The sequence below is a fragment of the Pseudomonas sp. S2_A02 genome (assembly GCF_054668495.1).
In genome coordinates this window covers 4,541,686-4,655,242 of record NZ_CP162776.1, presented here as the reverse complement: position 1 = coordinate 4,655,242, position 113,557 = coordinate 4,541,686, and the positions used below count along the sequence as shown (strand labels likewise).

Sequence of the window (113,557 nt, the reverse complement as noted above, 5' to 3'; positions counted from 1 at the left end):
GTTGAATGACCACCGCCAAGCCATGCAGGATTTCAGCATGCGCGAAGCCTTTAATGCCGATCCGCAGCGCTTTACCCAATTCACCCTTAGCAGCTGCGGCCTGTTTCTCGACTACTCGAAAAACCTGATCAACGCCGAGACCCGCAACCTGCTGGTGGGCCTGGCCAACGAAGTCGACCTCAAGGGCGCGATCAAAGCGCTGTTCGATGGCGAAATCGTCAACTCCTCCGAAGGGCGCCCGGCCCTGCACACCGCACTGCGCCGCCCGGTGGGCGACAAGTTGTCGGTCAACGGCGTCAACGTGATGCCCGATGTGCACAAGGTGCTGAACCAGATCACCGATCTCGTGGGCCGCATCCACGATGGTTTGTGGCGCGGTTACACCGAGAAGCCGATCACTGACGTGGTGAACATCGGCATCGGTGGCTCGTTCCTCGGCCCTGAGTTGGTATCCGAAGCGCTGCTGTCCTACGCCCAGAAAGGCGTGCGCTGCCATTACCTGGCGAACATCGACGGCAGTGAGTTCCACGAACTGACTATGAAGCTGCGCGCCGAGACCACACTGTTCATCGTCTCGTCGAAATCCTTCAACACCCTCGAAACCCTGAAAAATGCCCAGGCCGCACGCGCCTGGTACCTGGCTCAGGGCGGTTCGGAAGCCGAGCTGTATCGCCACTTCATCGCCGTTTCCAGCAACAATGCTGCGGCGGTGGCATTCGGTATTCGCGAAGAAAACATCTTCCCGATGTGGGACTGGGTCGGCGGGCGTTACTCGCTGTGGTCGGCTATCGGTTTGCCGATTGCATTGGCCATCGGCATGTCGAACTTCAAGGAACTGCTGTCCGGTGCCTACACCATGGACCAGCACTTCCAGAGCGCGCCATTCGAACAGAACATGCCAGTGCTGCTGGCGTTGCTCGGCGTCTGGTACGGCAACTTCTGGGGTGCGCAAAGCCACGCGATCCTGCCGTACGACCACTACCTGCGCAACATCACCAAACACTTGCAACAGCTGGACATGGAATCCAACGGCAAGAGCGTGCGTCAGGACGGCACGCCGGTGTCCACCGATACTGGCCCGGTGATCTGGGGCGGCGTCGGCTGCAACGGTCAGCACGCTTATCACCAGTTGCTGCACCAAGGCACCCAGCTGATTCCGGCCGACTTTATCGTGCCGATCGTCAGCTTCAACCCGGTGTCCGACCACCACCAGTGGCTGTACGCCAACTGCCTGTCGCAAAGCCAGGCACTGATGCTGGGCAAGACCCGCGCCGAGGCCGAAGCCGAGCTGCGTGACAAAGGCATGAGCGAGGACGAAGTGCAGAAGCTGGCGGCACACAAGGTGATCCCGGGCAACCGTCCGAGCAACACCTTGGTGGTCGAACGCATCAGCCCGCGTCGTCTTGGCGCACTGGTGGCGCTGTATGAACACAAAGTCTTCGTACAAAGCGTGGTCTGGGGCATCAATGCCTTCGACCAGTGGGGCGTGGAACTGGGTAAAGAGCTGGGCAAAGGCGTCTACAACCGCTTGGTCGGCAGCGAAGAAACCCCGGCCGACGATGCCTCCACCCAAGGCCTGATCAACTACTTCCGCGGTCGTCACCGCGGGTGATCTGACGCCACGCAGCTGCCCTTGTGGGAGCGAGCCTGCTCGCGATAGCGGTCTGACATTCAAATTGATGTTGAATGTTTTGCCGCCATCGCGAGCAGGCTCGCTCCCACATTGGTTTACGGCGGTCACACATTTTGCAGCCGGCCCCTTCCACACCGATCGGCAGCTGACTTGAACCCTTCCCCCACTCGGCGCATCTTTATTACTTGTCGTAACAAGAATAAGGAACCGTCATGTTCGATATCAGCACGTTCCCCAAAGCCGATGCCGTCCGCCGGGCTGCACAGTTAAGTCAAGACGACTACCAACGCCTGTACCGCCAATCCATCGAGCACCCCAGCACCTTCTGGGCCGAACAGGCCACACGCTTTCTCGACTGGAGCGCGCCGTGGCAAACCGTCCAGCGTTACGACCTGAAAACCGGTGAGGCGAGCTGGTTCGCTGGCGGGAAGTTAAACGTCAGTTACAACTGTATCGACCGTCACCTGGAAAAACGCGGCGATCAAATCGCGATCATCTGGGAAGGCGATGACCCCGCCGAATCCGCCCAGATCACCTATAAAAAACTCCATCACAACGTCTGCCGACTGGCCAACGTGCTCAAAAGCCGTGGCGTAAAGAAAGGCGACCGCGTGTGCATCTACATGCCGATGATCCCCGAAGCCGCTTACGCCATGCTCGCCTGCGCGCGGATCGGCGCGATTCATTCGGTGGTGTTCGGCGGCTTCTCCCCGGACTCGCTGCGTGACCGGATCCTCGACGCCGATTGCCGCACCGTGATCACTGCCGACGAAGGCGTGCGCGGCGGTAAATTCGTGCAGCTCAAACAGAACGTCGACACGGCGCTGCAAAGCTGCCCCGACGTGAACACCGTAATCGTGGTCGAACGCACCCAAGGCCAGGTTAACTGGGTCGACGATCGGGACATTTGGTACCACCAGGCTTTGCGCGACGTCAGCGACGACTGCCCGCCAGAGCCGATGGACGCCGAAGACCCGCTGTTCATTCTCTACACCTCCGGCAGCACCGGAAAACCCAAAGGCGTGCTGCACACCACCGGCGGCTATCTGTTGCAAGCGGCCATGACCTTCAAGTACGTGCTCGACTATCGTGACGGTGAAGTCTTCTGGTGCACCGCTGATGTCGGCTGGGTCACCGGCCACAGCTACATCGTCTATGGGCCTTTGGCCAACGGTGCGACTACGCTGATCTTCGAAGGCGTGCCGAGCTACCCCAGCACCTCGCGCTTCTGGCAGGTGATAGACAAGCACCATGTGAACATCTTCTATACCGCTCCGACCGCGCTGCGTGCGCTGATGCGTGAAGGCCCCGAGCCGTTGAAGGAAACGTCCCGCGAAAGCCTGCGGTTACTCGGCACCGTCGGTGAGCCGATCAACCCGGAAGCCTGGGAGTGGTATTTCAATACGGTCGGCGAGCAGCGCTGCCCGATTGTCGATACCTGGTGGCAGACCGAAACCGGCGGCATCATGCTCAGCCCGCTGGTCAGCACCCAACGGATCAAACCCGGCTGCGCCACCCAACCGATGTTCGGCGTGCAACCGGTATTGCTCGACGAACACGGTAATGAAATCAAAGGCGCCGGCAGCGGCATACTGGCCATCAAATCCAGCTGGCCGGCGCAGATCCGCAGCGTCTACGGTGACCCGAAACGGATGATCGAAACCTACTTCAAGCCCTACCCCGGCTATTACTTCACCGGCGACGGCGCACGTCGCGACGAGGACGGCGACTACTGGATCACCGGGCGCATCGACGACGTGATCAACGTCTCCGGGCACCGCATCGGCACGGCCGAAGTCGAAAGCGCGCTGGTGCTGCACGACAGCATCGCCGAGGCCGCCGTGGTCGGTTACCCCCACGACGTCAAAGGCCAGGGCATCTATGCCTTCGTCACGCCCATGAATGGCACCGAACCCAACGACGAACTGAAGAAACAATTGCTGGCGCATGTCAGCAAGGAAATCGGCAGCTTCGCCAAACCGGACTTGATTCAATGGGCCCCGGCCCTGCCGAAAACCCGTTCGGGCAAGATCATGCGACGAATTCTGCGCAAGATCGCCTGCAACGAACTGGACAGCCTGGGCGACACCTCGACCCTCGCCGACCCAAGCGTGGTGCAAGGGCTGATCGATCAGCGGCTGAACCAATGAGCCCGTGCTCCAAATCCCCCACGTGACCAACATCGACCGCGCGGAGCGGAGATCAGGGCGTGGCATTGGCCATCGAGCAACCGCGTTATTGATCGTTTGATCGTTCCCACGCTCTGCGTGGGAATGCAGCCAGGGACGCTCCGCGTCCCAAGAAGCAGACGCAGAGCGTCCGGTGAGGCATTCCCACGCGGAGCGTGGGAACGATCAGCCCATAGCTGTTAAACTCCCGCGCCCCCAATTCCCTCCTGCAAGGCGCTCAGCATGTCTTCCTTGAATCAGGCGCTGCGCGCCGCCCTCGATCATCGTCAGGACCTGCTCGCCGAGCTGCATCAGCAAGGCACCGATTGCTATCGCCTGTTCCACGGCAGCCAGGAAGGTGCCGGCGGACTGACCATCGACCGCTACGGCCCGCAACTGTTGGTGCAGAGTTTTCACCAGGCACTGGAGCGTGACGCCCTGCTGCAACTGCACGAGATCGTCAATCAGCAGTTGGGCCTCGACACCCTCCTGGTCTACAACGACCGTTCCCGTGGCAACTCGCGCATCGACCGCGAAGACACCGTCTACCGCGCCGACGAAGCCGCCCTGCAAGATTTGATCGGCCACGAATGGGGACTGAACTACCGGGTTCGCGGGCGCCATGCCGGCCAGGACCCGTTGCTGTTTCTCGACCTGCGCAACGCTCGCGGCTGGGTCAAGGCGCACAGCAAAAACAAAAGTGTGCTGAACCTGTTTGCCTACACCTGCGGTGTCGGCCTCAGTGCTGCGGCTGGTGGGGCGAGCGAAGTGTGTAACCTGGACTTTGCCGAAGGCAATCTGGCCGTCGGCCGCGAGAACGGTCTGCTCAACCCGCAATTGCCGACGATGGAATTCATCCAGTCCGATTACTTCCCGGCGATTCGTCAACTGGCCGGACTGCCGATCAGCCAGCGTCGCGGCCAGAAACTGCCGAGCTATCAACGTCTGGACCCGCGTCGGTACGATTTGGTGCTGCTTGATCCTCCGGCGTGGGCCAAGAGTGCTTTCGGCACGGTCGACCTGTTGCGCGACTATCAGAGCCTGCTCAAACCGGCACTGCTGACCACCGCCGACGATGGCGTGCTGATCTGCTGCAACAACCTGGCGAAGGTCAGCATGGACGATTGGCGTGAACAGGTTCTGCGCTGCGCAGAGAAGGCCGGGCGCCCGGTGCGAGAGTGGAGCGTGCTGACGCCGGGCAGCGATTTCCCGTCGATGGATCAGCAGCCGCCGCTGAAAACGCTGATCCTGCAGCTCTGAAAATCCGCACCGATAATCAGATAAATCCTATAAAGCCTGGTTGCTTCGGAACCGCAAACGCATGCCATACTCCAAGCCACTCCGATTCCGACAGATGAAGCCGCACATGCCCAAAGGATTGATTCGCGCTATCGGCGCCTTGTTGACCGCCCTGGCTCTTTATAGCCTGTTGGGGTTTCTGATTTTGCCGGGCATCGCGTTGCGAATCGCCAATCAACAGTTGGCCAACTACGCCACGACGCCCGCCACGATTTCGCGGATCGAACTCAACCCGTTCAGCCTTGAAGTCACCCTTTGGGGTCTGGTCATCGGCGAGCCGGGCAAGGAGCAAGTGGGCTTCGAACGTCTGTACGCCAACCTGCAGATCGACAGCCTCTGGACCAAGGCGCTGCATCTGTCTGATATCGAACTGGACAAACCCAAGACTGAAATCCTCTTCGGCAAGGACGGCAAACTCAACCTGCTCGGCCTGTTCAAAATCCCCGCCAGCGAACCGACCCCGGTCGATCCGGATGCCAAACCATTCCCGCTGCGCGTGGAGCGGATCAAACTGGCCGGCGGCTCCGTACATTTCGAGGATGCACGGCCTAGCGAACCCATCGAATTCCTCTACGACAAACTCGATTTCGAACTGAAAAACCTCAGCACCCTGCCCGAAGACAGTGCCGACATGACGCTGGTGGCCGTCGGCCCGGCAGGTGGACAGATCGACTGGACCGGTAACTTTAGCCTGATCCCGATCGCCTCGGAAGGTAAGCTGAAAATCACCGATGGCAAGATGAAATCCTTTTGGCCCTATGTGCGCGATGCTGTGCCACTCGCACTCGAAGATGGCGTGGTCAGCCTCAGCACCGATTACAAACTCAACCTGGCCAAGGAAACCGAACTGCTGCTGAGCAACGTTGCCGTCAGCGTCGCGCCTTTCGCCATCAAGACTCCGGATGGTCGACCGCTGGCGAAGCTCGAGCGGCTGGACATCAGCGAAACCACCGTAGACCTGGCCAAACAGCAAGTGGTGGTCGGCAAGATTCGCAGTCAGAAACTGGAAACCTGGGCCGCCCTCGAAGCCGACGGGCAACTCGATTGGCAAAAACTGTTCGCCAGTCAGCCGTCCAAAGCGGCTACCAAGGCCAATGCCGAGCCGACCAGCACACCGGCGGCTGCCGATTCGCCGAAGCCTGAACCGACCACGCCGAGCAAGCCTTGGCAGGTGCTGCTAAAAGACGTGCAACTGCGCGATTATCAAGTGCACCTGGCCGACCGCAAGGCACAACCGGCGGTGGCGCTGGAACTGGGCCCGCTGAATCTGGACCTGCAAAATTTCGACAGCCTCAATGGCTCACCTTTCAAGCTCAAGCTCGACACCGGAGTGGGCAAGCAAGGCAAGATCACCGCGGATGGCGTGGTCAATCTGGCCCCGATCAGCGCCAAACTGAACGTACAGACCAAGGACATCGACCTGCGCGTCGCCCAGTCCTACATCAACCCATTCATTCGTCTCGAACTGCGCAGCGGCATGCTGGGCAGTGATCTGGCGGTCGACCTGAAAAGCACCGAACCGCTGGCGTTCAACGTCACAGGTCGCGTCCAGGTCGATCAACTGCATACCCTCGACACCCTGAAAACCCGCGACTTTCTCAAGTGGCAACAGTTGGTACTCGAAGGCCTGAATTATCAACATGGTGACAGCCTGTCGATCGACAAGGTCAACTTGTTCCAGCCTTATGCACGCTTCATGATCAACGATGATCGCACCACCAACGTCGATGACCTGTTGATCCCGCAACCGGCCGACTCCGGCGCCACAACCACCGCTGCGGCCAAACCGGCAGCCGGAAAAGAAAAACCGCTGGGCATCCACATTGGCGGCATTGCCATCAATGACGGTTCGGCAAACTTCGCCGACTTCAGCCTGACCCCGAACTTCGCCACCGCCATTCAACAACTCAACGGTAAGATCGGCACCATCGACAGCCGCCAGGCAAAACCGGCCAGCGTTGACGTCAAAGGCAAGGTCGACCGCTATGCGCCGGTGACCATCAAGGGTTCGGTCAATCCGTTCGACCCGATGGCCAGCCTGGACATCGCCACCAGTTTCAAACGGGTGGAACTGACCACGCTGACGCCCTACTCCGGCAAGTTCGCCGGTTACCGTATCCGCAAGGGCCGGCTCAATCTCGACCTGCATTACAAGATCACCAACGGCCAGCTCCTGGCCGAAAACAAAGTGGTGGTCGAGCAGTTGCAACTGGGTGAAAAGGTCGACAGCCCAGACGCCGTGAGCCTGCCGCTGAAACTGGCGATTGCCTTGCTCAAGGATGTCGACGGCAAGATTTCCATCGAACTGCCAGTGAGCGGCGACCTGAACAACCCGCAGTTCAGTGTCATGCCTATCATCTGGCAGACCCTGCGCAACCTGATCGTGAAAGCGGCCGCAGCGCCATTCAAAATGATTGGCGGCCTGGTCAGCGGCGGCGGTTCGGAAGATTTGGGCACGGTGGCGTTCGCACCGGGTTCCAGCGACCTGAGCAAAGACGCCGAAACGGCGCTGGTCAAACTGTCCCAAGCGCTCAAGGAGCGTCCAGCCCTGCGCCTGGAAATCGAAGGCACCGCCGCCAAGAGCAGCGATGGCCCGCTGATTGCCGAGCAACGCCTGGAGCGGGAATACCAGTACAACTACTACAAAATGCTCCAGCGTCGCGGTGACAAAGTGCCGGCCCAGGCCTCGTTGCTGGACGTACCGGACAACGAGAAAGGCCCGCTGCTTGAAGGGATCTACCGCACACGCCTCAAGATCCAGCCGCCCGCCGAATGGAAGGACTTGGGCAAGGAAGAACGCAGTAAAAAAATGCGTGAAGGTGTGATCGCGTTCTGGAGTTCCAGCGAGGTGCTGTTGCGTCAACTGGGGCAAGAGCGGGCCAGCAGCATCAAGGATTATCTGGTGGATAAAGCTCAGTTGGCCGATGACCGTGTGTACTTCATCGACGCCAGCCTCGGTGAGGCAGAAAGCGATGGCCGGGTTATCACGTCTTTGCACCTGGATGCCGAGTGATGGGCGCACGTTGGCTTCTGAGCCTGAGCCTGGCGCTGGCTGCCGGCCAGGCAGCAGCGGCCGATACCCTGCGCTGCGGCAGTCAATTGATCAGCGTCGGGGACAGGTCCGGCGAAGTGCTGCACAAATGCGGAGAGCCCGTTGCCCGTGACGTGTTGGGCTACAAGCGCAGCGCCAATCGACGGGAAGAGTTTCAGGTCGAGGAATGGACCTACGGCCCCAACAGCGGGATGTACCAGTACCTGCGCTTTGAAGGCAACCGGTTGGTTCGAATCACCAGCAAGCGTGGGAATTGAATCCACCATAAACCAATGTGGGAGCGAGCCTGCTCGCGATAGCGGTCTTTCATTCAACGTACGTGTCGAATGTTAGTCAGCAATCGCGAGCAGGCTCGCTCCCACAGTTGTTTTTGCGTTGCTCCCAATAGAACAGGCCCCGACACGAATGCCGGGGCCTGTAATGGCCACGTCCTTGTGTCCTTTCGCATGAACTCTCAAGTTGCGGCAGACGTATGACTCGGCCCGCCTACCGCACCTTCTCCCGGTCCAGGCGAGAAGCCTTGCCTTACTCGGACTTCAGGCCGTCAGCGGACACCGCTTTGACGCCTTTGATTTTCTTGGCAATTGCCACGGCGGTTGTTTTCTGAGCATCTGTCAGAACGGTCATGGAAGACAGGGAAACAACGCCTTTGTTGGTTTCGACTTTAATGTCGGTGCCTGGGATGCCTTTTTCAGTTACCAGGTCTGCTTTGACTTTGGTTGTAATCCAGGTATCGGAAACATCCTCTTTCGCTTCAGTGACTTCACCGGCAGCCAGCACCATAGGGGACTGGGTTGTTTGGGTGGTCTGTGCCATTGCAGCGTTGGCCATGGTCAGAGTCAACGCGGTAGCAGTAGCGGCAGCGATAGCGAACTTCTTCATACGAGTAACTCCTGTATTTCTGGAAAGTCTGCTGCGTGTCTTGTCAGCAGGGTTACAGGAGATAGTGCGAACGCTATGCCAACGACACGATTAAAAATAAAAACTTATAAATCAACTACTTAACATGGAAGGTAATTTTCGAAATCATGCAAATTGCATGACTGCGAAATTATCTACATGCAACTTGCGGGTTTTTAGCGCAGGCCTAAAGCCATGAATTGTCGGAGTTTTCCTGATTATCCGACGCCCTCCAAAATGCCCCATAAAAAATGCCCCGCTTCGTGAGAGGCGGGGCACTGGGTATGCCTGGCAAAGTGAATCAGGTGCCGGTGGCGGTGCAGCCTTTTGGACTGTACTCCGGCGCAACCGTGGTGCCACATGTCCAGCCACCGGCGAGGGTACGCGAAAGCGTAACGGTTTTGCCGAGTACCGGCCCCGGTGCGTTGAGAATCGTGCAACCAATACTGCCCACACCGCTAGAGGAGGTACCCGATGCCGTAATCGTGCAGTTACCTGTAGTCGCCGTACCGCCGATCGATGTGAGGGTAGGATCTGTGCCCTGATTCATAATGTCTTCGAAAGGCACCTTCAGTGCCGAGATTTCTGCAAGAGCAGCGGTGACCTTCGCTCGCGCCTGATACTTCGAATACTGCGGTAGCGCAAACGTCGCGAGAATTCCGATGATCGCCACTACGATCAACAGTTCGATCAAGGTAAAACCTTTTTGATTTTTCATAGACAGGCTCCATGCATGAGTCGAAATCTCATGATCTGAATAAGGCACAGCACAGGTCATGCCAAACCGGGTTCGCCCCTGCCTGCTGGGCGCGAGATCGCGACAAAGACCTTTCCTGCTCCAAGGATCCGCACTATCTGACACTTTTTGTCACCTCATCCCGGCTGGTTTGGTTCCACTGCTTGACTAGGCTATAAGTCATTAACTGTCTGCGTCTGGTATCCCAATGAATGACATTGCCCTTAGCGGTCTGGCCAAGCAATTGGTACTGGCCGAGCTGATCACTGACCAAAGTGCGCAACAGGCGTATCAGCAAGCCCAACGCAATCGAATTTCGCTGGTCAGCTATCTGGTGCAAAACAAGCTGCTGAAAAGCTGGCAGGTCGCCGAGGTGGCCTCGGAGCATTTCGGCATGGCCCTGCTGGACCTCAATTGCCTGGACAAGGACACCCAACCCCGAGGGCTGGTCAGTGAGAAGCTGATCCGTCAGCACCATGCCCTGCCCCTCTGGCGGCGTGGTAACAAGCTGTTCGTGGGGATTTCCGACCCGACCAATCATCAAGCCATCAACGACATCCAGTTCAGCACCGGGCTGAGCACCGAAGCCATCCTGGTGGAGGAAGACAAGCTCAGCGACGCCATCGAAAAATTCTTCGACAACCACTCCACCGGCCTGGAAGACATGGCCGATGTCGACCTCGACGGGCTGGACATCGAGTCGGTCGATGAGCAGAAACAGGACCCCATTGGAGGGCAAGATACCGATGACGCGCCCGTGGTTCGCTTCGTCCACAAGATGCTACTCGATGCGATCAAGAGCGGCTCTTCCGACCTGCATTTCGAGCCCTATGAAAAAATCTACCGCGTGCGGATGCGCACCGACGGCATGCTGCGGGAGGTCGCCAGGCCGCCGACGCAACTGGCCAACCGTATTGCTTCCCGACTGAAGGTTATGGCCAGTCTCGACATCTCCGAGCGGCGCAAACCCCAGGACGGGCGAATCAAGATGCATCTGTCCAAAAGCAAATCCATCGACTTCCGGGTCAATACCCTGCCGACCCTGTGGGGCGAGAAGGTGGTGATCCGGATCCTCGACCCGTCCAGCGCCCAAATGGGCATCGATGCCCTCGGCTACGAACCCGAGCAAAAAGACCTGTACATGGCCGCCCTCAAGCAGCCACAGGGAATGATCCTGGTGACCGGCCCCACCGGCTCGGGCAAGACCGTGTCGCTTTATACCGGGCTGAACATCCTCAACACCGTCGACATCAACATCTCCACTGCCGAAGACCCGGTAGAAATCAACATGGAAGGCATCAACCAGGTCAACGTCAATCCGAGGCAAGGACTGGATTTCGCCCAGGCGCTGCGCTCGTTTCTGCGTCAGGACCCGGACGTGATCATGGTCGGTGAAATCCGCGATCTCGAAACCGCCGAAATCGCCATCAAGGCTGCCCAGACCGGGCACATGGTACTTTCCACCCTGCACACCAACAGCGCCGCGCAAACCCTGACCCGCTTGCGCAACATGGGGATTCAGGGGTTCAACATCGCGACCTCGGTCAGCCTGATCATCGCCCAGCGCCTGGCGCGCAAACTGTGCAGTCATTGCAAAAAGCCCATCGAGATTCCCCGCGAGGCGTTACTCAAAGAAGGTTTTCCCGAGGAACGCATCGGCTCGTTCACGATCTATGAACCGGTCGGTTGCGATCAATGCAACAGCGGTTACAAAGGGCGAGTAGGGATTTATGAAGTGGTAAAAAACACCCCGGACCTGCAACGGCTGATCATGGCCGAAGGCAATTCACTGGAAATCGACATCCAGATGCGTAAGGACGGCTTCAACGACCTGCGTACTTCGGGCCTGCTCAAGGCCATGCAAGGCATCACCAGCCTTGAAGAAATCAACCGGGTCACCAAGGACTGAACATGGCGGTCAAAGCAGCGAAAATCAGCGTATATGCCTGGGAAGGCACAGACAAAAAAGGCACAAAAATGACCGGCGAGTTGACCGGCCAAAATCCCGCGCTGATCAAGGCGCAGTTACGCAAGCAAGGCATCAACCCGGGCAAGGTGCGGAAAAAAACCGCATCCATTTTCAGTGCCGGCAAACGCATCAAGCCCTTGGACATTGCCCTGTTTACCCGGCAGATGGCGACCATGATGAAAGCCGGTGTACCGTTGCTGCAATCGTTCGACATTATCGGCGAGGGCTTCGATAACCCGAACATGCGCAAGCTGGTGGACGAGGTGAAACAGGAAGTCGCGGCCGGTAATAGCTTCGCCGCAGCCCTGCGCAAAAAACCCCAGTATTTCGATGAGCTGTACTGCAACCTGGTGGATGCCGGCGAGCAGGCCGGCGCTCTGGATACGCTGCTGGAACGGGTGGCGACCTACAAGGAAAAGAGTGAAAGCCTCAAGGCCAAGATCAAGAAAGCCATGACCTATCCGCTGGCCGTGGTGTTCGTCGCGATCATCGTGACCGGGATTCTGCTGGTCAAGGTTGTGCCACAGTTCGAGTCGGTGTTCTCCGGGTTTGGCGCCGAACTGCCGGCGTTCACCGTGATGGTCATCGGCTTGTCGGAGTTCCTGCAGGCCTGGTGGTGGATGGTGCTCGGCGTGCTGGTTGGAGCATTCTTCGGCGTACGTCACGCCTTGAAAAAGTCCCAGGGTCTGCGGGACCGAATGGACACCTGGCTGCTGAAACTGCCGTTGGTTGGCGCGCTCATGTACAAGTCCGCCGTGGCCCGTTACGCCCGCACCTTGTCGACCACATTTGCCGCCGGGGTGCCATTGGTCGAAGCTCTGGATTCAGTGGCGGGCGCGACGGGCAATATCGTGTTCAAGCGAGCGGTGTTACGTATCAAGCAGGACGTTGCCACCGGCATGCAGCTGAATTTCTCCATGCGCACCTCCGGCATCTTTCCGAACATGGCGATTCAGATGACGGCCATTGGCGAAGAGTCCGGCGCTCTGGACGACATGCTCGACAAGGTCGCGAGTTTCTACGAGGCTGAGGTGGACAACATGGTCGATAACCTGACCAGTCTGATGGAACCCTTCATCATGGTGGTGCTGGGAGTTATCGTTGGCGGTCTGGTCGTTGCGATGTACCTGCCCATCTTCCAACTTGGCTCAGCGATCTGATATGTCCTTGAACGAATTCCTGAATTTCAACCCGCTGGCCTTCACGATCACGGCATTGGTGATCGGTTTGCTGATCGGCAGTTTCCTCAACGTGGTGGTCTGGCGCCTGCCGAAAATGCTTGAGCGTGAATGGCGCCTGCAGGCCCATGACGTACTGGACTTGCCACCCGAAGCCCCCGGCCCGGCTTACAACCTGATACTGCCCCACTCCGAGTGCCCAGACTGTGGCCATCGGATTCGAGCGTGGGAAAACATTCCCGTGCTCAGTTACCTGTTTTTACGTGGGCGATGCTCGAACTGCGCGACGCCGATCAGCAAACGTTACCCGCTGACCGAATTGGCCTGCGGCGCGCTGTCGGCGTTCGTCGCCTGGCATTTCGGTTTCGGTTGGCAGGCCTGCATGGTGCTGGTCCTGAGCTGGGGCCTTTTGGCGATGAGCCTGATCGACGCCGAACACCAGCTGTTGCCGGACGTGCTGGTGCTGCCGTTGATATGGCTGGGGTTGATCGTCAATAGTTTCGGGCTCTTCGTATCACTGCATGACGCGCTCTGGGGCGCGGTGGCCGGCTACATGGCGCTGTGGACAGTGTTCTGGCTGTTCAAGCTGATCACCGGCAAGGACGGCATCGGCTACGGTGACTTCAAGCTATTGGCGATGCTCGGCGCCTGGGGCGGCTGGCAGATCCTGCCGCTGACCATCCTGCTGTCATCGCTGCTGGGCGCCATCATCGGGGTGATTTTGTTACGCCTGCGGGACGCAAAAACCTCGACTCCGCTGCCCTTTGGCCCCTATCTGGCCATTGCCGGCTGGATTGCCTTGCTCTGGGGTGGTCAAATAACCGGCTTCTATTGGCAGTTTGTCGGTTTGAAATGAATACCCCTGTGGAAAAACCCTGGATTCTCGGCCTGACCGGCGGCATCGGCAGCGGCAAAAGCGCGGCCGCCCAGCACTTCATCGATCTGGGCGTGCATGTGGTGGACGCCGATCATGCGGCTCGCTGGGTGGTCGAACCCGGTCGCCCGGCATTGGCGAAGATCGCCGAGCACTTTGGCCCCGGCGTGCTGCAAGCCGACGGCCAACTGGATCGCGCGGCCCTGCGCAAGCTGATCTTCGAGGTGGCGGATGAACGCCGCTGGCTCGAAGCGTTACTGCATCCGCTGATCGCCGAAGAGATCGCCCACCATCTGGCCAAGGCACAATCGTCTTACGCGATTCTGGTTTCGCCGCTGCTGATCGAGTCCGGGCAGTACGCCATGACCCAACGGGTCCTGGTGATCGATGCCCCGGAACAGTTACAGATCGAACGCACCCTGCAGCGTGACCAGACCAGCGAACAGCAGGTCCAGGCGATCCTCAAGGCCCAGTCCAGCCGACAGGACCGCGTGAGCCACGCCGACGATGTGGTGGCCAACGACCGCGACCTCGCCTGGCTGCACAGCGAGGTCGAACGACTGCATCACTTTTACCTTACTTTGCGTGGAGGCCAGTCATGAGCCAAACCCCAACCGTCGATTGCCCAACCTGTGGCGCCCCTGTCGAATGGAGCCCCGAGAACAAGTTCCGGCCGTTCTGTTCAGACCGTTGCAAACTGATCGACCTGGGCGCCTGGGCGTCGGAAGAACACAAGATCCCGGTGAGCCCGGATGCCGAAGACGAAATGTTCAGCGAAGACTTCGACCCGCGTCACTGATCCCGCCCCTCAAGGCCGCATAAAGCCATAATCCTGGGCCTCGTCGAGGTTCTCGGCGAGAAACCGCAACTCATCGGCCAGGTCTTCTATATTGCGTACCGCCTTGCTCCGCTGCACTACCGCACTGAGCAAGGCGCGCAGGCTCAATCCCGGATCGAAGCCCACCTCTTGCGCCACATCCAGACTCTGACGCAACTCCTGCCGGGCCCACTCATACACACTCATGTCATTGCTCCTGAAGGTTTTCCAGAGCATGGATTCGGCAACGTTTTTTGGATTTGATGTGGATCAAGATTTGGGATCGTCGTCTTTCCAGGGCGCCGAAAGGTAGCGCGTGCGATTGAATGTCTCCAGCCATTCGGGGCAGAACACCACCAATGCGCTGACCACCATGCCGTTGATAAATGCTTCGGGGAAAATGAGCAGCCACAGATAGCCGACAAAATCTTCCAGCCAATACGGCATGGCGAAACGTTCGTCGTACCACAGCAGCGTGAGCGCCAGAATCAAACACAACAGGGCCGACAACGCAGCGGCAAAAAAGCCGGAACAGAATATGTACACAAAGGGATTACGCGGCTGCGCGCGCTCGACCAGGATTGCGCAGCACTCGGTAATCAGCACCGGCAGCAGAATCAGCAGCGCGCCGTTGACCCCCATGGCCGCCATGTCCTGCCGCCCCAGCAGTACCAATCCCGTTTGCGCGACCAACCCGCCGACAATCGCCAACGGCCAATCCAGCAGTAACGTCACTGCCGTCATGCCGATGAAGTGATAGGACACGCCAGTGTCGAAGTCCCGTCGCACCAGCCAGAGCATGAACAGCGCGAACACCGTGCCGAACAACAGATGCTGACGCCGGCTATCGCTGAACAATTCAACCCAGGGCGCTCGACAGACAGCCCAGATCACCACCGGCACGTAAATCAGCCAGCCGACTGTGAGGCTTTGCGAGGACAGCAGTTCGGCGCCAATCATGGGCGTGCCTTTTCCGGCGCCTGGGTCCACATAAGCGCAAGACTGTGCAGCAATACTGTTCTATGTTTCACGCATCTCTCCCGTCGTGATAGCTCTCAGTCTATACCGGTGTTTCTGACTGGCCGTGTCGCGCGTTTACCCCGGCGAGTAGAGAATCCGAGGTCAAGGAAGAGGTTTATCCGAATTCTTCGCTGTTCGGTGACGGCAAGGAAATGGAGGTTAAACCATGAACTAGACTCACGCGGTTGGTATGGAGTTGAACGTCAAGAGCAGAGGGCCGTCCACGACTGACGCCAGTTTTGCTCGAAGCAATGAGACTGGCATTTGTGAGGCTTCGGTCATGGCAAAGGAAAAGAAGAAAATCCCGGTTAAAAGTAATGCCGCTGAACGCTTGAAGCTGACGAACAAGGACTATCTTGAGCAGTTGCGCCTACTGCATGTCGAATTGGTCAAGTTGCAGGAATGGGTGAAACAAAAGGGCATCAAGATCTGTATCGTCTTCGAGGGACGCGACGGTGCCGGCAAGGGTGGGACGATCAAGGCACTCACCGAGAGGGTGAGCCCGCGTGTCTTTCGAGTGGTGGCGCTACCTGCACCGACTGATCGCGAGAAGAGCCAGATGTATATGCAGCGCTACCTGGCGCACATGCCAGCGGCTGGCGAAGTGGTGATCTTCGATCGCAGTTGGTACAACCGCGCCGGGGTCGAGCGTGTGATGGGATTTTGTACCGGTGAGCAGGTGACCCGTTTCCTGAGCCTGGCCCCCCTCATGGAACGCATGGTGGTCGACTCGGGCGTTATTCTGCTCAAGTATTGGCTGGAGGTCAGCGAAGAGGAGCAGACCCGTCGGCTCGAGGCGCGGATCAAGGATGGCCGCAAAATCTGGAAACTGACGCCAATGGATCTCAAGTCATACAGCCGCTGGTATGACTACTCGCGCGCACGCGACGACATGTTCAAGGCGACCGACACCGATCATGCTCCGTGGCTTGTGGCCAACTCGAACGACAAAAAGCGGGCTCGCCTCAACATCATCTCTGATTTTCTCAGCCGCATTCCGTACAAGAATGTACCGCGCGAGAAGGTGATTTTGCCCAAACGGCAGAAATCAGGCGGCTATCGTGAACCGAATTATCCGCTGCGGCGAATTCCAGAAAAATTCTGACCGGCACGTTCAAGCGGATCTGCGCTGTACACCAAAGGGCCACAGTCCTATGAGCCATTCGGATGCTTCGCCTCCCGTCCCGGAACCGGGCCGGATTGCCCATCGGGATACCGGCGACAAGGCCGGTTGGGATCGCTGGCTGCCGGGACTGCGCACGCTACGCGGATACAAAATAGCCTGGTTGAGGCACGACCTTGTGGCCGGTCTGGTACTGACCACGATGCTGGTGCCTGTCGGCATCGCCTACGCAGTGGCATCGGGCGTACCCGGCATCTATGGCCTTTACGCGACCATCGTTCCGCTGCTCGCTTATGCGCTGTTCGGACCCAGCCGGATTCTGGTGCTGGGGCCGGATTCCTCGCTGGCTGCCGTCATTCTCGCCGTCGTGCTGCCACTGTCCGGCGGTGATCCGCATCGTGCCATCGCCCTTGCGAGCATGATGGCGATCGTATCGGGGGTGGTGTGCATCCTGGCCGGCATAGCGCGCCTGGGCTTTGTCACGGAGCTTCTTTCCAAACCGATCCGCTATGGGTACATGAACGGGATCGCGCTGACGGTTTTGATCAGCCAACTGCCCAAAATTTTCGGTTTTTCGATTGAATCCGACGGCCCGCTGAGAAACCTGTGGGCGATCGCTACAGCGATAATGGAGGGAAAAACCAACTGGACCGCCTTCATGGTCGGCGCAGCTACTCTGGCGGTGATTATGCTGCTCAAGGGCAACAAGCGCGTGCCGGGCATTCTGATCGCCGTGGCAGGGGCAACCGTCGCCGTGGGTGTGCTGGATCTTGCAGCGCGCGCTGGAATATCGGTCCTCGGCTCTCTTCCACAAGGCTTGCCGGCGTTCGCCATTCCCTGGATCACTCGCGCCGATATTGTCCCCGTCCTGATCGGCGGTTGCGCCGTTGCCCTGGTTTCGTTCGCCGATACCAGCGTGCTCTCGCGTGTTTATGCGGCGCGGACCCGCACCTATGTGGACCCGAACCAGGAAATGGTGGGTCTCGGTGTCGCCAACCTGGCCGCCGGTTTTTTCCAGGGTTTTGCGATCAGCAGCAGTTCTTCACGTACGCCCGTGGCCGAGGTTGCAGGCGCCAAAACCCAGTTGACCGGAGTCATCGGCGCGCTTGCTGTTGCCTTACTGCTGGTGGTAGCACCGGACCTATTGAAGGATTTACCTACCAGCGCACTGGCCGCGGTGGTGATCGCCTCCGCCATCGGCCTGATCGAGGTCACCGACCTGCGACGAATTTATCGAATCCAGCGTTGGGAGTTCTGGCTATCAATCGTCTGCACCATCGGCGTGGCCGTGCTGGGCGCGATTGAAGGTATCGGCCTGGCCATCGTGATTGCCGTCATCGAGTTTCTGTGGGATGGCTGGCGCCCTTACTCTGCCGTTCTGGGACGTGCGGAAGGCGTCAAGGGTTATCACGACATCAAACGCTATCCCGACGCGCGCCTTGTACCCGGCCTAGTGCTGTTTCGCTGGGATGCGCCGTTGTTTTTCGCCAACGCCGAGTTGTTCCATGACCGAGTGCTCGACGCCGTGGCTGCGTCGCCCACGCCAGTGCGCTGGTTGGTCGTTGCGGCGGAACCCGTCACCAGCGTGGACGTGACCTCTGCCGACATGCTGGTGGAACTGGACGAAACCTTGCACGCAGCGGGCATCAAGTTGTGCGTGGCCGAGATGAAGGACCCGGTCAAGGACAAGCTGAAGCGATTCGGGCTTTTCGCGCGGCTTGGCGAAACGGCGTTCTTTCCGACAATAGGCACTGCAGTCGACAGCTATCTGATGATTCATCCGGTGGATTGGGAGGACCAGGATCGCTGAGTGGCAGCGGAAACACTCAGCGACTGATCTTCATCAATGTTTACCGGCTCTCCCGCGACCAGCCCGTCTATGCTGGACTTACCGAACGCAGCCTTTGCCACTCTCTACTGGAGGTAATCAATGGTTCCCACGCCCATGCTCGAAAAGGTTTTTTCCCGCGACCTGCTCGATGTACTGATTCGTGCTGGAGTGATTGCCGTTCTGGTGATGTTCTGCTTTCAGATATTCAGCCCGTTCCTCGACCTGATGCTCTGGTCGGTGATCCTGGCAATCACCCTCTACCCCTTGCAAGTCAGGTTCAAAGGCAAGCTAGGGAACAAGGACGGGATCACCGCGACGCTGATCGTACTCATCGTCATCAGTATTCTTATGGTGCCTATTTATTTGTTGGGAGCCTCGCTCGCGGATTCCGTGGAGAGGGTCATGACCATGGTCAAAACCGACAGTTTCCATATTCCGCCACCGTCCGATACGGTAGCCAGCTGGCCACTCGTGGGAGAACCTCTCTATAACTTATGGACACAAGCCACCACTGACCTGCCCGATCTGGCACAGAAGTTCATACCGCAGATCAAAGGTATCAGCCTCTCCCTGCTGAGCAAGCTTGCGGGGGTCGGCATGGGGCTCCTTTTATTCATCGTCGCCCTGATTATTGCCGGTATTTTCTTAGCGTATGGAGAAAACGGCCACCGTAGCGCGGTGCACATCGTTTCGCGCTTCAGCGGGCCGATCAACGGGCCGAAAATCGCCGATCTGTGCACCGCCACCATCCGGGCAGTGGCGTTGGGGGTGGTTGGTATCGCCTTCATCCAGATGCTGTTGGTGGGCATCGGCTTTGTGTTCATGGGTGTCCCCGGCGCCGGCCTTCTCGCCTTGGCGGTGCTGCTTCTTGGCATCATGCAATTACCGGCGACCCTGATTACCCTTCCGGTCATCGTCTTTGTTTTCATGAGCGAAGGTGCCAGTACGGCGACTATTGTGTTTGCCGTTTATGTCTTCATCGCCGGATTGGTCGATAACGTCCTCAAACCGTTGCTGCTGGGTCGTGGTGTCGATGTACCGATGCCGGTGGTGCTGATCGGAGCCTTGGGCGGCATGGTCACGGGCGGTATCCTCGGCCTGTTTATCGGCCCAGTGATACTCGCGGTCGGCTATCAGTTGTTCTGGGAATGGGTGGATCAAGTGCAAGAACCCGGGCCAGACAACCAGGGACAGACCTGACGGCAGAGGATATTCCCATGCTGTTGAATCTACTGGCCGGCCTTCCCGTGATGTTGTTCTGCCTGGTACTGCAAGCCATTTTCGTGACCATATGCCTGCGTCAATACGTGCATTTCAGGCATGCCCAACCCGCTGAATCGCAATGGCTGAATATCCTGTTGTTGTCGATGGTGATGCTGTTGATGCTGCTCAGTAATTTCGCGCAGATCGCCATCTGGGCCATGCTGTTCACGCTGCTTGATGAGTTCGACGAATTCGCCATCGCGCTGTATCACTCGGCGGTCAACTTCGCCACGCTAGGCTACGGCGACATCGTCATGTCCTCTCGCTGGCGTCTGCTTGGCCCATTGGAGGCAGCCAACGGAATCCTGATGTTTGGTGTCTCCACCTCAGTGATGACCGCTGCGGTGATGGATGTCATAAAACACAACATGGAAAGGCTACAGCAGCGTGAACGCCCGTAGGCATGCACCGATCATGGCAGAGCCTTCTCCAGTGCCTCACGCAATTGTGCCGCCGAGGCGTATTCGTGCTGCCCCACCAATTGACCGTCCTTGAGCTGCAGCCACAGCACTTTATCCACGGACCCGGGGTAGCGCGGCGCCACGCGACTATCACGGTCAAGCATCACTCGATAGGAATAATCGCGCATAGCCGGTATTGCGAACATCTTCGCGATCAGTCGAGGCATGCGCTGGATGTCTGCGACAAATACCGTGTGCCGAGCCTCCAGATAGCCCTTGGGCTGGTCCTGCAGAGCGGCGCCGACCAGTTTGGCGGCGTCCATGCTGCGCGCCACCAGCAGCGTCTGAGTCTGGTTATCGAGCGTGAAGGCCTGATCGAACTGATCAAGTAAGGTCCACGGCGCCAGGCGCTCACCAACCTCCAGTGCCTGGGCCCAAAGAGGCAGAAGACTGAGCAATAACACCGGCCAATATTTCACGTTCTACTCCTTGTTTGAGCGCATATGCGTAATGGCCGTCAGTCTACACCGTCCGTTCCGAGTGCCCAGCGCCTCTGTTTACCGTTTCACGCTTTCTGCTTGTCGCAAATGAACGCTAAGCTTGGGCCTATGGATGACTCAGATTATTTACGCCTGCTGACCATTGCGGCCGAGCAAGCCAACACGTTCCTGTCCAATGCCCGCAAATGGGAGCGTGAGCGTTGGGTTTGCCAGCGCCTGCTGCAAGGCCTGAACATTCCCTATCGCGCCGACGAATTTGCCCCCGCCGGTGAGCCGCCGGACGTGCTGTTTCGCGACGCGAATTTCGAGGTGTTCTTCGTGCTCGACGAGGGCCGGCGCCTCAATGACGAATGGCGCGACGAGCTGCAACGTCGGCGCAACGCGTTTTCCCTGAGCCAGCTGGTGCGCCGCGAGGCCAAGCCCCGGCGCATCCCGGCCAATGAATTTCTGCTCAGGCTGGCGCCGACTTTGCGTAAAAAAGCTCACAACTACAAAGAGCGCGGCATGGACCTGGGGGAGCTGGACATCATTGCCTTCGCCAGCCTCAAGCGCGAAGTGCTGGACCTCAACAGCCACTTCCCACCGCCCACCGAATACTTGCGTCAGGGCTGGCGCTCGTTGTCACTGGTGGGTCCGACCTTCGCCCGAGTGCTATTCGCCCACCCGGAGGCCCCGGATTTTCTGCGTAGCAACCTGGGCCGCAGCATCGTCTTCGACGTCGGAATCAGCTTGTGAGTCCGTTGCAGGAGTTGATCGCCGAGTGTTACAAAGTGGAATTATTCGCCTGAACGATACGGTAAATGTCGAGCCATTCCAGCCAGCGACTATGCTCCGTTCAACGCAGGATCCCCCGCTGTAGCTTCTAAACATTCAGCAACGTCTACCTGACGAGGCCCAATATGACCAGCCGCCTGAACCCGGACGACCAAAAGCATGTCGAAGAGTACCTGCGCCTGTCCCAGCACCAAGTCGAGCGCCGGCCTTTCCGGCCGTGGATGCTCCTGGTGCTGGTGTTGGCAGTGACCATTGGTCTAGGCCTGTTGAGCCGACTTATCAGTTACCTGACGCTATGAGCTGCCTTGCGCTCGCTCGGTTGACTGCACCGATTTCTTTTAGCCTTGCGAGATATCCCCATGACTCATCGTATTGTCATCGTTGGCGGCGGCGCCGGCGGTCTGGAGTTGGCTACCCGTCTGGGTAAGACTCTGGGCAAGCGCGGCACGGCCAGTGTGATGCTGGTCGACGCGAACCTGACCCACATCTGGAAACCGTTGTTGCACGAAGTGGCGGCAGGTTCCCTGAACTCTTCCGAAGACGAACTCAACTATGTTGCCCAGGCAAAATGGAACCACTTCGAGTTCCAGCTAGGGCGCATGAGCGGGCTCGATCGCGCACAGAAGAAAATCCAGCTGGCCGCCACCTACGATGAGGCGGGCCTGGAACTGGTGCCGGCGCGTGAAGTGCCTTACGACTCGCTGGTGATTGCCGTCGGCAGCACCACCAACGATTTCGGCACGCAGGGCGCGGCGCAGCATTGCCTGTTCCTCGACACCCGCAAACAGGCCGAGCGCTTCCATCAGCAACTGCTCAATCACTATCTGCGCGCCCACGCAGGGCAAACTGATGCGGTGCAGCAGATCAGTGTGGCCATCGTCGGCGCCGGTGCCACCGGGGTCGAACTGGCAGCGGAACTGCACAACGCCGCCCATGAACTCGCAGCCTACGGCCTGGACCGGATCAAACCGGAAAACATGCACATCACCCTGATCGAAGCCGGACCACGGGTGCTCCCTGCTCTGCCGGAACGAATCGGTGGGCCTGTGCATAAAACCCTGGAGAAACTCGGGGTCAACGTGATGACCAACGCTGCAGTCAGCGAAGTGACGGCAGACAGCCTGATTACCGCCGATGGCAAAGTGATCAACGCCAGCCTCAAAGTCTGGGCCGCCGGGATTCGTGCTCCGGCCTTCCTCAAGGATATCGATGGCCTGGAAACCAACCGCATCCATCAGCTACAAGTATTACCGACCCTGCAAACCACCCGCGACGAAAACATCTTCGCCTTCGGTGACTGCGCGGCCTGCCCACAACCGGGCACTGATCGCAATGTGCCGCCGCGCGCCCAGGCTGCGCACCAGCAAGCTTCGTTGCTGGCCAAATCGCTGAAACTGCGGATCGAAGGCAAATCCCTGCCGGAGTACAAGTACACCGACTATGGTTCGCTGATTTCGCTGTCGCGTTTTTCGGCTGTGGGTAACTTGATGGGCAACCTCACCGGTAGCGTAATGCTCGAGGGCTGGCTGGCACGGATGTTTTACGTGTCGCTGTACCGCATGCACCAGATGGCGCTGTATGGCGCGTTCCGCACGGCGATGTTGATGTTGGGTAGCAAGATTGGACGCGGGACTGAGCCGCGGCTGAAGCTGCATTAAGATCTTCGGCGTCAACTAGGGCCTCATCGCGGGCAAGCCACGCTCCCACAGGTTATGTGTCGTACCCAGATTCCATGGTCGACACATAACCTGTGGGAGCGTGGCTTGCCCGCGATGCAGGCGCCTCGGTCCAACCTGCGGACACTTGTGTGTCTCTCTGTATCTCCCCACCGATTCCATCCCTTCGCTTACAAAGCCCCCCCTTGCACGACACAGTAGCGATACACCACGCCCGCTAAATGGCCACACCCGAGCAAGTCACTGCCTGCTTCGGTCATCGCCGCACTCACGTGGCGTCCTTTATCGAGCGGTTGCGTTGCGCAACCCAGGAGATTTGTAATGTCCCGTACTCTCAGCAAAAACACCGCTGGCCTGCTCGGCGCTGTCCTGGCCGGAGGCATGATGTTGTCCGGTTCTGTATTCGCTTCGCAGCCGCTGACTCAAGGCTACCTGCTGGCCTCGGCGGAACAGGTCGTGAAGACGCCTGAAGGTAAATGTGGCGAAGGCAAGTGCGGCGATGCCTCGATGGCCAAGACCGACACCGACGACGATGGCAAGGTATCCCGCGCGGAACTCCTGAAAGTGGCACCCAAGGCTGACTTCGACAAGATCGACACCAACCATGACGGCCAAATCGACGAACAAGAGGCTTTCGATAACGTGAAAGGCAACTACGAAGCCAATGGCAAAAAAATGCCGAAGGGTTTGTTCGAGCACCTGAAAGACAATAGCTAAGCCCCTGAAGGCCCAAGCCCTGCCTCTTTATCGAGACGCGGGGCTTTTTTTGCATTTTCAGCAGGCAAAAAAATCCCCGTATCTTTCGATACGAGGATTTTTAATATGGTCGGGGTAAGGGGATTCGAACTCCTGACATCCTGCTCCCAAAGCAGGCGCGCTACCGGACTGCGCTATACCCCGGTAAAAAAAAGGCACCTTTGAAAGGCGCCTTCTTCGATCAGCGCTTTTGGCCTCTGATCTTAAGATTCGATTCCAGCGCTAACTGGTTTCAAAAATGGTGGGTCGTGTGGGATTCGAACCTACGACCAATTGGTTAAAAGCCAACTGCTCTACCAACTGAGCTAACGACCCAAAAATGGTCGGGGTAAGGGGATTCGAACTCCTGACATCCTGCTCCCAAAGCAGGCGCGCTACCGGACTGCGCTATACCCCGGTTTGAAATTGGCTCCGTGACCAGGACTCGAACCTGGGACCCAATGATTAACAGTCATTTGCTCTACCGACTGAGCTATCACGGAACTACATATTTCAATTTACAACTGTGAAGCTTGCTTCACCTCTTCGACCCGTTCGCATCGCTGCGTTCGTGTGTCTGAGGCGCGCTATTCTACAATCTTAAGCAGCTCTGTCAACCCCCTAAATTGCTTTCAAGTTAATGATTTGCAACTTATTTTAGATTCCTGCTTGGGGAGCAGAAACCCTTCAAGGCGACTTACTGCGGGGCGCACTTTACAAGCCTTTTCCTTTGAGTTCAACAGCCTGGCGAAAAAAAGGCCTCGCAATGCGAGGCCTTCTTTAATTGCACTGTCGTCGAGCGTCAGACGAAAACGATTTCGTCGTTTTCCACAACACCCTTGGCGGTATCGCCGGGCATGAAACGACCTGACAGAATCAGCTGTGCCAACGGGTTCTCGATCCAGCGCTGGATCGCCCGTTTGAGCGGTCGTGCGCCGTACACCGGGTCGTAACCGACAGCGATCAGCTTATCCATCGCTTCCGGACTCAGCTCAAGCTTCAGCTCGCGCTCGGTCAGGCGACTACGCAGGCGACCCAACTGGATCTCGGTAATGCCGGCGATCTGATCCCGAGCCAGCGGCTCGAAAATCACCACTTCGTCGACCCGGTTGATGAACTCCGGCCGGAAGTGCGTGGAAATCGCATCCATCACCGCCGCGCGCTGCGCTTCGCGATCACCCACCAGTTCCTGAATCTGCACCGAGCCGAGGTTGGAGGTCATGACGATCACGGTATTTTTGAAATCCACCGTGCGGCCATGGCTGTCGGTCAAACGGCCATCTTCGAGCACTTGCAGCAAGATGTTGAACACGTCCGGGTGGGCCTTCTCGACCTCGTCCAGAAGGATCACCGAATAAGGCTTGCGACGCACCGCCTCGGTCAGGTAACCGCCCTCTTCATACCCCACATAGCCCGGTGGCGCGCCGATCAGTCGAGCCACGGAATGTTTCTCCATGAACTCGGACATGTCGATCCGCACCATCGCCTCTTCGGTATCGAACAGGAACTCGGCCAGCGCCTTGCACAGCTCGGTTTTGCCGACACCGGTCGGGCCGAGGAACATGAACGAGCCGCTCGGGCGATTCGGGTCGGACAACCCGGCGCGGGAACGCCGCACCGCGTTGGAGACCGCGATAACCGCTTCGTCCTGACCGATCACACGTTGGTGCAACAGGCTTTCCATCTTCATCAGTTTTTCGCGCTCGCCCTCGAGCATTTTCGACACAGGGATGCCGGTCCACTTCGACACGACTTCGGCGATCTCTTCTTCAGTCACTTTGCTGCGCAGCAACTGGTTTTCGCTTTTGCCGTGCTGGTCGACCATCTGCAGGCTGCGCTCCAGGTCCGGGATCACCCCGTATTGCAACTCAGCCATGCGATTCAAGTCGCCTTTACGGCGCGCAGCTTCCAGTTCCTGACGGGACTGTTCGATCTTCTGCTGGATCTGTGCCGAACCCTGGACTTCGGCTTTTTCCGAGTTCCAGATTTCTTCGAGGTCCGAGTATTCACGCTCGTGACGAACGATTTCTTCCTTGCAGTTTTTCCAGACGTTTCTTTGCCGCGTCGTCGCTTTCTTTCTTCAGCGCCTGGGATTCCACCTTCAGCTGAATCAAACGACGTTCAAGACGGTCCAGCACTTCCGGCTTGGAGTCGATCTCCATACGGATGCGGCTGGCGGCTTCGTCGATCAGGTCGATGGCTTTGTCCGGCAGCTGACGGTCGGTGATGTAGCGATGACTGAGCTTGGCCGCGGCGATGATCGCGCCGTCGGTGATCGCCACCTTGTGGTGAACCTCATAACGCTCTTTCAGGCCACGCAGGATGGCGATGGTGTCTTCTTCGCTCGGCTCGTCCACCAGGACTTTCTGGAAGCGCCGTTCGAGGGCCGCGTCCTTCTCTATATATTGGCGATACTCGTTAAGCGTGGTCGCGCCAACGCAGTGCAGTTCACCACGAGCCAACGCAGGCTTGAGCATGTTGCCCGCATCCATCGAGCCTTCGCCTTTACCGGCACCGACCATGGTGTGCAGTTCGTCGATGAACAGAATGATCTGCCCTTCCTGCTTCGACAGTTCGTTGAGCAGGGATTTGAGGCGTTCCTCGAACTCGCCGCGGTATTTGGCACCGGCAATCAGCGCCCCCATGTCCAGCGACAACAGACGTTTGCCTCTCAGGCCATCCGGTACTTCGCCGTTGATGATGCGCTGGGCCAGGCCTTCGGCGATGGCCGTTTTACCCACGCCTGGCTCACCGATCAGCACCGGGTTGTTCTTGGTGCGGCGTTGCAGGACCTGAATGGTGCGACGGATTTCGTCGTCACGACCGATCACCGGATCGAGTTTGCCTTCTTCGGCGCGCTTGGTCAGGTCGATGGTGTATTTATCGAGCGCCTGACGCGATTCTTCGTGGTTGGCATCATTGACTGCCTCACCGCCACGCAGGTTATTGATCGCGTTTTCCAGGGCTTTCTTGCTCACACCCTGGCCCAGCAACAATTTGCCCAGCTTGCTGCTCTCGTCCATGGCGGCGAGCAGCACCAGTTCGCTGGAGATGAACTGGTCGCCCTTCTGCTGGGCCAGGCGGTCAGCCTGGTTGAGCAGGCGCGCCAGATCCTGCGACATGTTCACATCGCCGGTCGGATTCTGGATTTTCGGCAGCTGATCGAGTGCTTTGGTCAGCTCTTTACGCAAGCTGTTGACATCGAAACCCACCTGCATCAGGAGGGGTTTGATCGAACCACCCTGCTGTTCAAGCATGGCCTGCATCAAATGCGCCGGTTCAATGGCCGGATGGTCGAGGCCGACGGCCAGGGATTGGGCGTCGGACAAGGCTAACTGCAACTTGCTGGTTAAACGGTCTATACGCATGGGTCACCTTCCTTTTGAGCAGGCCGGACCTATAAACATCCTAAATGAAGAAACCTGCCAGATACCTCACTAGATGTGGTCGATTCTGGAAGATTCAAGCGTCGTACAGTTGATGTAGATCAGAGAAGTCTAGTGTTCGATCCAGACTAAAGAGGCAAACCGGCCGGTGCGTGGACTGCGGCGGTAGGAAAAGAAGCGTGGATCAGTCACGGTGCAGAAACCGCCGCCATAAACAGCGGTAACCCCGCGAGCGGCCAGACGTAAACGCGCCAGCTCATAGATGTCGGCCATGAACTTGCCAGCATTCTGGCTCGGCACAAAGGCTTTGGCGGCTTCAGGCAATTGCTCGACGAAGGTTTCGCGCACTTCCGGGCCGACTTCAAAGGCTTGAGGGCCAATGGCCGGGCCGAGCCAGACCAGCACGTCTTCGGGCGGTACAGCCAGACTGTCGAGGGTCGCTTCCAGCACACCCGCCGCCAACCCGCGCCAACCGGCATGGGCGGCAGCGACGCGGGTGCCGGCGCGGTCGCAAAATAGCACTGGTAGGCAATCAGCGGTCATTGCCGTGCAGGCGATACCGGGTGTTGACGACCAACTGGCGTCGGCAGTGGCTACCAGGCTTGGATCCGCTTGGGCCACGACAATGCCGTGAACCTGCTTTAACCAGGCCGGTTGAATAGAGAAATGATCGGTGAGGCGACGGCGGTTTTCGGCGACAGCTTCGGGGCTGTCGTCGACATGATCGCCAAGATTGAGGCTGTCGAACGGCGCCAGACTGACGCCGCCCGCACGAGTGGTAACGCAGGCTTTCACCCCGGCAGGCGCAGGCCAGTCGGGAATCAGCCAGTCACTCATCCGATGAACGCCTCGCGGTCTTGCTTGAGCAGCGACAGCAACCAGACGAAGTCGTCCGGCAGTGGCGATTCCCAGCTCATGCGTTTACCAGTGGTCGGATGATCCAGCTCCAGGAAACGCGCATGCAGCGCCTGACGCGGAAAATTCTTCAGGGATTCGACCATGGTCACACTGGCGGCCGGCGGAATACGGAAGCGACCGCCATAGGCAGGGTCTCCGACCAACGGGTAGTTGATGTGCGCCATGTGCACGCGAATCTGGTGCGTACGACCGGTTTCCAGCTTCACCCGCACGTGAGTGTGGGAGCGGAAACGCTCAAGCACACGGTAATGGCTGACGGCTTGCTTGCCACCTTCCATCACAGCCATGCGCTGACGTTGCTGGCCATGGCGACCGATTGGCGCATTGATCTTGCCCCCAGCCGTCACCACACCGATCACGATGCACTCGTAGATCCGGCTTACGCTGCGGCTCTGCAATTGCGTGACAAGCTGTGTCTGCGCCTGAATGGTCTTGGCCACCACCATCAGACCGGTGGTGTCCTTGTCCAGGCGATGCACGATACCGGCGCGGGGCACATTGATGATGTCCGGCACGTGGTGCAGCAAGGCGTTGAGCAAGGTGCCATCAGCGTGACCGGCGGCAGGATGCACCACCAGGCCCGCAGGCTTGTTGATCACCAGGATGTCGTCGTCCTCATAGACGATGTCCAGCTCGATGTCTTGAGCGATCCATTCGCCCTGAGCTTCCTGCTCGGCAGTCAGCTCAAGAATGGCGCCACCGTGAACGATGTCTCGCGGGCGGATAACCGCCCCATCCACAGTCAGGCGGCCGTCTTTGATCCAGGCGGAAAGGCGCGAGCGCGAGTGCTCAGCGAATAATTGTGCGGCGACTTGATCGAGGCGTTGGCCGCCCAATTCGGACGGCACCTCTGCGCGAAGTTCAATTTTATCGGACATGCTCAGACTAGGCGTCGGCACAGCCTTTGGTTTCGGCTGCGCGCTTGTGGTTAAATACGGCGTCTTTTGCCCCGAGGCTTTTCATCGGGGCGCTCATCATAACAGGACGGCCCCGCCCAAGACAGCGGCCGTCATAGGGACGCAAGCCGCCATGCAAGTGAAACACCTGCTGCTGATCGCCATCCTCGCATTGACCGCTGCTTGCTCATCGAAGGAAGTCGTAGACGAAAACCTGAGCGAAGTCGAGCTGTACCAGCAGGCTCAGCACGATCTGGACAATAATAGCTACACCAGTGCCACAGCCAAGCTGAAGGCCCTGGAGTCGCGTTATCCGTTCGGTCGCTACGCCGATCAGGCTCAACTCGAGCTCATCTACGCCAACTACAAGAACACCGAGCCTGAGGCTGCCAAGTCCGCCGCCGAGCGTTTCATTCGCCTGCACCCGCAACACCCGAACGTGGATTACGCGTATTACCTCAAGGGTCTGACTTCTTCGACCAGGACGTCGGCCTGTTGTCGCGTTTCCTGCCGCTGGACATGACCAAGCGTGACCCGGGCGCCGCTCGCGATTCCTACAACGAGTTCGCCCAGCTGACCAGTCGCTTCCCGAACAGCCGCTACTCGCCGGACGCCAAGCAGCGCATGATCTATCTGCGCAATCTGCTGGCGGCCTACGAGATTCACGTTGCCGACTATTACCTGACCCGTCAGGCCTATGTCGCCGCCGCGAACCGTGGTCGTTATGTGGTAGAAAACTTCCAGGAAACCCCATCGGTCGGTGACGGCCTGGCGGTGATGACCGAAGCCTACCAGCGTCTGCACCTGGACGAACTGGCCGCGACCAGTCTCGAAACCCTGAAGCTCAACTACCCGAACCACCCAAGCCTGGTGGACGGTCAGTTCATGCCATCGGTGGCCGAAGCCGACAACCGTTCGTGGCTGAGCAAGGCCACCCTGGGCCTGATCGAATCCCGCCCGCCGCTGCCGCCGGGTGAAACCCGCGCCAACCAGGACGTGCAAAAGCAGTTCCAGGATGCCAAGGACGCGATTCCGAGCGAACTCAAGCCTAAAGATGAAAATGGCGATGTGATCGAAGAAGAGGAACACGATTCCGAAGCCAACAACGCCGACCGCTCGTGGTTCAGCCACATGACCTTTGGCGTGTTCGACTGACGCGGGGGATTGTGCCGAGAAGGCGCCTTTCGAGGCGCCTTTTTTATTACCGGATTTCAGGGGGTTAGCGTATTGCGCTGTGCGCCTGACCTGTCCTTGGCTAAACTGCCCATTCATTATTCAAAAAGCAGTTCACCATGCTTCGTCTATTGTTCTGGATCGCCCTGATTGCCGCTGCCGTATGGTTCTGGCGCAAGTTCAAGGGCCCGATTGCGGGTGCCAACACGCCACGAGAGCAAGATGCTCCGCCCATGGTTCGCTGTGCTCATTGTGGCGTACACCTGCCCCGCGACCGCGCGCTGAAACTCGAACAACAGTGGTATTGCAGCCAGGCTCACCTTGAGCAAGGCCCGGGCTCCAGTGATCGCTGAGACGCCCAGTCCCGGCCACAAACAGGCCCAGCGATTGCTGCGCCTCTATCACCTCTACCGTTTAAGCATCGGCATCACCTTGGTGCTGTTGATCTCCAGCAACATGGACAACCAGTTGCTGAAGTTCGCCAATGACGATTTGCTGCGCAATGGCAGCTGGTTGTACCTGGTGCTGAATATCCTGCTGGTGGTTTTTCTGGCGAACACCCGGCGCCCGGCGCAGTTGTTCAGCCTGGCGCTGGTCGATGTCCTGCTGCTATGCGGCCTGTTCTATGCCGCTGGCGGCATGCCCAGCGCCATCGGCAACCTGTTGATCGTGTCGGTAGTCATCAGCAACACCCTGCTGCGCGGGCGTATCGGCCTGCTTATTGCGGCAGTTGGCGCCCTCGGCATCGTGGGTCTGAGCTTCCTTCTGAGCTTCAGCCATCCCACCAGTCCCAACGATTACCTGCAAATCGGCACTCTCGGCGCCCTGTGTTTTGCCGCTGCATTGCTGGTGCAAGGCTTGATCCGAAGACTGGAAGTCAGCGAAACCCTGGCCGAGCAGCGGGCCAGCGAAGTGCTCGGCCTCGAAGCTCTCAACGCACTGATCCTGCAACGCATGCGCACGGGCATTCTGGTGCTCGACGACCAACGGCGCGTGCAACTGGCCAATCACAGTGCCTTGACCTTGCTGGGGCAGGAAAACCTGGACGGCCAGTTGATCGACGATCATTCGATGCCGTTGGTCGAGCGGCTCCAACTATGGTTCAACAATCCGACTTTGCGCCCGCAAAGCCTGAAAATCGCCGGCAATGGCCTTGAGCTGCAACCGAGTTTCATTGCCCTGGACCAAAGCCCGCACCACCAGACGCTGGTTTTTCTCGAAGACCTCGCCCAAATCGCCCAACAGGCACAGCAACTTAAACTCGCAGCCTTGGGCCGCCTGACTGCCGGTATTGCCCATGAAATCCGCAATCCACTGGGCGCCATTAGTCATGCCGCGCAGTTACTGCAGGAATCCGAGGAACTGAACGGCGCGGATCGGCGTCTGACGCAGATTATTCAAGATCACTCTCAGCGAATGAATCGGGTAATCGAGAACGTCCTGCAACTGTCCCGTCGCCAGCAAACCGTGCCGCAACGGCTGGATCTGCGGCCGTGGCTGGAGCACTTCGCCGCTGAAACCCGCGAAGGGGCGACCGAACGCCAGCAAATTCACCTGCAGATCAGTTCCGGAGACTTCAAAACCCTGATGGATCCGAATCAACTGACCCAGATTCTCGACAATCTGATACGCAATGCCTGGCGCCATAGCGCCCTGAACCATGATCGGGCGCAGGCCTGGCTTGAGTTGTTTATTGACCCGGACAGCCAGTTGCCGACCCTTGAAGTCCTGGACGATGGCCCCGGCGTAGCGCCGGACCAGCGCTCGCACTTGTTCGAACCGTTCTTTACCACCAGCAGCCAGGGTACTGGCCTGGGGCTTTATCTGTCCCGTGAGCTGTGCGAAAGCAATCAGGCCCGCCTAGACTTCAAACCACGCCAAGGCGGCGGCTGCTTTCGCATCACTTTTGCTCACGGACGGAAACAAAGTTGAACATGAGCCCACGGCAAAAATCCTGATCGTCGACGACGAGCCGGATATCCGCGAACTCCTGGAAATTACCCTGGGACGGATGAAACTCGACACCTTCAGCGCCCGCAACCTCGCAGAAGCGCAAGCACTGCTGGCACGGGAGACGTTCGACCTGTGCCTGACCGACATGCGCCTGCCCGACGGCACCGGTCTTGCCCTGGTTCAGCACATCCAGCAGTGCTATGCGCAAGTGCCGGTAGCGATGATCACTGCCTACGGCAGCCTGGAGACGGCAATCAACGCGCTCAAGGCTGGCGCCTTCGACTTTCTGACCAAACCGGTCGACCTGACCCGCTTGCGCGAATTGGTCACCAGCGCGCTGAGTTTGCCGGCGCCAGGCGGCGCCAACAGCGCCATCGACCGTCGGCTACTGGGCGACTCACTGCCGATGCGCAGCCTGCGCAAACAAATCGACAAACTGGCCCGCAGCCAGGCTCCGGTGTACATCAGCGGCGAGTCCGGCAGCGGCAAGGAGCTGGTCGCCCGACTGATCCACGACCAAGGTCCACGCGCCAGCCGACCGTTCGTGCCCGTGAACTGTGGGGCTATTCCGTCGGAATTGATGGAAAGCGAATTCTTCGGCCATCGCAAAGGCAGTTTCAGCGGCGCGATAGAAGACAAACCCGGGCTGTTCCAGGCAGCTCAAGGCGGCACTTTGTTCCTTGATGAAGTCGCAGACCTGCCGCTGGCGATGCAGGTCAAACTGCTACGGGCGATTCAGGAGAAAGCTGTTCGCAGCATCGGTGGGCAGCAGGAAACAGTGGTTGATGTACGCATCCTCTGCGCCACGCACAAGGACCTCAATGCCGAAGTCGCCGCCGAACGCTTTCGCCAGGATTTGTACTACCGCCTCAATGTGATCGAGTTGCGGGTGCCACCCTTGCGCGAACGCCGCGACGACATTGAGCTTCTGGCCAACAATATGCTCAAGCGACTGGCGACCGGCACTGGCCAACCCGTCGCAAAACTCCACCCACAAGCCCTCGACGCACTGAAAAGTTATCGTTTTCCAGGGAACGTGCGGGAATTGGAGAACATGCTCGAACGGGCGCACACCTTGTGCGAGAACAAACAAATCGAAACCAGCGATCTGCGGCTGGCCGAAGGCAACTGCAACCCGGACGGCGGTGTGCCGGACCTGACGCAAATCGACAATCTGGAAGCCTATCTGGAAAACGTCGAACGCAAACTCATCCTCCAGGCCCTGGAAGAAACCCGCTGGAACCGCACGGCGGCGGCTCAGCGGTTGAATCTGTCATTTCGGTCGATGCGTTACAGGCTCAAGAAATTGGGGCTGGATTGAACCGTTAAAAGATCGCAGCCTTCGGCAGCTCCTTGGAATTGTGAACCCCTATAGGAGCTGCCGAAGGCTGCGATCTCTTGATCTTAGATTCGCCCGGCCGGCGCATACGGCGCAGGATCGATAATCGGCGCCCGCCCCAGCATCACATCCGCAAACAACTGACACGACGCAGGCGCCAACACCAACCCATTGCGGTAGTGCCCGCAGTTGAGCCAGAGCCCGTCAAAACCCGGCACCCGGCCAATATAGGGAATCCCTTCCGGCGACCCCGGTCGCAATCCGGCCCAATGCCCCACCACCTCGGCATCCGCCAGCGCCGGAATCAACTCCACCGCCGAGGCCTTCAGGCTTTCCAGCGCAGTGTCGGTCGGCGTCTTGTCGAAGCCTTCATGCTCCAGCGTACTGCCGATCAGAATGTGTCCGTCACGCCGAGGAATGGCATAACGCCCCTTGGCCAGGACCATGCTTGGAAGGAAGTCCGCCGCGCACTTGTAGAGAATCATCTGACCTTTAACCGGCTCGACCGGCAACTCCAGGCCCAGGCTTTTCAGCAAGTCACCGCTCCAGGCCCCTGCCGTCAAAACCACTTGATCCCCCGCAATGGCCCCCATCGAAGTCTGAACCCCGACCACCGCAGCGCCTTCACGGATAAACCCGCTGACCTCGCACTGCTCATGAATCGTCACATTCGGCAGCGCCAGCAAGGCGGCCTTGAGGGATTTCACCAACCGTGGATTGCGCACATTGGCCACATCGGCCATGTAGATCGCCCGCGAAAAACCGGCGCCCAATATCGGCACCGCATCGTGTGCCGCAGAGATATCCACAGCCCGCAGCGGACGATTTTCCCGTTTGGCCCAGGCGAGCGCTTCGGCTTCGTCATCCAGGTCCAGCCAGTACAAGCCGGTGGTGTGCACTTCAGGATCGACACCAGTGGTGGCAAACAAACGTTCCGCCAGCTGTGGATAAAAATCCTGGGACCAATGAGCCAACGCAGTGACCGCCGGGCTGTAACGCCACGGGTAGAGGGGCGAAACGATCCCGCCACCGGCCCAGGACGACTCCTGACCGACATTCGAGCGGTCCAGCAGTACGACGCTCTGTACTTCGGACGCGAGATTGAACGCCGTCAGCAGGCCAATCACCCCACCACCGACAATCACCACTTGCTGTTGCTTGCTCATGTTCTGATCCAACCGCTCAATAGGCAGAAGGCGCAAAGGCGCCCGAATAAAGAAACTCAGCGACCCCAGCAATCCCTGGTGGTCAGGCCGGACGTTGCATTGACCATGCTTCTGACTCCGGTATTGGTGAGGGTGAAATCACCACACTTATCGCTCGCCATGGTCGAACCGGCCTTGCGTGTGGCCGTCAGCAGGAAGGTCTGATCGGTCAGGGTCGGGGTGATGGTATAGAAATCATTGCCGGCACTCAGGCCGGTGGCATTGGTGTAGACATTATTCTTCGAATAGAAGCGCTCAAGTATCTGCGCCTGCTCGGAAAGCAAACCGGCCACTTCAGTACGGCGGCCCTTTTTTACATACTCGGTGAGGCTCGGATAGCCAATGGTGATGACAATCCCGATGATCGCAATCACGATCATGATTTCGATCAGGGTAAAACCTCGGTTGGATCTGCGCATACCTCAAATCTCACTTACTGTATTTGTCGCCACATGATGCGACGGCCGCTGCCGCCACCGGACTTTTCTACCAGAGTGGTCACGCCACCACCGGAATCATTCACCACTTTGCGGGTTGCGTCATTGACGACCGCGTTCAAGGTCGGAATACCGCCCGTGAAGATCACCCCGCTGGAAATCGTGTCAGTGCTGTCGACCGTCCCGTCGCCATTGGTATCGAGCACCGCGTAATTGAGCATCTTACCGCTGAACGCATCGAGCTCGACCAGTTTGCCAGTGCCGAAGCTGGTACAGGGATCTATGGTATCCATACTGGCCGTGGTAAAGACGATTCGCCCCGACACCAGACTGGCCTGATTGAGTACCCGCTCCCCCGTCAGCACGTTGTTGTACACCAAGGGCAAGTACCAGCCTTTCTTTGCCGGGTAGGTCACTTCATTCTGGCTGGTGGTGATGAATTGCCCGGTGCTGCCGGAAAACACGCCGGTCACCACCTGCGCCTGCAAGCTGGAAGTGGTGATTTGCCCCGCTCCCCCCTCTGCATCCCATACCGCGTAGAACGCCTGCAGATCCTTGTTGGTCTTGTCAGCGGCCTCATTGAGTTTGCCGGTACCGAAAAATACTTCTTTGCCGCCCAATGCATGATCGGCGAGCAATGGTTGAACGGTGATCGGCTGGGTCGTGCCTCCCTCCGTAGTGAACAACGGCTTGCCGGAAAACGCTACACCCCAAGTGGAAGGGGTGGCGCCACTCAAATCGAACTTCCACAACCGCCCTTTCAGGTCGCCACCGTAGGCGGCCTGCACTACATTCTGCGAGTTGACCCTGAGCTTCACCGATGACAGGCCGTTGGTGGTTTCTGTACTGTCGACCACGATTTTCTTGATCAACGTGCCGTCGCTAATATCCACCACATACAGCGCTGCCACCCCGGAGTTGCTGCCATAACCATTGGAGATAAACGCCGCCCAGCGACCATCGGCCAAGCGTGCCACTTCGGGACGCGCATAGGCATAACCCAGATCATTGAAATCGTTCGCAGTACTGGCCGTGGCCGGCGCACTGATTTCCCACAGTGCTTTAGTCACGTTACCGGCCGAGGCGTCGAACAATTGCAGCGCATAGAAGGTTTTTCCGCCCGCCCCTGTTCCGCCAATCGCCAGGGTTTTCCAGGCGCCGTTGAGTTGGGTATCGAACACACCGACTTGGCCGTCGACCAGATATTTGTGGCTCACACCATTGATGTAAGTGGGGTCAGCAATGTAGCGCAATGATGGCAGCACACTGGCAGGCATATAGGCGTAGCGTCTGGCACCGTTGGTGGAATTGACGATGTTTACAAAACCGTCGTTTGCGTTCACCACCAGGCTGGAGTTCATATTGGCGGCTTTGGTGGTGAGATAAGTGCTGTAACTGGTGTCGCCCACCAGATCGGACGCGGTTTGGTCCGTGGGCGCGGCCAGCACGAGCGGCGAATTGATGATATCGCCGAGCAACACACTGCGCGTTTTCAGCCCGGTTTTGTTGGTGCCCTTGCTCCACTCCACCAGATCGCTGCCGGTAATGCCGGTGGGCAGCCCTTGGCTTAGGGATGTCTGCTGGACCGATGAAAAATTGCTGTAGGCCAAGGTGACAGCCGCGTTGGTCTGCGTGTTCCAGGACTGGTAGGTCGGCGCGGTGGCACCGGGCACGATGGTGGTATCGGTGGTCCACAGTACTGCGGCCGTATTGACTACTCCCGCCGATGTGAAACCAAAGGACTTTATGGTGCCTCGCCAGTCCTTGGGGTCATAGCTGGTCTGGAAGTAGCTCGAGGTGCTGGTCAGGGTCGTGCCACTGGTCACGCCGCTGCCACCGGAGCCTGCCTTGGAAGTGATATCGCTCAAGGCTGAAGACAATGCGCTGTTGAGCCCCGCGCTATCGGTCGCCTGATAGTACTTACCCTGCCCATAGCTGGCGGCATCCGACAACATCTGGTTTGCCACGGTGAAACCCACGGTATAGGTGTTGAGGTTCTGCTTGGGAAAATCCAGGGCGTTCCAGCTTTTGCCTGTGATGTCGATACCCGTGGAGCGCATGTCAATATCGAAGGCGAACTTGGCGATGTCATCCAGATAAAAGGTGTCGCCCTCTTTGTCGCCGACGGGGTTGGCACCATCATTACCGCTGATACCGTCCCAGTTCGGTAAGCGGTTGTCACCCAGCGGATCATCGGTCGGAAAGGTGTGGTCGTAGGTCGGCAGACCCGCGGTGATTACCACCCCGTAATTTCTCTGGCAGCGATACTGAATCGGACTGGTGTAGAGGTTGACCGTCGAGTTGTTGTAAGGCGTCATGCCACGAAAATAACGAGTGACTTCGTAATAGGCTTCAGCCAGCGGCGCATTGGCCTGTGCGCTCAGTTCGTCGATTCCGGCGATCAAATCGTTGTAGTTGGTATCAGCCTGAGCCTGGGTCACGGTACCGCTGACTGCCAACAAATCACTGACCGAGCGGACGATGTAACCGCCGTCATCCTTATGGTTGCCAACAGCCAGGTTGAACGTTGCCAAGCCGATGCGTAGCGAACGGTTGCTGCTCACCAACGTTTTGGAAACATTGCGCGCCACATTCATGCGGTAATCATTGGGAATCGAGCCGTCAGTGAAATCCCGGTCGGAATTGTTCGCCAGGCTTATCAGATAGGACAGGTAATTGGCCGTATACAGAGTGTCTTCGCCTCCCACCGGATCGGGAAGCTTCAGGCAAAGGGACTCCCAGCCGGAAATGCTGTTTTTATAAAAACCGTACCATCCGTCCTTTTCGCATGTTCCATGATTCAAGCTCGACAAGGCGATATTGCTATCGGTCATGTCCAGTTCCCGCCCTTTCAAGCACGTACCATTGGAAAGGCACATCGTCACCGGGGTGCGCGCGACCGTGGGGTCGAAGCCTGGTGCCCAGATAATGCTGTTCATGTTTGCCGAGTCATCGAGTAACAACATCACATTGGGCGTCACGGCAGCGGCGTTCAACAGCGGCGAATCCGAGGGCGTGAAGGCGTAAGCCGGCGCTGTCAGATAAAGACTCAACGCCGCGCCGCAGAACACCTGCAACAACCAACGGCGCCAGCCTGTGCGGGTCTCAATACTTCGCATAGATACTCTCCACCACACTGCGCGAATTGCCCGCGATGCCCACGGCGGTCACCCGGTACAGCGTTGTCGAGGTGTTGCTCGGCACGTTCACGGCTGTCAGGGTGGTGCCAATGTTCTGCACCCCGTAAAAACCGCTGCCGGAGGCGATCCAGGTCACCCCCGAGGTGGAATTGAACCCGGGGGCAATGATGACCGACGCCTCGGCCGGCGGCGCGCATTGGCTGGTACCGCTGCAAACCGGCAATGAATAGCTATTCAGTTGCACCGCGCTTTCGCCGACGCGCAACACCGCTTCCGCCCCCTGAAACGACTGGTTGCGCAGAATCACGCTGCCGGCCATTTTTTCCTGCAACGTAGCGCTCTGCATCGACGAAAGACCGATCAACGTCAATACCAGGAGAAATACCAGGCTGACCAACAGCGCCATGCCGCGCTGGGCGTGAGAGGTCATGGGGAAATTACTCACCGGCCTTCCCCTCATGGCAACCGGTTACGCAAGGCGGCAACCACGTTGAAGGTTTGTTCGCGCACCCGGTTGTTCGGGTCGGTCAGCGTCAGCGTCAGTCGCACACTTCGGATTCGTGCAGGATCGGATGGGTTGCTGCTATAGGTGGAGGCGGCCGTATCCGTGGCCGAACTGGCAAGGCCGAAGCTCACATTGAAGGCACTGACATTGTTCACCAGCACCTGCTGCGTCGGCGTGCCGGCACCGGAGCCCATCAGCAGCTGGTTGTTGCTGAAGCTGTAGATCAGCCGCCGGATCGGGAATGCCAACTGCCCAGACGTCGGCGTTCGTAGGCCGGTGTAGGCCGTCGCGGTGTTGCGGCAGTCGGAAATTACTGTCCAGGTTGGCACCCCGCCACTGCCGCCGACATCGGCGGTGACAAGCGCTAATTTGAGGTTAGCATTGTCCCAACTGATAGGCGTGATCTGACTGGCATTGAAATTCCCTGCCGAGCTGGCGTCGATAATCGTGCCCAAGCAACCGAACATGCCGACCATACGGATTTCCTGAATCATTTTACTCAGGACAAACCGTGCATCTTCCTGCATGCCGGCGGCGGTGTTCTGACTGACGTAGGTATTTTTAGCTGCGATGAAGATCTGCGCCACGCCAAGAACCACGACCAGACTCAACGCCAGGGCGATCAGTAACTCGATCAGGCCGAAACCTCTATTGGCTCTGATCATGGTGTCGTCGCCGGATCAACGGTGGCGCGGCTGACAACGACGAAACTGCGGCGCGAGTCGGCGGTATTGGCAGCCCGCGAGTCGTCCCAGGTAATGGTAATGGTGTACACCCGCTGGTTGCGGGTGATGCTGCCGGTCGCCGTGGTGCCGCCGAAACTGGCGATGTTGCGAGTGAAGTCGAAAAGGTCCTGATCCCGGGCCACGCTCAAATTGCCCGAGGTCGGTGGCGTGACGGTGTAATCGGCACCGGAGTTGGCGCGAATGCGGTCCATCATGTCGTAGGCGATAAAACTCGCCTGACTGGTCATCCGCGAGCTGTCGGTGTACTTCAGCGCATTGAGCTGAATCGCCGCCGCGCCCAATAACCCCACGGCCAGAACCAACAACGCGACCAGTACCTCGATCAGCGTCATGCCCTCCTGTGCACGCTTGCTCCAACCCCTCATCCGCAACTTCCACCCAATAGAATTCGTCCGTTCAAACACACATTCAGCGTCCTGCTCTGTGCCCCCAGTACATAACTGATCACGACGGCCGTGGACGGCGCCGACAAACCGCCCAGATTGTTGAAATCAATTGCGGTCACTCCTGAGGTTAGCGTCAGAGTGGCGCCACTGCTCATCGCTGGAACAACCCGCAATACATTGGCCGGGTTGCCGGTACCGTCATAAACGGTCAGATCGCCGGTCCAGACACTCCCGCCTGCTGTCGGGCGAACCCGGGTGGTAATGCCCCGGTCGATCGCCTCGAGCCGCGCGTAATTGAGCGCGCGTTGCAGATCACCAATCTCGGTATCGGCCTTGGTGCTTTGCACCGAGCGGGTAAACGCCGGAACAGCCAGGCTGATCAGGATCAGAAACACGGCGAGCGTGATCAGCAGCTCGATCAGCGTGAAACCTTTTGTACGATGATCCATCGGTGCCCTCCGTTGCCGTCGGCTATACCTGCTTCTACACGCTAGAACATTCGACCGGCGGATGTACGGTTGTTTTGCCATTACTCGCGCAAGGATCGTGCGGGCCGCAGCACTCCAGGGAAGGAAATGACATGCATCAGCAAGGTTTCAGCCTGATCGAACTGCTCATGGGACTGACAATTGTCGGGATTGTTCTGCAACTGGTCAGCCCGGCGTTCGCCGCATTCACCGAATCGAACCATCGACAACAGGCGGCCGAGTCGCTGATCAGCGGGATCCGGCAAGCCAGAACCCTGGCCATCACCCGCAACCAGAGCGTAGTCATTCATGGCATCAATGGCGATTGGAGCCAAGGCTGGCGAATCATTCTGGACATCAGTGGCAAAGGGCCGAAGGACAGCAGCAATCCGCTGCTGGTGGAGCGTGCGAGTGATACTCGGACGCCGATTGTCGGTAATTGGCCGGTAAGGCGTTTCGTACGCTTCAGCAGTCTGGGTCAACCGCTGATGCCCGGAAGGGCGTTTCAGGCAGGGACGCTACATATTTGTTCGGCTCGCGAGCCGGTCAGCCAGCGCCAGGTGGTACTGGCGGCGAGCGGCCGAGTGCGCCTGACCAGCGAAAAGGCTGAGCAGGCGCTGTGTCGAAAGGCGAAAGGTGTTACAGCAACGAACGCACGCGCAGCTCTTTAGGCATGGAGAACGTGATGTTCTCCTCGCGGCCGGCCAGTTCATCGGCCCCGGTGGCGCCCCAGGCCTGCAATTGCTGGATCACGCCACGCACCAATACTTCCGGAGCGGAGGCACCGGCAGTGATACCAATACGCTCGACACCGTCGAACCAGCTCTTTTGCAGGTCTTCGGCGCCGTCGATCAGATAGGCCGGGGTGGCCATGCGTTCAGCCAGTTCACGCAGGCGATTGGAGTTGGAGCTGTTCGGGCTGCCGACCACCAACACCACGTCGCATTCGTCTGCCAGCTGCTTGACGGCGTCCTGACGGTTTTGCGTTGCATAGCAGATGTCGTCCTTGCGCGGACCGCCGATCGCCGGGAACCGAGTACGCAGGGCGTCGATCACGCGACTGGTATCGTCCATGGACAGGGTGGTCTGGGTGACGAAGGCCAGTTTTTCAGGATTGTTCACCTGCAATGCGGCGACGTCTTTCTCGTCCTCGACCAGATAGATCGCGCCACCATTGCTGCCATCGTATTGGCCCATAGTGCCTTCGACTTCCGGGTGACCGGCGTGGCCGATGAGGATGCATTCACGGCCATCGCGGCTGTAACGCGCGACTTCGATGTGCACCTTGGTCACCAGCGGGCAGGTCGCGTCGAACACCTTCAGGCCCCGGCCTGCAGCTTCGGTACGCACGGCCTGGGAAACGCCATGGGCACTGAAGATCACGATCACGTCGTCCGGCACCTGATCCAGCTCTTCGACGAAGATCGCCCCACGGGCGCGCAGGTCTTCGACGACGAATTTGTTGTGGACCACTTCGTGGCGCACATAGATCGGCGGCCCGAAGACTTCCAGGGCACGGTTGACGATTTCGATCGCCCGGTCCACACCGGCGCAGAAGCCACGGGGGTTGGCGAGTTTGATTTGCATGCTGTGCCTCGTGTCTTGCGCGCAAGAAATAGCGAAAACGGTAGAAAACTTATTGTGGGAGCGAGCCTGCTCGCGAAAGCGGTGCGTCAGTCAACATTGATGTTGAATGTGATGACACCATCGCGAGCAGGCTCGCTCCCACAAGTTACAGCGCTTTGACGTTGAAGATCTCGACGTCAAAGGTCAAGGTTTTACCGGCCAGCGGGTGGTTGAAGTCGATGGTCACCTGGGCGTCATCGAATTCTTTCACCACACCGGGCAGCTCAGTATTGGCCGCATCGTTGAAGATCACCAGCAAGCCAGGCGACAGTTCCATATCCTTGAACTGCGAGCGCGGGATGATCTGCACATTTTGCGGGTTCGGCTGACCAAAGGCGTTTTCCGGCTCGATGGTCAGGGTGCGTTTGTCGCCGGCCTTGAAGCCGAACAGCGCTGCCTCGAAACCTGGCAACAGGTTGCCGTCGCCAACCTTGAAGGTCGCCGGGGCTTTGTCGAAGGTGCTGTCGACGGTGTCACCGTTCTCCAGGCGCAATGCAAAGTGCAAAGTGACTTCCGTATTCTGGCCGATGCGTTGTTCAGCCAATACCTGTTCAGTCATGAACGGTTTCTCCGGTCTTTTTACTTTTGAACATATCGAGTGCAAGCATCACGGCACCGACAGAAATTGCGCTGTCGGCAAAGTTGAACGCCGGGAAATACCAGCGGTTCTGCCAATGCACCAGAATGAAATCGATCACATGGCCCAACGCAATGCGGTCATACAGATTACCCAACGCGCCTCCCAGCACCAGCGCCAAGGCGACTGCCAGCCAGGTTTCGTTGCGCCCCAGGCGCTTGAGCCAGACCACCAGCACTGTACTGACCACCACCGCGATCAGGGCGAACAGCCAACGCTGCCAGCCCGAGCTGTCAGCCAGGAAACTGAACGCCGCGCCGGTGTTGTAGGCCAGGGTCCAACTGAAGTAATCGGGGATCACCACGATTTGCTGGTACATGCTCAGCGAGCCTTCGAAGTAGAACTTGCTGGCCTGGTCGATGACCAGGACCAGCAAACTCAACCAGAGCCAGCTCAGCCGTCCGAAACGGCCAACGGCGTTAGGCATAGTGACGAACCTCGCCAGCGCCGCTGATGTTGTCGACGCAACGACCGCAGATTTCCGGATGCTCCGGGTTCACGCCGACGTCTTCACGGCAGTGCCAGCAACGGGCGCACTTGGCATGGCTCGACTTGACCACTTGTAGTTTCAAACCGCCGACTTCGGTGACCACCGCGTCGCCCGGCGCCTGCACGAACGGCGCAACGGTGGCAGTCGAGGTAATCAACACGAAGCGCAGTTCGTTGCTTAGCTTAGCCAGATCGGCGCTCAGCGCGTCTTCGGCGAACAGCGTCACTTCGGCTTGCAAGTTGCCACCGACGGCCTTCGCCGCGCGCTGGATCTCCATTTCCTTGTTGACCGCTACCTTCACCGCCATGATCCGCTCCCAGTAGGCGCGGTCCAGCTCGAAGCCTTCCGGCAATTCGGTCAGGCCTTCGTACCAGGTGTTGAGCATCACAGACTCATTACGCTCGCCCGGCAGGTACTGCCACAGCTCGTCTGCGGTGAACGCCAGAATCGGCGCGATCCAGCGCACCAGCGCTTCGCTGATGTGGTACAGCGCGGTTTGCGCCGAACGACGGGCCTTGCTGTTGGCGCCAGTGGTGTACTGACGGTCCTTGATGATGTCGAGGTAGAAACCGCCCAGCTCCTGCACGCAGAAGTTGTGGATCTTGGAGTAGACATTCCAGAAGCGGTATTCGCCGTAGTGCTCTTGCAACTCGCGTTGCAGCAGCAGGGTGCGATCCACGGCCCAACGGTCCAGCGCCAGCATTTCTTCGGCCGGCAGGATGTCGGTGGCCGGGTTGAAACCGGTCAGGTTGGAAAGCAGGAAGCGCGCGGTGTTACGGATGCGCCGGTAGGCGTCCGCACTGCGTTGCAGGATCTGCTCGGAAACCGCCATTTCACCCGAATAGTCGGTAGAAGCGACCCACAGACGCATGATATCGGCGCCCAAGGTGTCGTTGACCTTCTGCGGCGCGATGACATTGCCCAAGGACTTGGACATTTTGCGGCCGGACTCGTCAACGGTGAAACCGTGAGTCAGCAGCTCGCGGTACGGAGCGTGGTTGTCGATGGCGCAACCGGTCAGCAACGACGAGTGGAACCAGCCGCGGTGTTGGTCCGAACCTTCCAGATACAGGTCGGCGCGTGGCCCGGTCTCGTGGCCCATCGAGTGCGAACCGCGCAGGACGTGCCAGTGCGTGGTGCCCGAGTCGAACCAGACGTCCAGGGTGTCACTGATCTTGTCGTACAGAGGCGCTTCTTCACCGAGCAACTCGGCGGCGTCCATCTTGAACCAGGCTTCGATGCCTTCGACTTCGACGCGCTGGGCGACGATTTCCATCAGCTCGACGGTGCGTGGGTGCAGCTCGCCGCTTTCCTTGTTCAGGAAGAACGGGATCGGCACGCCCCAATTGCGCTGACGGGAGATGCACCAGTCAGGACGGTTGGCGATCATCGAGTGCAGACGCGCCTGACCCCAGGCCGGAACGAACTTGGTCTCTTCGATGGCTTTGATCGCCCGCTTGCGCAGGGTTTCGCCGGTCGCAGGCTCTTTGTCCATGCCGATGAACCACTGCGCGGTGGCGCGGTAGATCAGCGGGGTCTTGTGACGCCAGCAGTGCATGTAGCTGTGTTCGATGGTGGTGGTGTGCAGCAGCGCGCCAACTTCCGACAGTTTGTCGACGATGGCCGGGTTGGCCTTCCAGATGAACTGGCCGCCAAAGAATTCCAGCGATGTCGCGTACACGCCATTGCTTTGCACCGGATTGAGGATGTCGTCGTTGACCATGCCATAGGCTTTGCAGGTCACGAAGTCGTCTACGCCGTAGGCTGGCGCGGAGTGAACCACGCCGGTGCCCGCGCCCAGTTCGACGTATTCAGCCAGGTAGACCGGCGACAGACGATCGTAGAACGGGTGACGGAAGTTGATCAGTTCCAGTTCTTTACCGGTGGTGGTCGCAATGACCGAACCTTCCAGGCTGTAGCGGGCCAGGCACGACTCGACCAGCTCTTCAGCCAGCACCAGCAGTTTGTCGCCGACGTCGACCAGGGCGTAGTTGAATTCCGGGTGAACGTTCAGCGCCTGGTTGGCCGGGATGGTCCACGGGGTGGTGGTCCAGATCACGATCGAGGCGGGTTTGCCCAGCGACGGCAGACCGAACGCGGCAGCCAGTTTGGCTTCATCAGCGATCGGGAACGCCACGTCGATGGTCGCGGATTTTTTGTTTTCGTACTCGACTTCCGCTTCAGCCAGGGCCGAACCGCAATCAAAGCACCAGTTCACAGGCTTCAGGCCCTTGAACACGAAGCCACCCTTGACGATTTCCGCCAGGGCGCGGATTTCACCAGCCTCGTTTTTGAAGTCCATGGTCTTGTACGGGTTGGCGAAGTCGCCCAACACGCCCAGACGAATGAATTCGGACTTCTGGCCTTCGATTTGTTCGGTGGCGTAGGCACGGCACAGTTCGCGAGTCTTGTCCGCGCCCAAGTTCTTGCCGTGGGTCACTTCGACTTTGTGCTCGATCGGCAGACCGTGGCAGTCCCAGCCCGGAACATAAGGCGCGTCGAAACCCGACAAGGTTTTCGAGCGGATGATCATGTCCTTGAGAATCTTGTTCAGCGCATGACCGATGTGAATCGTGCCGTTGGCGTACGGAGGACCGTCGTGAAGTACGAACTTCGGACGATCCTTGCCAATCTCGCGCAACTTACCGTACAGGCCAATGCTGTCCCAGCGCTGCAGAATCTGCGGTTCGCGCTGAGGCAGGCCGGCCTTCATTGGGAAGGCGGTGTCCGGAAGGTTTAGCGTGGCTTTATAGTCGGTCATTTAAGGCTCTTCATTAGCGATTGGCGCTAGGTGCGACAGGGCACGGGCGGCGGCGACATCCGCATTGATCGCCGTCTTAAGCGCCTCCAGAGAGGCGAAACGCTGCTCTTCACGCAGCTTGTGGTGGAAAACCACCGTCAAACGCCGGTCATACAGATCGCCGGCAAAATCTAAAAGGTGTACTTCGAGGTGGGCTTTGCCATCACCTTGGACCGTTGGCCGAACGCCGATATTGGCGACGCCTGGCCAGGTTTTACCGTCAATGTCGACGTTGACCAGATAAACCCCGGACAGCGGCACACGACGACGCTTGAGTTGTATGTTGGCGGTCGGCGTACCCAGTTGACGCGCCAGCTTCTGGCCGTGCAGGACCCGCCCGGCAATCCGGTACGGACGCCCGAGCAGCCGCTCGGCCAAGGCAAAATCTGCAGCGGCCAGGGCGTTACGCACCTGAGTGCTGCTGACACGAATGCCGTCCAGTTCGACGGTCTGCGCCGCTTCGACGGTAAACCCCTGAAGGACGCCTGCCTGTTGCAGGAAATCGAAATCCCCTAGCCGGTCGCAACCGAAACGGAAATCGTCGCCGACTTCCAGATGCTGTACGCCGAGGCCGTCCACCAGAATAGTATCGACGAATTCACTGGCGCTGAGTTTGCTCAGGCGCTGATTGAACGCCAGGCACAGCACCCGGTCGACACCTTCCACGGCCAGCAGCTGCAGTTTGTCCCGCAGGCGGGCCAGACGGGCCGGGGCGGTATCCGGGGCGAAGAATTCTCGCGGCTGCGGCTCAAAAATCACCACGCAGCTGGGCACGCCCAACTCGAGCGCACGCTCACGCAGCCGGGCCAGGATAGCCTGGTGACCACGGTGAACACCGTCAAAGTTGCCAATAGTGGCGACACAGCCCCGATGCTGGGGGCGCAGGTTGTGGAGGCCTCGAACCAGCTGCATAACGCGCTTCTTGCTCATAAAGTGGTCGATTATAACCACACCCGGCGGCCGACGACAGGCAACACCGTAACCCAAAGTGATCGAGCCGACAAAACCGCCGGCCCGCCCGTGTTTATCGAGACAAAAGCCTCAGCTCAAGGCCTTGCGATTGAAGTCGCGCAAACGGAAGCCCATCAACAGCAACATGCCGAAATAGACCACCACGCCGGCGATCACCAATGCACCCAGACGCAGCAATCGCTCAAGCATATGCCCCTCCCCCCAGGCCGGCATAAAATGCATGGCGCCCAGCAATACCGCGGACATCACCGCGACCGCCACCAATAATTTGAGGCCAAACTTCGCCCAGCCCGGCTGCGGCTGATACATCTGCTGCTTGCGCAGTTGATAGAACAGCAGCCCGGCATTGATGCAGGCGCCAGCGCTAATGGCCAAGGCCAGACCGGCGTGCGCCAGCGGACCGATCAATACCAGGTTGAACAACTGGGTAACGACCAGGGTGAAAATCGCGATTTTTACCGGGGTCCGGATGTTTTGTTGCGCATAAAACCCCGGTGCCAGCACTTTGATCACGATAATTCCCAGCAGGCCGACTGAATAAGCAATCAGCGCGCGCTGCGTCATAGCCGCATCGAAAGCGCTGAACTGGCCATACTGGAACAGCGAAACAGTCAGTGGCTCAGCCAGAATCCCCAGCGCCAGGGCGCACGGCAATACCAGCATGAAGCACAGGCGCAGTCCCCAGTCGAGAATCCGCGAGTATTCGTGGCGATCCTGGCTGGCATAAGTCTTGGCCAGCGTCGGCAGCAGAATCGTGCCCAGTGCCACTCCCAGTACACCAGATGGCAACTCCATCAGGCGGTCGGCGTAATACATCCAGGACACGGACCCGGCCACTAGAAACGAAGCAAATATTGTGTTGATGATCAGCGAAATCTGGCTGACCGAAACGCCGATAATCGCCGGCAACATCTGCTTCATGACCCGCCAGACACCGCTATCGCGCAGATTCAGGCGCGGCAGCACTAGCATGCCGATCTTCTTCAGGTGCGGCAGCTGAAACAGCAATTGCGCCAGACCGCCCACTAGAACAGCCCAACCCAGCGCCATCACCGGCGGATCGAAATACGGTGTCAGGAACACCGCAAAAATAATCATGCTGACATTGAGCAGGGTCGGCACGAAGGCCGGCACCGAGAAGCGGTTCCAGGTGTTGAGGATCGCTCCGGCCAATGAAGACAGGGAGATCAGCAATATATAAGGAAAAGTGACCCGTAGCAGATCGGAGGTCAGCTCGAATTTTTCCGGGGTAGTGGCAAAACCCGGCGCCGTGGCCCAGATGACCCAAGGCGCGGCGAGCATACCCAGCGCGGTGACCAGCGCCAGCACCAGCGTCAGCAGGCCCGAGACATAGGCAATGAACGTTCGCGTCGCCTCCTCGCCCTTCTGGCTTTTATATTCGGCGAGAATTGGCACGAAAGCCTGGGAAAAAGCCCCTTCCGCGAAGATCCGCCGCAGCAGATTGGGCAGTTTGAAGGCGATAAAGAAGGCGTCGGTCGCCATTCCAGCGCCAAATGCACGCGCGACAAGGGTGTCACGAACAAACCCCAACACCCGGGAAAGCATCGTGATAGAGCTGACAGCGGCCAACGATTTGAGCAGATTCATTGAAAGAGTTTTTGCCTGTCGATAAACAGCAGGCGAACAACGCGCCCACTTATGCGATACTCCGCGCCGCAACAGCACAGAGCCAAAGCTCGCGAGTTTACAGGTCGCACGCCGGAAAGAAATATCCAGCTCACCGCCCCCTTGAAAACGTAGCGAGCGAAGGCAAGACAAGGCGAAAGCAAGCGAGAAAGCGCAGGTGACGTTAGTCAGTGAGCATTTCGAGTCTGTTTTCAACGCTGTATTGCCGAGCGCAGTAGTTTTCATGGGGGGCCAGAACCGGCCACTTAGCGGAACGTTTCTCCCGCCCTTGACAAGACATCAACTCATCGGCATGATTCGCGGCCTATTTTGTTTGCTATTTCCTAAAAAGTCTTTCGAGGAGCTCGACGGTGGCCAACACACCTTCCGCCAAAAAACGTGCAAAACAGGCTGAGAAGCGTCGCAGCCACAACGCCAGCCTGCGTTCCATGGTTCGTACCTACATCAAGAATGTAGTTAAAGCCATCGACGCAAAAGACGCTGCTAAAGCTCAAGCTGCTTACGTTCTGGCTGTGCCAGTTATCGACCGTATGGCCGATAAAGGCATCATCCACAAGAACAAAGCTGCTCGTCATAAGAGCCGCCTGAATGGCCACGTAAAGGCCCTGAACGTTGCCGCTGCTGCCTAAGCGACACGCTCATTAAAAAACCGACCTCAGGGTCGGTTTTTTATTGCCTGCGATTTGGCAAATACACTGCAAAAAAAAATGTGGGAGCGGGCTTGCTCGCGAAGGCGGCGTAACAGTCAACACAGACGCTGAATGTCAGTCAGTCTTCGCGAGCAAGCCCGCCCCCACATTTGGATCTTCGCTAGCTTATTGAGCGTGCGTCCACGGCAAGATCGGAATCGCCGTCACGGCATTCTGCGGGCTGCCCTCGATCAAACGATCACTGTAGACCAGATACACCAGCGTATTGCGCTTCTTGTCGAGGAATCGCACCACCTGCATGGTCTTGAACACCAAGGACGTGCGTTCCTTGAACACCTCCTCGCCATCCTTGAGCTCACCCTTGAAGTTGATCGGACCGACCTGACGACACGCTATAGACGCTTCAGCGCGATCCTCGGCCAGACCCAACCCACCCTTTACGCCGCCGGTCTTGGCGCGCGACAAATAGCAGGTCACGCCATCCACTTTCGGATCATCAAACGCCTCGACAACGATACGGTCGTTCGGGCCAACAAATTTGAACACCGTCGACACCTGGCCAATTTCATCGGCCGAGGCCAGTAGCGGCATCGCCAACAACAAGCCCAATAATCCTTTTGCCACACGCATTCAGGTATTCCTTCAGACCAGAATCAGGTTATCGCGGTGAACCAGTTCCGGCTCCGCCATGTAACCCAGCAGACCGACAATCGCCTCAGACGACTGACCGATAATTTTTTGCGCTTCCAGAGCACTGTAGTTGGCCAGGCCACGGGCGATTTCACGACCGTCCGGCGCCACGCAGACCACCATTTCGCCACGACGAAAACTGCCTTGGACCAGTTTGACGCCCACCGGCAGCAAACTTTTGTTGCCTTGGGACAACGCCGTCACCGCTCCCGCATCCAGCACCAGTGTGCCGCGGGTTTGCAGATGCCCGGCCAGCCATTGCTTGCGCGCCGCCAGCATGCCGCGCTCTGGCGACAACAAGGTGCCTATGCGTTCGCCTGCCTTGAGACGATCCAGCACTCGCTCAATGCGCCCACCGACAATGATGGTGTGCGCACCGGAACGCGCCGCCAGACGTGCAGCGCGCAACTTGGTCTGCATACCGCCACGACCCAGCGCACCACCCGTGCTGCCAGCCACCGCATCCAGCGCCGGATCATCGGCACGCGCCTCGTAAATCAGCTTGGCGTCGGGATTGTTGCGCGGATCGGCATCGAACATACCGTCGCGATCGGTGAGGATCACCAGCAAATCGGCTTCGACCAGGTTCGCCACCAGCGCCGCCAACGTGTCGTTGTCGCCGAAACGGATTTCGTCAGTGACCACGGTGTCGTTCTCGTTGATCACCGGGATCACCTTGAGCTCGACCAGCGCGCGCAGCGTACTGCGAGCGTTCAGGTAACGCTTGCGATCGGACAAATCGTCGTGAGTCAGGAGAATCTGCGCGGTATGCCGGCCATGCTCGGCAAAGCTCGATTCCCAAGCTTGCACCAACCCCATCTGACCGATGGCGGCAGCAGCCTGCAACTCGTGCATTGCACTGGGTCGTACAGTCCAGCCCAGACGACTCATACCCGCCGCCACTGCCCCCGAGGACACCAGCACCAGCTCAACACCCGCCTCGTGCAGGGCAACCATCTGCTCGACCCAGACACCCATTGCCGCGCGATCCAGGCCTTTGCCGTCCGCCGTCAGCAAAGCGCTGCCGATCTTCACGACCCAACGCTGCGCACCTGTCACCTTGCTCCGCATCATCTTCAACCTTAGCTTGAGGACAGCGCGACCTGGCACTGCCCGTAACGTTATTCGTGGTTATTCGTGACCAACTATCGATTTCCAGATACTAAAACGCCGCTCTGGTGAGCGGCGCTTAAGTTTATCGCAACGAATCAGTCACGCACGTAAATGATTTCCGGACCGTCTTCGTCATCCACATCTTCCTCGTCCCAATCGTCGTCACCAATGTCATGGACCGACTTCACGCCACTGCGACGCAGGGCACGCTGATCGTCCAGCGCCTGCAACTGGGCGCGCGCTTCATCTTCGATGCGCTGATCGAGCTCGGCCAGCTCTTCCTTGTAGGCCGGGTCGTTAGCCAGACGATCGGCACGATCTTCCAGGTAACGCATGATGTCATGGCAAAGACGCTCAGTGCCTTGCTTGGCGATAGCGGAGATCACGTAGACCGGACCGGTCCACTCCAGACGATCAACGATTTCCTTGACGCGAGCATCATGCTCTTCTTCAAGGATCTGGTCGCATTTGTTCAGCACCAACCAGCGATCACGCTCAGCCAGGGACGGGCTGAACTTGGTCAGCTCGCTGACGATGACTTCAGCGGCATCCGGAGCACTGGTGTCATCCAGCGGCGCCATATCGACGAGGTGCAGCAGCAGACGGGTACGCGACAAGTGCTTGAGGAAACGAATCCCCAGACCCGCGCCGTCGGAAGCACCTTCGATCAGCCCCGGAATGTCCGCCACCACGAAGCTCTTCCAGCGATCGACGCTGACCACACCCAGGTTCGGCACCAAAGTGGTGAACGGGTAGTCGGCGACTTTCGGCTTGGCGGCCGATACCGAACGAATGAAAGTACTTTTGCCAGCGTTCGGCAAACCAAGCAGACCGACGTCCGCCAATACCTTCATTTCCAGCTTCAGGTCGCGCTGCTCACCCGGCTTGCCCGGCGTGGTCTGGCGCGGCGCCCGGTTGGTACTGGATTTGAAACGGGTGTTACCCAAACCGTGCCAGCCACCGTGAGCCACCAGCAGTTTCTGACCAGCCTTGGTCAGGTCGCCGATCACTTCCTGAGTCGCGGAATCGATGACGGTAGTGCCGACCGGAACACGCAGCACCAGCTCTTCACCTTTCTTGCCGGTGCAGTCGGTGCTGCCGCCGTTGGAACCACGCTCGGCATCGAAGTGCCGGGTGTAACGGTAGTCCACCAGGGTGTTGAGGTTTTCGTCGGCGATCATGTAGACCGAGCCGCCATCACCACCGTCACCGCCGTTCGGGCCACCGTTTTCAATGAATTTTTCGCGACGGAAGCTCATGCAACCGTTGCCGCCGTCCCCGGCCTTTACTCGAATCGATACTTCATCAACAAACTTCATAACAAAACGCCTCTCGCCATACGGACGAGCCGAAAAAACCTAGACATAAGACTCTTGCAAAAATGAGCGCAGCGACCTCAATCAACGACCGCCAATACAGCGCTGGAGCCCATCACAAACAGCTTTGCAAGAGACTCACCCCACAAACGAAAAAGCCCCGTCGCAAGACAGGGCTTTTCCAGCAACTACGTAATTATGCCGCGACGACGTCAGTCTTCGGGACAATGCTTACGTAACGACGACCGAAGGCGCCTTTTACTTCGAACTTGATCACGCCGTCGATTTTAGCGAACAGAGTGTGATCTTTGCCCATGCCAACGCCGTAGCCAGCGTGGAATTGGGTACCGCGCTGACGCACGATGATGTTGCCCGGAATGATAACCTGGCCGCCATACATCTTCACGCCAAGGCGTTTGGCTTCTGAGTCGCGACCGTTACGGGTACTACCACCAGCTTTTTTGTGTGCCATGAGTTCAATTCTCCTAGTGAGGAATTAGGCTGAAATTAAGCCTGAATACCGGTGATTTTGATCTCGGTGTACCACTGGCGGTGGCCCATACGCTTCATGTGGTGCTTACGGCGACGGAACTTGATGATGCGGACTTTATCGTGACGACCTTGGGAGATCACTTCAGCCACAACGGTAGCGCCAGGAACAACTGGAGCGCCGATATTCACGTCGTCGCCATTGGCAACCAACAGAACGCGATCAAAAGTAACGGATTCGCCGGTAGCGATTTCCAGTTTTTCGATCTTCAGGTATTCACCTGGAGCAACTTTGTACTGCTTGCCACCAGTAACGATTACTGCATAAGACATGGTATTTCTCCGATAATCCTGCTCACCCAGCTCTTTATAAGAAGAGGTATTGGCTGGCATGGCTGCATAAGGCTGGAAGGCCTGTTTGCAATTGCGTAAGGCAGGTGCTGCCCAGGAAGTTCAGGGTGCGCGATTGTACGCAAGCTGCCGGGGCGATGCAAGAGGCTGTCCATCGTGCCTTGACACCTGCCGACGTGGGTCCTAGCATGCCGCGCAACCCTTCTGGAGCAACTGTCGCTGATGCAACCCCAAGCTTTCTACCGCGCGGTGGCGGACGATTTTAGCGCCGTCGACGGCATCATCAAGAAACAGCTGACTTCCCGAGTGCCGCTGGTATCGAAAATCGGCGACTACATTACCTCGGCTGGCGGTAAACGCCTGCGCCCGTTGCTCGTGCTGCTGTGCGGCAAGGCACTCGGCCGCGAAGGCGACGACCTGCGCCTGCTGGCCGCGACCATCGAGTTCCTGCACACCGCCACCCTGCTCCACGACGACGTCGTCGACATGTCCGGCATGCGCCGTGGCCGCTCGACCGCCAACGCCATGTGGGGCAACGCGCCGAGCGTGCTGGTGGGCGACTTCCTGTATTCGCGTTCTTTCGAAATGATGGTCGAACTGGGCTCCATGCCGGTGATGAAAATCCTTTCGCAAGCCACGCGCATCATCGCTGAAGGCGAAGTGTTGCAGTTGTCGAAGGTCCGCGACGCCAGCACCACCGAAGAAACCTACATGGAAGTCATCCGCGGTAAAACCGCGATGCTCTTCGAAGCCTCGACCCACAGTGCCGCCGCTCTGGCCGGTGCCTCGCCAGAACAGAGCGAAGCACTGCGCACCTTCGGCGATCACCTGGGAGTGGCGTTCCAATTGGTCGACGACCTGCTGGATTACCGTGGCGACGCCGAGACCCTGGGCAAGAACGTCGGTGACGATCTGGCCGAAGGCAAACCGACTCTACCGCTGATCTACACCATGCGCGAAGGCACTCCGGAGCAGGCCGCACTGGTTCGTCAGGCGATCCAGAAAGGTGGCATCGAAGACCTGGAAAGCATTCGCGAAGCCGTTGAAGCCTCCGGCTCGCTGGACTACACCGCGCAACTGGCCCGCGACTACGTGGCCCGTGCGATCAAGTGCCTCGACGCCCTGCCCGCCAGCGAATACCGCGATGCATTGGTGGAATTGAGCGAGTTTGCGGTCGCCCGTACGCATTAAAAACGCTGCAACACCTTGTGGGAGCGAGCAGGCTCGCTCCCACAGGTTTATCAGCGTCTCGCCCTTCTCCATCTAAAACCCTATATAATGTGCGCTTTTTAGCCACCCTGAATCCAAGGAGCTTTAGTGAGCACGTTGCCAGCCTGCCCAAAATGCAATTCCGAATACACCTATGAAGACGGCGCACAGCTGATTTGCCCGGAGTGCGCCCACGAGTGGTCCGCCAGTGGCGAAGCCGAAGTGGCCTCCGATGACACCGTGAAAAAGGATTCGGTCGGCAATGTCCTGCAGGACGGCGATACCATTACCGTGATCAAAGACCTCAAGGTCAAAGGCACGTCGCTGGTGGTCAAGGTCGGCACCAAGGTCAAGAACATCCGCCTATGCGATGGCGACCATGACATCGACTGCAAGATCGATGGCATCGGCCCGATGAAACTCAAATCCGAGTTCGTCAGAAAAGTCTGAATCTGCTGTATTCCATCCCGCGCCTGGCGTGGGATGGTGCTTCGCCCCTCCCCGCATCACCCAGCATTCCCGCGCAGTAGCCAAACGCCAGTCGTTTTGATGCTCAGCAATTTCCCCACAGAAAAAAACACAAACCGCCAATAGGCCCTTGCTATTTGATGAATAAGAATTATTCTCATTGAAACCCATCAATGGAGATGAGACTCATGACTTATTTGATCGATGCCTGGCTGGACCGCCCACACCCTTACCTCAGAATCCTGCATCGAGAAACGGGGGAAGTCTGTGCAGTGCTTGAAGAAGAAGCCTTGAACGAGCTACAGGATCAGGGTGATCTGGACGTCAACGGCCTGAGTTCCAGCGAGCCGGTGGTGCTTAAGGAACTGGTACGCAATCTGTTTCTGTTCTGCTATGCCCGGGCGTTGCGCCCGACGAATGAGCTGCATCACAAGATCGAACTATGAAAATGCAATATGTCGGAGCGAGCCCTGTGGGAGCGGGCTTGCTCGCGAAGAAGCCATAACATTCAACATCATCGCTGAATGACACACCGTCTTCGCGAGCAAGCCCGCTCCCACATTTACCGGGCCAGCCCCAACACCGCGGGATTACAGAACGTCGAGCAGTTCGACGTCGAATACCAGAACGCTGTGCGGCGGAATGCTGCCAACGCCTTGAGCGCCGTAAGCCAGTTCGCTCGGCACGTACAGACGCCATTTGCTGCCGGCGTTCATCAGTTGCAGGGCTTCGGTCCAGCCAGCTATAACGCCGCCAACCGGGAATTCTGCAGGCTGACCACGATCGTAGGAGCTGTCGAACACAGTGCCGTCGATCAGGGTGCCGTGGTAGTGAGTGCGCACTTGATCTTCACGGGTTGGCTTGGCGCCTTCACCTTGAGTCAGCACTTCGAATTGCAGGCCGGAAGCCAGAGTGGTGATGCCTTCGCGCTTGGCGTTTTCAGCCAGGAAAGCCAGGCCTTCGCCAGCAGCGGCTTCAGCCTTGGCTGCGGCTTCGGCTTGCATGATTTCGCGGATCACCTTGAAGCTGGCGGACATTTCTTCCTGGCCCACACGGCTTGGCTTGCCGGCGAACGCGTCGGTCAGGCCAGCCAGGATTGCGTCCAGGCTAACGCCCGGTGGCGGGTTGTCACGCAGTTGGTCGCCCAACTGACGGCCAATGCCGTAGCTGACGCGGGTTTCGTCGGTGGACAGATTTACTTCGGACATGACACTGCTCCGCTGTGCGGACGGCCCTGGAACTTGCCGTGCGTACACAGCGCATCCCGGAGCGCCCGGAATCAAAAGGGCGAGCAGACTAGCACAGATGCCGTCACGTTTGAGCTGCGTCAGCGCTGTCACACAGAACGGAAGGTGATCGGTATTTTCAAGCCTTCCTCGGTGCTGGCACCGCACATTTCGTCATGAACCGAGGCATGCGTAATATTGAACGACAATTTTGGAAAGGCATGGAGCATGTCACGCGCATGTTCGACTGAGCGCAGATGCACTATCTCGCCATGAGTATCGCGTAATGGATACGCCGAGCCATGCATCCGCGCCTCCAGCACGTAGATCACGCCGTCTACCGAGATCAGGTTCATTTCATCGATCTTTCCGGCGATGGCATACGCATTCAATTCTTGCAGAGTCATGCGCGCACCTCATGCAGTGGCGAGCCAGGATCTCTACATGGAATGCCTCGACGGACCAAAGTACAAGCCGCAAACGACACCGCCCGTCTGTTTTGGCAACTCTGTGGGAGCGTGGCTTGCCCGCGATGGCATCACCTCGGTCTGACGATAAACCGCAGTGATGCCATCGCGGGCAAGCCACGCTCCCACAAGGATCAGTCGATCAGTGCTTGGTCAGCTTGTCCAGATAGCCCATGGCAAACGCCGACACCACGAACGTCATGTGAATGACCACGTACCACTTCAAATGCTCGGGATCGACGTTCTTGGCATCCATGAAAATCCGCAGCAGGTGGATGGACGAAATCGCCACGATGGACGCCGCGACCTTCATCTTCAATGAAGACGAATCCATGGTGCCCAGCCAGTTGAGCTTTTCCTTGCTGTCGTCGATATCCAGCTGAGAAACGAAGTTCTCGTAGCCGGAGATCATCACCATCACCAGCAAGCCGCCCACCAGCGCCATGTCGATCAGCGACAGCAGGACCAAAATCAGATCCGACTCCGCCATCGAGAACACGTTAGGGATGACGTGGAAGACTTCCTGGAAGAATTTCAGTGCCAATGCCAGCAAGCCCAGGGACAAACCGAAATAGATCGGCGCCAGTAACCAGCGGGAGGCGTACATTGCATTTTCGATAAAGCGTTCCATTGAATCTCACACAAGGGGCTGGAAATGGCGGCGAGTATAACAGCCACCTGTTACACCCAGAAACCGTCGGAAAATCCGCAACCTGCGTGTGTGTGACAAAGTTTTTCTGCTAGTGTCCAGATCATTGAACGGTCAGCGACGTCGGACAGGAAAACTGGAAATGGATGTGCGATTGCGTTTAACGAGTGCCGGACTTTGCCTCGCGTTGTTGCTCGGTGGTTGTTCACCCAGCGATGAGAAACGCCAGGCCAGCCTCGAAGAAAAGACCGCGCAATTCGAACAGTCCCTGGAGGCGATCAAGGATCCAAAACTCAAGGACGCCGTGGCCGAGCTCGGCGGCTCACTACTGTTGCTCGAGCGCGCGCAACTCAAGCTCGACAGCAAACCAGCGGTTACCGAATACGGTGAAGATGCTATCGCCGTGCTCAAGCACTACCCCACGCCCCAAGCGCTGGTCGACACCTACATCAACGGTCTGTTCGTGCTGCACAAGGAGTCCAGCTCGGATTACCTGACCGATTTGCAGCCGGTATTCCCCTTCAACTTCAACATTCCGGGCGCATTCCTTTTTCCTCATGGCCTGGAATGGCAATCGGTGACCCTGAGCAACAAGCGCGTCATCGCGTTCCAGCCGGAATGGTCGGAAACCGATCCCGGCATTCAGTTGAGCCCATCGAGCTCCAACCTGACCAACCCCGATGATTTGACGGTGACTTACCCCTTCATCGAAGGCCTGGATGTGGATAAGAAGAGCCAGCCACAACCGGTGAGCCTGCAAGGCAAGGTAGAAGTCATCGCCCCACGCCGGCTCTACAGTTTCGACCTGACGAAAAAGGATGTCGGCCAGACTCGCACTAACGACAATCTCAGTGTCACCTTATTGAAACTGGGCAATAACTACGCCGAAATCGAATTCAGTAACAGCGCGCCGTTGGCCCCCGAGATACGTGACATATCACTCAACCCATTGATCGTTCAGGCCAGGGATGCCACCGGGCAATTCCTCTCTCGCGCAGGCGCGATCAACGAATCCGCTGCGCAAATTGCGTTTTATCAAAAACAACTGACGCAGATGCAACAGCAGAAGGCCTGGAGCGAAGCGTTCGAAAAGCAGCTCGATGACGAGCAGCGTGCGTTTGAAAAGCAACAAACCCGGCATTACTCCAAGGTCTATTTCAACGGGCCCATCGATACCCTCGAAGTCAGCTTGCTGGACTTCTCGGCGGTCACGGTGACCCACAAGAACCTGAACCTGCCGATACGCCGCTTCGACCCGCACACCACGGAAAAAGCCATCCAGCCACTGACCTTGCCGGTGGTGGTGTATGACGACCAGGCCGCGACCTGGCTCAAAGGCGCAACGCTGGGCGAGGAACAACTGAAAAAAAGCATTAGCATCAGTCAGTCGGTGGATGACCCGAGTGCCGCGCGCATCGAATTCGACCACCCCAGAAGCTTCAATGACGAACTGCTCGGCACCTCTTTCAATCCTGGCGAAAGCCCGGTGACGTTCTTTACCCAAGACCGCAATGGCCAGCGTGATGGGCCGATCGAGCTGCCGCCGGAGGCGTATCAGGTCGATCCCATACGCGGCGCCATCACCTATGATCTGAACCTGTTTCCGGAAAATCCGGCCTACGCCGTGGGCTCCATGCCGCAGTACCTGGCGACTGTCGATCGGCAAACGTACGACGCCCGTCAATTGCCCAAAGGCCTTGAGCTCAAAGGGAATGCGTTGGTGGTGGATTTGAAGCTGTTTCCAGCCCAGGACTGGCGTTTTTTCGCCAAGGACGACAGCGGCAATTATCTGAAGGAGATTCTTTCGGTCAGTCACGACGCGAGCGCGCAAGGCCCGGCGTTATTTGCAGTGCATTACTTCTATGGCCAGCCCACACGTCTGGAAACTTATCAGCGAACCAACCTCACCACTGTGCAGTATGGGTTCGAGGTCAAACTCGACAAGGCTGAGCCAGGCAACCTTGATCAATAGTCTGTTCAGTGCTCGGGACGAAATTCGGGACCGCTAAGGTTGCGATAACGGCCGCCATTGATCTCTCGCAACTGGGCTTGCAGATGCAGACACCAGATTTGCGGGTCGTCGGCCAGCTCGTAGCCATGCAAGGTCAGACTTTCAACAATCGTGTCGAGTATCGATTCAGCCACGACAGGCCCACGGAACGGGCCTTGGGCCTTGATGGCAGAAGGCTGCTCGCCAGCCATTCCGGCGGCGAAGAGCAAGGTCCACATGCCCGTATCTCCCGCCAGCGGGCGGATGGCGCATTCGATACGGGTCACAAGACCCAGGCATTGACGGGTGAGGCAGAGGTTGCGCGACATGGCGGCGACCCTCGGTAGATCCGGTATTCAGCCTCCACGGGAAGGCTGTCTCGATCCAGTGATTACTGTCGATATCCTTGAGCAGATAATAGAAGAAAAGTCTGGTTCGCACGCGAACCAAGACCAGAAGGTGCCGAGTGGTCACCGTGTGAATATTGACGCCATTTTGACGGCGCTTTTGTGCATCGAACACAAAACCCTGTGGGAGCGAGCCTGCTCGCGATTGCGGACTTTCAGCCACCCAAGTGGTGAAATGTCGGTCCCTCATCGCGAGCAGGCTCGCTCCCACAGTGGAGAGGTGTGAGCTCAGCTCAGATGTGCGTCAGGCCGGTTTGATTTCCAGCATGGCTTCCTGCGCCAACTCTTTTTCGGCTTCCTTGAGGTCTTCCTCGCTGATCATTTCCGCGATCACACGCAAGCGTTCCACTACCCGCGCATTGATGCTGCCCTCAGGGAACTCGCCGTTCTCATTCGGCGCACCGGCCGGCTCGCCTACCAACAGGCTCAGGGCCTCGTCGGCCTGGCGCACTGCGTAGACATGGAACTGCCCCGCCCGCACCGCCGCCAGTACCTTCTCGTCGAGCATTAGCGTGGCGACGTTGGCCTGAGGAATGATCGCCCCTTGCTCCCCCGTCAGACCACGGGCCTCACAGAGTCGGAAGAAACCTTCGATCTTCTCGTTGACCCCACCCACCGCCTGCACTTCACCGAACTGGTTGATCGAACCGGTAATCGCAAAGCACTGCTTGAGCGGGGTTTTCGACAAGGCCGAAATCAGCGTGCACGCTTCGCCAAGAGACGCACTGTCGCCGTCGACATAACCGTAGGACTGCTCCAGGGCGATGCTCGCGGAAATCGCCAGCGGGAATTCCTGGGCATAACGGCTGCCTAGATACCCAGTGAGGATCATCACGCCTTTGGAGTGGATCGGCTGGCCGAGGTTGACCTCGCGCTCGATGTCGACGATGCCGCTGCCGCCCGGATAAACCGTGGCGGAAATTCGCGCCGGAACGCCGAAAGCCGAATCGCCGACTTCCAGTACCGTCAGTCCATTGCACTTGCCGACAGCCGCACCATCGGTGTCGATCAGAATGATCCCGGCCAGCATGTCATCGAGAATCCGCGCCGAAACACGCCCGGTACGGGTCGCCTTGGCCTTGAGCGCACGCTCGATATGCCCGGCGTCGGTCATATCGTCACCCGCCAGGTCGCGAATGAAATCCGCCTCGCTGACCAGTTGGAACAAATCGCCGATCCGCGCCGACAATCGCCCCTGGTGTTCTGCCAGACGCGCGCTGTAAGTCGCCAGACGCGCCACCGCATCGGCGGTCAGCGGCGCCATGCCTTCCTCGGACGTACGGGTTTTGAGCAACTGGGCGAACTGCTCCAGACTCTCGTCGACCATCGGGATGTCTTCGTCGAAATCCACCAGGACACGGAACATCTCCTGGAAGTCTGGATCGAGGTCTTGCAGCGTGTAATAGAGCTGCCGGGCGCCGATGATGACGACTTTGACCTGCAACGGGATGTGTTGCGGTGTCAGCGTCACGGTGGCCAGTCGACCCAACTCACCCAGAGGCGATTCCATTTTCAGCTTGCGCGATTGCAGGGCGCGTTTGAGCGCATCCCAGACAAAAGGCTCACTGAGCATTTTTTCCGCTTCGAGGATCAGGAAACCGCCATTGGCCCGGTGCAGCGCACCCGGTCGCAGCTGCCTATAGGTGGTGTAAAGCGCGCCCTGATCGGTGCTGTATTCGATGCGCCCGAACAGGTTGTCGTAGGTCGGATGCGGCTCGAACACCACTGGCGCGCCGCCGCTGAACGGATGACCGACCACCAGGCTCGGGGCGTATTGCTCTTCGAGCAATTTGCGGGCGATGGCGTCGGTCTTGCTGTCGTCCACCAGTTGCTCGACCACCGTCTTGAGCAGGTACACCTGCATCGCTTGCAGGTAGCCGCAAACGCCTGCGTTTTCCGCGTACTTTTCCGACAGCGGAGCGAGCAATGGCTGCAAGGCCAGGGTGATGGTCTCTTCGTTGAGCTGACGCAGTTGATTGCTCGACTCGCGCTTCCATTGCGGCAGGCTGGCGAGTTCTTCGTTCAGCCGCTCTTCCAGCCCGGAAATATCGTCATGAAAGCGTTCGCGCTCGGCTTCCGGCAACTGGGCGAATTCCGCCTCATCCAGTGCCTTGCCTTCGCTCATCGGGGTGAAGGCGATGTTGCTGCTGTCGCGGTAGAGCGCGACCTCTTTCTCCAGCGCCAGGCGCTCGATCACATCCAGTGCACGGTCATAACGCTGGTTGAAAGCGCGGTCGATGGCGCTTTTCTTCTGCTGATAGGACGGGTGCTCGAACACGGCCGGAAAGGTCGCCAGCAGGTTGTCGATCAAGCCGTTGATATCACCGATGAAGGCACCGGCGGTGCCCGACGGCAACTCCAACGCACGAGGCTCGCGCGGTTCATCGAAATTATTGACGTAGACCCAGTCCGCCGGGGTCTGCAGGCGTTTGCCTTCGGCCTTGAGGTAGCGTTTGACGAACGAAAACCGGCCGGTGCCGGGCTCACCCATGACAAATACGTTGTAACCGGGGCGTGGCATGGCCACACCGAACTGCAAGGCTTCGACCGCGCGTTCCTGGCCAAGCACACCGCGGAAGGGCTCCAGATCATTGGTGGTAGAGAAGCTGAACTGTTCAGCGGAAAACGGACGGGTCAGCGCTTCAGGCGCTAGACGCAAGCTGGCAGCAACAGGATCAGGCATCGGGCTTCCTTACATCAGGCGGGGCAGATAGCGGCATTCTGGCGCTGCCCGTACCTCACTGGCAAGGCGCGCGCTTAGACAAAGCGCCAACCCCGGGCCGAGCAGCTCAAAATCAATGTATTCAACGAATGTTTCGCAAAAAGTAACGGAACCCCCGGAACGTGCCTAAACTCCAAACTGCGCGGCTGGAACGAATAACCGGCCCACTGGCACCCTTAGGGTCGGTACGACAACGCAAGCAGTTTACGTACAGAGCCTGGGCCAGCACCCTGTCCATTGGAATGCACACAAAGAGAACATAGCTATGAAACGGATTCTTCTCGGTACTCTCTTCACCGCTGTATCCATCAACGCCATGGCACAGGCGCCAGGCGGTCCGGACTGCGGTTGGGGCAACATGCTGTTCGAAGGTCAGCGTGGCACCCCGGCACACTTCCTGGCATCCACCACCAACGGCACTTCCGGTAACGCAACGTTCGGTATGACCTCCGGTACCAACGGTTGCTCGACCAATGCGTCGCTGACCTATGGCGGCAAATCCTGGATCGCCATGAATGGCATGATGAATGAGCTATCCGAAGACATGGCTAAAGGTCAGGGCGAAGCGCTGACCACTTACGCCGTGGTACTGGGCGTGGCGCCGGAAGACCGTGCGCACTTCGCCGCTGTGACTCATCAGCACTTCCAGCAGATCTTCAGCAAAGCTGACGTGACCGCTGATGACGTGCATACCAACACCCTGGCCGTGCTGAAAAGCGACCCTCGTCTGGCCAAGTACGCTACTCAAGCTTAAGCTCGACCGGCCCGCTCTCTTTGGGGAGCGGGTTTTATTTTTTGAACCTGGCCCTTTTGGCCTGCCCCTTCGGGTCTTTGTTTCTTTCGGCTTAAGTTGCTCACTATGCTCAAACGCCTTGCCTGGCTGGCGCTCTGTGTCTGCGCCCCGCTGTCCGCCGCGCCACACATCGACAATCAACGTTTGCAGCAACTGGCCAACGACCCCTTCTGGATTTCCCTGGGGCATTACGAAACTGCCAAGCTCGGTGGCTGGCGCAGCTATGTCAGCGACAAGAAATTCTTTCTCGCCCCCGATGGTAACGAACACCCCGACCGCGAACTGGCGGCGACCGTGCAGGCACTGTATGCCCCGGCCAGTGTCGGCGAGCAGCATGCCCAATGCGTCTATCCGGCCCGCACCCGCTGGCTCAAGGCACAACTTGAACTGAGTGATCTGCCGACGCCGGACTGTGCCGAGTTCAAGCAATGGTTCAAGGATGTTTCGCCCCACAGCGCGGTGATGATTTTCCCGGCGGCTTACCTGAACAGCCCATCGTCGATGTTTGGCCACACCTTGCTGCGCATCGATCAGGCCAATGTGCAGAGCGACAAGACGTCGCTGCTCAGTTACGCGATCAACTTCGGCGCCTACATCGAAGGTTCGGACAACAGCATTCTGTACGCCTGGAAAGGCTTGATGGGCGGCTATCCAGGGTTGTTTGCGCTGGTGCCGTATCAGGAAAAACTCTCGGAATACCGCAGCCTCGAGAACCGCGACCTGTGGGAGTACCGCCTGAACCTGACCCAGCAGGAAACCGAGCGCATGGTCGAGCACGTCTGGGAACTCAAGCAGATCCAGTTCGACTACTTCTTCTTCGACGAAAACTGCTCCTACCGCCTGCTTGAACTGCTTCAAGTAGCGCGGCCGAGCCTGCATTTGACCGAGCAATTCCCGTTGACCGCTATCCCCACCGACACGGTCAAAGCGGTGAAAGAAGCCGGGCTGGTGGAATCGATCGAGTATCGCCCGTCCCGTGAGCGCGAACTGCTAAGCCGTGCCGAGCCATTAACCTTTGAAGAGCAGGAGTGGGTGCTGAAAGTCAGCGCGGATCAGAAGCAATTGCAGACCCCGGCGTTCAAGGCTCAGCCTCGCGACCGTCAGGCGTTGATCATCGATGCGGCTTATCGTCTGGAGCGTTATCGCGCCAATGGTCAGGAGCGTGACCCGCAACGAGCTCAACGCAGTTTCGAATTGCTGCGCGCAATCAATCAAAACCCGCCCCCGGAGCTGGAAATCCCACAACCTGGCTTACCCGAGGACGGTCACGAGTCCCGCACTTGGCAGGCCGGCATCGGCACCCGGGGCGACAAGGTCTTCGGCGAATATGGCCTGCGCATGGCCTATCACGACCTCAATGACAACATGGAAAGCTTCCCCCTCGGCGCGCAAATCGAAATCCTGCAGATGAAGCTGCGCCAATACGAAGGCAATGACTGGCAGTTGCAGCAACTGGACCTGGCGACCATCCGCTCGCTGACGCCTCGCAATGAATTGTTGCAGCCGCTGTCATGGCAAGTCACCGGCGGCCTGGAGCGCGTACCGGGCAAGCATGACGACGAAACCCTGGTCAGCCATGTCAATGGCGGTGGCGGCGGGACCTGGCAACTGGGTGAGGACATGCTCGGTTTCGCCTTGGGCACCGTGCGTGTGGAGCATAACAACGACTTCGCAGGCTTCATCGCTCCGGCGGCGGGCTTCAACAGCGGCCTGCTGTGGAAAAACCCGCTGGGCAACTTCAGCCTGGAAGCCAAGGGCGATTACTTCACCAATGGTGAGGTGCGCCGGAGTGTGAGCCTGAATCAGCAATGGGAACTGTCGCGCAATCTGGGTGTGCGCCTGAGTGCTCAACGCGAATTCAGCCACCTGGCTTCGCCCGAAAACGAAGTGATGCTTGAGGTGAAGTGGTATCACTATTGATCTGTCTCCTGTGGGAGCAAGCCTGCTCGCGATGAGGCCATCCCACTCAACATCCATGCTGACTGTTCCACCGCCATCGCGAGCAGGCTCGCTCCCACAAGGGATCTGCGCTACCCGACCGATTAATCACAAGCCTTTCACATACACCCGACAAATCCGCTTCTAGACTTCCCTTATAGGCCGTTGAACGGCCCAGGAGTCCGAGATGTGGCGTTGCGTGGGTGTGTTGGTTTTTTTGGTAGTGATCACGGGGTGCCAGTCGACCCACGAGGATCTGATCGCCAAGGGCTATCCGCCGGCGTTCGCTGATGGCTTCGATGACGGTTGCAGCAGTGGCCGGCAAGCCGCCGGGGCGATCACCGGCGAGTTTCGTAAAAATGTCCCGCGTTACCTCAAGGACAAGCAATACGCCGAAGGCTGGACCGATGGCTTCCGTCAGTGCCAGGCCATGCGTGAAAACGAGGATCGTAACGAGTACAAGGACCGCCATTGGGACGAGCGCGAACGGGCCTGGCAACAAGAGAAAGACAGGGACGCCGCGCGAGCCTATCGCTCGCAATAAGTCGTTTACAGACATTCGTCGAAACTTAAAGCCTGCGACCATGGCCCAAACCCTATAACGGGAGAACAGCATGAGTCGCGCCTTCGTCAATGAAGATAACGCCGCCGCGCAAGCCGATCAGCCAGTCGAACGGCAGGTCAGCGCGCAACCCAATTACGTCACGCCAGTGGGCCTGGCGCAGCTTCAGGTGAAAGTCGCCGAACTGCAAAAACTGCTTGATGACGAAAGCGCCAAAGGCGAACTGGCCGACAAGCAGCGCCAGGCCGACCTCGATCGTGACTGGCGCTACTTCAAGCAGCGCCTGCAAAGCGCCCAAGTGGTAGCACAGGCCTCCTCGGCCGATAAAGTGCAGATCGGCAACTGGGTGACCTTTGTCGATGAACACAATCATCAGCAGCGTGTGCAATTGGTCGGAGAAGACCAGGCGGATGCCGCTCATGGCTTGATCAATTGGAGCTCGCCGCTGGGGCGGGCGTTGCTCGGGGCGCAGGTGGGCGATGAAGTGTTATGGAAGCGGCCGGCGGGGGATTTGGTGATTGAGGTTCTTACGATAGAGATTGAGTGATATCGAAGCCGCCATCGCGAGCAGGCTCGCTCACACAAGGATTCTCAAGCGCTCTCAAAATCCGAGCCTGAAACAGATCCCTGTGGGAGCGGGCTTGCCCGCGATAGCCGCGCCTCGGTCTTACTGAACGCCCATAAAAAAACGGAGCCCCGAAGGCTCCGTTTTTCATGCAACCAACCCGAAATCAGGCCAGTTTCTTGTGCCGTACGCGGTGCGGCTGGGAAGCCGCTTCGCCGAGGCGTTTCTTGCGATCGGCTTCGTACTCGGTGTAGTTGCCTTCGAAGAACACCGCTTGCGAGTCGTCTTCGTACGCCAGGATGTGAGTCGCGACGCGGTCAAGGAACCACCGATCGTGAGAGATCACAATGGCGGCGCCCGGGAAGTCCAGCAGGGCTTCTTCCAGGGAACGCAGGGTTTCAACGTCGAGGTCGTTGGACGGTTCGTCGAGCAGCAGGACGTTGCCGCCCTCTTTCAGGGTCAGGGCCAAGTGCAAGCGACCACGCTCACCACCGGACAGGTCCTTGACGAACTTCTGCTGATCGCCGCCCTTGAAGTTGAAGCGACCAACGTAGGTGCGCGACGGGATTTCGTAGTTGCCGATGCGAATCTGATCGGAACCATCGGAGATCTGCTGGAACACAGTCTTGCTGCCGTCCAGGTCTTCACGGCTCTGATCGACGCACGCCAGTTGCACGGTTTCGCCGACTTCGATGGAGCCCGAATCCGGCGTTTCCTTGCCCATCAGCATACGGAACAGGGTCGATTTACCGGCACCGTTACCGCCGATCACGCCGACAATGGCGCCTTTAGGCATGGAGAACGACAGGTTGTCGATCAGCACGCGATCGCCGTAGCCCTTGCTGACGTTTTTGAACTCGATGACTTTGTCGCCCAGGCGCGGACCGGCCGGGATGTAGATCTCGTTGGTTTCGCTGCGTTTCTGGAATTCCTGCGATTGCATTTCTTCGAAGCGTTGCAGACGAGCCTTGGATTTGGACTGGCGGGCCTTGGCGCCTTTGCGCACCCACTCCAGTTCTTCCTTCATGGCTTTTTCATGAGCCGACTGCTGCTTGGATTCGGCCGCCAGACGATCGGACTTGGCTTCAAGCCAACCCGAATAGTTGCCCTCGTACGGGATACCGGCGCCGCGGTCGAGCTCGAGGATCCAGCCGGCGACGTTGTCCAGGAAGTAACGGTCGTGCGTGATCGCAACCACGGTGCCAGGGAAATCGTGCAGGAAGTGCTCCAGCCAGGCGACGGAATCGGCGTCCAGGTGGTTGGTTGGTTCGTCGAGCAGCAACATGTCTGGTGCGGACAGCAGCAGGCGGCACAGGGCCACACGACGCTTTTCACCACCGGACAGGAATTCGACCTTGGCATCCCACGCTGGCAGACGCAGCGCATCGGCGGCGACTTCCAGTTGGCGATCCAGGTTGTGACCGTCGCTGGCTTGCAGGATGGATTCAAGCTTGGCCTGTTCAGCGGCCAGTTTGTCGAAGTCTGCATCCGGTTCAGCGTAGGCCGCGTAAACCTCGTCCAGGCGCGCCTGAGCGTCCTTGATCACGCTGACCGCTTCCTCGACCACTTCACGAACGGTTTTGGTCGGGTCCAGGATCGGTTCTTGCGGCAGGTAGCCAATGTTCAGGTCCGGCATCGGACGGGCTTCACCGTCGAACTCGGTATCGACGCCAGCCATGATTTTCAGCAGCGTGGACTTACCCGAACCGTTGAGACCGAGTACGCCGATTTTGGCGCCAGGGAAGAACGACAGCGAAATGTTTTTCAGGATTTCCCGCTTCGGCGGAACAACTTTGCCCAGCCGATGCATGGTGAAGACGTATTGAGCCATGGAGAACCTTGGGTCAGTGACTGATGAATGATTGGAGCACAGGCGATGCCCGGCCAGGCCATGCGCGTCGTTCGTTTGATGGGTATCAAGGCGTGCGCGCTGAAAAAACCTTTCTAGGAGCTGGAACGCTCCCGCGTAACCGGCAAAGCTACCTTATTGATAGAAGGCAGTCCAGCCGAGTGGGGCTGGCACTTCGCCAGAACTCAAGGCATGCTAGCCGCCCTTTGGGCCTCCGGCTTATAGTGCACGTCGCGCCAGTCCAGCCAAACCGCAGGATTACAGTTTGTCCAATGTCTCTCCGCCATCGTCCGTGAGCGCACTCAATCCTGCGACCGGCTCGCCCCTGCGCGGAACCTTGAAGGGCGCGCTGGCGGCCCTCGTGCTGTTGCTGCTCGCACTGCTGTTCTGGCAACTGCTGGATCAGCTTGGCGAAACCCAGAAAAACCAGCGCCAATACACCATCGACTATTCCGCCGATCTGGCTGCGCAAGTCAGCCTCAACATGGCACTCAATGCCCAGATCGCCCTTAATCTGCTACCGATCATCGAACAACCGCAAAGCCCCGACGAACAGCAGAGATTGCTGCACAAGCTGCAACAATCGCTGCCCGACCTGCGCAGTCTGGCGCTGCTCAGTGCCACCGGAAAAATCCTCAGCGACAGTGCCACCGACAGCCTTGACGCCAATTACCTGAGCGAACTGGTTCAGCGCAGCCACGCCCAGGCCCACTATTTCAGCAATGCCGACGACGGTTCGGCGGTGTACCTGCTCCTGCATCAGGCCAGCGGCAGTACCCACGGCTATTGGGTCCTGCGCCTGACACCAACGTTTTTCTCCTCACTGACCAAACAGGGCGACGTCGGCATTCGCCCCCAATGGCTGGTGGAACACCGCATCAATCATCAGATCATCAGCCGCGATGACGCCCAGCCTTCGGCCAAACCGGCCGTGCTGACATCTGATGAGCTGGCCAACAGCGTCCTGACAATCCCTTTGAGCAGCAGCGATTGGCAACTGCGCGGGATGTTCGACCGGCAACGGGTGATCGAACAACTGCTGCCGACGTTCATTGGCAAATGCCTGCTGGGTCTGGCCCTCTCCTTGTTGCCATTCATCGCGCTGGTGAACATTCGTCGCCGTCAACGCCAATTGCATGAGGGCCGTCGACGCTATCAGGACATTTTCGAAGGCACCGGCGTTGCGCTGTGCGTGCTCGATCTGTCCGGGCTCAAAAGTGCCTTCGACAAGGCTCAACTCAACAGCAGTGAACAATTGAAGGCCTGGCTCGAAACACCGGAGCAACGCCAGCAACTGCTGCAGGAACTGCGCATTACCGAGGTCAACCAAGTCGCCTTGCAACTGCTCAACGTCAATTCCTGTGACCAAGCCTGGAAACTGCTGATTGACGGCTGCCCATTGGACTGCACAGCCATCGGCAATCAAGTGCTCGAAGCAGTGCTCCACCAGCAGAAACAGCTTGAGCTGGAAATCAAGCTTCAGGACGCCAATGGCCGCGACCAGCATTTTTGGCTGGTGCTGCGCCTGCCGGAAGATCAGACCGACTATAAAGCGGTGATTTTGAGCATCAGTGACATCACCAGCCGCAAGCTTGTCGAGCTGTCGCTGCTGGAGCGTGAAGGGTTCTGGTCCGACGTGGTGCGCACCGTGCCGGATCATCTGTATGTGCAGGATGTGGTCAGCCAGCGGATGATCTTCAGCAACCATCACCTGGGGCAAACACTGGGTTACAACCGCACCGAACTGCACCAGATGGGCGAGTATTTCTGGGAAATCCTTCTGCATCCCGAAGACGCCGATCACTACCACCGCTCGCGCCAGTCCCAGCGTCACGCGGGTTACAGCCAATTGCTGCAATGCCAGCTGCGTTTTCGCCATCGCGATGGCAAATGGCGGCGTTTCGATATTCGCGAACAGGCTCTGGCGCGGGACAAGCACGATCAAGTCACCCGCATCATCGGCGTGGCCAAGGACATCACCGACCAGATCGAAGCCAGCGAGTCCCTGCGCGACAGCGAGCAGCGCTACCGCATGCTCGCCGAAAGCATCAGCGATGTGATTTTCTCCACCGACAGCAAGATGTCGCTCAATTACGTCAGCCCCTCGGTGCAGGCCGTACTGGGCTTCGACGTCGACTGGATATTCCAGAACGGCTGGCAATCGACCATCGCCAACCCGCAACAACTGACCGGCATCTATAGCCTGATGGACCGGGTCAGCAAAGCGCTGGATAAACCCGAACAACTGGCGCTGCTGCGCAGTCAGGTGCAAACCCAGCTGTTTCTCTTCGACTGCCTGCGGGCCGACGGGCGCAAGATTCCCATCGAGTTGCGTCTGGTGCTGGTCTGGGACGAACACGGCGCCTTTGAAGGCGTGCTCGGGGTTGGTCGCGACATCAGCCAGCAACGCCGGGCCGAGAAAGACTTGCGCATGGCGGCCACGGTATTCGAGCACTCGACCTCGGCGATTCTGATCACTGACCCGGCGGGCTACATCGTCCAGGCCAACGAGGCTTTCAGTCGCGTCAGCGGCTATGCGGTGTCCCAGGTCCTCGACCAGTTACCGAACATGCTCACTGTCGATGAGCAGCAGGAAGCCCATCTGCGCTATGTGCTCAAGCAATTGCATCAGCACAGCACCTGGGAAGGCGAAGTCTGGCTCAAACGACGCAGTGGCGAGCATTACCCGGCCTGGGTCGGGATTACCGCGGTGCTCGACGATGAAGGCGATCTGGCCAGCTACGTATGTTTCTTCAGCGATATCAGCGAGCGCAAGGCCAGTGAGCAACGGATTCACCGTCTCGCCTATTACGACGCCCTGACCCACCTGCCCAACCGCACGCTGTTCCAGGATCGCCTGCACACCGCGCTGCAATCGGCTGAGCGGCAGAAGTCCTGGGTAGTGCTGATGTTCCTCGACCTGGACCGTTTCAAGCCGATCAACGACTCCCTGGGCCACGCCGCCGGCGACCGTATGCTCAAGGAAATGGCCACGCGCCTGCTCGGTTGCGTCGACGATGACGACACCGTGGCGCGCATGGGCGGCGATGAGTTCACGTTGCTGCTGCAACCGCGGGCCAACCGGGTGATCGCGCTGAACCGGGCGATTCATGTGGCCGAACAGATCCTCGCCAGCCTGGTGAAACCGTTCGTGCTGGAAGGCCGCGAGTTCTTTGTCACTGCCAGTATCGGCATCGCCCTGAGCCCTCAGGACGGCAGCGAGCTCAGTCAGCTGATGAAGAACGCCGACACCGCGATGTACCACGCCAAGGAACGCGGCAAGAACAACTTCCAGTTCTATCAGGCCGACATGAACGCCAGTGCCCTGGAGCGTCTGGAGCTGGAAAGCGACTTGCGTCATGCCCTGGAACAAAACGAATTCGTGCTGTACTACCAGCCGCAATTCAGCGGCGACGGCAAACGCCTGACCGGTGCCGAAGCCCTGCTGCGCTGGCGCCACCCACGACGCGGCCTGGTGCCGCCGGGGGATTTCATTCCAGTGCTCGAGGAGCTCGGGTTGGTGGTCGATGTCGGCGACTGGGTCATCAGCGAAGCCTGCCGTCAGCTCAAGACCTGGCATCAGGCCAAGGTGCGAGTGCCGAAGGTTTCGGTGAACATTTCGGCCCGGCAGTTCTCCGACGGGCAACTGGGCACACGGATCGCCAACATTCTCAAGGAAACCGGCCTGCCGCCGGCATGCCTGGAGCTGGAACTGACCGAAAGTATCCTGATGCGCGAAGTCAGCGAGGCGATGCAGATCCTCGCCGGGTTGAAGAACCTCGGCCTGAGCATCGCGGTCGACGATTTCGGCACCGGTTATTCATCGCTCAACTACCTCAAGCAATTCCCGATCGACGTGCTGAAAATCGACCGCACCTTCGTCGATGGCCTGCCCTCGGGTGAACAGGATGCGCAAATTGCCCGGGCGATCATCGCCATGGCCCACAGCCTCAATCTGGCGGTGATCGCCGAAGGCGTGGAAACCCACGAGCAGCTCGACTTCCTGCGTGAGCATGGTTGCGATGAGGTTCAGGGGTATCTGTTCGGTCGTCCGATGCCGGCGAGTCGGTTTGAGGCGCAGTTCAGCAATGATGCGCTCTTCATGTTTGACTGAAGTCTTGCAGAGAAGCTGATCGTCTCATCGCGAGCAGGCTCGCTCCCACAGGGTTTTGGGGTGTACACAAAATTTGTAAGCACCGAAAATCCACTGTGGGAGCGAGCCTGCTCGCGATGGGGCCAGCACGATCACCGCTGATCCCCGCATGAACACCACTTGTCTGCGACATGATGTCCTTTCATATGCCATCTAAAACCCGTTGGGTTAGAATGCCTCCCTTTTCTGCCCCGATCCTTGAGGACCGCCATGTTCAGCCGTGATTTGACTATTGCCAAGTACGACGCCGACCTTTTTGCCGCCATGGAGCAAGAAGCTCAGCGCCAGGAAGAACACATCGAGCTGATCGCTTCGGAAAACTACACCAGCCCTGCGGTGATGGAAGCTCAAGGCTCGGTACTGACCAACAAGTACGCCGAAGGCTACCCGGGCAAGCGCTACTACGGTGGTTGCGAGTTCGTCGACGTGGTTGAGCAACTGGCCATCGACCGCGCCAAAGAACTGTTCGGCGCCGATTACGCCAACGTTCAGCCACACGCCGGTTCGCAAGCCAACAGCGCCGTTTACCTGGCCCTGCTGCAAGCGGGCGACACCATCCTGGGCATGAGCCTGGCGCACGGCGGTCACCTGACCCACGGTGCCAGCGTTTCGTCCTCCGGCAAGTTGTACAACGCTGTTCAGTACGGCATCGACGCCAACGGCCTGATCGACTACGACGAAGTCGAGCGTCTGGCGGTTGAGCACAAGCCAAAAATGATCGTGGCCGGTTTCTCTGCTTATTCGCAGATCCTCGACTTCCCGCGCTTTCGCGCTATTGCTGACAAAGTCGGCGCCTATCTTTTTGTTGATATGGCTCACGTTGCGGGGCTGGTCGCCGCCGGCGTCTACCCGAACCCGGTTCCATTCGCTGACGTCGTGACCACCACCACGCACAAGACCCTGCGCGGTCCACGTGGCGGCCTGATCCTGGCTCGCGCCAACGCCGACATCGAGAAGAAGCTGAACTCCGCGGTATTCCCGGGCGCCCAAGGCGGCCCACTGGAGCACGTGATCGCTGCCAAGGCGATCTGCTTCAAGGAAGCGCTGCAGCCTGAGTTCAAGACCTACCAGCAACAAGTGGTGAAAAACGCCCAGGCCATGGCCGGCGTGTTCATCGAGCGCGGTTTCGACGTGGTGTCGGGCGGTACTCAGAACCACCTGTTCCTGCTGTCGCTGATCAAGCAGGAAATCTCCGGTAAAGACGCCGACGCCGCACTGGGCAAAGCGTTCATCACCGTGAACAAGAACTCGGTACCGAACGATCCACGCTCCCCGTTCGTCACCTCCGGCCTGCGCTTCGGCACTCCGGCAGTGACCACTCGCGGCTTCAAGGAAGCAGAGTGCAAAGAACTGGCCGGCTGGATCTGCGACATCCTGGCGGACCTGAACAACGAAGCGGTGATCGACGCCGTTCGTGAGAAGGTCAAGGCCATCTGCAAGAAACTGCCTGTATACGGCGCTTAATTGCCCCGCTAAACCGCAGCAATGAAAAAACCGGCCAGTGATGGCCGGTTTTTTTTCGTCCGCAATTTTTTTCAAAACGCGAAAAGGCTCAAGGTCGGGGCATTGCGCCAAACTGGTAAGACCGGTCATGCCAATTACTCAAAATTTTCTTGCGATCACTCAAAAACAGCGCCTAGACTGCGCCTGCACTGGACATACCGGTAAGACCACAATAATTAAGTCCTGAATCTGATGCGCATCGCGCACGGCAGCCAGGACACCGACCAGGATTCCTCCCATGCTCAGATGGTGCTCGCGCTCAATCTTCCTCCAAGTGGTTCTCGGACTGGTGCTCGGCATCGTCTGCGGGCTGACCCTTCCCGAATACTCCGCCCAGCTCAAACCTCTCGGCGACGGTTTCATCAAACTGATCAAGATGCTCATTGGCTTGATTGTGTTCTGCGTAGTGGTCAGCGGCATCAGCGGTGCCGGCGACTTGAAGAAGGTCGGACGCATCGGCCTGAAATCGGTGATCTACTTCGAAGTGCTGACCACCATCGCCTTGGTGATCGGCCTGGTATTCGCCTTCACGACCGGCATCGGCAGCGGCGCGAACATTCACCTGGACCAGCTCTCCGCCGCCGACATGGGCGACATCGCCCAACGCGGTCAGCACATGGCTACCACCACGCAGTTCCTGATGAACCTGATCCCGACTTCGGTGATCGGCGCCTTCGCGGAAAACAACATTCTGCAAGTCCTGCTGTTTTCGGTGCTGTTCGGCAGTGCGCTGAATCTGGTGGGCGAAGCGGCGTCGGGTATTTCCCGGTTGATCAATGAGCTGAGCCACGTGATCTTCCGCATCATGGGCATGATCGTGCGCCTGGCGCCGATCGGCGTGTTCGGCGCCATCGCTTTCACCACCAGTAAATATGGCCTGGATTCGCTGCAGCACTTGGGCAGCCTAGTCGGCCTGTTTTACCTGACCTGCACGGCATTCGTGGCGCTGATTCTCGGCCTGGTGATGCGCCTTTCGGGCCTGAAGATGTGGCCTCTGCTCAAGTACCTGCGCGAAGAACTGCTGATTGTCATGGGCACCGCCTCTTCCGACGCCGTGCTGCCACAAATCATGCGCAAGCTTGAACATCTGGGCATTGGTAGCTCCACGGTCGGGCTGGTGATTCCGACCGGGTACTCGTTCAACCTTGATGGTTTTTCGATCTACCTGACCCTGGCTATTGTGTTCATCGCCAATGCCACCGGTACGCCGCTGGCCATGACTGACCTGCTGACGATTCTGCTGGTGTCGCTGATCACCTCCAAAGGTGCCCACGGGATTCCCGGCTCGGCACTGGTGATTCTCGCGGCAACACTGACGGCGATCCCGGCAATTCCGGTGGTCGGCCTGGTGCTTGTATTGGCAGTGGACTGGTTCATGGGGATCGGCCGGGCGCTGACCAACCTGATCGGCAACTGCGTCGCCACCGTGGCCATCGCCCGCTGGGAAAAAGACATCGATATCCAACGGGCAAACAAAGTGCTGTCCGGCCAGCAGGGTTATACCTTCCAGCCGAGAAAATCGGTTGCCCCGGCGCATCAACAGGAATTCTGAATAATCGCCGTGCCTGCCCGAGGGCAGGCACGGTCATCAATCGTTATGGATGCTCATGGAGCGAACCGTGATTACCTCTTCAACCGTCGTAAATTCAGTGGTAGAAAAACTTCGGGCCGCGCTGGCCCGCGGTCAGTGGCGCTCCGGCGAAATGCTGCCGGGCCAGCGTGAACTGGCCGAACAACTGGGCATCAGCCGTCCAAGCCTGCGCGAAGCGGTCATCGTGCTGGAAACCCTCGGTTTGGTACGCTCAATGCCCGGCAAAGGCGTCGTCGTACTGGACGCGCAACTCAACGACAGCCAAAGCCACGACAGCGCGGTAGCCGGGGCCAGCCTGGAAGACGTGCTGCAACTGCGCTACACCCTCGAACCGTTCATCGTCGGCCTGGTGGCGCAGTCCATCAGCAGCAAGGAAGTGGGGCAACTGCGTCTGACCCTGATGGACATGCGCGAAGCCCTTGAGGCCAACGACAGCGAGGCTGGCGTGAACGCCTACATCGCATTCCACGAGGAGCTGTTCGCCCTGACCTCGAACCCGATTTTCCAGAGCGTGGTGCAGCAAACCAGCAATGCCCTCAAGCAAAGCGCCGACGTGCTGCGTAATTCGCCGGAGCATCTGGCTGAAAGACTTGAAGAAAACGAAGCCGTGGTGCGTGCCATCCGCAGCAAGAACAGCGCCCAGGCCAGCGCCGAGATGCGCCGGCACATCCTTCGCGAAGGCCAGCGGATGGGCATCGAATTGAACATCCCGGACGACCACCTCGGCAGTTGACCCCCCTCTTCGAACTGGAGACAGGCCATGAACAGCTTCGCCTCACCACAGACATTCACTGCCCTGCCCTTCTCCCGAACGGACACCGGGAAACCGCCAGCGGATGATCTCTATTCACGGATCTTCGAGGCCATTCTCGAACAGCGCATCCATGCAGCCAGTCGTTTTACTGAAGACAGCCTGGCGCAGATGTTCAGCGCTCGACGCAGTGACATTCGTAGCGTACTGACGCAGTTGTCTCATCAGCAGATCATTATCCTTCGCACCAATCATCGTCCCCGAGTCGCCGCACCCAATGTCGAGCAGACTCGGCAGATGCTGCATGCCCGACGATTGACTGAAATCACGCTGGTTCGACTGGCCTGCCAGCAACCTCGCCCACAGGACCTGAAACGCCTGCGCGCCTTGATCGACAGCAAACGCCAATGCACGGCGCGTGGTCCGGCCATTCGATTGTCAGGGGAATTTCATCTGCAACTGGCCGAAATGGCGGGGAACGCACCGTTGGCGCATTTTCTTGGCAGTCTGGTGCCGGTGACTTCGCTGGCCATTACGCAGTTTGATACGCAGGCGAAAGGTTATTGCGCCTGGCAGGAGCACGCGGAGATTGTCGATGCAGTGGAGCGTGGGGATGTTGTGATGGCCGAAATGTTGATGAACCGGCATCTGGATCATATTGAAGAAAGATTGCTGAACTCTGGATCATCGACCATTCGAAACTGTGCTGCCGGGTAGATCGCCTTCGCGAGCAAGCCCGCTCCCACATTTGATCCATGTTGCCCACTCTATCCGGGACGACACAAAGCCAATGTGGGAGCGGACTTGCTCGCGAAAGCGGCCTAAAACACGCTAAATATATCTGACCTTACTCGGCCGCGACCCGCGCGAACCCCTCGCGAATCTTCTCTTCCGGCAAATCATCGGCAATGAACACAATCACGCTTTCGCGCGTTTCATCGTCCGCCCATTCCGTATCCCAGTCGAATCCGTACAACTTCAAGACCCCCTGAAACACCATCCGCCGCGGCTCGCCAAGGATGTTCAAAACACCTTTGTAGCGCAGCAGTTGCTTGCCATGGTCTTCCAGCAGTTCGTTCATGAACTCGCTGAGTTTGTCGATATCCAGCGGCTTGTCGGTGCGCAATACCAGGCTGGAAATGCGATCGATGGAGGGCGCCTTGCTCACCGGACGCAAACTCACGCCACCACCGAGATCGGCATTGAGGTTGAAGCCGCGCACGTCGAGCAGTTCTGCCAGATCAATCTTGCCGTGATCAACCACGCGAATCGGCGCGCGACGGTTGATGCGGGTCAGACGCTCGCTAAGGGCGGTGAAGGTCGGCTCGTCCACCAGATCGCGTTTGCTCACCAGCAAGCGGTCGGCAAAACCGATCTGCGCCTGGGCGATGGTCTGGGTCAGGTGATGTTCAGCATGTTTGGCGTCGACCAGAGTGATGATGCCGTCGAGGATGTAGCGCTCACGCAGCTCTTCGTCGATGAAGAAGGTTTGCGCTACTGGGGCCGGATCGGCCAGACCGGTGCATTCGATGACCAGACGATCGAAGGCGATTTCGCCACTGTCCAGGCGTTCGAGCAGCAGGTACAGCGCCTTGGTCAAATCGGTGTGGATGGTGCAGCAGACGCAGCCGTTGGACAGCGTCATCACTTGCACCGGCTCCTCGCCCAACAGTTGGGTGTCGATACCGGCGTCACTGAATTCGTTTTCGATCACGGCGATTTTAAGGCCGTGCTTGGCTTTGAGCAGATGGCGCAGCAATGTGGTCTTGCCGGCGCCTAGAAAGCCGCTGAGGATCGTGACAGGGATGGGAGAGGACAAAGACAAGTCTCCTGTTTTCAAAAAAATTAAAGGAACACGAAACAAATGTGGGAGCGGGCTTGCCCGCGATAGCGATTTACCATTCAACATCAATGTTGACTGATAGTCCGCCATCGCGGGCAAGCCCGCTCCCACAGGGATTGCATCAACTTCTCTGTCGGGTCAACAGCACTTCGGCCCACCCTTGCCACCGTAACGGGCTTCCTGACGCTCGCGAAAGAACATCTCGTAACTCATCACCGGTTTGTCCGGGTGTTTGGTTTGCATGTGCTCGACGTAGTTGTCGTAGTCGGGCATGCCGACCATCAGGCGCGCGGCCTGACCGAGGTATTTACCGAGGCGACTCAGGTCATTGAACATGGTGCAATCCTCAGGTTACGCATCCGGCTGAGCCTGGAACGGCGATTCTTTATCCGTACGTTCCTTGGTACCCCAGGCGGCAATGCCGACCTTGAGCGCATAGAACAGGATGCTGAACACCACGAACAGGAACAGCGCAGTCAGCGTTGCGTTGGTGTAGGCGTTATAGATTACATGCTGCATCTGCTCGATGCTCTTGGCCGGGGCCAGGATTTGCCCGTTGGCCAACGCACCGCTGTATTTCTTCGCCAGCGACAGAAAGCCGATTGCCGGGTTGGCGTCGAACAACTTGATGAAGCCTGCGGTGGTGGTGCAGATCAGCAGCCACACTGCTGGGAGCATGGTCACCCAGACGTAGCGTTGGCGCTTCATTTTGATCAGCACCACGGTCGCCAACATCAGCGCGATACCCGCCAGCATCTGGTTGGAGATGCCGAACAGCGGCCACAAGGTGTTGATGCCGCCCAGTGGGTCGATCACGCCTTGGTACAGCAGGTAACCCCACATCGCCACGCAACCGGCGGTTGCGATCAGGTTGGCAGTCCAGGACTCAGTGCGTTTCAGCGCAGGCACGAAGGAGCCGAGCAAATCCTGCAGCATGAAACGTCCGGCACGGGTACCGGCGTCGACGGCCGTCAGAATGAACAGCGCTTCGAACAGGATTGCGAAGTGGTACCAGAACGCCATGGTGTTTTCACCCGGCAGCACACTGTGCAGGATCTGCGCGATACCGACCGCCAGGGTCGGCGCACCGCCGGCACGGGCCAGGATGGTGGTTTCACCGATGTCCTTGGCCACCGCTTGCAGCGCTTCCGGGGTAATTGCAAAACCCCAGCCGCTGACAGCTTGTGCCACAGCCACCACGTCACCGCCGACCACCGCCGCCGGGCTGTTCATGGCGAAGTACACGCCTGGCTCAATCACCGAAGCGGCAACCATTGCCATGATCGCCACGAAGGACTCCATCAGCATGCCGCCGTAACCGATGTAACGGGCGTTAACCTCGTTATCCAGCAACTTTGGCGTGGTGCCGGAGGAGATCAGTGCGTGGAAACCCGACACCGCGCCACAGGCAATGGTGATGAACAGGAACGGGAACAGACCGCCCTTCCACACCGGCCCGGTGCCGTCGATGAACTGGGTCAATGCCGGCATTTTCAGCTCAGGCATGGTGATCAGAATGCCGATCGCCAGCGCAACGATGGTGCCGATTTTGAGGAAGGTCGACAGGTAATCGCGAGGGGCGAGAATCAGCCACACCGGCAACACTGCCGCCACAAAACCGTAGCCAATCAGCATCCAGGTGATCTGAATCCCGGTAAAGCTGAACGCCTTGGCCCACACCGGGTCAGCGGCAATCTGCCCGCCCAGCCAGATCGAACCCAGCAACAACGCCACACCGATCACCGAGATTTCACCGATGCGGCCCGGGCGGATGTAGCGCATGTAAATGCCCATGAACATCGCGATCGGGATGGTCGCCATCACCGTGAAAATACCCCATGGACTTTCGGCCAGGGCTTTGACCACGATCAGCGCCAGCACCGCGAGGATGATGATCATGATCAGGAAACAGCCAAACAGCGCGATGGTCCCGGGGATGCGGCCCATTTCTTCACGGACCATATCGCCCAGGGAGCGGCCGTTGCGGCGGGTGGACATGAACAGGACCATGAAGTCCTGAACCGCACCCGCCAGCACGACGCCCGCAATCAGCCACAGCGTACCGGGCAGGTAGCCCATCTGCGCCGCCAATACCGGACCGACCAGAGGCCCCGCGCCAGCGATGGCCGCGAAGTGGTGACCGAAAAGGATGTGTTTGTTGGTCGGCACATAGTCCAGACCGTCATTGTTGAGCACGGCAGGTGTAGCCCGACGCGGATCGAGTTGCATCACATTGTTAGCGATGAACAGGCTGTAGTAGCGGTAAGCGACCAGATAAATGGCCACGGCGGCGACCACTATCCACAAGGCGTTGATCGCCTCGCCTCGGCGCAATGCCACTACACCCAGGGCGCACGCTCCCAGGATTGCCAGCAGCAGCCAGGGTAGGTGGCGTAGCAGGCTATTATTATTTTTCATTTTATGATTCCAGCCAGAGTGGACAAGAAAGACAGCCACCCCGAGTTTAGCGCTACTGGCCTCAAAGGCCACCCCCAACATTGGTCTAGAACCTGTCTTGCTGGCAGGCTTTAACAATGCGGGTCTATAGTCAGCGGACATTCAGAGGATTGCGCCATGAGTGACCACCCTGCTGATCGCCGCCGCTTCAAACGTATTGCGTTCGATGCCCGAACCGAGCTGAGCCAGGGGGAATTCATCTGGCCAGTGAAGTTGATCGACCTGTCGCTCAAGGGGCTGCTTATCGAGAAGCCCGAGCCGTGGCTGGGTAATCCAGACTGGCATTTCCTGGTTGATATTCATCTTAACGAAGACGTCGAGATCAAGATGGATGTGATGTTGACCCACGATGACCATGGTCAGCTCGGGTTTGTCTGCAAACACATCAGCCTGGAATCGATTGAACGGCTGCGGCGGTTGATCGAGTTCAATCTGGGCGACCCCGAGGAACTGGAGCGCGAATTGGGCGCCCTGATCGAAATCTGAAGGCCAATCCCATTTAATGTGGGAGCGAGCCTGCTCGCTCCCACAGGGTTCGTGTCCGGTTTACCCGTTATTCGAACAACGCGTCGAGCGCCTGTTCGAGACGCGTCACGGCAATAATCTGCAATCCCGGCGGCGCCTCTTTCGGCGCGTTGCCCTTGGGCACGATGGCGCGCTTGAAGCCGTGCTTGGCCGCCTCTTTCAAGCGTTCCTGGCCACTCGGCACCGGACGCACTTCACCCGACAAGCCGACTTCGCCGAACACCAGCAGATCATGGGGCAGCGGCCGGTTGCGCAAACTGGACATGACCGCCGCCATCAAGGCCAGGTCGGACGCTGTTTCCAGCACCTTCACTCCACCGACCACGTTGAGGAACACGTCCTGATCATGAGTCGGTATGCCGCCGTGGCGATGCAAAACCGCCAACAACATGGCCAAGCGATTCTGATCCAGACCGAGCGTCACACGGCGCGGGTTGGCGAGATGGCTGTCGTCCACCAATGCCTGAACTTCCACCAGCATCGGCCGGGTGCCTTCCCACGTTGCCATGACCACACTGCCCGGGACTTCTTCCTGAGCGCGAGTCAGAAAAATCGCCGAAGGGTTGGAGACTTCTTTCAGGCCCTTGTCGGTCATACCGAACACGCCCAATTCATTCACCGCGCCGAAACGGTTTTTCACCGCCCGCAACAAACGCAGGCGCCCATCGGATTCGCCTTCGAAATACAGAACGGTGTCGACCATGTGTTCCAACACTCGGGGGCCGGCCAACGCGCCTTCTTTGGTGACATGGCCCACGAGGAAAATCGCCGTGCCACTTTGTTTGGCGTAACGCACCAGCAACGCCGCACTTTCGCGCACCTGAGAGACGCCACCCGGTGCTGATTGCAGTTGCTCGGTGAAAATCGTCTGGATCGAGTCGATCACCATCACCTTGGGCTTTTCCTGCCGGGCCGTGGCGATGATGGTTTCAATGCAGGTTTCGGTCATCACCCGCAGTTGATCCTGAGGCAAGCCCAGGCGTCGGGCACGCATGGCCACTTGTTGCTGGGATTCTTCGCCGGTGACATAAAGCGCCGGCATGCTCTTGGCAAGGTTGCACAAGGTTTGCAATAAAATTGTCGACTTGCCGATGCCGGGATCACCACCGATCAACACCACCGAGCCATCCACCAGACCGCCGCCCAGAACGCGATCCAGCTCGCTGGACGCCGTGGAGAAACGCGGAATCTCTTCAACGCTGACTTCGGCCAGGGTCTTGATCTGCGCCTGCTGGCCGGTCCAACCGGTGCGACCGCTGGGGGCTGCGGCGCCGCCGCTCTCCACCATGGTTTCGGTCAGGGTGTTCCAGGCCCCGCATTCGCCGCACTGGCCGGCCCACTTCGGGAAGGTTGAGCCGCACTCGGTGCAGCCGTACATGCGCTTGGCCTTGGCCATCTGAACTCCCGGCAAAAACCGCGATGATAGCTCAGCTAGCGCGGATCAGCGCGGCGCCGCCGTGCGGATTTCACCGCTGGCCAGACGCGCGGCACTGTTGCCCAGCGGATCTTCGGCGTTCATGTCCGCGCCTTTGGCCTTGAGTTCGTCGAGCAACCCGACGCGCTTGAACAAACCGGCATACATCGCGGCAGTCTGCCCCGCGCCGTTGCGTTGGTCGGGGCTGCAATTGGCCGCCAGCAGGGTCCTGGCAATCTGCATTTCGCCTTTGAAAATCGCACCCATCAATGCCGTGTTGCCGCGTTGATCCTGGGCACAGGCGTCCGCCCCGGCAGCGAGCAAACGCTCCACTGCGGCGCCCTGGCCGTGATAGGCGGCCAGAATCAGTGCGGTGTACCCCTTGCTGTCACGGGTATCGAGGGAATAGCCAGCCTCGATGAAGGTCTCGAGCATCGGCACATCGCCGCGTCGAGCGGCATCGAAATAGTAATCCTCTAATTGGGCTTTCAGCGCCGCAGGGGCTTTCGAGGCTTGCGCGTCAGACCCGACGAACATACTGAGCGACCAACACGCCAGAAACACAGACAGATAAAAACGCATGGCAGAGCTCCTTGATCAGACGGGACCTCGCATGAGGTCCCGCTTCAGGCGGATGGATCAGTCGACCAGTTTGGCCGCCAGCGCCTTGACCCGAGCCAGATCACCCTTGGCTACTTTGGCCACCCCGGTCCCGTATTCCGGGTCGGCCTTGTATAGGAAGGACAGGATGATGTGCTTGCTCTCATCATCGGTGGTGGCCAGTGAGCCACCGAAACTGTCGATCAGGTCCTGACGTTCCTTCGGGTTGAACGAGCGATACAGATCGCCGGCCTGCTTGAAGTTCTGCTCACGTTGAATCTTCGCCTGCTGCGTGCTGCCCGACAGGGTCGACTGGCTGTAACGCGCGGTTTGCGGCTCTTCACGGGCCAGCAAGCGACTTGGCTGGTAATTCACGCCTGTGCTGCTGGCGCCGATGTTCATTGCGCCATCCTGATTACCGTTGTTCACGGCGACTTTGGGTGCATTGATCGGCAGCTGCAGAGCGTTGGCCCCCAGACGATACAGTTGGGTATCGGCATACGAGAACACTCGCCCTTGCAATAAGCGATCTTCCGAAGGTTCGATACCCGGAACTAAATTGGCCGGGGCCATGGCCACTTGTTCGGTTTCCTGGAAAACATTCGCTGGATTGCGGTTCAACACCATTTGTCCAACTTTTCGCTCTGGAACACCTGGCCAAATTTTGGTCGCATCCAATGGATCGAAATCAAACTTGGACAAGTCTTGCGGATCTATAACCTGGATGTACAAGTCCCATTTCGGGAAGTCACCCTTGTTAATATGTGAAACCAAGTCGTTGGTCATATGACTGTAGTCTTGACCTTGAACACCCGTCACTTCTTTAGGGTCAAGATTTTTTATCCCCTGCAAACTTTTCCAGTGAAATTTTACATAGTGCACATCACCTTTGGCATTAACTAACTTGTAGGCATGTACACCGTTACCGTCCATTTCCCGATAACTGGCCGGCGTGCCGGAGTTGGAATACAACTCGGTCAAGGTACGAGTGGCTTCCGGAACATGGGAGAAAAAGTCGAAACGACGGGAATCGTCGTCAAGGTTGGTGCGCGGGTCTGGCTTGAAGGCGTGGACCATGTCTGGAAACTTGATCGCGTCACGGATGAAGAAGGTCGGAAAATTGTTGCCAACCAGGTCCCAGTTGCCGTCTGCGGTATAGAACTTGGTGGCGAACCCCCGCGGATCACGCAAGGTTTCCGGTGAATGGTTGCCATGGACCACAGCGGAAAAACGCACGAATACCGGCGTGCTCTGGCCGCTGGCAAATACCTTGGCCTTGGTCAGGTCGCTGAGGTCGTCGGTCACGGTGAACGTGCCATGGGCGCCAGTGCCACGGGCATGCACCACGCGTTCGGGAATGCGTTCACGGTCAAAACGCTGGAGTTTCTGGATCAATTGTATGTCTTGCAACAGCACCGGCCCGGTCGCGCCAGCGGTTTGCGAGTTCTGGTTGTCGCCGACGGCGGCGCCGTTATCGCGGGTCAACGTCGCCGCGCTGACGGAGAAGGACAGCAGGCTGGCGGTCAGAACGCCAAACGTACGACGGAGGGGCAAAGCCCCGAGGCCGAGGGGAGTTGTCATGGAAGTTTCCTCTGATTTTATAAGGCGCATCCAGGTGCGCCCCACAGAGGCTAGTGACCCAAAGGCCAAAACATAAATAGAAATCCCGTACCGAGCCGATAGCGAAAAGGTTCTGGAAAGCCCGGTCTAGAGCGGGTAATCGCGCGCGTCTGGTGGCACTTTGTAAACTAATTGGCGGAAGATGAGTCGATAGGAGCGAGCATCGTAAGGCGGTGTTTCGAGCAGGAGCCGTTTTGCTGCTTTACACTGCGTTCACCAACCTCATCTGTAACAAGGAAATAACCTATGGGCGTGATAAGTGAGTTCAAGGCCTTCGCGGTCAAAGGTAATGTGGTCGACATGGCCGTGGGTATCATCATCGGCGCGGCCTTCGGCAAAATCGTTTCGTCGTTTGTCGGCGACGTGGTGATGCCGCCAATCGGCCTGCTGATCGGTGGGGTGGACTTCAGTGACCTGGCCATTACGCTCAAGGCAGCCAATGGTGATGTCCCCGCGGTGATGCTGGCCTACGGTAAGTTCATCCAGAGCTTGATCGACTTCATCATCGTCGCCTTCGCGATCTTCATGGGCGTCAAGGCCATCAACCGTCTGAAGCGCGAAGAGGCCGTTGCGCCCACCCTGCCGCCGGTTCCGACCAAGGAAGAAGAGCTGCTGGAAGAGATTCGCGATCTGCTCAAGGCCCAGAATAATCGGCCCTGATGACTGATCACCCGGTAAAAACGGCGCCTTCGGTGCCGTTTTTTACCAGTAGTTTTCCACTGCCACCTGGCCGGGTCGTCGACTGAGGCTCAGGTGCATGCCCCGTTGTTTGAGCAACTTGCGTGTGTCATCGATCATCTGTGGATTACCGCAGAGCATTACCCGTGAATGCTCGGCTGTCAGCGCTACACCAGCCGTCCGCTCCAGCTCGCCATTTTCCATGAGTGTCGTGATCCGCCCATTCAAGGCACCTGGATGCTGCTCGCGCGTGACGGTGGCGATGAACTGCAGCTTGTGCGCGTACTCGGCCAGATAATCGCGCTGTGCCAGCCCTGCAATCAGCTCCTGATACGCCAGCTCCCGCGCTTCGCGCACGCTGTAGACCAGGATGATGCGCTCGAATTTTTCCCAAACCTCGAAGTCCTGCAAGATCGACAAAAACGGCGCCAGCCCGGTGCCTGTGGATAACAACCAGAGGTCACGGCCATCGACGAAGCGATCCAGCGTCAAATAGCCAAAAGCCTGCCGGTCGACCAGCAGCGTATCGCCGACTACCAGCCGACTCAGTTCACTGGTGAACTCCCCTCCCGGTACAACAATGGAGAAGAATTCCAGGAACTCGTCATAGGGTGACGAGACCATGGAATAAGCCCGCCACACCGTACTCCCGTCTGTCTTGGTGACCCCCAACCGGGCGAATTGCCCTGCGCGAAAACGAAAACCTGGGTCCCGGGAGGTTCGCAGAGTAAACAGGTTTGGCGTCAATGGCTGGACATCAAGCAGGGTCTGGCACGTGAATTTTTCTGCACTGGCAGTCATGGGTCACTCCATTCAACAGATGGAGCCAGTGTCCCGCAAAGCAGGCGGCGTAAACACCGGTGATTTGTAATGGCTTTCCGTTCCGACCCACTAACAATGCAAATATAAATATTACAATGCAGCCATTGATCCTGCTGTCCCGCGGTAGAAGACCTAAGAACCGGTTATTCAGTTAGTGGTTTTCTAAAGAACGAAAAAATCCAGCATGCAAGTAGGAATTCTCCTACACTGCTGGCGTGCCGGATCTTGGATCCAAAAAGCACCAAACTCAAGTAAGTCCGCATGGAGTTACCCAATGAACGTGTGGAAGGAATCACAGTTAACACAGCTTTCTTACGCTCAGAAAATGGAAACCGCATACGAGATTTCTCTCAATCTCGTCAAGAATCTTGGCTTTAATTTCTGCGCATTTTCAATAACCTCTCAAACAAAGGGGACACACCGCAATCAGATCCAGCTGAATAACTACCCCACCGAATGGAACACAAGATATGAACAAGAGCACTTCGGTGAAGTCGACCCGATACTAGCCCATTGCAAACACTCCGAATTGCCGATTCTTTGGCAGGAAGAGGTGTTCTCAAAGACACCGACGCTGTGGCAAGCACAAAAACAGCAAGGCTTGCACTATGGCTGGTCTCAATCCGTTCATGATCAGAATGGGCTTTGCAGCATGCTAAGCCTGGCCAGAAGCAACTGCCCGATTACTACGTATGATCTGTACAAAAATCTGGGCTATGCGATGTTCATTAGCCGTCACCTGCACGGGCTTGTTGCGAAAGATCTACCTGTGCCCTCGAAACCGGGCACAGTGCATTTATCATCCCGAGAAATCGAGGTATTGAAGTATTCAGCCGATGGCAAGACGGCATACGAGATCGCGATCATCCTCAACCTGAGTGAAAGCACGGTACAGTTCCATATACGCGGCGCCATCCGAAAATTCGGCGTCAACAACAAGATTGCGGCCGTGATCAGAGCCGCGAGAGCGGGTGTGATCTGAATCTGTTTGAATCTGCGAATCCTCGCGAGTAATCCAAGCGAAAAAAACGTACCATCTGCGATCCAATCCTGAGTGATGCCGTGTGAGATTCCACGACGTAGTCCACTCGGAATGGCTCGCCCGCTACAAGCCCCTGAGCGGCGAGCCACTTGTTGATTATCCTCCGTTGACCACCCAGAGCCCCCTGCCTCATGCCTCTGCTCGAAACCCCTTTCGCTCAACTCGATCTGATCCGCCAGCCAGAACAGCAGAATGAACCGTTGCAAGCATTTGATGCCGCAGACGAATACCTGCTCACTCATCTGGCCGAGCAACAACCGGCAGCCGATACCCGAGTGCTGGTGCTCAACGACAGCTTCGGTGCTTTGGCCGCCAGCCTGGTGGGCAAGGTTCAGGTGATCAGCAGCGGCGATTCGTTTCTGGCTTTTCAGGGGCTGGAAAAAAACCTGATACGCAACGGCCAGGCGTTTGATGCAGTGCCGAATGTGCCTGCCAGCGAAGCGTTCATCGGGCCGTTTGACCGGGTATTGATCCGGGTACCGAAAACCCTGGCCTTGCTGGAGGAGCAACTGATCCGGCTACAGGGCCAACTGGCTCCCGGCGCTCAAGTGATTGCGGCCGCAATGGTGAAGCATCTGCCACGCGCTGCGGGCGATCTGCTGGAGCGCTACATCGGCCCGGTACAAGCCTCGCTGGCCGTGAAGAAGGCCCGGCTGCTGATCGCCACGTCCGAAGCCAGAGCCCCTGCGTTCTCCCCCTACCCGACCCGCTATCGACTCGACGCCCCTGCAATCGAACTGCTCAATCACGCCAACGTGTTCTGCCGCGAGGGGCTGGATATCGGCACGCGGGCGTTTTTGCCACACTTGCCGAAGAACCTCGGCGCAGCGCGAGTTGCCGACCTCGGATGTGGCAACGGCGTGTTGGCGATTGCCAGTGCCCTGCAAAACCCTGAGGCCCACTACACCTTGGTGGATGAGTCGTTCATGGCGGTGCAATCGGCCGCTGAAAACTGGCGTGCGGCGCTGGGTGATCGTGACGTGATCGTGCGGGCCGGCGATGGTTTGGCAGAGCAGGAACCTCAATCTCTGGATGTGGTGCTGTGCAATCCGCCGTTTCACCAACAGCAAGTGGTCGGCGATTTCCTGGCTTGGCGGATGTTCCAGCAGGCACGTGAATCGTTGGTGGTGGGCGGCGCGCTGTACATCGTCGGCAACCGTCACCTGGGTTATCACAGCAAGCTGGCGCGGTTGTTCCGCGGCGTCGAGCAAGTCGCGGCCACCCCCAAGTTCGTCATTCTCAAAGCACGTAAATAAAAGCGAAAAAAAACCCTCCATCGGGAGGGTTATAAATCCGTGCCGCAAGGCAACGGGATGGGAATTTCAGTGGGTGCTCAAACCGGCGGCATTCATGAACATGCGCATCAGCGTGGCCACGATGAACAGTGCCACGACGCTGCCGGTCCAGATCATCGCCAGCCAGCCGAGTCGCTGCCAGAGCGGCTTTTTCTCGGCCGCTTCGATTTCCTGCAACGTAGGTTTGCCAGCCATCATCGCTTTCTCCTCTGGAATGGCGCCGGTATCAATCGCGCGCGTAGTCGTTTAGTGGTAACCATCTTCGTGGGTGACCTTGCCGCGGAACACGTAGTAGCTCCAGAAGGTGTAACCCAGGATGAACGGGATGATGAACAGCGTGCCTACCAGCATAAAGCCCTGGCTTTGCGGCGGTGCGGCGGCGTCCCAGATCGAGATCGACGGCGGCACGATATTCGGCCACAGGCTGATACCCAGACCGCTGTAGCCGAGGAAGATCAGCACCAGGGTCAGCAGGAACGGCGTGTAATGCGCATTGCGGGCCACCGCGCGAATCAGACCGTACAGGGTCACCAGCACCAGAATCGGCACCGGCAAGAACCAGAACAGGTTCGGCAGGGTGAACCAGCGTGCAGCGATCTCAGCGTGGGCCAAGGGCGTCCAGACGCTGACGACGCCAATCACCGCCAGCAACACGAACGCCAATGGCCGCGCCAGGTCATGCATCTGCTCCTGCAATTTTCCTTCGGTTTTCATGATCAGCCAGGTGCAACCGAGCAGCGCATAAGCTACCACCAGCGCCGCGCCACAGAACATTGTGAACGGCGTCAGCCAGTCGAGTGAACCACCGGCGAATTGGCGATTGACCACCGGCAGCCCATCGATGAAGGCACCCAATGCCACGCCCTGGAAGAAGGTAGCGGCGATCGAGCCACCGATGAATGCCTTGTCCCAGAGGTGACGCTTGTCGTCCTTGGCCTTGAAGCGGAACTCGAAGGCCACACCGCGGAAAATCAGCCCGATCAGCATAAAAATCAGCGGCAGGTACAGCGCCGAGAGCACCACCGAATAGGCCAGCGGGAAGGCGCCGAACAAGGCAGCGCCGCCCAATACCAACCAGGTTTCGTTGCCGTCCCAGACTGGGGCGACGGTGTTCATCATGACGTCACGGTCGGTCTTGCCCTTGATGAACGGGAAGAGAATCCCGATTCCCAGATCGAAGCCGTCCATGACCACATACATCATGATGCCGAAGATGATGATCACGGCCCAGATCAGCGGAAGATCAATACCCATGATTCAAATCTCCTTGTTCAGGCTGTGATTGTGATCAGCGTCACCATTGTCATCAGCTGCAGACAACGGACGGGCCGGTGTGCGTTTCTGGCCAGGACCGCCTTCGTTGGTTTCCTTGCCTTCGTCGATCTTCGGCCCTTTGCGCACCAGACGCATCATGTAGCCAAGACCGGCACCGAACAGGGCGAAATACACCACAACGAACATGATCAAGGTGATGCTCATCTGCACGAAGCTGTGCCCGGAGGAAGCGTCTGCCGTGCGCATCAAGCCGTAGACCACCCATGGCTGACGGCCGATTTCAGTGGTGAACCAGCCGGCGAGAATCGCGATCAGGCCGGACGGGCCCATCCACAGCGCCAGGTACAGGAACGGCCGCGAGGTATACAGCCTGTCGCGCTTGCGCAGCCACAGGCTCCACAATCCAGTGAAAATCATCAGCACGCCCAGGCCGACCATGACCCGGAATGACCAGAAGACGATGGTCGAATTCGGCCGGTCTTCAGGCGCGAACTCCTTGAGTGCCGGCACTTGCTTGTCCAGGGTGTGGGTCAGGATCAGGCTGCCGAGGTACGGAATTTCTACCGCGAATTTGGTCTTCTCGGCTTTCATGTCCGGCCAGCCGAACAGGATCAGCGGGGTCGGCTCATCGCCGACGTTTTCCCAGTGGCCTTCGATCGCGGCGATTTTCGCCGGTTGATGCTTGAGCGTATTAACGCCGTGGAAGTCGCCGATAACCGCCTGAATCGGAGCAACGATCAGCGCCATCCACATCGCCATCGAGAGCATGGTGCGGATTGCCGGGTTGTCCTTGCCGCGCAGCAAGTGCCAGGCTGCCGATGAACCGACGAAGAAGGCGGTCGCCACGAACGCTGCGGTCGCCATGTGCATCAAGCGGTAAGGGAATGACGGATTGAAAATAATCGCCAGCCAGTCCACCGGAATGACCTGGCCGTTGACGATTTCATAACCTTGCGGGGTCTGCATCCAGCTGTTGGAGGCCAGAATCCAGAAGGTCGAAATAAGGGTGCCGATGGCCACCATGACGGTAGCGAAGAAGTGCAGCTTGCGCCCGACCTTGTTCCAGCCGAACAGCATGACGCCGAGGAAACCGGCTTCGAGGAAGAAAGCGGTGAGCACTTCGTAGGTCAGCAACGGCCCGGTCACTGAACCGGCGAAGTCCGAAAAACGGCTCCAGTTGGTGCCGAACTGATAGGCCATGACCAAACCGGAAACCACGCCCATGCCGAAGTTGACAGCAAAGATCTTCGACCAGAAATGGTACAAGTCGCGGTAAGTGTCGTTGTGCGTCTTCAGCCACAGGCCTTCGAGCACCGCCAGGTAACTCGCCAGGCCAATGGTAATGGCCGGGAACAGGATGTGAAACGAAATGGTGAATGCGAACTGAATCCGGGCGAGATCAAGTGCCTCCAAACCGAACATAAGTCTTCCTCTGTCAGGTAATACCGGCTGAAGGCTTGCGGCCTACACCCACTGCCCCCACGGATATGGAGTGTGGCGAATTCGAATTCGTTCTTTTTGTACCATCATCACAACGTAGGGAGTCTGGCCATCTGGCCGCCGGATCATTTCCACGAAAGGTCTTGATCTGGATCAAGCAACGTTGAAAGAGTAGTCGCATTTTTGCCGATGGACGGTGTGGTCTATTGCCGCGTGACAGGTTGCCTCATGGGTTTTGTCTTGAGCTGCAATACATTTTTGGATGGGTGGACTAACTGTGGCGAGGGGGCTTGCCCCCGTTGGGCAGCGAAGCGGCCCCTGACCTTGGCAACTGATTTCTACCAGGCACACCGCAGTAACCGGATTTACGACTGCTTCGCAGCCGAACGGGGGTAAACCCCCTCGCCACAGGGGGATTTGTATGTTCTGTGGGATCGGTGTTTAGCTAACTAAATTTATCGCGCTCGCAACTTCTGGTTACAGGTCGGTGATAATCTCGCCCTTCACCTCGCCCAGACCTGCCTTCAGATGCCCAACCAAGCGCCCCTGCTGTTACGTCATCACCGCCCGTTTATCGCGTTCTGGCTGGCTCGGGTGTTTACCGCCAGCGGTTTTCAGATGCTCACGGTGGCTATCGGCTGGAATCTGTATCAACTGACCGGCAACGTGCTCGATCTGGGCCTGGTGGGGCTGGTGGAATTTGCCCCTCGAGTGTTGTTCATGCTGCACACCGGGCATGTCGCGGACCGCTATGACCGGCGCAAGGTCGCGGCAATTTGTCAGTTCCTGCAAGCGCTGATCGCCCTGGCACTGGCCATCGGCAGCGCGACCAACCATGTCACCCGGGAGATGATCTTCATCCTCGCGTTCCTGCTCGGCGCCGCCCGCTCCTTCGAAATGCCGACGACTCAGGCATTGCTGCCGAGCATCGTGCCCAGCGCGTTGTTTCCCCGTGCCGTTGCCGCCGCGCAATCTGCACAACAATCGGCGACCATCGTCGCCCCGGCGCTGGGCGGTTTGCTCTACGCATTCGGCAGTGTCTGGGTGTATGGCCCGACGGTGATTCTTTACCTCATCGCTTGTGCGCTGATGCTCAACCTTCCGGCCCGGCAGACACCGCTGAACAAGGGCAAGGCGACCCTGGATTCGCTGCTGGCGGGCATCCGCTTCATTCGCAGCCGCCCCGACATTCTCGGGGCGATTTCCCTGGATCTGTTTGCCGTCCTGCTGGGTGGCGCAACCGCTTTGCTGCCGGTGTTCGCCAAAGATATTCTGCTGACTGGCCCGTGGGGTCTGGGCCTGCTGCGTTCGGCTCCGGCAGTCGGTGCGCTGCTGATGTCGCTGTTTCTGGCGCGATTTGCCGTGGAGCGAAACGTCGGGCGGGTGATGTTCACGGCCGTGGGTGTATTCGGCGTGGCGACCATCGCTTTCGGCCTGTCGACTTCCTTCTGGTTCTCTCTCGCCGTGCTGGTGGTACTGGGCGCAGCGGACATGATCAGCATGGTGATCCGCGCCTCATTCGTGCAACTGGAAACCCCCGACGAAATGCGCGGCCGGGTCAGCGCTGTGAATGGCTTGTTCATCGGCGCTTCGAATCAGCTCGGTGAGTTCGAATCAGGCCTGACGGCCCACTGGTTCGGCACCGTGCCGGCAGTGGTGATGGGTGGCATTGGCACGCTGATGGTGACCGGAACCTGGATCAAACTGTTCCCGACCCTGGCCAACCGCGACCGTATGCATGTGCCGGTGGAAGAGGTCAGGGTCTGAGGTGGCTCAGGATACGGAGGTCCCGTACCTGCTTCCAAAAGACTGGAAATCAGCACAAAGCATAAATTCTCCGACCAAGTGCAATACAAAGATAGTGCATCAAGTGTAATGTATCGCCTTACACTTTGAGCATGATCAAATCCTTTCAGCACAAAGGCCTTCGTGGCTTCTACGAAACAGGATCGACTCGTGGGATTCGAGCAGATCATGCGAAACGTCTGGCTCGCATGCTGCAGTTCATGGATCGCGCAGTGGCCCCTGACGACCTCGACCTTCCGGGATGGCGATTACACCCGCTCAAGGGTGATCTGATCGAATATTGGTCACTCAGCGTTTCGGGGAACTGGCGGGTTATTTTTCGTTTTATTGGTTCGGATATCGAACTGGTCGACTATCTGGATTACCACTGACAGGAGGCAGGACCATGCCCATGCACAACCCGCCACACCCTGGCGAAACACTCTTGATGGATGTATTGCCCGAGCTTGGTATCAGCGTCACCGAACTGGCCAGGCACCTTGGATTCGCCCGCCCGCATCTTTCGCGAGTGCTGCACGGCCATGCGCCCATCAGTCCGGACCTGGCGGTACGTCTGGAGCGGGCTGGAATCGGTAAGGCCCGGATGTGGTTAGGAGTTCAGACTGACTACGATCTCTGGCAAGCGGAGCAGCGTGAGCAACCCTTAATCGAACCGATTGCTATCCACGCCTGATATTCACTAGACCACCAATTCCCCCGCCACCGTCGACCGCATGGCTTTGCCGCAGAGTTGCTCCACCAGCGTCAGCGCAAACTGCAACGCGGCGCCCGAGCCCTGAGCAGTGATGCAGTTGCCATCGACCACCACCGGTTGATCGATGAAGTTACAGCCCGACAGTTGATTGCTGACCGTGGGCAGGCAAGTCATGCGTCGCTGACGCAAAACGCCAAAGGTTTGCAGCGCGAGTGCCGGAGATTCGGCAATACCGGCGAACAGGCGCCCGGCGGCAGCCTGGTCCTTGATCAATTGTTGCAGGGGTTGGTGGGCCGACAAATGCTGCGCCCCCACGGCACCGCCGGGCAGCACGATCAGGTCGAACGGCTGGGCGAGCAAGTCCACCAACATCGCATCGGCGGTCAAGCGGGTGCCGCGAGCGCAGGTGAGCATGCGCCGTGCCTCGATGCTGGCCACCACCACTTCAACCTTGGCGCGGCGCAGCACATCGATCAGGGTCACGGTTTGCAGATCGTCGATGCCCTCGGCGAGGGTAATCAGGGCTCTAAAGGTCATGGGCGCGGTCCACAGGATGATCTTTAAAGCGTAGTCAGCTTTCCTGACCCTTGTTCGAGCCCAGCCGTTACTTGATGTAAAGCTGCGTCGACATCGTATTGCCGGGTGCATTGATCGAGGTGTCGCTGAACGTGAAGGTGCCGTCCTGCTTGCCTGCCAGGTTGAAGATGTACAGATAGCCGACGGTTTTTTTCCCGGCAGAGCACTCGGTCAGGTTGCCGGTATCAAAAGCACAGACAGGGGTTCGGGTGCCGTCCACTTTGAATCCGTCCAGCGCAACATGAGGCTCGCGACCGTAGCCGACCTCCAGCACGTAGACCTTGATGTTCGGGCCACTGTGGTTGCAGCGCGTCTGGTCCTGACCGTCCGCAATACTTTCAAATCCACAGGATGGCGATTCGACTTTGAGCACCTTCACCTGGCTCAACGGTGGCGCCGTGGCTGCAATAGCTGCTTGAGCTCCGATGAAACAGGTGACCAGCAACCCAAATGCCGCAATCACACGCTTATTAATGCAATACATATCTACCCCCTCCCTCCCCCCAAAAAAACAGCGCGCAGTATGGCGCAGTTCCCTTTTGTGCAAAACATCGACGACGATCGCTGCCATAAGCAGCCATAGCCCCACGCTGCTGGTATGATGCGCGGCTTTTTCCGACCCACAGAAAATACCCAGGCGCCTGCAGCGGTCTGTGCTTTGCTGTTGAGGTCGATACATTCACGGCGCCGGGCGCGCCACGGGGAGCAGACATGCTGGAAAGGCTGTTTCAACTCAAGGCACACAACACCAACGTGCGGACCGAGATTCTGGCGGGCGTCACGACCTTTTTGGCCATGGCCTACATTCTGTTCGTCAACCCGAGCATCCTCGGCGAGACAGGCATGGACAAGGGCGCGGTGTTTGTCGCGACCTGTCTGGCAGCCGCCATTGGCTCGACGACCATGGGCCTGATCGCCAACTACCCGATCGCCCTCGCGCCGGGCATGGGCCTGAACGCCTTCTTCACTTACACCGTGGTCCTGCACATGGGCCATACCTGGCAAGTGGCGCTGGGCGCGGTGTTCATCTCGGCGGTGTGCTTTTTCCTGCTGTCGATCTTCCGCATCCGTGAATGGATCATCAACAGCATCCCGTTACCACTGCGTTCGGCTATTGCCGCCGGTATCGGTCTGTTCCTGGCGCTGATCGCCCTGCACAACGCCGGCATCGTGGTCAGCAACCCGGCGACCATGGTCGGCCTCGGCGACTTGAAGCAACCGGCGCCGATTCTCGCGACCCTCGGCTTTGCCCTGATCGTTGCTCTCGAAGCCCTGAAAGTACGCGGTGCAGTCCTGATCGGCATTTTGTCGGTGACCATCGTCTCCATCCTGTTGGGCTTCACCCCGTTCGGTGGCGTGATGTCGATGCCACCGTCCCTCGCCCCGACCTTCCTGCAACTGGACATCAAAGGCGCACTGGACATCGGTCTGGTCAGCGTGATCTTCGCCTTCCTGTTCGTCGACCTGTTCGACAACTCCGGCACGCTGATCGGCGTCGCCAAGCGCGCCGGCCTGATGGGCAAGGACGGCCACATGCCGAAAATGGGCCGCGCCCTGATCGCCGACAGCACCGCGGCCATGGCCGGTTCCTTGCTGGGCACCTCGACCACAACCAGCTACATCGAATCCGCCGCCGGCGTGAGTGCCGGTGGCCGCACCGGCCTGACCGCCGTCGTGGTCGCGATCCTGTTCCTGCTGGCGCTGTTCTTCTCGCCATTGGCGGCCAGCGTTCCAGCGTTTGCCACCGCGCCTGCCTTGCTGTTCGTCGCCGTACTGATGACATCCGGCCTGGCGGAAATAGACTGGGACGACATCACCGTCGCCGCACCGGTCGTGGTCACCGCCCTGGCCATGCCATTCACTTATTCCATCGCCAACGGCATCGCCTTCGGTTTCATCTCCTGGACTGCCATCAAGTTGTTGTCCGGTCGCGGCCGTGAGTTGAATTCGGCGCTGGTGATTCTGTCGATTCTGTTCGTGATCAAGTTGGGTTGGTTCAACGCATGACTTTTGATTCCCAGGCTTACGCTGTTCAGCTCGAAGAAAAGGTCACGCGCCTGCGCGACCTGCTGGCCCCGTTTGGGGCGCCCGAACCTGCGGTGTTCGATTCGCCGCTGAAAAATTTCCGCCTGCGTGCCGAATTCCGCCTGTGGCGCGAAGCCGGCGAGCGCCATTACGCGATGTTTTCCCAGGAAGACAAACGCACGCCGATCCTGATCGAAGAGTTCCCGATCGCAAGCCTGCGCATCAACCAGTTGATGCCGCAGCTCAAGGCGGCCTGGCAAGCGAGTGCGGCCCTGAGCCACAAGCTGTTTCAGGTGGAGTTCCTCACCACCCTGGCCGGCGATGCGATGATCACCCTGTGCTATCACCGCCCGCTGGACGAGCACTGGCATGCAGCGGCGTCGAAACTGGCAGCCGACCTGAACGTCAGCATCATCGGTCGCTCGAAGGGCAAGCGCGAAGTGATCGGTCACGATTACGTGGTCGAGAAACTTGAAGTTGGTGGCCGCACTTTCAGCTATCGCCAGCCGGAAGGCGCGTTCACCCAACCCAACGGCACGGTGAACCAGAAGATGCTCAACTGGGCGTATGACGCCCTCGGCGATCGTTCCGACGATTTGCTGGAGCTGTATTGCGGCAACGGCAACTTCACCCTGCCGCTCGCGACCCGCGTGCGCAAAGTGCTGGCCACCGAAATCAGCAAGACCTCGGTCAATGCAGCGCTCAGCAACCTGAGCGAAAACGCGGTGGATAACGTCACGCTGGTGCGTTTGTCTGCCGAAGAACTGACCGAAGCCCTGAACGAAGTTCGGCCGTTCCGCCGCCTGCATGGCATCGACCTCAAGAGCTACGAATTCGGTAGCGTATTCGTCGACCCGCCCCGCGCCGGCATGGACCCGGACACCTGCGAACTGACCCGGCGCTTCGACAATATCCTCTACATTTCCTGCAACCCGGAAACCCTCGCGGCCAACATCGCCCAACTGCACGACACTCACCGCATTACCCAATGCGCGATGTTCGACCAGTTTCCGTGGACCCATCACATGGAATCCGGGGTGTTGTTGACCCGGCGTTGATCGCAGCCTCCACCTACAAATCAGCCGTCCACTGGACGGCTTTTTTGTGGGCGATCAAAGCGCCGCATCGGCTTTGCGCGGGCGACCACCCTTCTTGCCATTGGCCCGCGCAGCCTCGGCCTTGGCGGCGCTGCTCTGACGACCATTGCGCGAAGCGATCACCGAGGTCGCCATATCCATCAGCGGTTTGCTCGCCGAAATCAGACCGGCGATGGACACCTGCAGATCCTTGTCTTCATGACAAAGCGCGGCTCCGGCGAAACCGACTTTCAGCCCGGCGAAATCCTCGGTCTCAAAACCATCGAACTCCGGATAGTTTTTTACTGGCAACAATACACCGCTGCCATCCTCGAAACCGACGGCGAGACAGGGATCAAGAAAGATCACCGTCGTCGCATTCAATCCGGCACGACGGCGTGCCTCACCACGCTCGATCGCTTCGTCCAGAGCGCCTTCGGTCACGGGGTGATCGACCTGCATTTTTGCGCTTATCGTTTTCATAATTCGATCTCCACGCCTTCTGGTGCTCCCATCAGGCTCAGCAGGGTCTTGTTGCTCTGCGACTCATAGCGAGCCGAACCAATCATGTAAGTCGTGCTGGCAACCCACTTCATCACGACCACTTCATTGCCCTGCCAATCCCATAACTGATTGTCGAGGCAGGCCGTCTGCAATTTGTCCCACCAGATGCCACGGGCTCGCCGCAGATGAGCAGGTTGCCTGAGCGCCTGACGCAATCCCTCCAGCACAGCCAAAGGAGGTCGATGTGAATGAGGGACGACATCCCAGAGCTCGACCCCGTTGTGCCAGAAGCTGAACCTGAAGCGCGCGTTCCATGTGCCTGCGTCGACGTGAACGTGTGGCGGGCAATGCTCATTACGCAACATGACCACCAGTGAAAACCCTTTGTAGCAGCATACATTCATGCTAACCCATCCGTTAGGTTATAGAGTTCAAAGATTCGCCATTCCTTGAAGAATCCGATAACTGGCGCTGATCGCTTGGATCAACTGTCCACGTTTGAGCCTAGCGTTCCAGGTCGATCGGGCTCCGCCAATCAAGACAAAAAAGAGTAAGCAATCCTTTCATTGCCAACCTGGCCCGTGCTGAACCCGGCACTGTATTTATGCGCTCTTATTTGATAAATACAGACTCAGACACTTCATTTGATTGCCGGTGTAATCAATCATGCAGCGACATTTCGACGATCTTCAGCTGGGCAGCATCGAACTGTTTTGCCTGGCCGCCGAAGCCGACAGCTTTACTGCTGCGGCTCTGGTGGCGGGGGTGACCCCGGCCGCCGTCAGCCGTTCGGTGTCGCGCATGGAAGAACGTTTGGGTGTACGGCTATTTGCGCGTACCACTCGTAGCGTCAGGCTGACCGACAGTGGCCGGCGTTATTTCGAAGAATGTCGCGAGGCTCTCGCGCAACTGGTCGAGGCCCAGCGCGAGGTGATGGGGCAGCAGCAAGAACCTTCCGGCACTTTGCGTATCAGCATTCCCACGACCTATGCCCATCATCGAATCCTGCCTTTGCTACCGGCGTTTCGGGCGCGCTTTCCCGCCGTGAAGGTCGAGGCACATATCAGCAATCGCAACATCGATTTCGTCGGCGAAGGCTATGACATGGCAATCCGTGTGCGGGCCATTCCCGACTCCGGGCTGATTGCCCGGCCGTTGGAGGATGCCGCGCTGGTGATGATTGCCAGCCCTGATTACCTGAAGCGCGCCAGCACCCCGCAGACCCTGGATGAGCTGGCGCAGCACGAATGCATTCAGTACGAACTGCCCAGCAGCGGCCGGCGGATTGCCTGGCTGTTCAACGACAACGGTGTGCCGCTGGAGATTCTCGCCGAGGGCAACTACTGCTGCTCCGATGACGTATTGGGGGGCGTGACGCTGGCGAAACACGGTGCAGGGTTGTTTCAAACCTATCGTTTTATCGTCGAAAACGAACTGGCGGACGGTTCGCTGGTGGAAGTGCTCAAACCCTATGGCGGACGCTCCCGCCCCTTCACTCTGCTGTACCCGCAAAGCCGTCATGTGCCGTTGCGGTTAAGAGCGTTTATCGATTTTCTAGTTGAGCATCTGCCGCGCTGAAAAGATCGCACTTATAGGCGCTGCCGAAGCCTGCGGTCTTTTGTATCTGTCCGATCACCGCACAAATAATCCACGCCAGACGCCCTGTTCAATTGACCTTATTAACCAGTTGGTACAATTTCTCCCCACAGGCTGAAACCCTCGGCCAATGCCAAAAATAATATGTGGAGAGACCCGATGTCCCCTATCGTTCTGGTGCTCAACGGCCCGAACCTGAACCTGCTGGGCACCCGTGAACCGGCGACTTACGGCCACGAAACCCTGGCGGACATTTCAGCGCTGTGCGGTCGCGCTGCCGAAGAGTTCGGCCTGACAGTGGAGTTTCGCCAGACCAATCATGAAGGCGAACTACTCGACTGGATTCACGCCGCCCGTGGCCGCTGCGCAGGGATCGTCATCAACCCGGCCGCGTGGACTCACACCTCGGTCGCCATTCGCGATGCCTTGGTCGCCAGTGAACTGCCGGTGATCGAAGTACACCTGTCCAACGTCCATGCCCGCGAACCCTTCCGGCATCACTCCTTTGTTTCGTCCATCGCCATCGCGGTCATGTGCGGTTTCGGCAGCCACGGCTATCGTTTGGCGCTGGAGCATTTCAGCCAACGTTTGGAAGGTTAAGCGTCATGACACAGAACACCGTGGTATTGGCCGGGCTGATCGGTGCCGGCATCCAGGCTTCCCGCACCCCCGCGCTGCACGAGCATGAAGGCGATGCGCAGGGTTTGCGTTACCTGTATCGGTTGATCGACCTGGATCAATTGAAACTCGACAGCAGTGCCCTGCCCGACCTGCTGATGGCCGCCGAGCGGATGAATTTCACCGGGCTGAATATCACCTTCCCGTGCAAGCAGACGATCATCCCGTTGCTCGACGAATTGTCGCCGGAGGCCCTCGGTATTGGCGCGGTGAACACGGTGGTGCTGAAGGACGGTAAACGCATCGGCCACAACACCGATTGCCTGGGTTTTGCCGAAGGCTTTCGCCGTGGCTTGCAAGGCGTTGCCCTTGAACGCGTCGTACAAATGGGTGCCGGTGGCGCAGGCGCGGCAGTGGCCCACGCGCTATTGAGCGAAGGCGTACAGCTGCTGAGCATTTTCGATGTGGATCAGAGTCGCGCTCAGTCGCTGGCGAACAACCTCAATCAGCATTTTGGTTTCGGTCGCGCCGTGGCCGGGCATGATTTGCCAGGCACGCTGGGTCAGGCTGACGGCTTGGTGAATACCACGCCGATGGGCATGAAAAAGCTGCCGGGCATGCCCGTGCCAGTGGAGCTGCTTCGGGCGCAGTTGTGGGTCGCGGAGATCGTTTACTTCCCGCTGGAAACCGAACTGCTGCGCAACGCTCGCGCGTTGGGTTGCCGAACGCTGGATGGCGGCAACATGGCGGTGTTTCAGGCGGTGAAGGCGTTTGAGCTGTTCAGCGGCGTGGTGCCGGATGCCCAGCGGATGCTGGCGCATTTTCAGAGCATGAATGGTTGAAAAGCCTTCGCGGGCAAGTTCGGATCGCCGCACCGCTCACTCTTACACAGGTCGCGTGATCTGTGTAGGAGCGAGCGGTGCGGCGATCCGACTTGCCCGCGAAGGCGTCAGGCCTGCAGGTATCGCAACACCGACTCGCAAATCATCTCCCGATGACGCTGCTTGATGCTTTCGTCCGGCAAGTCGATCTGAAAGATCTCACCGAAGGTATGACGGTTCGACACGCGATAGAAGCAAAACGAGCTGATCAACAGATGCACATCCAGCGGATCGAGGTCGCTGCGGAATACACCCTCTGCCGCCCCGCGCCGCAAGATCTCGCCCAGTGAATCGAGGATGGTGTTGTTCATCGCCTTGATCGCATCGGAGCGCTTCACATACTCGGCGTTGTGAATGTTCTCGATGCTGACGATGCGCACGAAATCAACGTTGCGATCATGGTGATCGAAAGTGAATTCCACCAACCGCCGAATCGCTTCCACCGGCGCCAGTTCGGCCAGGTGCAAACGGTTTTCGGTGCTGCGGATATCTCCGTAGAGTTTCTCCAGCACCTCGACGTAGAGCTGTTCCTTACTACCGAAGTAGTAATAGATCATGCGTTTGGAGGTGTGGATGCGCTCGGCGATCGCATCGACGCGCGCACCGGAAAGCCCCTGCTGGACGAACTCGACAACGGCCTCTTGAAGGATGTTCTCGCGGGTCTTTTCCGGGTTGTTCTTGCGACTCTTGCGAGGCTCGGCAATTGGCTTTTCGGGCGCTACGGAGAGTTCTGAAATTATTGTCATTGCGGGCTCACGGCCATCACTGCACACGCTGGCGATTATGGGCTGCCTCGCACGGTGAAGGAAGTCGCGAGGCAGCGGTTTTGTACCCGTGTTTACGATTTTCCTACAACTTTGCCTGACGTACGCCACCAGATCGCGATTTAGCCATGGCCGCCAGTCGCACTGCCACGTTGGCCGCGCCATAACCCGCGTAGCCATTTTTGCGCTGGATGATTTCAAAGAAGAACCGTCCTTCAAACGGCTCGGTGTACACATGAAACAGCTCGCCGCCCTGAGCATCGCGGTCGTAGAGCACGTTGAAATAGGCCAGTTCGCTAAGGAACTCATCGTCGAAATCGAACCGCGCGGCGAGGTCATCGTAATAGTTGAGCGGGATATCCAGCAGCGGTACGTCCGCCTCCTTGGCGCGGCTGACTTCGGCAAAGATGTCGTCGCAATCGAAAGCGATGTGATGCACGCCGGAACCGCGATAACTCGACAATGCGTGTGAGATGGCGGTGTTGCGGTTCTCGGAAATGTTCAGCGGCAGGCGGATCGAACTGCAACGGCTGCGCAATGCGCGGCTCTTCACCAAACCATACGGGTCGGGCAGAACCACTTCATCGTCGGCTTCGAAATCCAGCAGGCTTTTATAGAACAGCACCCAACTGTCTAGGCTGTCGGCCGGCAGCGCCATCGCCATGTGGTCGATGCGCTTGAGACCACCGCTGGCCACGGCCGTCGGTTGCAGATTGAAGTCGGTGCCGTAGACGTCGGCGTCCTTGTCCACCAGGTAAATCAGGCTGCCGTCCGGCGCACGCACTGCTGCCAGTTCAAGCTCATTGGGGCCTACGAGTCCTCGATACGGCTGGCCTTTATAAGCCACGGCACGGGCCAGCGCACTGGCGCTGTCCTTGACCCTCACGGCGGTCGCGCACAGCGATGGGCCGTGGGCCTCGAAAAAACTGTGGGCGAAGGAATAAGGCTCAGAGTTGAGGATCAGGTTGATATCGCCCTGACGCAACAGGCTGACGCTCTTGGAACGGTGTTGTCCGGCCTTGACGAAACCCAGCCGCTCCAGCCAATGGGACAGCTTGGCACCGAGGCTTTCGTCCACCGCGAATTCAAGAAACTCGATGCCGTTGTATTCGCTGGCGCTGGGGGTGTCGAACAGAATGTCGCGATTGGCTGCGGGCGTAGCTTCCTGTTCCAGACGTTGGCGGGTTTTCTCTTCCAGATACAGCAACGAACGCAAACCGTCGGCGGCATTGGCCCGCGGCGGTGCGGCGCGAAAGCCGTCATTGAAGATCTCCAGCGACAACGGTCCGGTGTAGCCACTCTTGATGATCGGCGCGAGGAATCCTGGCAGATCGAATTCGCCCTGGCCCGGGAAGCAGCGGAAGTGTCGGCTCCACTCCAGCACGTCCATGGCCAGGATCGGCGCATCGGCCATTTGCACGAAGAAAATCTTGTCGCCGGGAATCTCGGCGATGGCGCTCGGATCGCCTTTGAGCGACAGCGTATGAAAACTGTCCAGCAATACACCGAGGCTTGGATGATCGGCCTGGCGAACGATGTTCCACACCTGTTGATACGTGTTCACATGCCGGCCCCAGGCCAGCGCTTCATAGCCGATCCGCAGGCCACGAATGCTGGCCCGCTCTGCAAGCTGGTGCAAATCATCAATCAGAATCTGCTCATCCCCGATCGAATCGGCCGAGGCGTTACTGCATACCAGCACCAGGTCGGTGCCCAGTTCCTGCATCAAATCGAACTTGCGCTCGGCCCGCTCCAGATTGCGCGGCAGGCGATCGCGGCGGCAACCTTCGAAATCCCGAAAGGGTTGAAACAGCGTAATCGCGATCCCGAGATCGGCGCACATCTGTCTGATTTCCCGCGGGCTGCCGTCGTAGTAGAGAAGATCGTTTTCGAAAATCTCCACCCCGTCAAAACCGGCGGCGGCGATGGCTTCGAGTTTTTCCGGCAGGGTGCCGCTCAAGGAAACGGTGGCAATGGAACGCTGCATGTGTCGACTCCCGGTGGTGGGGACATTCTTGTTGGGCAAATTATTGGCTTGACGAATCCACACAGCAATTCAAAGTGTACTACCCGGTTAGTTTTGCGGGCGATTATCGAACACAATGGCGGTTGGCGAATTGACGATTTTTCGTCCACTGCGCAACATCGACACCACATTGAGTCCGGTCACGACCCCATGGACTCGGTTACCAAAGACCCTGAACACCACATAAAAATTTCAAAAAACGGGTACACGCTCATGCACTCATTCAACGCCTTGTTTGCTTGCTCCACCGCCCTCCCGCTGTACTTGGCATCCATCCGAACCTTGTGCCCTCTCGGCCGAACCGTGCCGCTCGCTGAATAACGCGTTGTCGTCAGTCCGACGAAAACACCTCAGCCGATCAATCACACCCGCGCCTGGCGCCGGCGATTGATCACGCGCCCTTGAAGTCCCGACAAGCCTCGCTTGTCAGTCATTGAACGGATGGCACCTACATGTTTCCTTCTCAAAGCTCTCGCGTGGCTCCGGCCATGGGCGTCGCCACTGGCGGTATCGGCGACAAAATCCGCGGCGCCATGGCGGTCGGCAAAACCCGTTGGGGGATGCTGGCGCTGGTGTTTTTCGCCACCACTCTGAATTACATCGACCGTGCCGCCCTGGGCGTCATGCAGCCGATTCTGGCCAAGGAAATGAGCTGGACGGCGATGGACTACGCCAACATCAACTTCTGGTTTCAGGTCGGCTACGCCATCGGCTTTGTGCTGCAGGGCCGATTGATCGATCGGGTCGGCGTCAAACGCGTGTTCTTCTGCGCGGTGCTGCTCTGGAGCCTGGCCACCGGCGCTCATGGCCTGGCCACTTCGGCAGTGGGCTTCATGGTCTGCCGGTTCATTCTCGGTTTGACCGAAGCGGCGAATTACCCAGCCTGTGTGAAAACCACCCGGTTGTGGTTCCCCGCTGGCGAGCGCGCCGTAGCGACTGGCATCTTCAACGCCGGGACCAACGTCGGAGCGATGTTCACGCCGATGCTGTTGCCGCTGATCCTCCACGTCTGGGGCTGGCAAGCCGCGTTCCTGTGCATGTCGGCACTGGGTGGCATCTGGTTGCTGTTCTGGGGGCTGAAGTACTTCAACCCGGAAGATCACCCGAGCGTCAAACAATCGGAACTGGACTACATCCAGAAGGAAGTCGAGCCGGAACAGTCCCGCGTACCGTTCTCGCGAATCCTGCGCATGCGGGGCACCTGGGCCTTCGCCCTCGCCTACTCGATCACCGCGCCGGTGTTCTGGTTTTACCTGTACTGGCTGCCGCCGTTCCTCAATCAGCAATACAACCTGGGAATCAACGTGACCCAGATGGGTATCCCGCTGATCATCATCTACCTCACGGCTGACTTCGGCAGTGTCGGTGGCGGGATCCTGTCCTCGTTCCTGATCGGTCGCGGAGTCAATCCGATCAAGGCACGACTGATGTCCATGTTCCTGTTCGCCTGCTGCATCATCGGCGTGGTCATGGCCGCCGGCTCAAGCAGCCTATGGCTCGCGGTGTTCGCCATCTCCCTGGCCATCGGTGCGCACCAGGCCTGGACCGCGAACATCTGGAGCCTGGTGATGGACTACACGCCCAAGCACATGATGAGTACGGTGTTCGGCTTCGGCGGGATGTGCGCGGCCATCGGCGGGATGTTCATGACCCAGTTGGTCGGCCACATTCTGACGATCACCAACAACAACTACACCGTGCTGTTCACCATGATTCCGGCGATGTACTTCATCGCGCTGACCTGGATGTACTTCATGGCACCGCGCAAGATTCCTACCGTCACCGACTGAAATCCCTTCCTTCGGCAGGCCTGATTCCAGGCCTGCCTCCCTCCTCTTGTCGACGCCGTTGTTGCCACGCCGCTGCCAACCCACTGCAACAAATTACCGCGATCCCGAGCACCGTGGTCAGAGTCGGCGTGTGAGAAAACAGTAACCAGCCCAGCAAACCGGCAAAGACAATCTGGCAATAGCCGAACGGCGCCAACAACGCGGGCGCGGCGTGACGGAAGGCTTGGGTCAGAAACAGATGCGCCGTCATCCCGCACGCCCCTAACGCCACCATCATAAAACCATGACCCAGGCTTGGGACTTGCCAGAAAAACGGCACCAGCGCGCTCATCACCAATGTATTGCAGAGCCCGGCGAAAAAATTACTGGTGGTCGGGCTGTCGATTTCACTGAGCTTGCGAGTGAGCAATTGATAGAAACAGAAAAACAGCGCCGAGCAGAATGGCAGCAACACCGCAGGCGTGAACAGTTCACCGCCGGGATGGACGATGATCAACACCCCGATAAATCCACACATCACCGCCAGCCATTGGCCGCGCGTCACCTGTTCACCAAGCAGTGGCACCGACAGCGCCGTCACCAACACCGGAGCGAGAAAGTTGACCGCCGTGGCTTCGGCCAACGGGATAAACAGCAACCCCGTGGTGAACAGCAAACTGGTCCCCAGCAGGCACAATGCCCGCAACAGTTGCAGCAATGGCCGTTTGGTCCGTAGGACACGCAACCCGGACTGCGGCAGAAAAATCCCCGCCATCAGTAACGTGTGAACCACATAGCGGGCCCAAACCACCATGATCACCGGATAGAACCCCGAGAGGTATTTCGACAAAGCGTCGTGACTGGAAAACAAGAAGGTGGCAACGACGATCAGCAGAATCCCTTTGAAGGGCTGATTGACACCGGAAAGCGGAGTGCTGAGGGTCATGGGTATCCCTTGGTTTTTTGCATCAAGTGTTCAAAGCATCGCTTACGGCCTAACCAACAATTTAGAACCAGGTTCCAGATTCTCACATGAGTAAAAGCAGATAGTGTTCGAACAGCGCACAGTTTCGTATCGCCAAACACAAATCAAATGTGGGAGCGGGCTTGCTCGCGAAAGCGGTGTGTCCAGCACCATTGATGTCGACTGACACACCGTTTTGGCGAGCAAGCCCGCTCCCACAATGGATTGGGGCTGAATTAAACAAACAGCTCCGACGCCAGACTCGCCGCGGACAATTCCTCTGCAAACTTCAGCAACAGCGGCGCCAGTTCATGCAACCGCGCCCCCGGCATCCGCGCGCTCGGCCCGGCGATGCTGAGTACACCGATCACCCGGCCATCACCCGGATGCCGCACCACCGCTGCAATCGCCGACGTGCCTACCGCCGAACTTTCCTCGACCCAGGCATAGCCCTGCTCCCTGGCCAGACGCAGGCGTTCGAGCAATTCGATGTTGGAGCGCGGTGCATTCGGCCCGAGGTCCTTGGGCCGGTTAATGCCCTGGCGTTCCACCAGCGACAACGCCTCGGCATCGCTCATGCACGCCAGCCACGCATGCCCCGACGCTGTGTAAAACAACGGTGCATCGCGGCCCATGTCCGGGTCGTAACGCAAGCCGGATCGGGCGCCCTGGGACTTGGCGATCCAGATCTGCCGCTCCCCTTCGATCACTCCAAGGCGCACCAGCTCACCGGTTTCCTGAGCCAGGCGATCAAGCACCGGTTGAACGATATCCGCGCCGCTACTCGACAGGTAGCGGAAACCCAGGGCCACCAACTTGGTCGATAGGTGGTAACGCAGGTTCTCTGGGTTCTGCCGCACGTAGCCCAGCCGAACCAGTTCGGCGAGCAAGCGATGGGTCGCGCTTTTGGGGATATCCAGTTGCTCTGCCAGCGTCTGCATCGGCAAGCCGCGAGGGTCACTGGTGAGGCTCTCCAATACGCTGAAAACACGTTCGATCTGACTGCCGGCCATGGGAAGTTCCACATGAAATTTGCCCGATTCTAGAAGACAACACGCTGAATGCGAAATCTGGAACCCATGCCCGATAACCGCCCCCCTTTGCACACCAGAAGCATGCGGTTTCACGACCCCTTACACATTTCATCCACGCCTCTTTGCCAGCGCGGTTATTCATAGACGCGGCGAGTACACGCCCAATCAATCTATAAGAGACCGCAAACATGTTATGGAACAGAGCAAGACGCAGCGACGTTCATTCAGTCTGTACTGGGCGATACCGAAGACACTTGGAAACAACTTTTTGCACAAACCGGCCGCCGTTACCCGGAACCCACACTGACCCTGTTCAGTGAACGAGTGACCTCGGCGTGTGGCTTCGCAGACTCAGCCAGCGGCCCGTTCTATTGCCCGGCCAATCGACAGGTGTATCTGGACCTGGAATTCTTTCGCGTCATGGCCCAGCAGTTTTCGGTGATCGGCGATTTCGCACAGTCCTACATCATCGCTCACGAAATCGGACATCACGTGCAACTGGAAATGGGACTCTCCGATCCTTTCGAGGAAGCCTTGACCGACAATCAGCCGGTCATTGGAGATGGAGGCCTGGAGGTTAGAGTCGAGCTGCAAGCCGACTGTCTGGCCGGGGTCTGGGCGCACCATGCACAGAAACGCCATGACTGGCAGGAACCAGGCGATGTCGACACGGCCCTGCATGCCGCAGCCGTGTTCGGTGATGATTACCTGCAACGATCCCGTAACGCCGCGCTCCAGCCAGAAACATTCAGCCACGGCACTTCCATGCAGCGTGCGAACTGGTTCAAATCCGGTTTCGTCGCCGGTCGCATCGACGCCTGCGATACCTTTGCTGCGGTGGACCTGTAATTACCTCGCGTCGACGAAACAGCCAAGGTCACCGAACCCTCGTCGCTCAGGGCTGTCAGACGACCGGACTGGCGCCGCTCTCACTCACCAGCAACACTCATCACCATGTTCAACGAGGATTCCCCCCATGCTTTGGAAAAAGGCCGACGCAGCGACAACGTGGTTGATGCCCGTGGCGATGATGTCGGTGGTGGGGGCGGTGGGATGCGCTTCGGTGGAGGCAAGGGCCTGAGCCTGACGGCAATCCTGTTGATCGTCGGGATCGGCTGGATCACCGGCCAGGACCCGCTGCAGATCCTCGGCCAACTGACCGGGCAGATGAGCGAGCAATCGGCTCCGGCCACCACCCAAACCCGCAAGGCGCCACCGGCCAATGATGAAGGGGCCGAATTCGTGCGCTCGATCCTTGGCGATACCGAAGACACCTGGCGCCAGATTTTCCAGCAGGCCGATCGGCAATATAAAGACCCGACCCTGGTGCTGTTCAGCAACCGCGTCAACTCGGCCTGCGGCCTGGCGACTTCGGCAACCGGTCCCTTCTATTGCCCCGCTGACCAGAAGGTCTACCTCGACATGAGTTTTTTCCAAGAGATGTCCCAACGTTTTTCCGCCGCTGGCGACTTCGCCCAGGCCTACGTGATCGCTCACGAAATCGGACACCATGTACAGACCTTGCTCGGTGTTTCAGCGAAGATTCAGACCGCTCGCCAACAGGGCCGGCAGATGGAGGGCGACAATGGTTTGCTGGTGCGCCAGGAACTGCAGGCCGATTGCCTGGCCGGTGTCTGGGCCAACAATGCGCAAAAACGTCTGAACTGGCTGGAACCCGGTGACATCGAAGAAGCCTTGAACGCCGCCAACGCCATCGGCGACGATCGCTTGCAACAGCAAGGTCAGGGCCGCGTGGTGCCCGACTCCTTCACCCACGGCACTTCGGCCCAGCGGGTGCGCTGGTTCAAGGCCGGGTTCGCACAAGGCCAAGTTGGCCAGTGCGACACCTTTGCAGCGAAGAATCTGTGATGCGTAAGTGGCTGCTGGTTCTGTTAATCACCTGCGCAAGCACCCAGGCTGCCGAGCAAGGCGTCAAGGCGATCAGTTCCGGGCGCTTGCTGCTGAGCGCCGGGGAAATCGCGGTGAGCATTGGCCCGACACCGGCGAAAATCGAACGCGTGCTGATCATCGTCCATGGTCGATTACGCAATGCTGAAACCTACCGCCAAAGCGCCGAACACGCAGCCGAGCAGGCCGGGCAAAGCGCGAACACGTTGGTACTCGCCCCGCAGTTTCTCAACGAAACCGACATTGCGAGCCATACGGTGCCTGACAGCGTTTTACGCTGGCAAGGCAATGACTGGATGGCCGGCGGCTTATCCACCGCGCCGTTTACGCTGAGCTCCTATGCGGCGCTCGATGAAATCATCGCGCGACTGGGCGATCGGCGACAGTTTCCGGACGTGAAGCAAATCATCATCGCCGGTCACTCCGGCGGCGCTCAAGTGGTTCAGCGTTATGCCTTGCTGGGTCACCCTCAACCGGCCCTCGACACGGAGGGCGTGAAAGTGCGCTATGTGATCGCCAATCCTTCGTCGTATGCCTGGTTCAATGAGCAACGGCCAGTGGCGTTCAGTCACGCGGGGTGTCCGAATTTCAATCGCTGGAAGTACGGGCTGGCGGATCTGCCCGCCTATGCCGATGGGCAAACGCCTGCGCAACTGGAAGAAAACTACGTCAAACGTGATGTCGTTTATTTGCTCGGGCAGCAGGACACCGACCCGAATCATCCGGCGCTGGATAAAGGTTGTGAAGCCAAAGCCCAGGGCGCTTCTCGTTTGATTCGTGGGCGTAACTATTTCAATTATATGAAGCGACGCCATTCTCAAGGGTTGAGTCAGCAGCTGATCGAAGTGCCTGGGGTCGGGCATGATGGTGACGGGATGTTTACGTCGCCTGAGGGGCAGAAGGTGTTGTTCGGTCAGTGAGTTTTGTGGTGTCTGATCTGACGCTATCGCGGGCAAGCCCGCTCACACAGGGTTATGCACCATCCTTGTGGGAGCGGGCTTGCCCGCGATAGCGGTTAATCAGACGACCAATCCCTCAAGCCAAAAGCATCTGCCGCAACGCCACGCAATCGGCAGCATGCCAATCAGTCAATTCCGGCCACGGATTATCCGGCAAATTCACCAGCACCGTCCGTGTCCCCGCCGCCCGGCCGCAATCCAGATCAAAGCGGTAATCACCAACTATCACCATTTCGCTCGCCGGCACTTTCCAGGCTTCGGCCAGTTTCAGCAATCCACCAGGATGCGGCTTGGGCGGTGCTTCATCGCGGCCCAGTACATCCTCTACCGCAAAGCAGTCGGCCAGGCCGATGGCCTCCAGCGTGACATGCGCCAGCTCGCGAGCATTGCGCGTAAGAATGCCCAGACGATAGCCGCGCCCGGCCAACTCACGCACCAGTTCCACCGCGCCCGGCGCCGGCTTCGAACCCAACGCCAGATCCCGCTCGTGCTCCAGCAGCCACGCGTGTTTGGCCGCGGCTTCATCGGCAGGCAGCGCAGCGAGGTGGGTGAGGATGTCGTCTTCGGCGGGAATCGCCAAAGCCATGCGAATCGCCGCGAAGTCATGCACAGCCACCGTCAGGGTGCCGTCCATGTCGAACACCCAGTGCCGCATCTCGGCCAGGCTCATGCCCAATCCTTACGATGGCGAATCAGGCCTTCCTGAGTGACCGAGGCCACCAGTTGCCCGGCACGGTTGAACACGCTACCACGGGAAAATCCGCGCGAATTGCCAGCCCATGGGCTGTCCATCGCATACAGCAACCAGTCATCGGCGCGCAGGTCGGCGTGGAACCACAATGCGTGATCAAGGCTGGCGACCTGCATGTCTTTCTGCCAGACCGATTTGCCGTGGGGCAGCATCGAGGTGGTCAGCAGACCAAAGTCCGACGCGTAGGCCAGCAGGTATTTGTGCAGTGCCGGGGTATCGGCCAAGGCACCGTCGGCACGGAACCAGACATATTTGACTGGGTCGGCAGGCTGCGGGTTGTAGGGGTCTTTTTCAGTCACCGGCCGGAATTCGATCGGTTTCGGGCACAGCAGTTTTTCGCGCATGTGCTCAGGGATCAGGTGCGCGCGCTGCTGGGTGAGTTCCAGCTCCGACGGCAGGTTTTCCGGGCCGACCACTTGCGGCATTTCGCTCTGGTGCTCGAAGCCTTCTTCGTCGTACTGGAACGAGGCGCTGCAAGTGAAAATCGGATTGCCCTTCTGGATCGCCGTCACCCGGCGCGTGCTGAAGCTGCCGCCATCGCGCACCCGATCAACCTGATAAACCACGGGCAGCGCGGAATCGCCGGGACGCAGGAAATAACCGTGCATCGAATGCACATGACGTGCTTCTTCGACCGTCTGACTGGCCGCCGACAGGGACTGACCGATCACCTGACCGCCGAACAACTGACGAAATCCCAGGTCTTGGCTGCGGCCACGGAACAGGTTTTCTTCAATCGGTTCCAGGGTCAGCAGGTCTACCAGATCTTCCAACACTTGGCTCATTCAGACTCTCCTCACACAACGCAATGCCGCGCAGTCTTGGCTGCGGCGGTCGATTCAGTTTATGGCCGGTTCAACATGGGGGCCATTGTAAACGTCCGCGCCTGCTTATCCATGCAAGGTTTGCAGCCACTGCTCACGGGTGATGCGGTACAACACGTGCGGGCGCAGCGGATGATCGGCTGCAAGCCGCGGGTGCTCGAAGTCATCGGAAGGGGCATGGTGCATGCCAATGGCCTGCATGACTTTCTCGGATGGCAGATTGGTCTTGGTGGTGAATGCGACGACTTCTTGCAGCGCCAACCGATCAAACCCGCAGCGCAGAGCCGTCCACGCCGCTTCACCGGCATAACCCAGCCCCCAGTGCTCGCGTGCCAGACGCCAGCCGATTTCAGTGGCCGGTGTAAACGGTGCGTCGAAGCCGACCACACCCAGCCCGGTAAACCCGATGAACGCCCCGGTGTCCTTGCGCTCCAGTGCCCAGAGGCCGAAACCATGCTCGGCAAAATGCCCGCGAATGCGTCCGATCAACGCGGCACTTTCCAGTCGACTCAAGGGTGCCGGAAAATAACGCATCACTTGTGGATCGGCGCACATCGCCGCAAACGCCGGCAAATCCTCATCACGCCACTGCCGTAACAACAGCCGTGCGCTTTCGAGTTCCAGTATTGGCTCCATTGTGCCCCGCCCCTCCGTTTTCATGCCGCCAAGTCTACATCGCTGGTAGGATCCTTCACTCATTCCTACAGGCCTTTGTGTATAAATCAGCCATGCCCCTGCCATTGATCTACCACGAAGACTACAGCCCCGAGTTCCCGGCGGATCATCGCTTCCCCATGGACAAGTTTCGCCTGCTGCGCGATCACCTGGTGGACAGTGGCCTTGCCCGCGACACCGACTTGCTACGCCCGGACCTCTGCCCGCCAGAGATTCTCGCCCTCGCCCATGACCCTGCGTATATCGAACGCTACATGGGCGGCGAATTGTCCCGCGAAGATCAGCGACGCCTCGGCCTGCCCTGGAGCGAAGCGCTGGCCCGGCGCACGGTGCGAGCGGTCGGCGGTTCGCTGTTGGCGGCGGAACAGGCACTGGAGCATGGTTTGGCCTGCCACTTGGCCGGTGGCACTCATCACGCGCATTACGATCATCCCGCCGGGTTCTGCATCTTCAATGACCTGGCGGTGATCAGCCATTACCTGCTGGAAAGTGGCCGAGTGAACCGCGTGCTGATCTTCGACTGCGATGTACATCAGGGTGACGGGACTGCACGGATTCTGCACAACACCCCGGAGGCAGTGACCGTTTCCCTGCACTGCGAAAAGAATTTTCCTGCACGCAAAGCCGAAAGTGATTGGGACATTCCGTTGCCGATGGGCATGGGCGATGCCGATTACCTGAAGGTGGTGGACGACGCACTCAACTATTTGCTGCCGCTCTATCAACCGGATCTGGTGCTGTACGACGCTGGCGTCGATGTGCATAAGGATGACGCCCTGGGTTATCTGAAGCTGACAGACGAAGGCGTCGCCGCTCGTGATGAAAGCGTGATGCGCCATTGCCTGGGCCGGGATATTCCGGTGGTCGGCGTGATCGGCGGCGGCTACAGCAAGGACCGCAAAGCCCTGGCACGCCGTCATGGAATCCTCCATCACAGCGCCCAACGGGTCTGGCAGTCATCAGGTTGTCATT

Annotated in this window: 103 protein-coding genes, 4 tRNA genes and 4 pseudogenes (2 of these 111 running past the window's edge); 54 read left to right on the top strand and 57 right to left on the bottom strand. The window is 58.6% G+C overall.

Annotated elements, in window-relative coordinates; all coding sequences use genetic code 11:
* From pgi to AB4O41_RS21300, 5 genes are all read left to right on the top strand, one after another.
* Positions 1-1,612, top strand: the 3' portion of a protein-coding gene (pgi, locus tag AB4O41_RS21320) for a glucose-6-phosphate isomerase (protein WP_038981528.1). The gene continues 53 nt to the left of window position 1, outside the view; only the last 1,612 of its 1,665 coding nucleotides appear in the window; its start codon lies beyond the left edge, outside the window; the stop codon is at positions 1,610-1,612.
* 233 nt (positions 1,613-1,845) lie between these two features.
* Positions 1,846-3,783: an acetate--CoA ligase gene (gene acs, locus AB4O41_RS21315; protein WP_460144593.1), complete on the top strand. Its 1,938-nt coding sequence runs from the start codon at positions 1,846-1,848 to the stop codon at positions 3,781-3,783.
* Between the two features lie 261 nt (positions 3,784-4,044).
* A complete protein-coding gene (locus tag AB4O41_RS21310; RefSeq protein WP_460144591.1) occupies positions 4,045-5,061 on the top strand; it encodes a class I SAM-dependent rRNA methyltransferase in 1,017 nt (338 codons plus the stop codon).
* A gap of 61 nt (positions 5,062-5,122) precedes the next feature.
* The gene (locus tag AB4O41_RS21305) at positions 5,123-8,113 is read left to right on the top strand and encodes a DUF748 domain-containing protein (RefSeq protein ID WP_460144589.1); all 2,991 of its coding nucleotides are present in this window, start codon (positions 5,123-5,125) and stop codon (positions 8,111-8,113) included.
* A complete protein-coding gene (locus AB4O41_RS21300; protein ID WP_460144588.1) occupies positions 8,113-8,409 on the top strand; it encodes a DUF2845 domain-containing protein in 297 nt (98 codons plus the stop codon). The genes AB4O41_RS21305 and AB4O41_RS21300 overlap by 1 nt, the downstream gene beginning before the upstream one ends.
* A 268-nt stretch (positions 8,410-8,677) precedes the next feature.
* On the opposite strand, the gene AB4O41_RS21295 is transcribed toward AB4O41_RS21300, so the two are convergent.
* Both AB4O41_RS21295 and AB4O41_RS21290 read right to left on the bottom strand, forming a co-directional pair.
* Positions 8,678-9,034 (bottom strand): BON domain-containing protein, encoded by a 357-nt coding sequence (locus AB4O41_RS21295; protein WP_460144586.1) that lies wholly within the window; start codon positions 9,032-9,034, stop codon positions 8,678-8,680.
* Between the two features lie 319 nt (positions 9,035-9,353).
* Entirely contained in the window at positions 9,354-9,770 is a 417-nt protein-coding gene (locus AB4O41_RS21290; RefSeq protein WP_460144585.1) for a pilin, read from the bottom strand.
* 226 nt (positions 9,771-9,996) lie between these two features.
* On the opposite strand from AB4O41_RS21290, the gene pilB reads away from it, so the two are divergent.
* From pilB to yacG, 5 genes are read left to right on the top strand one after another with little or no spacing between them, the layout of a single operon-like run.
* On the top strand, positions 9,997-11,697 hold the full coding sequence (pilB, locus tag AB4O41_RS21285) for a type IV-A pilus assembly ATPase PilB (protein WP_460144583.1): 1,701 nt from the start codon (positions 9,997-9,999) through the stop codon (positions 11,695-11,697).
* 2 nt (positions 11,698-11,699) lie between these two features.
* Positions 11,700-12,917 carry a type II secretion system F family protein gene (locus tag AB4O41_RS21280; protein WP_460144582.1) on the top strand — a complete coding sequence of 406 codons (1,218 nt, stop codon included), beginning with the start codon at positions 11,700-11,702 and terminating at the stop codon, positions 12,915-12,917.
* A gap of 1 nt (position 12,918) precedes the next feature.
* The gene (locus AB4O41_RS21275; protein ID WP_460144581.1) at positions 12,919-13,791 is read left to right on the top strand and encodes a prepilin peptidase; all 873 of its coding nucleotides are present in this window, start codon (positions 12,919-12,921) and stop codon (positions 13,789-13,791) included.
* Positions 13,788-14,411, top strand: coding sequence for a dephospho-CoA kinase (gene coaE, locus AB4O41_RS21270; protein ID WP_460144580.1), 624 nt, complete (start codon positions 13,788-13,790; stop codon positions 14,409-14,411). The genes AB4O41_RS21275 and coaE overlap by 4 nt, the downstream gene beginning before the upstream one ends.
* On the top strand, positions 14,408-14,608 hold the full coding sequence (gene yacG, locus AB4O41_RS21265; RefSeq protein ID WP_077750267.1) for a DNA gyrase inhibitor YacG: 201 nt from the start codon (positions 14,408-14,410) through the stop codon (positions 14,606-14,608). Before coaE ends, yacG begins: the two co-directional genes overlap by 4 nt.
* Before the next feature lie 9 nt (positions 14,609-14,617).
* Here yacG and AB4O41_RS21260 read toward each other — a convergent pair whose 3' ends face one another.
* Positions 14,618-14,833, bottom strand: a complete 216-nt coding sequence (locus AB4O41_RS21260; RefSeq protein ID WP_460144578.1) for a hypothetical protein — start codon at positions 14,831-14,833, stop codon at positions 14,618-14,620.
* 63 nt (positions 14,834-14,896) lie between these two features.
* Positions 14,897-15,586 carry an energy-coupling factor ABC transporter permease gene (locus AB4O41_RS21255; protein ID WP_460144576.1) on the bottom strand — a complete coding sequence of 230 codons (690 nt, stop codon included), beginning with the start codon at positions 15,584-15,586 and terminating at the stop codon, positions 14,897-14,899.
* A gap of 340 nt (positions 15,587-15,926) precedes the next feature.
* Here AB4O41_RS21255 and ppk2 point away from each other — a divergent pair, with 340 nt between their 5' ends.
* From ppk2 to AB4O41_RS21235, 4 genes are all read left to right on the top strand, one after another.
* The gene (gene ppk2 / locus AB4O41_RS21250) at positions 15,927-16,751 is read left to right on the top strand and encodes a polyphosphate kinase 2 (RefSeq protein WP_460144574.1); all 825 of its coding nucleotides are present in this window, start codon (positions 15,927-15,929) and stop codon (positions 16,749-16,751) included.
* Positions 16,752-16,800: 49 nt separating this feature from the next.
* Positions 16,801-18,579 (top strand): SulP family inorganic anion transporter, encoded by a 1,779-nt coding sequence (locus AB4O41_RS21245; RefSeq protein ID WP_460148392.1) that lies wholly within the window; start codon positions 16,801-16,803, stop codon positions 18,577-18,579.
* Between the two features lie 120 nt (positions 18,580-18,699).
* Complete coding sequence (locus AB4O41_RS21240; RefSeq protein ID WP_460144572.1) at positions 18,700-19,800, top strand: AI-2E family transporter; 1,101 nt, start codon at positions 18,700-18,702, stop codon at positions 19,798-19,800.
* Positions 19,801-19,817: 17 nt separating this feature from the next.
* The gene (locus AB4O41_RS21235) at positions 19,818-20,264 is read left to right on the top strand and encodes an ion channel (RefSeq protein WP_460144571.1); all 447 of its coding nucleotides are present in this window, start codon (positions 19,818-19,820) and stop codon (positions 20,262-20,264) included.
* A gap of 11 nt (positions 20,265-20,275) precedes the next feature.
* Here AB4O41_RS21235 and AB4O41_RS21230 read toward each other — a convergent pair whose 3' ends face one another.
* On the bottom strand, positions 20,276-20,743 hold the full coding sequence (locus AB4O41_RS21230; protein ID WP_460144569.1) for an FAD/FMN-containing dehydrogenase: 468 nt from the start codon (positions 20,741-20,743) through the stop codon (positions 20,276-20,278).
* A 129-nt stretch (positions 20,744-20,872) separates the two neighbouring features.
* Between AB4O41_RS21230 and AB4O41_RS21225 the strand changes: the two genes are divergently transcribed.
* The 4 genes from AB4O41_RS21225 (at position 20,873) to AB4O41_RS21210 (ending at position 23,931) form a co-directional block, all read left to right on the top strand.
* On the top strand, positions 20,873-21,499 hold the full coding sequence (locus AB4O41_RS21225) for a DUF1780 domain-containing protein (protein ID WP_367372991.1): 627 nt from the start codon (positions 20,873-20,875) through the stop codon (positions 21,497-21,499).
* Between the two features lie 164 nt (positions 21,500-21,663).
* Positions 21,664-21,837, top strand: coding sequence for a DUF3094 domain-containing protein (locus AB4O41_RS21220; RefSeq protein ID WP_050681443.1), 174 nt, complete (start codon positions 21,664-21,666; stop codon positions 21,835-21,837).
* A gap of 60 nt (positions 21,838-21,897) precedes the next feature.
* Positions 21,898-23,196 carry an NAD(P)/FAD-dependent oxidoreductase gene (locus AB4O41_RS21215; protein ID WP_367372993.1) on the top strand — a complete coding sequence of 433 codons (1,299 nt, stop codon included), beginning with the start codon at positions 21,898-21,900 and terminating at the stop codon, positions 23,194-23,196.
* Positions 23,197-23,535: 339 nt separating this feature from the next.
* Positions 23,536-23,931 (top strand): HvfA family oxazolone/thioamide-modified RiPP metallophore, encoded by a 396-nt coding sequence (locus AB4O41_RS21210; RefSeq protein WP_460144566.1) that lies wholly within the window; start codon positions 23,536-23,538, stop codon positions 23,929-23,931.
* A 106-nt stretch (positions 23,932-24,037) separates the two neighbouring features.
* Here the strand turns inward: AB4O41_RS21210 and AB4O41_RS21205 are convergent.
* From AB4O41_RS21205 to rluD, 7 genes and pseudogenes are all read right to left on the bottom strand, one after another.
* Positions 24,038-24,114 (bottom strand) — tRNA-Pro (locus AB4O41_RS21205).
* A 95-nt stretch (positions 24,115-24,209) separates the two neighbouring features.
* Positions 24,210-24,285, bottom strand: a tRNA-Lys gene (locus AB4O41_RS21200).
* Between the two features lie 5 nt (positions 24,286-24,290).
* A tRNA-Pro gene (locus AB4O41_RS21195) sits at positions 24,291-24,367 on the bottom strand.
* 9 nt (positions 24,368-24,376) lie between these two features.
* Positions 24,377-24,452 (bottom strand) — tRNA-Asn (locus AB4O41_RS21190).
* 299 nt (positions 24,453-24,751) lie between these two features.
* Positions 24,752-27,317: pseudogene (clpB, locus tag AB4O41_RS21185) on the bottom strand (ATP-dependent chaperone ClpB).
* A 129-nt stretch (positions 27,318-27,446) separates the two neighbouring features.
* On the bottom strand, positions 27,447-28,172 hold the full coding sequence (gene pgeF / locus AB4O41_RS21180; RefSeq protein WP_460144565.1) for a peptidoglycan editing factor PgeF: 726 nt from the start codon (positions 28,170-28,172) through the stop codon (positions 27,447-27,449).
* Positions 28,169-29,131, bottom strand: a complete 963-nt coding sequence (gene rluD, locus AB4O41_RS21175) for a 23S rRNA pseudouridine(1911/1915/1917) synthase RluD (protein ID WP_007901932.1) — start codon at positions 29,129-29,131, stop codon at positions 28,169-28,171. Before rluD ends, pgeF begins: the two co-directional genes overlap by 4 nt.
* 151 nt (positions 29,132-29,282) lie before the next feature.
* Between rluD and AB4O41_RS21170 the strand changes: the two are divergent.
* The 4 genes and pseudogenes from AB4O41_RS21170 to AB4O41_RS21155 all read left to right on the top strand — a co-directional run bounded on the left by AB4O41_RS21170 (position 29,283) and on the right by AB4O41_RS21155 (position 33,596).
* Positions 29,283-30,304 (top strand): annotated as a pseudogene (locus tag AB4O41_RS21170) (outer membrane protein assembly factor BamD).
* Positions 30,305-30,441: 137 nt separating this feature from the next.
* Positions 30,442-30,675, top strand: a complete 234-nt coding sequence (locus tag AB4O41_RS21165) for a PP0621 family protein (RefSeq protein WP_460144563.1) — start codon at positions 30,442-30,444, stop codon at positions 30,673-30,675.
* Positions 30,665-32,254 (top strand): sensor histidine kinase, encoded by a 1,590-nt coding sequence (locus AB4O41_RS21160; RefSeq protein WP_460144561.1) that lies wholly within the window; start codon positions 30,665-30,667, stop codon positions 32,252-32,254. Before AB4O41_RS21165 ends, AB4O41_RS21160 begins: the two co-directional genes overlap by 11 nt.
* Complete coding sequence (locus tag AB4O41_RS21155) at positions 32,229-33,596, top strand: sigma-54-dependent transcriptional regulator (protein WP_460144559.1); 1,368 nt, start codon at positions 32,229-32,231, stop codon at positions 33,594-33,596. Before AB4O41_RS21160 ends, AB4O41_RS21155 begins: the two co-directional genes overlap by 26 nt.
* Positions 33,597-33,679: 83 nt before the next feature.
* Here the strand turns inward: AB4O41_RS21155 and thiO are convergent, their stop codons facing one another.
* The 7 genes from thiO to AB4O41_RS21120 are packed head-to-tail and all read right to left on the bottom strand — an operon-like array spanning position 33,680 to position 40,482.
* Positions 33,680-34,780 carry a glycine oxidase ThiO gene (thiO, locus tag AB4O41_RS21150; RefSeq protein ID WP_460144557.1) on the bottom strand — a complete coding sequence of 367 codons (1,101 nt, stop codon included), beginning with the start codon at positions 34,778-34,780 and terminating at the stop codon, positions 33,680-33,682.
* Positions 34,781-34,836: 56 nt separating this feature from the next.
* A complete protein-coding gene (locus AB4O41_RS21145; RefSeq protein WP_123497120.1) occupies positions 34,837-35,238 on the bottom strand; it encodes a type IV pilin protein in 402 nt (133 codons plus the stop codon).
* A 14-nt stretch (positions 35,239-35,252) separates the two neighbouring features.
* Positions 35,253-38,375 carry a pilus assembly protein gene (locus AB4O41_RS21140; RefSeq protein ID WP_460144555.1) on the bottom strand — a complete coding sequence of 1,041 codons (3,123 nt, stop codon included), beginning with the start codon at positions 38,373-38,375 and terminating at the stop codon, positions 35,253-35,255.
* Positions 38,362-38,841: a pilus assembly PilX family protein gene (locus tag AB4O41_RS21135; protein WP_460144553.1), complete on the bottom strand. Its 480-nt coding sequence runs from the start codon at positions 38,839-38,841 to the stop codon at positions 38,362-38,364. The genes AB4O41_RS21140 and AB4O41_RS21135 overlap by 14 nt, the downstream gene beginning before the upstream one ends.
* Before the next feature lie 11 nt (positions 38,842-38,852).
* Positions 38,853-39,566, bottom strand: a complete 714-nt coding sequence (locus AB4O41_RS21130; RefSeq protein WP_460144551.1) for a PilW family protein — start codon at positions 39,564-39,566, stop codon at positions 38,853-38,855.
* Entirely contained in the window at positions 39,563-40,012 is a 450-nt protein-coding gene (gene pilV / locus AB4O41_RS21125; protein WP_460144549.1) for a type IV pilus modification protein PilV, read from the bottom strand. Before pilV ends, AB4O41_RS21130 begins: the two co-directional genes overlap by 4 nt.
* Positions 40,009-40,482 (bottom strand): GspH/FimT family pseudopilin, encoded by a 474-nt coding sequence (locus AB4O41_RS21120; protein ID WP_008008702.1) that lies wholly within the window; start codon positions 40,480-40,482, stop codon positions 40,009-40,011. Before AB4O41_RS21120 ends, pilV begins: the two co-directional genes overlap by 4 nt.
* A 131-nt stretch (positions 40,483-40,613) precedes the next feature.
* Here AB4O41_RS21120 and AB4O41_RS21115 point away from each other — a divergent pair, with 131 nt between their 5' ends.
* Complete coding sequence (locus AB4O41_RS21115; RefSeq protein WP_460144547.1) at positions 40,614-41,171, top strand: GspH/FimT family pseudopilin; 558 nt, start codon at positions 40,614-40,616, stop codon at positions 41,169-41,171.
* Here the strand turns inward: AB4O41_RS21115 and ispH are convergent.
* From ispH to murJ, 6 genes are all read right to left on the bottom strand, one after another.
* The gene (gene ispH / locus AB4O41_RS21110; protein ID WP_033054296.1) at positions 41,140-42,087 is read right to left on the bottom strand and encodes a 4-hydroxy-3-methylbut-2-enyl diphosphate reductase; all 948 of its coding nucleotides are present in this window, start codon (positions 42,085-42,087) and stop codon (positions 41,140-41,142) included. The two genes, AB4O41_RS21115 and ispH, sit on opposite strands and share 32 nt — an antisense overlap.
* A 145-nt stretch (positions 42,088-42,232) precedes the next feature.
* Positions 42,233-42,670: an FKBP-type peptidyl-prolyl cis-trans isomerase gene (gene fkpB / locus AB4O41_RS21105; RefSeq protein ID WP_187326444.1), complete on the bottom strand. Its 438-nt coding sequence runs from the start codon at positions 42,668-42,670 to the stop codon at positions 42,233-42,235.
* 7 nt (positions 42,671-42,677) lie between these two features.
* A complete protein-coding gene (gene lspA, locus AB4O41_RS21100; RefSeq protein WP_460144545.1) occupies positions 42,678-43,190 on the bottom strand; it encodes a signal peptidase II in 513 nt (170 codons plus the stop codon).
* On the bottom strand, positions 43,183-46,014 hold the full coding sequence (ileS, locus tag AB4O41_RS21095; protein ID WP_460144543.1) for an isoleucine--tRNA ligase: 2,832 nt from the start codon (positions 46,012-46,014) through the stop codon (positions 43,183-43,185). Before ileS ends, lspA begins: the two co-directional genes overlap by 8 nt.
* Complete coding sequence (gene ribF, locus AB4O41_RS21090) at positions 46,015-46,965, bottom strand: bifunctional riboflavin kinase/FAD synthetase (RefSeq protein ID WP_185047083.1); 951 nt, start codon at positions 46,963-46,965, stop codon at positions 46,015-46,017.
* Positions 46,966-47,094: 129 nt separating this feature from the next.
* Positions 47,095-48,633, bottom strand: coding sequence for a murein biosynthesis integral membrane protein MurJ (murJ, locus tag AB4O41_RS21085; protein ID WP_460144541.1), 1,539 nt, complete (start codon positions 48,631-48,633; stop codon positions 47,095-47,097).
* 389 nt (positions 48,634-49,022) lie between these two features.
* On the opposite strand from murJ, the gene rpsT reads away from it, so the two are divergent.
* The gene (rpsT, locus tag AB4O41_RS21080) at positions 49,023-49,301 is read left to right on the top strand and encodes a 30S ribosomal protein S20 (RefSeq protein WP_007901883.1); all 279 of its coding nucleotides are present in this window, start codon (positions 49,023-49,025) and stop codon (positions 49,299-49,301) included.
* A gap of 186 nt (positions 49,302-49,487) precedes the next feature.
* On the opposite strand, the gene AB4O41_RS21075 is transcribed toward rpsT, so the two are convergent.
* The 5 genes from AB4O41_RS21075 to rplU all read right to left on the bottom strand — a co-directional run bounded on the left by AB4O41_RS21075 (position 49,488) and on the right by rplU (position 53,263).
* Positions 49,488-49,952 (bottom strand): CreA family protein, encoded by a 465-nt coding sequence (locus AB4O41_RS21075; RefSeq protein ID WP_095055696.1) that lies wholly within the window; start codon positions 49,950-49,952, stop codon positions 49,488-49,490.
* A gap of 12 nt (positions 49,953-49,964) precedes the next feature.
* Positions 49,965-51,083: a glutamate 5-kinase gene (gene proB / locus AB4O41_RS21070; RefSeq protein ID WP_038981484.1), complete on the bottom strand. Its 1,119-nt coding sequence runs from the start codon at positions 51,081-51,083 to the stop codon at positions 49,965-49,967.
* A gap of 137 nt (positions 51,084-51,220) precedes the next feature.
* Positions 51,221-52,444, bottom strand: coding sequence for an Obg family GTPase CgtA (cgtA, locus tag AB4O41_RS21065; protein ID WP_223485909.1), 1,224 nt, complete (start codon positions 52,442-52,444; stop codon positions 51,221-51,223).
* A 193-nt stretch (positions 52,445-52,637) separates the two neighbouring features.
* Positions 52,638-52,913 (bottom strand): 50S ribosomal protein L27, encoded by a 276-nt coding sequence (rpmA, locus tag AB4O41_RS21060; RefSeq protein ID WP_007901871.1) that lies wholly within the window; start codon positions 52,911-52,913, stop codon positions 52,638-52,640.
* Positions 52,914-52,948: 35 nt separating this feature from the next.
* Complete coding sequence (rplU, locus tag AB4O41_RS21055; RefSeq protein WP_007901869.1) at positions 52,949-53,263, bottom strand: 50S ribosomal protein L21; 315 nt, start codon at positions 53,261-53,263, stop codon at positions 52,949-52,951.
* A 240-nt stretch (positions 53,264-53,503) separates the two neighbouring features.
* Between rplU and AB4O41_RS21050 the strand changes: the two genes are divergently transcribed.
* From AB4O41_RS21050 to AB4O41_RS21040, 3 genes are all read left to right on the top strand, one after another.
* On the top strand, positions 53,504-54,472 hold the full coding sequence (locus tag AB4O41_RS21050; RefSeq protein ID WP_030129461.1) for a polyprenyl synthetase family protein: 969 nt from the start codon (positions 53,504-53,506) through the stop codon (positions 54,470-54,472).
* 126 nt (positions 54,473-54,598) lie between these two features.
* Positions 54,599-54,940 (top strand): zinc ribbon domain-containing protein YjdM, encoded by a 342-nt coding sequence (locus tag AB4O41_RS21045; protein ID WP_460144538.1) that lies wholly within the window; start codon positions 54,599-54,601, stop codon positions 54,938-54,940.
* 206 nt (positions 54,941-55,146) lie between these two features.
* Complete coding sequence (locus AB4O41_RS21040; RefSeq protein ID WP_030129462.1) at positions 55,147-55,404, top strand: PA4570 family protein; 258 nt, start codon at positions 55,147-55,149, stop codon at positions 55,402-55,404.
* Positions 55,405-55,548: 144 nt separating this feature from the next.
* On the opposite strand, the gene AB4O41_RS21035 is transcribed toward AB4O41_RS21040, so the two are convergent.
* The 3 genes from AB4O41_RS21035 to AB4O41_RS21025 form a co-directional block, all read right to left on the bottom strand.
* On the bottom strand, positions 55,549-56,166 hold the full coding sequence (locus tag AB4O41_RS21035; protein WP_007901858.1) for an FKBP-type peptidyl-prolyl cis-trans isomerase: 618 nt from the start codon (positions 56,164-56,166) through the stop codon (positions 55,549-55,551).
* A gap of 128 nt (positions 56,167-56,294) precedes the next feature.
* Entirely contained in the window at positions 56,295-56,591 is a 297-nt protein-coding gene (locus tag AB4O41_RS21030; RefSeq protein WP_460144536.1) for a DUF6482 family protein, read from the bottom strand.
* Positions 56,592-56,793: 202 nt separating this feature from the next.
* On the bottom strand, positions 56,794-57,282 hold the full coding sequence (locus AB4O41_RS21025; RefSeq protein WP_007901849.1) for a TIGR00645 family protein: 489 nt from the start codon (positions 57,280-57,282) through the stop codon (positions 56,794-56,796).
* A 160-nt stretch (positions 57,283-57,442) separates the two neighbouring features.
* Between AB4O41_RS21025 and AB4O41_RS21020 the strand changes: the two genes are divergently transcribed.
* The gene (locus AB4O41_RS21020) at positions 57,443-59,272 is read left to right on the top strand and encodes a hypothetical protein (protein WP_460144534.1); all 1,830 of its coding nucleotides are present in this window, start codon (positions 57,443-57,445) and stop codon (positions 59,270-59,272) included.
* Between the two features lie 5 nt (positions 59,273-59,277).
* On the opposite strand, the gene AB4O41_RS21015 is transcribed toward AB4O41_RS21020, so the two are convergent.
* Positions 59,278-59,619: a PA4575 family protein gene (locus AB4O41_RS21015; RefSeq protein ID WP_007901845.1), complete on the bottom strand. Its 342-nt coding sequence runs from the start codon at positions 59,617-59,619 to the stop codon at positions 59,278-59,280.
* A gap of 322 nt (positions 59,620-59,941) precedes the next feature.
* Positions 59,942-62,380, bottom strand: coding sequence for a Lon protease family protein (locus AB4O41_RS21010; RefSeq protein ID WP_460144532.1), 2,439 nt, complete (start codon positions 62,378-62,380; stop codon positions 59,942-59,944).
* 304 nt (positions 62,381-62,684) lie between these two features.
* Here AB4O41_RS21010 and AB4O41_RS21005 point away from each other — a divergent pair, with 304 nt between their 5' ends.
* The 4 genes from AB4O41_RS21005 to AB4O41_RS20990 all read left to right on the top strand — a co-directional run bounded on the left by AB4O41_RS21005 (position 62,685) and on the right by AB4O41_RS20990 (position 66,259).
* Positions 62,685-63,173: a DUF3015 domain-containing protein gene (locus AB4O41_RS21005; protein WP_007901840.1), complete on the top strand. Its 489-nt coding sequence runs from the start codon at positions 62,685-62,687 to the stop codon at positions 63,171-63,173.
* Positions 63,174-63,278: 105 nt separating this feature from the next.
* On the top strand, positions 63,279-65,132 hold the full coding sequence (locus tag AB4O41_RS21000) for an Lnb N-terminal periplasmic domain-containing protein (protein ID WP_460144530.1): 1,854 nt from the start codon (positions 63,279-63,281) through the stop codon (positions 65,130-65,132).
* A gap of 205 nt (positions 65,133-65,337) precedes the next feature.
* Entirely contained in the window at positions 65,338-65,694 is a 357-nt protein-coding gene (locus AB4O41_RS20995; protein ID WP_460144528.1) for a hypothetical protein, read from the top strand.
* A gap of 70 nt (positions 65,695-65,764) precedes the next feature.
* Positions 65,765-66,259 (top strand): GreA/GreB family elongation factor, encoded by a 495-nt coding sequence (locus AB4O41_RS20990; RefSeq protein ID WP_460144527.1) that lies wholly within the window; start codon positions 65,765-65,767, stop codon positions 66,257-66,259.
* Between the two features lie 184 nt (positions 66,260-66,443).
* Here AB4O41_RS20990 and ettA read toward each other — a convergent pair whose 3' ends face one another.
* Complete coding sequence (ettA, locus tag AB4O41_RS20985) at positions 66,444-68,108, bottom strand: energy-dependent translational throttle protein EttA (RefSeq protein WP_123721386.1); 1,665 nt, start codon at positions 68,106-68,108, stop codon at positions 66,444-66,446.
* Positions 68,109-68,391: 283 nt separating this feature from the next.
* Here ettA and AB4O41_RS20980 point away from each other — a divergent pair, with 283 nt between their 5' ends.
* The 5 genes from AB4O41_RS20980 (at position 68,392) to AB4O41_RS20960 (ending at position 76,841) form a co-directional block, all read left to right on the top strand.
* Positions 68,392-72,240 (top strand): sensor domain-containing protein, encoded by a 3,849-nt coding sequence (locus AB4O41_RS20980; RefSeq protein ID WP_460144525.1) that lies wholly within the window; start codon positions 68,392-68,394, stop codon positions 72,238-72,240.
* 249 nt (positions 72,241-72,489) lie between these two features.
* Entirely contained in the window at positions 72,490-73,743 is a 1,254-nt protein-coding gene (gene glyA, locus AB4O41_RS20975; RefSeq protein ID WP_460144523.1) for a serine hydroxymethyltransferase, read from the top strand.
* Positions 73,744-74,020: 277 nt separating this feature from the next.
* Complete coding sequence (locus tag AB4O41_RS20970) at positions 74,021-75,334, top strand: C4-dicarboxylate transporter DctA (RefSeq protein WP_460144522.1); 1,314 nt, start codon at positions 74,021-74,023, stop codon at positions 75,332-75,334.
* Between the two features lie 67 nt (positions 75,335-75,401).
* Positions 75,402-76,106 (top strand): FadR/GntR family transcriptional regulator, encoded by a 705-nt coding sequence (locus AB4O41_RS20965; protein WP_460144520.1) that lies wholly within the window; start codon positions 75,402-75,404, stop codon positions 76,104-76,106.
* Positions 76,107-76,133: 27 nt separating this feature from the next.
* Positions 76,134-76,841, top strand: a complete 708-nt coding sequence (locus AB4O41_RS20960) for a GntR family transcriptional regulator (protein ID WP_460144518.1) — start codon at positions 76,134-76,136, stop codon at positions 76,839-76,841.
* Between the two features lie 130 nt (positions 76,842-76,971).
* Here AB4O41_RS20960 and yjiA read toward each other — a convergent pair whose 3' ends face one another.
* From yjiA to AB4O41_RS20945, 3 genes are all read right to left on the bottom strand, one after another.
* Positions 76,972-77,943 (bottom strand): GTPase, encoded by a 972-nt coding sequence (yjiA, locus tag AB4O41_RS20955; protein WP_460144517.1) that lies wholly within the window; start codon positions 77,941-77,943, stop codon positions 76,972-76,974.
* 162 nt (positions 77,944-78,105) lie between these two features.
* Complete coding sequence (locus AB4O41_RS20950; protein WP_007895266.1) at positions 78,106-78,303, bottom strand: YbdD/YjiX family protein; 198 nt, start codon at positions 78,301-78,303, stop codon at positions 78,106-78,108.
* Positions 78,304-78,318: 15 nt separating this feature from the next.
* Positions 78,319-80,385, bottom strand: coding sequence for a carbon starvation CstA family protein (locus AB4O41_RS20945; protein ID WP_460144516.1), 2,067 nt, complete (start codon positions 80,383-80,385; stop codon positions 78,319-78,321).
* Positions 80,386-80,541: 156 nt separating this feature from the next.
* Between AB4O41_RS20945 and AB4O41_RS20940 the strand changes: the two genes are divergently transcribed.
* Complete coding sequence (locus AB4O41_RS20940) at positions 80,542-80,910, top strand: PilZ domain-containing protein (RefSeq protein WP_050681428.1); 369 nt, start codon at positions 80,542-80,544, stop codon at positions 80,908-80,910.
* Between the two features lie 67 nt (positions 80,911-80,977).
* On the opposite strand, the gene radA is transcribed toward AB4O41_RS20940, so the two are convergent.
* The 3 genes from radA to katB are packed head-to-tail and all read right to left on the bottom strand — an operon-like array spanning position 80,978 to position 84,544.
* Positions 80,978-82,345 (bottom strand): DNA repair protein RadA, encoded by a 1,368-nt coding sequence (gene radA / locus AB4O41_RS20935; RefSeq protein ID WP_007937264.1) that lies wholly within the window; start codon positions 82,343-82,345, stop codon positions 80,978-80,980.
* A gap of 45 nt (positions 82,346-82,390) precedes the next feature.
* Positions 82,391-82,945 carry an ankyrin repeat domain-containing protein gene (locus AB4O41_RS20930; protein ID WP_460144513.1) on the bottom strand — a complete coding sequence of 185 codons (555 nt, stop codon included), beginning with the start codon at positions 82,943-82,945 and terminating at the stop codon, positions 82,391-82,393.
* A gap of 57 nt (positions 82,946-83,002) precedes the next feature.
* On the bottom strand, positions 83,003-84,544 hold the full coding sequence (gene katB / locus AB4O41_RS20925; RefSeq protein WP_460144511.1) for a catalase KatB: 1,542 nt from the start codon (positions 84,542-84,544) through the stop codon (positions 83,003-83,005).
* Positions 84,545-84,829: 285 nt separating this feature from the next.
* On the opposite strand from katB, the gene mscL reads away from it, so the two are divergent.
* The gene (gene mscL, locus AB4O41_RS20920; RefSeq protein ID WP_008010503.1) at positions 84,830-85,243 is read left to right on the top strand and encodes a large-conductance mechanosensitive channel protein MscL; all 414 of its coding nucleotides are present in this window, start codon (positions 84,830-84,832) and stop codon (positions 85,241-85,243) included.
* Between the two features lie 42 nt (positions 85,244-85,285).
* On the opposite strand, the gene AB4O41_RS20915 is transcribed toward mscL, so the two are convergent.
* Positions 85,286-86,062: a ferredoxin--NADP reductase gene (locus AB4O41_RS20915; protein ID WP_460144510.1), complete on the bottom strand. Its 777-nt coding sequence runs from the start codon at positions 86,060-86,062 to the stop codon at positions 85,286-85,288.
* 295 nt (positions 86,063-86,357) lie between these two features.
* On the opposite strand from AB4O41_RS20915, the gene AB4O41_RS20910 reads away from it, so the two are divergent.
* Both AB4O41_RS20910 and AB4O41_RS20905 read left to right on the top strand, forming a co-directional pair.
* Positions 86,358-87,065 carry an autoinducer binding domain-containing protein gene (locus AB4O41_RS20910; protein ID WP_460144508.1) on the top strand — a complete coding sequence of 236 codons (708 nt, stop codon included), beginning with the start codon at positions 86,358-86,360 and terminating at the stop codon, positions 87,063-87,065.
* A 191-nt stretch (positions 87,066-87,256) separates the two neighbouring features.
* Positions 87,257-88,381, top strand: a complete 1,125-nt coding sequence (locus AB4O41_RS20905; RefSeq protein WP_460144507.1) for a methyltransferase — start codon at positions 87,257-87,259, stop codon at positions 88,379-88,381.
* Positions 88,382-88,447: 66 nt separating this feature from the next.
* Here the strand turns inward: AB4O41_RS20905 and AB4O41_RS20900 are convergent, their stop codons facing one another.
* The 3 genes from AB4O41_RS20900 to AB4O41_RS20890 are packed head-to-tail and all read right to left on the bottom strand — an operon-like array spanning position 88,448 to position 91,117.
* Positions 88,448-88,615 (bottom strand): DUF2474 domain-containing protein, encoded by a 168-nt coding sequence (locus AB4O41_RS20900; RefSeq protein WP_082239562.1) that lies wholly within the window; start codon positions 88,613-88,615, stop codon positions 88,448-88,450.
* Positions 88,616-88,666: 51 nt separating this feature from the next.
* Positions 88,667-89,674, bottom strand: a complete 1,008-nt coding sequence (cydB, locus tag AB4O41_RS20895) for a cytochrome d ubiquinol oxidase subunit II (RefSeq protein WP_460144505.1) — start codon at positions 89,672-89,674, stop codon at positions 88,667-88,669.
* A 3-nt stretch (positions 89,675-89,677) separates the two neighbouring features.
* On the bottom strand, positions 89,678-91,117 hold the full coding sequence (locus tag AB4O41_RS20890; protein ID WP_460144504.1) for a cytochrome ubiquinol oxidase subunit I: 1,440 nt from the start codon (positions 91,115-91,117) through the stop codon (positions 89,678-89,680).
* Between the two features lie 546 nt (positions 91,118-91,663).
* On the opposite strand from AB4O41_RS20890, the gene AB4O41_RS20885 reads away from it, so the two are divergent.
* From AB4O41_RS20885 to AB4O41_RS20875, 3 genes are all read left to right on the top strand, one after another.
* A complete protein-coding gene (locus AB4O41_RS20885; protein ID WP_460144502.1) occupies positions 91,664-92,902 on the top strand; it encodes an MFS transporter in 1,239 nt (412 codons plus the stop codon).
* A 131-nt stretch (positions 92,903-93,033) separates the two neighbouring features.
* Positions 93,034-93,312, top strand: a complete 279-nt coding sequence (locus AB4O41_RS20880) for a type II toxin-antitoxin system RelE/ParE family toxin (protein ID WP_367373035.1) — start codon at positions 93,034-93,036, stop codon at positions 93,310-93,312.
* Between the two features lie 14 nt (positions 93,313-93,326).
* Positions 93,327-93,614, top strand: coding sequence for a HigA family addiction module antitoxin (locus AB4O41_RS20875; RefSeq protein WP_460144500.1), 288 nt, complete (start codon positions 93,327-93,329; stop codon positions 93,612-93,614).
* 6 nt (positions 93,615-93,620) lie between these two features.
* On the opposite strand, the gene AB4O41_RS20870 is transcribed toward AB4O41_RS20875, so the two are convergent.
* Positions 93,621-94,172 (bottom strand): DJ-1 family glyoxalase III, encoded by a 552-nt coding sequence (locus AB4O41_RS20870; protein WP_460144498.1) that lies wholly within the window; start codon positions 94,170-94,172, stop codon positions 93,621-93,623.
* A 67-nt stretch (positions 94,173-94,239) separates the two neighbouring features.
* The gene (locus AB4O41_RS20865) at positions 94,240-94,695 is read right to left on the bottom strand and encodes a DUF4879 domain-containing protein (protein ID WP_460148391.1); all 456 of its coding nucleotides are present in this window, start codon (positions 94,693-94,695) and stop codon (positions 94,240-94,242) included.
* A gap of 227 nt (positions 94,696-94,922) precedes the next feature.
* On the opposite strand from AB4O41_RS20865, the gene AB4O41_RS20860 reads away from it, so the two are divergent.
* Together AB4O41_RS20860 and trmA are read left to right on the top strand one after the other, a co-directional pair.
* Positions 94,923-96,218: an NCS2 family permease gene (locus tag AB4O41_RS20860; RefSeq protein WP_460144496.1), complete on the top strand. Its 1,296-nt coding sequence runs from the start codon at positions 94,923-94,925 to the stop codon at positions 96,216-96,218.
* Positions 96,215-97,294 (top strand): tRNA (uridine(54)-C5)-methyltransferase TrmA, encoded by a 1,080-nt coding sequence (gene trmA, locus AB4O41_RS20855; RefSeq protein ID WP_201062094.1) that lies wholly within the window; start codon positions 96,215-96,217, stop codon positions 97,292-97,294. The genes AB4O41_RS20860 and trmA overlap by 4 nt, the downstream gene beginning before the upstream one ends.
* Before the next feature lie 54 nt (positions 97,295-97,348).
* Here trmA and AB4O41_RS20850 read toward each other — a convergent pair whose 3' ends face one another.
* Together AB4O41_RS20850 and AB4O41_RS20845 are read right to left on the bottom strand one after the other, a co-directional pair.
* Positions 97,349-97,795 (bottom strand): DUF2442 domain-containing protein, encoded by a 447-nt coding sequence (locus AB4O41_RS20850; RefSeq protein WP_460144494.1) that lies wholly within the window; start codon positions 97,793-97,795, stop codon positions 97,349-97,351.
* A complete protein-coding gene (locus tag AB4O41_RS20845) occupies positions 97,792-98,220 on the bottom strand; it encodes a DUF4160 domain-containing protein (protein ID WP_460144493.1) in 429 nt (142 codons plus the stop codon). Before AB4O41_RS20845 ends, AB4O41_RS20850 begins: the two co-directional genes overlap by 4 nt.
* A gap of 262 nt (positions 98,221-98,482) precedes the next feature.
* Between AB4O41_RS20845 and AB4O41_RS20840 the strand changes: the two genes are divergently transcribed.
* The 3 genes from AB4O41_RS20840 to AB4O41_RS20830 all read left to right on the top strand — a co-directional run bounded on the left by AB4O41_RS20840 (position 98,483) and on the right by AB4O41_RS20830 (position 100,872).
* Positions 98,483-99,394 (top strand): LysR family transcriptional regulator, encoded by a 912-nt coding sequence (locus AB4O41_RS20840; protein WP_460144491.1) that lies wholly within the window; start codon positions 98,483-98,485, stop codon positions 99,392-99,394.
* 177 nt (positions 99,395-99,571) lie between these two features.
* Positions 99,572-100,012 carry a type II 3-dehydroquinate dehydratase gene (gene aroQ / locus AB4O41_RS20835; RefSeq protein WP_448725294.1) on the top strand — a complete coding sequence of 147 codons (441 nt, stop codon included), beginning with the start codon at positions 99,572-99,574 and terminating at the stop codon, positions 100,010-100,012.
* 5 nt (positions 100,013-100,017) lie between these two features.
* Positions 100,018-100,872, top strand: a complete 855-nt coding sequence (locus tag AB4O41_RS20830) for a shikimate dehydrogenase (protein ID WP_460144489.1) — start codon at positions 100,018-100,020, stop codon at positions 100,870-100,872.
* Positions 100,873-100,979: 107 nt separating this feature from the next.
* On the opposite strand, the gene AB4O41_RS20825 is transcribed toward AB4O41_RS20830, so the two are convergent.
* Entirely contained in the window at positions 100,980-101,657 is a 678-nt protein-coding gene (locus AB4O41_RS20825; protein ID WP_460144487.1) for a TetR family transcriptional regulator, read from the bottom strand.
* Between the two features lie 103 nt (positions 101,658-101,760).
* Complete coding sequence (gene quiC / locus AB4O41_RS20820; protein ID WP_460144485.1) at positions 101,761-103,662, bottom strand: 3-dehydroshikimate dehydratase QuiC; 1,902 nt, start codon at positions 103,660-103,662, stop codon at positions 101,761-101,763.
* A gap of 491 nt (positions 103,663-104,153) precedes the next feature.
* On the opposite strand from quiC, the gene AB4O41_RS20815 reads away from it, so the two are divergent.
* A complete protein-coding gene (locus tag AB4O41_RS20815) occupies positions 104,154-105,491 on the top strand; it encodes an MFS transporter (RefSeq protein WP_460144483.1) in 1,338 nt (445 codons plus the stop codon).
* Here the strand turns inward: AB4O41_RS20815 and AB4O41_RS20810 are convergent.
* Positions 105,481-106,416, bottom strand: a complete 936-nt coding sequence (locus AB4O41_RS20810; protein ID WP_460144481.1) for a DMT family transporter — start codon at positions 106,414-106,416, stop codon at positions 105,481-105,483. The two genes, AB4O41_RS20815 and AB4O41_RS20810, sit on opposite strands and share 11 nt — an antisense overlap.
* 254 nt (positions 106,417-106,670) lie before the next feature.
* Entirely contained in the window at positions 106,671-107,447 is a 777-nt protein-coding gene (locus AB4O41_RS20805) for an IclR family transcriptional regulator (RefSeq protein WP_460144480.1), read from the bottom strand.
* 237 nt (positions 107,448-107,684) lie between these two features.
* Between AB4O41_RS20805 and ypfJ (AB4O41_RS20800) the strand changes: the two are divergent.
* The 3 genes and pseudogenes from ypfJ (AB4O41_RS20800) to AB4O41_RS20790 all read left to right on the top strand — a co-directional run.
* Positions 107,685-108,317: pseudogene (gene ypfJ / locus AB4O41_RS20800) on the top strand (KPN_02809 family neutral zinc metallopeptidase); the annotation flags it as partial.
* 127 nt (positions 108,318-108,444) lie between these two features.
* A pseudogene (gene ypfJ / locus AB4O41_RS20795) lies at positions 108,445-109,337 on the top strand (KPN_02809 family neutral zinc metallopeptidase).
* Positions 109,337-110,296 carry an alpha/beta hydrolase gene (locus AB4O41_RS20790; protein ID WP_460144478.1) on the top strand — a complete coding sequence of 320 codons (960 nt, stop codon included), beginning with the start codon at positions 109,337-109,339 and terminating at the stop codon, positions 110,294-110,296. The pseudogene ypfJ (AB4O41_RS20795) and the gene AB4O41_RS20790 overlap by 1 nt, the downstream one beginning before the upstream one ends.
* Positions 110,297-110,411: 115 nt before the next feature.
* Here the strand turns inward: AB4O41_RS20790 and AB4O41_RS20785 are convergent, their stop codons facing one another.
* From AB4O41_RS20785 to AB4O41_RS20775, 3 genes are all read right to left on the bottom strand, one after another.
* Entirely contained in the window at positions 110,412-111,005 is a 594-nt protein-coding gene (locus tag AB4O41_RS20785) for an HAD family hydrolase (protein WP_460144476.1), read from the bottom strand.
* Positions 111,002-111,871 carry an acyl-CoA thioesterase II gene (gene tesB / locus AB4O41_RS20780; RefSeq protein WP_460144474.1) on the bottom strand — a complete coding sequence of 290 codons (870 nt, stop codon included), beginning with the start codon at positions 111,869-111,871 and terminating at the stop codon, positions 111,002-111,004. Before tesB ends, AB4O41_RS20785 begins: the two co-directional genes overlap by 4 nt.
* A 105-nt stretch (positions 111,872-111,976) precedes the next feature.
* Positions 111,977-112,546 carry a GNAT family N-acetyltransferase gene (locus tag AB4O41_RS20775; RefSeq protein WP_460144472.1) on the bottom strand — a complete coding sequence of 190 codons (570 nt, stop codon included), beginning with the start codon at positions 112,544-112,546 and terminating at the stop codon, positions 111,977-111,979.
* Between the two features lie 92 nt (positions 112,547-112,638).
* Between AB4O41_RS20775 and AB4O41_RS20770 the strand changes: the two genes are divergently transcribed.
* A protein-coding gene (locus AB4O41_RS20770) for a histone deacetylase family protein (protein WP_305447001.1) crosses the window boundary here: on the top strand, positions 112,639-113,557 show its 5' portion. It continues 2 nt past the right edge of the window; only the first 919 of its 921 coding nucleotides appear in the window; it begins with the start codon at positions 112,639-112,641; the stop codon is cut by the window's right edge — 1 of its three bases falls inside, at position 113,557.

What these genes read in the sequence shown, in the direction of transcription:
- pilB (WP_460144583.1), top strand. Translation starts at nt 9,997, where the DNA reads ATGAATGACATTGCCCTTAGCGGTCTGGCCAAGCAATTGGTACTGGCC.
- AB4O41_RS20840 (WP_460144491.1), top strand. Translation starts at nt 98,483, where the DNA reads ATGCAGCGACATTTCGACGATCTTCAGCTGGGCAGCATCGAACTGTTT.
- AB4O41_RS21005 (WP_007901840.1), top strand. Translation starts at nt 62,685, where the DNA reads ATGAAACGGATTCTTCTCGGTACTCTCTTCACCGCTGTATCCATCAAC.
- AB4O41_RS20775 (WP_460144472.1), bottom strand. Translation starts at nt 112,546, where the DNA reads ATGGAGCCAATACTGGAACTCGAAAGCGCACGGCTGTTGTTACGGCAG.
- AB4O41_RS21240 (WP_460144572.1), top strand. Translation starts at nt 18,700, where the DNA reads ATGGTTCCCACGCCCATGCTCGAAAAGGTTTTTTCCCGCGACCTGCTC.
- rplU (WP_007901869.1), bottom strand. Translation starts at nt 53,263, where the DNA reads ATGTCTTATGCAGTAATCGTTACTGGTGGCAAGCAGTACAAAGTTGCT.
- AB4O41_RS21020 (WP_460144534.1), top strand. Translation starts at nt 57,443, where the DNA reads ATGGATGTGCGATTGCGTTTAACGAGTGCCGGACTTTGCCTCGCGTTG.
- AB4O41_RS21165 (WP_460144563.1), top strand. Translation starts at nt 30,442, where the DNA reads ATGCTTCGTCTATTGTTCTGGATCGCCCTGATTGCCGCTGCCGTATGG.
- AB4O41_RS21010 (WP_460144532.1), bottom strand. Translation starts at nt 62,380, where the DNA reads ATGCCTGATCCTGTTGCTGCCAGCTTGCGTCTAGCGCCTGAAGCGCTG.
- ppk2 (WP_460144574.1), top strand. Translation starts at nt 15,927, where the DNA reads ATGGCAAAGGAAAAGAAGAAAATCCCGGTTAAAAGTAATGCCGCTGAA.
- AB4O41_RS20940 (WP_050681428.1), top strand. Translation starts at nt 80,542, where the DNA reads ATGAGTGACCACCCTGCTGATCGCCGCCGCTTCAAACGTATTGCGTTC.
- AB4O41_RS20790 (WP_460144478.1), top strand. Translation starts at nt 109,337, where the DNA reads ATGCGTAAGTGGCTGCTGGTTCTGTTAATCACCTGCGCAAGCACCCAG.
- AB4O41_RS20825 (WP_460144487.1), bottom strand. Translation starts at nt 101,657, where the DNA reads ATGACAATAATTTCAGAACTCTCCGTAGCGCCCGAAAAGCCAATTGCC.
- trmA (WP_201062094.1), top strand. Translation starts at nt 96,215, where the DNA reads ATGACTTTTGATTCCCAGGCTTACGCTGTTCAGCTCGAAGAAAAGGTC.
- AB4O41_RS21215 (WP_367372993.1), top strand. Translation starts at nt 21,898, where the DNA reads ATGACTCATCGTATTGTCATCGTTGGCGGCGGCGCCGGCGGTCTGGAG.
- AB4O41_RS20815 (WP_460144483.1), top strand. Translation starts at nt 104,154, where the DNA reads ATGTTTCCTTCTCAAAGCTCTCGCGTGGCTCCGGCCATGGGCGTCGCC.
- yacG (WP_077750267.1), top strand. Translation starts at nt 14,408, where the DNA reads ATGAGCCAAACCCCAACCGTCGATTGCCCAACCTGTGGCGCCCCTGTC.
- AB4O41_RS21050 (WP_030129461.1), top strand. Translation starts at nt 53,504, where the DNA reads ATGCAACCCCAAGCTTTCTACCGCGCGGTGGCGGACGATTTTAGCGCC.
- ribF (WP_185047083.1), bottom strand. Translation starts at nt 46,965, where the DNA reads ATGCAGCTGGTTCGAGGCCTCCACAACCTGCGCCCCCAGCATCGGGGC.
- AB4O41_RS20910 (WP_460144508.1), top strand. Translation starts at nt 86,358, where the DNA reads ATGAACGTGTGGAAGGAATCACAGTTAACACAGCTTTCTTACGCTCAG.
- AB4O41_RS20890 (WP_460144504.1), bottom strand. Translation starts at nt 91,117, where the DNA reads ATGTTCGGTTTGGAGGCACTTGATCTCGCCCGGATTCAGTTCGCATTC.
- AB4O41_RS21040 (WP_030129462.1), top strand. Translation starts at nt 55,147, where the DNA reads ATGACTTATTTGATCGATGCCTGGCTGGACCGCCCACACCCTTACCTC.
- pgeF (WP_460144565.1), bottom strand. Translation starts at nt 28,172, where the DNA reads ATGAGTGACTGGCTGATTCCCGACTGGCCTGCGCCTGCCGGGGTGAAA.
- ispH (WP_033054296.1), bottom strand. Translation starts at nt 42,087, where the DNA reads ATGCAAATCAAACTCGCCAACCCCCGTGGCTTCTGCGCCGGTGTGGAC.
- acs (WP_460144593.1), top strand. Translation starts at nt 1,846, where the DNA reads ATGTTCGATATCAGCACGTTCCCCAAAGCCGATGCCGTCCGCCGGGCT.
- AB4O41_RS21115 (WP_460144547.1), top strand. Translation starts at nt 40,614, where the DNA reads ATGCATCAGCAAGGTTTCAGCCTGATCGAACTGCTCATGGGACTGACA.
- AB4O41_RS21295 (WP_460144586.1), bottom strand. Translation starts at nt 9,034, where the DNA reads ATGAAGAAGTTCGCTATCGCTGCCGCTACTGCTACCGCGTTGACTCTG.
- AB4O41_RS21130 (WP_460144551.1), bottom strand. Translation starts at nt 39,566, where the DNA reads ATGATCAGAGCCAATAGAGGTTTCGGCCTGATCGAGTTACTGATCGCC.
- AB4O41_RS20930 (WP_460144513.1), bottom strand. Translation starts at nt 82,945, where the DNA reads ATGCGTTTTTATCTGTCTGTGTTTCTGGCGTGTTGGTCGCTCAGTATG.
- AB4O41_RS21280 (WP_460144582.1), top strand. Translation starts at nt 11,700, where the DNA reads ATGGCGGTCAAAGCAGCGAAAATCAGCGTATATGCCTGGGAAGGCACA.
- AB4O41_RS21145 (WP_123497120.1), bottom strand. Translation starts at nt 35,238, where the DNA reads ATGCGCAGATCCAACCGAGGTTTTACCCTGATCGAAATCATGATCGTG.
- AB4O41_RS21030 (WP_460144536.1), bottom strand. Translation starts at nt 56,591, where the DNA reads ATGACTCTGCAAGAATTGAATGCGTATGCCATCGCCGGAAAGATCGAT.
- AB4O41_RS21260 (WP_460144578.1), bottom strand. Translation starts at nt 14,833, where the DNA reads ATGAGTGTGTATGAGTGGGCCCGGCAGGAGTTGCGTCAGAGTCTGGAT.
- AB4O41_RS21235 (WP_460144571.1), top strand. Translation starts at nt 19,818, where the DNA reads ATGCTGTTGAATCTACTGGCCGGCCTTCCCGTGATGTTGTTCTGCCTG.
- AB4O41_RS21120 (WP_008008702.1), bottom strand. Translation starts at nt 40,482, where the DNA reads ATGGATCATCGTACAAAAGGTTTCACGCTGATCGAGCTGCTGATCACG.
- thiO (WP_460144557.1), bottom strand. Translation starts at nt 34,780, where the DNA reads ATGAGCAAGCAACAGCAAGTGGTGATTGTCGGTGGTGGGGTGATTGGC.
- AB4O41_RS21075 (WP_095055696.1), bottom strand. Translation starts at nt 49,952, where the DNA reads ATGCGTGTGGCAAAAGGATTATTGGGCTTGTTGTTGGCGATGCCGCTA.
- AB4O41_RS21255 (WP_460144576.1), bottom strand. Translation starts at nt 15,586, where the DNA reads ATGATTGGCGCCGAACTGCTGTCCTCGCAAAGCCTCACAGTCGGCTGG.
- AB4O41_RS20905 (WP_460144507.1), top strand. Translation starts at nt 87,257, where the DNA reads ATGCCTCTGCTCGAAACCCCTTTCGCTCAACTCGATCTGATCCGCCAG.
- AB4O41_RS20865 (WP_460148391.1), bottom strand. Translation starts at nt 94,695, where the DNA reads ATGTATTGCATTAATAAGCGTGTGATTGCGGCATTTGGGTTGCTGGTC.
- cgtA (WP_223485909.1), bottom strand. Translation starts at nt 52,444, where the DNA reads ATGAAGTTTGTTGATGAAGTATCGATTCGAGTAAAGGCCGGGGACGGC.
- AB4O41_RS20950 (WP_007895266.1), bottom strand. Translation starts at nt 78,303, where the DNA reads ATGTTCAATGACCTGAGTCGCCTCGGTAAATACCTCGGTCAGGCCGCG.
- AB4O41_RS21035 (WP_007901858.1), bottom strand. Translation starts at nt 56,166, where the DNA reads ATGTCCGAAGTAAATCTGTCCACCGACGAAACCCGCGTCAGCTACGGC.
- murJ (WP_460144541.1), bottom strand. Translation starts at nt 48,633, where the DNA reads ATGAATCTGCTCAAATCGTTGGCCGCTGTCAGCTCTATCACGATGCTT.
- quiC (WP_460144485.1), bottom strand. Translation starts at nt 103,662, where the DNA reads ATGCAGCGTTCCATTGCCACCGTTTCCTTGAGCGGCACCCTGCCGGAA.
- tesB (WP_460144474.1), bottom strand. Translation starts at nt 111,871, where the DNA reads ATGAGCCAAGTGTTGGAAGATCTGGTAGACCTGCTGACCCTGGAACCG.
- AB4O41_RS20915 (WP_460144510.1), bottom strand. Translation starts at nt 86,062, where the DNA reads ATGACTGCCAGTGCAGAAAAATTCACGTGCCAGACCCTGCTTGATGTC.
- AB4O41_RS21290 (WP_460144585.1), bottom strand. Translation starts at nt 9,770, where the DNA reads ATGAAAAATCAAAAAGGTTTTACCTTGATCGAACTGTTGATCGTAGTG.
- glyA (WP_460144523.1), top strand. Translation starts at nt 72,490, where the DNA reads ATGTTCAGCCGTGATTTGACTATTGCCAAGTACGACGCCGACCTTTTT.
- AB4O41_RS21220 (WP_050681443.1), top strand. Translation starts at nt 21,664, where the DNA reads ATGACCAGCCGCCTGAACCCGGACGACCAAAAGCATGTCGAAGAGTAC.
- radA (WP_007937264.1), bottom strand. Translation starts at nt 82,345, where the DNA reads ATGGCCAAGGCCAAGCGCATGTACGGCTGCACCGAGTGCGGCTCAACC.
- AB4O41_RS21245 (WP_460148392.1), top strand. Translation starts at nt 16,801, where the DNA reads ATGAGCCATTCGGATGCTTCGCCTCCCGTCCCGGAACCGGGCCGGATT.
- AB4O41_RS20810 (WP_460144481.1), bottom strand. Translation starts at nt 106,416, where the DNA reads ATGACCCTCAGCACTCCGCTTTCCGGTGTCAATCAGCCCTTCAAAGGG.
- AB4O41_RS20875 (WP_460144500.1), top strand. Translation starts at nt 93,327, where the DNA reads ATGCCCATGCACAACCCGCCACACCCTGGCGAAACACTCTTGATGGAT.
- AB4O41_RS20805 (WP_460144480.1), bottom strand. Translation starts at nt 107,447, where the DNA reads ATGGCCGGCAGTCAGATCGAACGTGTTTTCAGCGTATTGGAGAGCCTC.
- AB4O41_RS20945 (WP_460144516.1), bottom strand. Translation starts at nt 80,385, where the DNA reads ATGAAAAATAATAATAGCCTGCTACGCCACCTACCCTGGCTGCTGCTG.
- rpmA (WP_007901871.1), bottom strand. Translation starts at nt 52,913, where the DNA reads ATGGCACACAAAAAAGCTGGTGGTAGTACCCGTAACGGTCGCGACTCA.
- AB4O41_RS20850 (WP_460144494.1), bottom strand. Translation starts at nt 97,795, where the DNA reads ATGAAAACGATAAGCGCAAAAATGCAGGTCGATCACCCCGTGACCGAA.
- AB4O41_RS20900 (WP_082239562.1), bottom strand. Translation starts at nt 88,615, where the DNA reads ATGGCTGGCAAACCTACGTTGCAGGAAATCGAAGCGGCCGAGAAAAAG.
- AB4O41_RS20960 (WP_460144518.1), top strand. Translation starts at nt 76,134, where the DNA reads ATGAACAGCTTCGCCTCACCACAGACATTCACTGCCCTGCCCTTCTCC.
- AB4O41_RS20845 (WP_460144493.1), bottom strand. Translation starts at nt 98,220, where the DNA reads ATGAATGTATGCTGCTACAAAGGGTTTTCACTGGTGGTCATGTTGCGT.
- AB4O41_RS21310 (WP_460144591.1), top strand. Translation starts at nt 4,045, where the DNA reads ATGTCTTCCTTGAATCAGGCGCTGCGCGCCGCCCTCGATCATCGTCAG.
- AB4O41_RS21305 (WP_460144589.1), top strand. Translation starts at nt 5,123, where the DNA reads ATGCCATACTCCAAGCCACTCCGATTCCGACAGATGAAGCCGCACATG.
- AB4O41_RS20990 (WP_460144527.1), top strand. Translation starts at nt 65,765, where the DNA reads ATGAGTCGCGCCTTCGTCAATGAAGATAACGCCGCCGCGCAAGCCGAT.
- proB (WP_038981484.1), bottom strand. Translation starts at nt 51,083, where the DNA reads ATGCGGAGCAAGGTGACAGGTGCGCAGCGTTGGGTCGTGAAGATCGGC.
- AB4O41_RS20830 (WP_460144489.1), top strand. Translation starts at nt 100,018, where the DNA reads ATGACACAGAACACCGTGGTATTGGCCGGGCTGATCGGTGCCGGCATC.
- AB4O41_RS21275 (WP_460144581.1), top strand. Translation starts at nt 12,919, where the DNA reads ATGTCCTTGAACGAATTCCTGAATTTCAACCCGCTGGCCTTCACGATC.
- AB4O41_RS21210 (WP_460144566.1), top strand. Translation starts at nt 23,536, where the DNA reads ATGTCCCGTACTCTCAGCAAAAACACCGCTGGCCTGCTCGGCGCTGTC.
- cydB (WP_460144505.1), bottom strand. Translation starts at nt 89,674, where the DNA reads ATGGGTATTGATCTTCCGCTGATCTGGGCCGTGATCATCATCTTCGGC.
- AB4O41_RS20995 (WP_460144528.1), top strand. Translation starts at nt 65,338, where the DNA reads ATGTGGCGTTGCGTGGGTGTGTTGGTTTTTTTGGTAGTGATCACGGGG.
- AB4O41_RS21140 (WP_460144555.1), bottom strand. Translation starts at nt 38,375, where the DNA reads ATGCGAAGTATTGAGACCCGCACAGGCTGGCGCCGTTGGTTGTTGCAG.
- pilV (WP_460144549.1), bottom strand. Translation starts at nt 40,012, where the DNA reads ATGAGGGGTTGGAGCAAGCGTGCACAGGAGGGCATGACGCTGATCGAG.
- ettA (WP_123721386.1), bottom strand. Translation starts at nt 68,108, where the DNA reads ATGGCTCAATACGTCTTCACCATGCATCGGCTGGGCAAAGTTGTTCCG.
- aroQ (WP_448725294.1), top strand. Translation starts at nt 99,572, where the DNA reads ATGTCCCCTATCGTTCTGGTGCTCAACGGCCCGAACCTGAACCTGCTG.
- lspA (WP_460144545.1), bottom strand. Translation starts at nt 43,190, where the DNA reads ATGCCTAACGCCGTTGGCCGTTTCGGACGGCTGAGCTGGCTCTGGTTG.
- katB (WP_460144511.1), bottom strand. Translation starts at nt 84,544, where the DNA reads ATGACAACTCCCCTCGGCCTCGGGGCTTTGCCCCTCCGTCGTACGTTT.
- rluD (WP_007901932.1), bottom strand. Translation starts at nt 29,131, where the DNA reads ATGTCCGATAAAATTGAACTTCGCGCAGAGGTGCCGTCCGAATTGGGC.
- AB4O41_RS20785 (WP_460144476.1), bottom strand. Translation starts at nt 111,005, where the DNA reads ATGAGCCTGGCCGAGATGCGGCACTGGGTGTTCGACATGGACGGCACC.
- AB4O41_RS20970 (WP_460144522.1), top strand. Translation starts at nt 74,021, where the DNA reads ATGCTCAGATGGTGCTCGCGCTCAATCTTCCTCCAAGTGGTTCTCGGA.
- AB4O41_RS20870 (WP_460144498.1), bottom strand. Translation starts at nt 94,172, where the DNA reads ATGACCTTTAGAGCCCTGATTACCCTCGCCGAGGGCATCGACGATCTG.
- mscL (WP_008010503.1), top strand. Translation starts at nt 84,830, where the DNA reads ATGGGCGTGATAAGTGAGTTCAAGGCCTTCGCGGTCAAAGGTAATGTG.
- AB4O41_RS20880 (WP_367373035.1), top strand. Translation starts at nt 93,034, where the DNA reads ATGATCAAATCCTTTCAGCACAAAGGCCTTCGTGGCTTCTACGAAACA.
- AB4O41_RS21300 (WP_460144588.1), top strand. Translation starts at nt 8,113, where the DNA reads ATGGGCGCACGTTGGCTTCTGAGCCTGAGCCTGGCGCTGGCTGCCGGC.
- AB4O41_RS20885 (WP_460144502.1), top strand. Translation starts at nt 91,664, where the DNA reads ATGCCCAACCAAGCGCCCCTGCTGTTACGTCATCACCGCCCGTTTATC.
- AB4O41_RS21015 (WP_007901845.1), bottom strand. Translation starts at nt 59,619, where the DNA reads ATGTCGCGCAACCTCTGCCTCACCCGTCAATGCCTGGGTCTTGTGACC.
- AB4O41_RS21225 (WP_367372991.1), top strand. Translation starts at nt 20,873, where the DNA reads ATGGATGACTCAGATTATTTACGCCTGCTGACCATTGCGGCCGAGCAA.
- AB4O41_RS21000 (WP_460144530.1), top strand. Translation starts at nt 63,279, where the DNA reads ATGCTCAAACGCCTTGCCTGGCTGGCGCTCTGTGTCTGCGCCCCGCTG.
- AB4O41_RS20860 (WP_460144496.1), top strand. Translation starts at nt 94,923, where the DNA reads ATGCTGGAAAGGCTGTTTCAACTCAAGGCACACAACACCAACGTGCGG.
- AB4O41_RS21025 (WP_007901849.1), bottom strand. Translation starts at nt 57,282, where the DNA reads ATGGAACGCTTTATCGAAAATGCAATGTACGCCTCCCGCTGGTTACTG.
- ileS (WP_460144543.1), bottom strand. Translation starts at nt 46,014, where the DNA reads ATGACCGACTATAAAGCCACGCTAAACCTTCCGGACACCGCCTTCCCA.
- coaE (WP_460144580.1), top strand. Translation starts at nt 13,788, where the DNA reads ATGAATACCCCTGTGGAAAAACCCTGGATTCTCGGCCTGACCGGCGGC.